The sequence below is a fragment of the Arthrobacter sp. CAN_A2 genome (genome assembly GCF_015752045.1).
Taxonomy (GTDB): Bacteria; Actinomycetota; Actinomycetes; order Actinomycetales; family Micrococcaceae; genus Arthrobacter_D.
This window is the reverse complement of record NZ_JADOUS010000005.1, coordinates 1-115,343: the sequence shown is the minus strand read 5'-3', so window position 1 is coordinate 115,343 and position 115,343 is coordinate 1. Positions and strand designations below refer to the sequence as shown.

General features: G+C 70.5%; 94 protein-coding genes, 1 tRNA gene, 1 other RNA gene and 2 riboswitches (1 of these 98 running past the window's edge). Of the genes, 45 read left to right on the top strand and 51 right to left on the bottom strand.

All coding sequences use genetic code 11. The features are described 5' to 3' along the window. The 4 genes in view from IWX63_RS07855 to IWX63_RS07840 are tightly spaced (each overlapping or abutting the next) and all read right to left on the bottom strand, a layout consistent with a single transcriptional unit that may run on beyond the window. A protein-coding gene (locus IWX63_RS07855; protein ID WP_199277798.1) for a substrate-binding domain-containing protein crosses the window boundary here: on the bottom strand, positions 1-630 show its 5' portion. It extends 609 nt beyond the left edge of the window; 630 of the gene's 1,239 nt are visible here — the first part of the coding sequence; its start codon is at positions 628-630; its stop codon lies off the left edge, out of view. Next, positions 630-1,724 carry an ABC transporter permease gene (locus IWX63_RS07850; RefSeq protein ID WP_199277604.1) on the bottom strand — a complete coding sequence of 365 codons (1,095 nt, stop codon included), beginning with the start codon at positions 1,722-1,724 and terminating at the stop codon, positions 630-632. Before IWX63_RS07850 ends, IWX63_RS07855 begins: the two co-directional genes overlap by 1 nt. Further along, on the bottom strand, positions 1,721-2,797 hold the full coding sequence (locus IWX63_RS07845; RefSeq protein WP_199277603.1) for an ABC transporter permease: 1,077 nt from the start codon (positions 2,795-2,797) through the stop codon (positions 1,721-1,723). The genes IWX63_RS07850 and IWX63_RS07845 overlap by 4 nt, the downstream gene beginning before the upstream one ends. Next, positions 2,794-4,311 (bottom strand): sugar ABC transporter ATP-binding protein, encoded by a 1,518-nt coding sequence (locus IWX63_RS07840; protein WP_199277602.1) that lies wholly within the window; start codon positions 4,309-4,311, stop codon positions 2,794-2,796. The genes IWX63_RS07845 and IWX63_RS07840 overlap by 4 nt, the downstream gene beginning before the upstream one ends. 121 nt (positions 4,312-4,432) lie before the next feature. Here IWX63_RS07840 and IWX63_RS07835 point away from each other — a divergent pair, with 121 nt between their 5' ends. The 3 genes from IWX63_RS07835 to IWX63_RS07825 all read left to right on the top strand — a co-directional run bounded on the left by IWX63_RS07835 (position 4,433) and on the right by IWX63_RS07825 (position 7,605). Next, positions 4,433-5,644, top strand: coding sequence for an ROK family transcriptional regulator (locus tag IWX63_RS07835; RefSeq protein ID WP_334685748.1), 1,212 nt, complete (start codon positions 4,433-4,435; stop codon positions 5,642-5,644). Positions 5,645-5,992: 348 nt separating this feature from the next. Beyond that, positions 5,993-6,565, top strand: a complete 573-nt coding sequence (gene pyrE, locus IWX63_RS07830) for an orotate phosphoribosyltransferase (RefSeq protein WP_199277601.1) — start codon at positions 5,993-5,995, stop codon at positions 6,563-6,565. Between the two features lie 38 nt (positions 6,566-6,603). Further along, complete coding sequence (locus IWX63_RS07825) at positions 6,604-7,605, top strand: thioesterase domain-containing protein (protein WP_199277600.1); 1,002 nt, start codon at positions 6,604-6,606, stop codon at positions 7,603-7,605. 6 nt (positions 7,606-7,611) lie between these two features. Here the strand turns inward: IWX63_RS07825 and IWX63_RS07820 are convergent, their stop codons facing one another. Beyond that, on the bottom strand, positions 7,612-8,391 hold the full coding sequence (locus IWX63_RS07820; RefSeq protein WP_199277599.1) for an HAD-IIA family hydrolase: 780 nt from the start codon (positions 8,389-8,391) through the stop codon (positions 7,612-7,614). A gap of 86 nt (positions 8,392-8,477) precedes the next feature. Here IWX63_RS07820 and IWX63_RS07815 point away from each other — a divergent pair, with 86 nt between their 5' ends. From IWX63_RS07815 to IWX63_RS07795, 5 genes are all read left to right on the top strand, one after another. Continuing rightward, on the top strand, positions 8,478-9,137 hold the full coding sequence (locus IWX63_RS07815) for a TrmH family RNA methyltransferase (protein ID WP_199277796.1): 660 nt from the start codon (positions 8,478-8,480) through the stop codon (positions 9,135-9,137). 93 nt (positions 9,138-9,230) lie between these two features. Further along, the gene (fbaA, locus tag IWX63_RS07810) at positions 9,231-10,250 is read left to right on the top strand and encodes a class II fructose-bisphosphate aldolase (protein ID WP_199277598.1); all 1,020 of its coding nucleotides are present in this window, start codon (positions 9,231-9,233) and stop codon (positions 10,248-10,250) included. A gap of 4 nt (positions 10,251-10,254) precedes the next feature. After that, a complete protein-coding gene (locus tag IWX63_RS07805; protein WP_199277597.1) occupies positions 10,255-10,674 on the top strand; it encodes a DUF3151 domain-containing protein in 420 nt (139 codons plus the stop codon). Between the two features lie 205 nt (positions 10,675-10,879). Next, positions 10,880-11,083, top strand: a complete 204-nt coding sequence (locus IWX63_RS07800; RefSeq protein WP_199277596.1) for a helix-turn-helix domain-containing protein — start codon at positions 10,880-10,882, stop codon at positions 11,081-11,083. Positions 11,084-11,344: 261 nt separating this feature from the next. Beyond that, entirely contained in the window at positions 11,345-12,058 is a 714-nt protein-coding gene (locus tag IWX63_RS07795; RefSeq protein WP_334685747.1) for an oxygenase MpaB family protein, read from the top strand. A gap of 128 nt (positions 12,059-12,186) precedes the next feature. Here IWX63_RS07795 and IWX63_RS07790 read toward each other — a convergent pair whose 3' ends face one another. After that, positions 12,187-12,789 (bottom strand): hypothetical protein, encoded by a 603-nt coding sequence (locus IWX63_RS07790; protein WP_199277594.1) that lies wholly within the window; start codon positions 12,787-12,789, stop codon positions 12,187-12,189. A 238-nt stretch (positions 12,790-13,027) separates the two neighbouring features. Here IWX63_RS07790 and IWX63_RS07785 point away from each other — a divergent pair, with 238 nt between their 5' ends. Further along, positions 13,028-14,314, top strand: a complete 1,287-nt coding sequence (locus tag IWX63_RS07785) for an adenylosuccinate synthase (protein WP_199277593.1) — start codon at positions 13,028-13,030, stop codon at positions 14,312-14,314. A gap of 77 nt (positions 14,315-14,391) precedes the next feature. On the opposite strand, the gene IWX63_RS07780 is transcribed toward IWX63_RS07785, so the two are convergent. Then, positions 14,392-15,180 (bottom strand): SurA N-terminal domain-containing protein, encoded by a 789-nt coding sequence (locus IWX63_RS07780; protein ID WP_199277592.1) that lies wholly within the window; start codon positions 15,178-15,180, stop codon positions 14,392-14,394. Positions 15,181-15,260: 80 nt separating this feature from the next. Then, positions 15,261-15,767, bottom strand: a complete 507-nt coding sequence (locus IWX63_RS07775) for a DUF427 domain-containing protein (RefSeq protein ID WP_199277591.1) — start codon at positions 15,765-15,767, stop codon at positions 15,261-15,263. Positions 15,768-15,847: 80 nt separating this feature from the next. Here IWX63_RS07775 and IWX63_RS07770 point away from each other — a divergent pair, with 80 nt between their 5' ends. From IWX63_RS07770 to IWX63_RS07760, 3 genes are all read left to right on the top strand, one after another. Further along, positions 15,848-16,654 (top strand): carbon-nitrogen hydrolase family protein, encoded by an 807-nt coding sequence (locus IWX63_RS07770; protein WP_199277590.1) that lies wholly within the window; start codon positions 15,848-15,850, stop codon positions 16,652-16,654. A gap of 329 nt (positions 16,655-16,983) precedes the next feature. After that, positions 16,984-17,538: an RNA polymerase sigma factor gene (locus IWX63_RS07765; protein WP_199277589.1), complete on the top strand. Its 555-nt coding sequence runs from the start codon at positions 16,984-16,986 to the stop codon at positions 17,536-17,538. Further along, complete coding sequence (locus IWX63_RS07760) at positions 17,535-19,097, top strand: hypothetical protein (RefSeq protein WP_199277588.1); 1,563 nt, start codon at positions 17,535-17,537, stop codon at positions 19,095-19,097. The genes IWX63_RS07765 and IWX63_RS07760 overlap by 4 nt, the downstream gene beginning before the upstream one ends. 65 nt (positions 19,098-19,162) lie before the next feature. On the opposite strand, the gene IWX63_RS07755 is transcribed toward IWX63_RS07760, so the two are convergent. Beyond that, positions 19,163-19,675 carry a CoA-binding protein gene (locus IWX63_RS07755; protein ID WP_199277587.1) on the bottom strand — a complete coding sequence of 171 codons (513 nt, stop codon included), beginning with the start codon at positions 19,673-19,675 and terminating at the stop codon, positions 19,163-19,165. Next, on the bottom strand, positions 19,672-21,051 hold the full coding sequence (locus IWX63_RS07750; protein WP_334685727.1) for an O-acetylhomoserine aminocarboxypropyltransferase/cysteine synthase family protein: 1,380 nt from the start codon (positions 21,049-21,051) through the stop codon (positions 19,672-19,674). The genes IWX63_RS07755 and IWX63_RS07750 overlap by 4 nt, the downstream gene beginning before the upstream one ends. A 91-nt stretch (positions 21,052-21,142) precedes the next feature. Then, positions 21,143-21,247: riboswitch (SAM riboswitch) on the bottom strand. A 134-nt stretch (positions 21,248-21,381) separates the two neighbouring features. Between IWX63_RS07750 and IWX63_RS07745 the strand changes: the two genes are divergently transcribed. Further along, positions 21,382-21,597 carry a hypothetical protein gene (locus IWX63_RS07745; protein ID WP_199277586.1) on the top strand — a complete coding sequence of 72 codons (216 nt, stop codon included), beginning with the start codon at positions 21,382-21,384 and terminating at the stop codon, positions 21,595-21,597. A 117-nt stretch (positions 21,598-21,714) separates the two neighbouring features. Beyond that, positions 21,715-21,898: riboswitch (cyclic di-AMP (ydaO/yuaA leader) on the top strand. A 3-nt stretch (positions 21,899-21,901) separates the two neighbouring features. Next, positions 21,902-22,837, top strand: coding sequence for a LysM peptidoglycan-binding domain-containing protein (locus IWX63_RS07740; RefSeq protein ID WP_199277585.1), 936 nt, complete (start codon positions 21,902-21,904; stop codon positions 22,835-22,837). An 89-nt stretch (positions 22,838-22,926) separates the two neighbouring features. Here the strand turns inward: IWX63_RS07740 and acs are convergent, their stop codons facing one another. The 4 genes from acs to IWX63_RS07720 all read right to left on the bottom strand — a co-directional run bounded on the left by acs (position 22,927) and on the right by IWX63_RS07720 (position 27,698). Beyond that, the gene (gene acs, locus IWX63_RS07735) at positions 22,927-24,876 is read right to left on the bottom strand and encodes an acetate--CoA ligase (protein WP_334685726.1); all 1,950 of its coding nucleotides are present in this window, start codon (positions 24,874-24,876) and stop codon (positions 22,927-22,929) included. A 20-nt stretch (positions 24,877-24,896) separates the two neighbouring features. Further along, positions 24,897-25,754, bottom strand: coding sequence for an ABC transporter permease (locus IWX63_RS07730; protein ID WP_199277583.1), 858 nt, complete (start codon positions 25,752-25,754; stop codon positions 24,897-24,899). Further along, positions 25,751-26,788, bottom strand: a complete 1,038-nt coding sequence (locus IWX63_RS07725) for an aliphatic sulfonate ABC transporter substrate-binding protein (RefSeq protein ID WP_199277582.1) — start codon at positions 26,786-26,788, stop codon at positions 25,751-25,753. The genes IWX63_RS07730 and IWX63_RS07725 overlap by 4 nt, the downstream gene beginning before the upstream one ends. A gap of 94 nt (positions 26,789-26,882) precedes the next feature. Next, positions 26,883-27,698, bottom strand: a complete 816-nt coding sequence (locus tag IWX63_RS07720) for an ABC transporter ATP-binding protein (RefSeq protein ID WP_199277581.1) — start codon at positions 27,696-27,698, stop codon at positions 26,883-26,885. Between the two features lie 256 nt (positions 27,699-27,954). On the opposite strand from IWX63_RS07720, the gene IWX63_RS07715 reads away from it, so the two are divergent. After that, positions 27,955-28,371 (top strand): CoA-binding protein, encoded by a 417-nt coding sequence (locus tag IWX63_RS07715; protein WP_199277580.1) that lies wholly within the window; start codon positions 27,955-27,957, stop codon positions 28,369-28,371. 3 nt (positions 28,372-28,374) lie between these two features. On the opposite strand, the gene IWX63_RS07710 is transcribed toward IWX63_RS07715, so the two are convergent. Continuing rightward, on the bottom strand, positions 28,375-29,217 hold the full coding sequence (locus IWX63_RS07710; protein WP_199277579.1) for a DUF1206 domain-containing protein: 843 nt from the start codon (positions 29,215-29,217) through the stop codon (positions 28,375-28,377). Positions 29,218-29,402: 185 nt separating this feature from the next. Between IWX63_RS07710 and IWX63_RS07705 the strand changes: the two genes are divergently transcribed. From IWX63_RS07705 to IWX63_RS16780, 3 genes are all read left to right on the top strand, one after another. Next, positions 29,403-29,966, top strand: a complete 564-nt coding sequence (locus IWX63_RS07705; protein ID WP_199277578.1) for a DUF1990 family protein — start codon at positions 29,403-29,405, stop codon at positions 29,964-29,966. 149 nt (positions 29,967-30,115) lie between these two features. Further along, positions 30,116-30,730 carry a hypothetical protein gene (locus IWX63_RS16785; protein WP_334685725.1) on the top strand — a complete coding sequence of 205 codons (615 nt, stop codon included), beginning with the start codon at positions 30,116-30,118 and terminating at the stop codon, positions 30,728-30,730. Between the two features lie 6 nt (positions 30,731-30,736). Beyond that, positions 30,737-31,519 carry an acetamidase/formamidase family protein gene (locus tag IWX63_RS16780; RefSeq protein WP_334685724.1) on the top strand — a complete coding sequence of 261 codons (783 nt, stop codon included), beginning with the start codon at positions 30,737-30,739 and terminating at the stop codon, positions 31,517-31,519. Between the two features lie 62 nt (positions 31,520-31,581). On the opposite strand, the gene purL is transcribed toward IWX63_RS16780, so the two are convergent. The 5 genes from purL to IWX63_RS07675 form a co-directional block, all read right to left on the bottom strand. Further along, a complete protein-coding gene (gene purL / locus IWX63_RS07695) occupies positions 31,582-33,882 on the bottom strand; it encodes a phosphoribosylformylglycinamidine synthase subunit PurL (protein ID WP_199277577.1) in 2,301 nt (766 codons plus the stop codon). Beyond that, the gene (purQ, locus tag IWX63_RS07690; protein ID WP_442859114.1) at positions 33,883-34,680 is read right to left on the bottom strand and encodes a phosphoribosylformylglycinamidine synthase subunit PurQ; all 798 of its coding nucleotides are present in this window, start codon (positions 34,678-34,680) and stop codon (positions 33,883-33,885) included. It abuts the gene before it with no gap. Next, entirely contained in the window at positions 34,677-34,937 is a 261-nt protein-coding gene (gene purS / locus IWX63_RS07685) for a phosphoribosylformylglycinamidine synthase subunit PurS (RefSeq protein WP_104122380.1), read from the bottom strand. Before purS ends, purQ begins: the two co-directional genes overlap by 4 nt. A gap of 172 nt (positions 34,938-35,109) precedes the next feature. Then, the gene (locus IWX63_RS07680; RefSeq protein WP_199277576.1) at positions 35,110-35,721 is read right to left on the bottom strand and encodes a serine protease inhibitor; all 612 of its coding nucleotides are present in this window, start codon (positions 35,719-35,721) and stop codon (positions 35,110-35,112) included. 84 nt (positions 35,722-35,805) lie between these two features. Further along, a complete protein-coding gene (locus tag IWX63_RS07675; RefSeq protein ID WP_199277575.1) occupies positions 35,806-36,690 on the bottom strand; it encodes a 3-methyladenine DNA glycosylase in 885 nt (294 codons plus the stop codon). 219 nt (positions 36,691-36,909) lie between these two features. Between IWX63_RS07675 and IWX63_RS07670 the strand changes: the two genes are divergently transcribed. Then, positions 36,910-40,089 (top strand): S8 family serine peptidase, encoded by a 3,180-nt coding sequence (locus tag IWX63_RS07670; RefSeq protein ID WP_442859113.1) that lies wholly within the window; start codon positions 36,910-36,912, stop codon positions 40,087-40,089. Positions 40,090-40,308: 219 nt separating this feature from the next. On the opposite strand, the gene IWX63_RS07665 is transcribed toward IWX63_RS07670, so the two are convergent. Then, complete coding sequence (locus IWX63_RS07665; RefSeq protein ID WP_199277574.1) at positions 40,309-41,598, bottom strand: aspartate kinase; 1,290 nt, start codon at positions 41,596-41,598, stop codon at positions 40,309-40,311. Positions 41,599-41,831: 233 nt separating this feature from the next. Between IWX63_RS07665 and IWX63_RS07660 the strand changes: the two genes are divergently transcribed. Both IWX63_RS07660 and IWX63_RS07655 read left to right on the top strand, forming a co-directional pair. Continuing rightward, on the top strand, positions 41,832-42,764 hold the full coding sequence (locus IWX63_RS07660) for an ABC transporter ATP-binding protein (RefSeq protein WP_199277573.1): 933 nt from the start codon (positions 41,832-41,834) through the stop codon (positions 42,762-42,764). Continuing rightward, positions 42,761-43,879, top strand: coding sequence for an ABC transporter permease (locus IWX63_RS07655; protein ID WP_199277572.1), 1,119 nt, complete (start codon positions 42,761-42,763; stop codon positions 43,877-43,879). The genes IWX63_RS07660 and IWX63_RS07655 overlap by 4 nt, the downstream gene beginning before the upstream one ends. A gap of 25 nt (positions 43,880-43,904) precedes the next feature. Here the strand turns inward: IWX63_RS07655 and recR are convergent, their stop codons facing one another. The 4 genes from recR to ffs all read right to left on the bottom strand — a co-directional run bounded on the left by recR (position 43,905) and on the right by ffs (position 49,823). Further along, positions 43,905-44,501 carry a recombination mediator RecR gene (gene recR, locus IWX63_RS07650; RefSeq protein WP_199277793.1) on the bottom strand — a complete coding sequence of 199 codons (597 nt, stop codon included), beginning with the start codon at positions 44,499-44,501 and terminating at the stop codon, positions 43,905-43,907. A gap of 193 nt (positions 44,502-44,694) precedes the next feature. Then, positions 44,695-48,747 (bottom strand): DNA polymerase III subunit gamma and tau, encoded by a 4,053-nt coding sequence (locus IWX63_RS16775; RefSeq protein WP_334685723.1) that lies wholly within the window; start codon positions 48,745-48,747, stop codon positions 44,695-44,697. Then, entirely contained in the window at positions 48,744-49,697 is a 954-nt protein-coding gene (gluQRS, locus tag IWX63_RS07640) for a tRNA glutamyl-Q(34) synthetase GluQRS (protein ID WP_199277571.1), read from the bottom strand. Before gluQRS ends, IWX63_RS16775 begins: the two co-directional genes overlap by 4 nt. Before the next feature lie 30 nt (positions 49,698-49,727). Next, positions 49,728-49,823, bottom strand: an RNA gene (ffs, locus tag IWX63_RS07635) — signal recognition particle sRNA small type. A gap of 125 nt (positions 49,824-49,948) precedes the next feature. On the opposite strand from ffs, the gene IWX63_RS07630 reads away from it, so the two are divergent. Further along, positions 49,949-50,033: transfer RNA gene (locus IWX63_RS07630), tRNA-Ser, on the top strand. Between the two features lie 50 nt (positions 50,034-50,083). Here IWX63_RS07630 and IWX63_RS07625 read toward each other — a convergent pair. Next, positions 50,084-51,163 carry an oxygenase MpaB family protein gene (locus IWX63_RS07625; protein WP_334685722.1) on the bottom strand — a complete coding sequence of 360 codons (1,080 nt, stop codon included), beginning with the start codon at positions 51,161-51,163 and terminating at the stop codon, positions 50,084-50,086. On the opposite strand from IWX63_RS07625, the gene IWX63_RS07620 reads away from it, so the two are divergent. Beyond that, entirely contained in the window at positions 51,162-51,665 is a 504-nt protein-coding gene (locus tag IWX63_RS07620) for a glutathione peroxidase (RefSeq protein ID WP_199277570.1), read from the top strand. The genes IWX63_RS07625 and IWX63_RS07620 overlap by 2 nt on opposite strands. Before the next feature lie 16 nt (positions 51,666-51,681). Here the strand turns inward: IWX63_RS07620 and IWX63_RS07615 are convergent, their stop codons facing one another. Next, positions 51,682-52,611, bottom strand: a complete 930-nt coding sequence (locus tag IWX63_RS07615; protein ID WP_334685721.1) for a hypothetical protein — start codon at positions 52,609-52,611, stop codon at positions 51,682-51,684. A 134-nt stretch (positions 52,612-52,745) separates the two neighbouring features. Here IWX63_RS07615 and IWX63_RS07610 point away from each other — a divergent pair, with 134 nt between their 5' ends. The 8 genes from IWX63_RS07610 (at position 52,746) to IWX63_RS07575 (ending at position 59,675) form a co-directional block, all read left to right on the top strand. Next, positions 52,746-53,750 (top strand): LacI family DNA-binding transcriptional regulator, encoded by a 1,005-nt coding sequence (locus IWX63_RS07610; protein WP_334685720.1) that lies wholly within the window; start codon positions 52,746-52,748, stop codon positions 53,748-53,750. Next, positions 53,747-55,276, top strand: a complete 1,530-nt coding sequence (locus IWX63_RS07605; protein ID WP_199277568.1) for a sugar ABC transporter ATP-binding protein — start codon at positions 53,747-53,749, stop codon at positions 55,274-55,276. Before IWX63_RS07610 ends, IWX63_RS07605 begins: the two co-directional genes overlap by 4 nt. Continuing rightward, positions 55,273-56,247 carry an ABC transporter permease gene (locus IWX63_RS07600; protein ID WP_199277567.1) on the top strand — a complete coding sequence of 325 codons (975 nt, stop codon included), beginning with the start codon at positions 55,273-55,275 and terminating at the stop codon, positions 56,245-56,247. Before IWX63_RS07605 ends, IWX63_RS07600 begins: the two co-directional genes overlap by 4 nt. 69 nt (positions 56,248-56,316) lie before the next feature. Further along, positions 56,317-57,258, top strand: a complete 942-nt coding sequence (locus tag IWX63_RS07595) for a substrate-binding domain-containing protein (protein WP_199277566.1) — start codon at positions 56,317-56,319, stop codon at positions 57,256-57,258. Further along, positions 57,255-58,202: a ribokinase gene (locus IWX63_RS07590; RefSeq protein WP_199277565.1), complete on the top strand. Its 948-nt coding sequence runs from the start codon at positions 57,255-57,257 to the stop codon at positions 58,200-58,202. The genes IWX63_RS07595 and IWX63_RS07590 overlap by 4 nt, the downstream gene beginning before the upstream one ends. After that, positions 58,199-58,582 (top strand): D-ribose pyranase, encoded by a 384-nt coding sequence (gene rbsD, locus IWX63_RS07585; protein WP_199277564.1) that lies wholly within the window; start codon positions 58,199-58,201, stop codon positions 58,580-58,582. Before IWX63_RS07590 ends, rbsD begins: the two co-directional genes overlap by 4 nt. Positions 58,583-58,702: 120 nt before the next feature. Continuing rightward, positions 58,703-59,002 carry a type II toxin-antitoxin system VapB family antitoxin gene (locus IWX63_RS07580; protein ID WP_199277563.1) on the top strand — a complete coding sequence of 100 codons (300 nt, stop codon included), beginning with the start codon at positions 58,703-58,705 and terminating at the stop codon, positions 59,000-59,002. Further along, positions 58,995-59,675, top strand: a complete 681-nt coding sequence (locus tag IWX63_RS07575; RefSeq protein WP_199277562.1) for a LytR C-terminal domain-containing protein — start codon at positions 58,995-58,997, stop codon at positions 59,673-59,675. The genes IWX63_RS07580 and IWX63_RS07575 overlap by 8 nt, the downstream gene beginning before the upstream one ends. A 65-nt stretch (positions 59,676-59,740) precedes the next feature. On the opposite strand, the gene aceB is transcribed toward IWX63_RS07575, so the two are convergent. Together aceB and aceA are read right to left on the bottom strand one after the other, a co-directional pair. Next, entirely contained in the window at positions 59,741-61,369 is a 1,629-nt protein-coding gene (aceB, locus tag IWX63_RS07570) for a malate synthase A (RefSeq protein WP_199277561.1), read from the bottom strand. A 107-nt stretch (positions 61,370-61,476) separates the two neighbouring features. After that, positions 61,477-62,814 (bottom strand): isocitrate lyase, encoded by a 1,338-nt coding sequence (gene aceA, locus IWX63_RS07565; RefSeq protein ID WP_199277560.1) that lies wholly within the window; start codon positions 62,812-62,814, stop codon positions 61,477-61,479. 124 nt (positions 62,815-62,938) lie between these two features. On the opposite strand from aceA, the gene IWX63_RS07560 reads away from it, so the two are divergent. Then, positions 62,939-64,423, top strand: a complete 1,485-nt coding sequence (locus IWX63_RS07560; protein ID WP_199277559.1) for a helix-turn-helix domain-containing protein — start codon at positions 62,939-62,941, stop codon at positions 64,421-64,423. A gap of 33 nt (positions 64,424-64,456) precedes the next feature. Here IWX63_RS07560 and IWX63_RS07555 read toward each other — a convergent pair whose 3' ends face one another. From IWX63_RS07555 to IWX63_RS07535, 5 genes are all read right to left on the bottom strand, one after another. Beyond that, positions 64,457-65,032 carry a DUF6328 family protein gene (locus tag IWX63_RS07555; protein ID WP_334685719.1) on the bottom strand — a complete coding sequence of 192 codons (576 nt, stop codon included), beginning with the start codon at positions 65,030-65,032 and terminating at the stop codon, positions 64,457-64,459. Between the two features lie 11 nt (positions 65,033-65,043). Beyond that, positions 65,044-65,871: a bifunctional hydroxymethylpyrimidine kinase/phosphomethylpyrimidine kinase gene (gene thiD / locus IWX63_RS07550; protein WP_199277558.1), complete on the bottom strand. Its 828-nt coding sequence runs from the start codon at positions 65,869-65,871 to the stop codon at positions 65,044-65,046. A 107-nt stretch (positions 65,872-65,978) separates the two neighbouring features. After that, positions 65,979-66,419: a hypothetical protein gene (locus IWX63_RS07545; RefSeq protein WP_199277557.1), complete on the bottom strand. Its 441-nt coding sequence runs from the start codon at positions 66,417-66,419 to the stop codon at positions 65,979-65,981. Continuing rightward, the gene (locus IWX63_RS07540; RefSeq protein ID WP_199277556.1) at positions 66,416-67,081 is read right to left on the bottom strand and encodes a TetR/AcrR family transcriptional regulator; all 666 of its coding nucleotides are present in this window, start codon (positions 67,079-67,081) and stop codon (positions 66,416-66,418) included. The genes IWX63_RS07545 and IWX63_RS07540 overlap by 4 nt, the downstream gene beginning before the upstream one ends. A gap of 173 nt (positions 67,082-67,254) precedes the next feature. Continuing rightward, positions 67,255-69,459 (bottom strand): L,D-transpeptidase family protein, encoded by a 2,205-nt coding sequence (locus tag IWX63_RS07535; protein WP_199277555.1) that lies wholly within the window; start codon positions 69,457-69,459, stop codon positions 67,255-67,257. Positions 69,460-69,558: 99 nt separating this feature from the next. Between IWX63_RS07535 and IWX63_RS07530 the strand changes: the two genes are divergently transcribed. After that, the gene (locus IWX63_RS07530; protein ID WP_199277554.1) at positions 69,559-70,089 is read left to right on the top strand and encodes a hypothetical protein; all 531 of its coding nucleotides are present in this window, start codon (positions 69,559-69,561) and stop codon (positions 70,087-70,089) included. A gap of 51 nt (positions 70,090-70,140) precedes the next feature. On the opposite strand, the gene tgt is transcribed toward IWX63_RS07530, so the two are convergent. The 3 genes from tgt to IWX63_RS07515 all read right to left on the bottom strand — a co-directional run bounded on the left by tgt (position 70,141) and on the right by IWX63_RS07515 (position 72,951). After that, complete coding sequence (gene tgt, locus IWX63_RS07525) at positions 70,141-71,397, bottom strand: tRNA guanosine(34) transglycosylase Tgt (protein WP_199277553.1); 1,257 nt, start codon at positions 71,395-71,397, stop codon at positions 70,141-70,143. Between the two features lie 36 nt (positions 71,398-71,433). Beyond that, complete coding sequence (locus IWX63_RS07520; RefSeq protein WP_334685718.1) at positions 71,434-72,291, bottom strand: DUF6707 family protein; 858 nt, start codon at positions 72,289-72,291, stop codon at positions 71,434-71,436. Between the two features lie 120 nt (positions 72,292-72,411). Next, positions 72,412-72,951, bottom strand: coding sequence for an NUDIX hydrolase family protein (locus tag IWX63_RS07515; protein WP_199277552.1), 540 nt, complete (start codon positions 72,949-72,951; stop codon positions 72,412-72,414). A gap of 240 nt (positions 72,952-73,191) precedes the next feature. Here IWX63_RS07515 and IWX63_RS07510 point away from each other — a divergent pair, with 240 nt between their 5' ends. Further along, positions 73,192-75,027 carry a GDSL-type esterase/lipase family protein gene (locus IWX63_RS07510; RefSeq protein ID WP_199277551.1) on the top strand — a complete coding sequence of 612 codons (1,836 nt, stop codon included), beginning with the start codon at positions 73,192-73,194 and terminating at the stop codon, positions 75,025-75,027. 46 nt (positions 75,028-75,073) lie between these two features. Here IWX63_RS07510 and IWX63_RS07505 read toward each other — a convergent pair whose 3' ends face one another. After that, positions 75,074-75,766, bottom strand: coding sequence for a VOC family protein (locus tag IWX63_RS07505; RefSeq protein ID WP_199277550.1), 693 nt, complete (start codon positions 75,764-75,766; stop codon positions 75,074-75,076). Between the two features lie 87 nt (positions 75,767-75,853). Here IWX63_RS07505 and IWX63_RS07500 point away from each other — a divergent pair, with 87 nt between their 5' ends. Beyond that, positions 75,854-76,456, top strand: a complete 603-nt coding sequence (locus tag IWX63_RS07500; protein WP_199277549.1) for a YdeI/OmpD-associated family protein — start codon at positions 75,854-75,856, stop codon at positions 76,454-76,456. A 7-nt stretch (positions 76,457-76,463) separates the two neighbouring features. Here IWX63_RS07500 and IWX63_RS07495 read toward each other — a convergent pair whose 3' ends face one another. Both IWX63_RS07495 and IWX63_RS07490 read right to left on the bottom strand, forming a co-directional pair. Further along, on the bottom strand, positions 76,464-77,696 hold the full coding sequence (locus tag IWX63_RS07495; RefSeq protein WP_199277548.1) for a saccharopine dehydrogenase family protein: 1,233 nt from the start codon (positions 77,694-77,696) through the stop codon (positions 76,464-76,466). A gap of 12 nt (positions 77,697-77,708) precedes the next feature. After that, positions 77,709-78,728, bottom strand: coding sequence for a glycoside hydrolase family 76 protein (locus IWX63_RS07490; RefSeq protein WP_199277547.1), 1,020 nt, complete (start codon positions 78,726-78,728; stop codon positions 77,709-77,711). 145 nt (positions 78,729-78,873) lie between these two features. Between IWX63_RS07490 and IWX63_RS07485 the strand changes: the two genes are divergently transcribed. From IWX63_RS07485 to IWX63_RS07460, 6 genes are all read left to right on the top strand, one after another. Further along, positions 78,874-79,659, top strand: a complete 786-nt coding sequence (locus IWX63_RS07485; RefSeq protein WP_199277546.1) for an SDR family NAD(P)-dependent oxidoreductase — start codon at positions 78,874-78,876, stop codon at positions 79,657-79,659. A gap of 42 nt (positions 79,660-79,701) precedes the next feature. Further along, positions 79,702-80,862 carry an acyl-CoA dehydrogenase family protein gene (locus IWX63_RS07480; RefSeq protein WP_199277545.1) on the top strand — a complete coding sequence of 387 codons (1,161 nt, stop codon included), beginning with the start codon at positions 79,702-79,704 and terminating at the stop codon, positions 80,860-80,862. Positions 80,863-80,924: 62 nt separating this feature from the next. Further along, complete coding sequence (locus IWX63_RS07475; protein ID WP_442859112.1) at positions 80,925-81,338, top strand: YidH family protein; 414 nt, start codon at positions 80,925-80,927, stop codon at positions 81,336-81,338. A gap of 2 nt (positions 81,339-81,340) precedes the next feature. Then, entirely contained in the window at positions 81,341-81,694 is a 354-nt protein-coding gene (locus tag IWX63_RS07470) for a DUF202 domain-containing protein (RefSeq protein WP_199277544.1), read from the top strand. A 250-nt stretch (positions 81,695-81,944) separates the two neighbouring features. Further along, on the top strand, positions 81,945-84,698 hold the full coding sequence (gene ppc / locus IWX63_RS07465) for a phosphoenolpyruvate carboxylase (RefSeq protein WP_442859115.1): 2,754 nt from the start codon (positions 81,945-81,947) through the stop codon (positions 84,696-84,698). A gap of 126 nt (positions 84,699-84,824) precedes the next feature. Next, on the top strand, positions 84,825-85,757 hold the full coding sequence (locus tag IWX63_RS07460; RefSeq protein ID WP_199277543.1) for an NADP-dependent oxidoreductase: 933 nt from the start codon (positions 84,825-84,827) through the stop codon (positions 85,755-85,757). A gap of 57 nt (positions 85,758-85,814) precedes the next feature. Here IWX63_RS07460 and IWX63_RS07455 read toward each other — a convergent pair whose 3' ends face one another. From IWX63_RS07455 to IWX63_RS07425, 7 genes are all read right to left on the bottom strand, one after another. Continuing rightward, the gene (locus tag IWX63_RS07455) at positions 85,815-87,116 is read right to left on the bottom strand and encodes a TspO/MBR family protein (protein WP_199277542.1); all 1,302 of its coding nucleotides are present in this window, start codon (positions 87,114-87,116) and stop codon (positions 85,815-85,817) included. Continuing rightward, positions 87,079-87,714, bottom strand: a complete 636-nt coding sequence (locus IWX63_RS07450; RefSeq protein WP_334685717.1) for a DedA family protein — start codon at positions 87,712-87,714, stop codon at positions 87,079-87,081. The genes IWX63_RS07455 and IWX63_RS07450 overlap by 38 nt, the downstream gene beginning before the upstream one ends. A gap of 107 nt (positions 87,715-87,821) precedes the next feature. Continuing rightward, a complete protein-coding gene (locus IWX63_RS07445; RefSeq protein WP_199277785.1) occupies positions 87,822-88,730 on the bottom strand; it encodes an RluA family pseudouridine synthase in 909 nt (302 codons plus the stop codon). A 39-nt stretch (positions 88,731-88,769) separates the two neighbouring features. After that, the gene (locus IWX63_RS07440; protein ID WP_199277541.1) at positions 88,770-89,588 is read right to left on the bottom strand and encodes an Fpg/Nei family DNA glycosylase; all 819 of its coding nucleotides are present in this window, start codon (positions 89,586-89,588) and stop codon (positions 88,770-88,772) included. Further along, complete coding sequence (locus tag IWX63_RS07435) at positions 89,581-94,584, bottom strand: Lhr family ATP-dependent helicase (RefSeq protein WP_199277540.1); 5,004 nt, start codon at positions 94,582-94,584, stop codon at positions 89,581-89,583. Before IWX63_RS07435 ends, IWX63_RS07440 begins: the two co-directional genes overlap by 8 nt. A gap of 59 nt (positions 94,585-94,643) precedes the next feature. After that, the gene (locus IWX63_RS07430; RefSeq protein ID WP_199277539.1) at positions 94,644-95,108 is read right to left on the bottom strand and encodes a DUF4232 domain-containing protein; all 465 of its coding nucleotides are present in this window, start codon (positions 95,106-95,108) and stop codon (positions 94,644-94,646) included. 375 nt (positions 95,109-95,483) lie between these two features. Beyond that, positions 95,484-95,939 carry a 23S rRNA (pseudouridine(1915)-N(3))-methyltransferase RlmH gene (locus IWX63_RS07425; RefSeq protein WP_199277538.1) on the bottom strand — a complete coding sequence of 152 codons (456 nt, stop codon included), beginning with the start codon at positions 95,937-95,939 and terminating at the stop codon, positions 95,484-95,486. Between the two features lie 97 nt (positions 95,940-96,036). On the opposite strand from IWX63_RS07425, the gene IWX63_RS07420 reads away from it, so the two are divergent. Next, complete coding sequence (locus tag IWX63_RS07420; protein WP_199277537.1) at positions 96,037-96,804, top strand: type 1 glutamine amidotransferase domain-containing protein; 768 nt, start codon at positions 96,037-96,039, stop codon at positions 96,802-96,804. Between the two features lie 51 nt (positions 96,805-96,855). Here IWX63_RS07420 and IWX63_RS07415 read toward each other — a convergent pair whose 3' ends face one another. The 4 genes from IWX63_RS07415 to IWX63_RS07400 form a co-directional block, all read right to left on the bottom strand. Then, entirely contained in the window at positions 96,856-98,850 is a 1,995-nt protein-coding gene (locus tag IWX63_RS07415; protein WP_199277536.1) for a serine/threonine-protein kinase, read from the bottom strand. A gap of 85 nt (positions 98,851-98,935) precedes the next feature. Beyond that, positions 98,936-103,231: an FtsK/SpoIIIE domain-containing protein gene (locus IWX63_RS07410; RefSeq protein WP_199277535.1), complete on the bottom strand. Its 4,296-nt coding sequence runs from the start codon at positions 103,229-103,231 to the stop codon at positions 98,936-98,938. A 58-nt stretch (positions 103,232-103,289) separates the two neighbouring features. Then, the gene (locus tag IWX63_RS07405) at positions 103,290-104,639 is read right to left on the bottom strand and encodes a hypothetical protein (RefSeq protein WP_199277534.1); all 1,350 of its coding nucleotides are present in this window, start codon (positions 104,637-104,639) and stop codon (positions 103,290-103,292) included. After that, complete coding sequence (locus tag IWX63_RS07400; RefSeq protein WP_334685715.1) at positions 104,636-107,692, bottom strand: hypothetical protein; 3,057 nt, start codon at positions 107,690-107,692, stop codon at positions 104,636-104,638. The genes IWX63_RS07405 and IWX63_RS07400 overlap by 4 nt, the downstream gene beginning before the upstream one ends. A 218-nt stretch (positions 107,693-107,910) precedes the next feature. Between IWX63_RS07400 and IWX63_RS07395 the strand changes: the two genes are divergently transcribed. The 3 genes from IWX63_RS07395 to IWX63_RS07385 all read left to right on the top strand — a co-directional run bounded on the left by IWX63_RS07395 (position 107,911) and on the right by IWX63_RS07385 (position 114,938). After that, entirely contained in the window at positions 107,911-108,192 is a 282-nt protein-coding gene (locus IWX63_RS07395; protein ID WP_199277533.1) for a pyrophosphorylase, read from the top strand. A 275-nt stretch (positions 108,193-108,467) separates the two neighbouring features. Continuing rightward, positions 108,468-114,125, top strand: a complete 5,658-nt coding sequence (locus tag IWX63_RS07390) for a DUF6531 domain-containing protein (protein ID WP_199277532.1) — start codon at positions 108,468-108,470, stop codon at positions 114,123-114,125. Between the two features lie 15 nt (positions 114,126-114,140). Next, on the top strand, positions 114,141-114,938 hold the full coding sequence (locus IWX63_RS07385) for a hypothetical protein (protein ID WP_199277531.1): 798 nt from the start codon (positions 114,141-114,143) through the stop codon (positions 114,936-114,938). Positions 114,939-115,343 lie beyond the last annotated feature (405 nt).

Genomic DNA, 115,343 nt, shown 5'->3' with positions numbered 1-115,343 from the left:
GCCGATGGGATGGATGAAGGTCACGGGGCAGTCGGTCTGGACGCCGCGGTCGAACACGATGACCGGTTTCCCGGTCTCGCACGCACGCTCGACGGCGGGTGTCATCGCCGCCGTCGAATTGGGCGAGATGATGAAGGCGTCGCAGTCGCCGTCGGAGATGAAGTAGTCGATGTCGGCGATCTGCGTGTTGTCGTCGTCCTGCGCGTCGCGCGTCTCCATCTCGGAGATGACCCCGGAGTCCTGCAGCACCTTGAGCTGCTGGTTCATGGTGATCCAGCCCGTCTGGCGCCACGGGTTCGAGATCGACGCGTTCGAGAAACAGGCCTTCCGGGGTCCTTCGGCGGCGAACGCCGAGGTGTCCGCCATTTCGCCGTCGATGTACTGCACGTACGGCTGCGCGGGATCGCCCTCGAAGGTGGCCGAGCGCTGTTCGTCCTGCGTGTCGTAGACGGCCTGGTCGAACCACTCCGTGCTGTCCTCGGTGGGCTGCTCGGCCGCTGCCGACTCGCCGGCCGCCGCGCCTTCGGAGGCCGGTGGGTTCTCGATGGATGAATCGGTGGTGCAGGCCGTCAGGGTGAGCAGCGTCGTCGCTGCGATCACCGTGACCTTGCCCAGGATGCTTCCACGCATCATGTTCCTCCCTCAGTGGTGCCCGGTGTGGGCTGTGGTGGTGCTATCGGACGGTGCAGGTCATGGGCTTGCGTACTGGAACCGCGCCGCTTGCGCTGCCAGGTCCGGGCGGCCGCGGCGACCGCGACGATGATGATCACGCCCTGCACGCTGTCCCGCCACGTGGACTGGACGCCGAGGAAGTTCAGGAGGGTGAAGAGCAGCTCGAGCGCGAAGGCCCCCGCGGCGGCCGACAGCACCCAGCCGCGGCCGCCTCCGAGGACCACCCCGCCCAGGACGACGGCGGTGATGGCGGTGAACTCGTAGCCCTGGCCCACGGAGGGGTGCACTCCCGCGTAGCCGACGAGGATCACACCGGCCACGGTGGCCGCGAGCGAGGACAGCATGAAGGCGCGGGTGCGGACCCACCAGACCGGTGCACCGGTCAGGGCGGCGGCCTGCGCGTTGTCGCCGACGGCGATCAGGGTGCGTCCGTAGGGCCGGCGCATGAGCCAGAAGGCGCCCGCCGCGATGATCACGAGGAGGAGGACGGGATAGGGGATCACCTCGAGGACGGGGACGTCCCGGATACCGCCGCGGCCGATCTGGCGGAAACTGTCGGCGGGGTTCCCCGTGGCGGCACCGCCGGTCCAGTACAGGACGAGGCCGAGCAGGGCGAGCATCATGCCGAGTGTCACGATGAAGCTCGGGACCTTCAGCAGGGTGGTCACGAGGCCGTTGACGAGTCCCACGCACGCGCCGAACACGATCATGAGGGCCAGGACCGGCACGGTGCGCGATTCGTCCTGGCCGACGAGGTTGCCGGCGATGATGACCTGCGCCGTGACGACCGACCCCATGGACAGGTCGAACTCGCCGGCCACGATGACGAAGTACTGGCCGATGGCGGCGATGGCGATGGGAGCCGTCCGTCCGATGAACCGGATCAGGGATCCCGGCTCGCCGAACGAGGGATTGGCTGCGAGGACGGCGATCAGCAGGACGGCGACGAGGACGAAGATCGCCCCGCTCGGCGAGCGGAGCGCGCGGAGCAGTCGTTCCCCCCGCGGGGACCGGTCCTGTTCGAGGACGGCGCGTCCGGTGGCCACGCTCATGCGGACACCCCGTTCCGCGCCCCGCGGCCCGCGCCGTCGGCCGGCCCGTCGTCGTCGTGCTGCGACGACGCGGCACCTGGGGGAGGACCCGCACTGTCCGGGACAGCTCCGCGCCCGAACCGGGCCTGGCGGTGCACGACGGTCCGCCGCGCATAGACGGCGACCGCCACCACGATCACGACGCCGCGGACGACGTCCTTGAGGAACGGGTTGACCTGCAGCACGCTCATGATGTTGTCCAGCATGGCGAAGATCAGGACGCCGCCGAGGGTCCCCACGAGGGACCCCTTGCCGCCGGCGAGGAGGGTGCCGCCGAGCACGACGGCGGCGATCGAGAGCAGGTCGTAGCCGCCCTGCGAGCCGATGGTCGGGCTGCCCACGCCGAGCCGGGCGGCCAGCAGCAGTCCCGCCAGGCCGGCCAGCATGGAGCAGATCACGTGGGCGGCGACGACCGGGGTCGCGGTCCTGATACCGGACATCCTCGCGACGGAGGCATCACCGCCCACGGCGTATATCGCGTGCCCGAGACGCGTGGTGTTCAGCATGAGCAGGACGACGGCGGCGCACGCGAGCATGATGAGGGTCGAGACCGGGACAGGGCCGATCCCCGTGGCGCCGACGAGGCGGAAGGCCAGCGGGGCCTGGCCGGAACTGCCCTGGTAGTTGGAGCCGAGGTAGCCGCTGATGATCAGGCCCATCCCGAGGGTGGCGATGAAACCGTGGACCTTCAGCCCGGCCACCACCGCACCGTTGGCAAGGCCGATGAGCCCGGACACGACCAGGGCGGCGAGCACCGCGGGGAGGATGTTGCCCGGCTGGTTCGCCATGATGCCGGCCCCGATCAGGCTCGAGAGGCTGATGACGTACGGCACGGAGAGGTCCAGGCTCCCGACGAGGATCACGAGGGTCTGCCCGATGGCGATGAAGCCGAGGATGCTGGTCCCCGTGAGGATGTCGGAGATGTTGCCGGGGCTGAAGAAGCTGCGGCCCGTCGAGCCCACGAGGATGGTGCCCGCGATGACCGTGAGCAGGGCCACGAGGTAGACGATGTGCGTCGAGGTCAGGCGGTTCACGAGGGGACCCCCCGGGCTCCTGTCGCCAACTGGAGGACCTGCTCCTCGGACGCGCCCGCCGGCACCTCTCCTGCGATGCGGCCGTCCCGCATGACGATCACCCGGTCCGACATGCCGAGTACCTCGGGCAGTTCACTCGAGACCATGAGGATGGCCTTGCCTTCCCGCGCCAGGCGGCGCATCAGGGTGTAGACGGCGACCTTCGCGCCGACGTCGATGCCGCGGGTCGGCTCGTCGAGCAGCACGACCTGCGGATCGATTGCGAGCCACTTGGCGAGGACGACCTTCTGCTGGTTCCCGCCCGAGAGGTACTGCACCTCCTGGTCGAGGTCCCGTGCGATCACCTCCAGGGACGAGAAGACGGCGGGCGCTCGGCGGCGGGCCGCGGCCGTGCGGCGCGGATGGACGGACCGCACGATGCTCAGTGCATTGTCGATGATCGACTGGTTCAGGCTGAGGCCCTCGGCCTTGCGGTCCTCGGTGATGAGGGCGACGCGGTGCCGGATGGCCTCCCGCGGGGAGGCCGGCCGGTGGTCGCGTCCCCCGAGTGTCACGGTGCCGCGGGTGAAGGGTGCTGCGCCGAAGACCGCGTGGACGAGCTCGGACCGGCCCGACCCCTGGAGCCCGGCGACCCCGACGATCTCGCCGGCCCGCAGCGTGATGTGGACGTGGTCGAGCTGGTCGTTGCCGGCGCCGTGGACCTCCAGCAGGAGTTCGCCCGCGGTGGTGCCCGGCAGGGGATCGGGGAAGAACGCGGAGATGGGCCTGCCGACCATGGCCCTGACGAGTGAGGCGTCATCCATGTCCGCGGCGGGCGACGACGTCACGACGCGCCCGTCCTTGAGCACGGTGATGGTGTCGCAGAGGTCGAAGACCTCCGTCAGACGGTGGGAGACGTAGAGGATCGCCGTACCCCGTTTCCGGAGCCGGTCGACGATCGCGTAGAGGAGCTCGACCTCGGGGCCGGCCAGCGCGGCCGTCGGTTCGTCCATGGAGATGATCCGGGCGTCGTAGCTGACGGCCTTGGCGATCTCGACGATCTGCTGCTGCGCCACCGAGAGCGAACTGATCACGTCGGTCGGCCGGATGCTGGTGATGCCGAGCTCCTCGAGCAGCGCCACGGTGTCCCTGGTCATGGCGCGTCGGTCCACGAGGAGCCCCTTCCTCGGCTCCCGCCCCAGGTAGATGTTCTGCGCCACGGTGCGCTCGGGCAGCAGGTTGAACTCCTGGAAGACGGTGGAGAGCCCCGCGCGTCGGGCCTGCAGCGGATGGGTGAAGCTGACGGGCTGTCCGTCGATCTCCACCATCCCGGCGTCGCGCACGTGCACGCCCGCGAGGAGTTTCATCAGGGTGGATTTGCCGGCCCCGTTCTCACCGACGAGTCCGTGGACCTCGCCGGGGAAGAGCGTCAGTGACGCGTCCTGCAGTACCGGCACTCCGAAGAAGCTCTTCGAGAGTCCGGTGACGTGCAGGATCGGAGCCGGTTCCCTGCTGCTGCTGACGTCGTCGTCCACGCGCCTACTGTGACATGGACCACCTACTTCTGTCGAGGAACACACAAAAGATGGTGTTGATGGCAGGCAAAGACGCTCGTGCTTTACTGGAAGTGTGTCCTTCCTGCAGCCGGCACCGGCACTGACGAGCCACGGCGCTCCGCGCCCGCGGACCCCTGTTCCGCAGCCGTCGGGCGCCAGCGAGATCTTCCAGGTCCTGCGCGACGGCCGGCCGCGGACGCGCGCCGAGCTCGCCCAGATCACCGGCCTCGCCCGCTCCACGGTCGCCGCCCGGGTGGACATCCTCATGGGCCTCGGCCTGGTGTCGCCCATCGGCGGTGCTGCCTCAACGGGGGGTCGGCCGCCGTCCCTGTTCGCGCTCAATCCGTCGGCGCGCGTGGTGATCGGCGCGGACCTCGGGGCCACCCACGCCGTCGTCATCCTGACGGACCTGGCCGGCGAGGAGCTCGCGCGGGAGCGGCAGGACATCAGCATCGCGGACGGGCCCGACGCCGTCCTCGGCTGGCTGGTCTCGGCCATCGGCAGGCTCCTGCGGTCGGCGGCCCGCGGCGCCCGGGACCTGGCGGCCATCGGCATCGGGCTGCCCGGCCCGGTGGAGCACGACACGGGGCGCCCGATCAATCCGCCGATCATGCCGGGCTGGGACAGGTTCGACGTCCCGGGGCTGGTCCAGGCGAGCTTCGACGTCCCCGTGCTCGTCGACAACGACGTCAACATCATGGCGCTGGGTGAACAGAGCAGCAACTGGCCTGACGTGGGCGACCTGATGTTCATCAAGGTGGCCACCGGTATCGGCGCCGGCATCATCTCGGGCGGCGTGCTGCAGCGCGGGGCGCAAGGCACGGCCGGCGATCTGGGGCACGTCCGCGTGGCAGCCGGGGGAGAGGCCCCGTGCCGCTGCGGGAACACCGGCTGCCTCGAGGCCGTGGCCAGCGGTCCGGCGCTCGCGGCTGCGCTCGGCGGACCGGCACGGCCGGGCCTCACCGGCAGCCAGGACGTGATCGACCTGGTGCGTTCCGGTGATGCCACAGCCCTCCAGGCCATCCGGCAGGCGGGCCGGGACATCGGTGACGTGGTGGCGATGTGCGTCAACCTCGTCAACCCCTCGGTCGTCGTGATCGGCGGCTCGCTCGCCCAGGCCGGCGAGCACCTGCTCGCCGGGATCAGGGAGGTCGTCTACACGCGGTCGCTGCCGCTGGCCACGGAGCACCTGCGGATCGTCCCGTCGGTGTCCGGGCAGAGCGCGGGTGTGGCGGGCGCGGCGGTCCTGGCGATCTCCCACGTCCTGTCCCCGGAGGCGATCGACGCCGCGAGTGCATCGGCGGGTGAGTGACCGGCATCGATCGTTCCTTCGTGGCGGGGGCTTAGCCGCGCCGAGGGGCGTATTGATCCGGGACACGCTGCCGGAAGTGGCCTGACGCGGCTGAATGACCCCACGACCTCCCGGCGGGAGACGCCCTGCCGGAGCAGCCGGCCTGTCCCGGCGATCAACCCCGTGCGATGCAGGGCGACGGAAGGCTGTGGCCTGTCGCGACACACCGGCTGAGGCAGCCCGACTCCTCTCGAAGACCCCGGAGGGGGATGCGGTCGGCCGCCGCAACGCCGCCGATCCGGGCCGATGACCCCGGCGTCGACCCGGACGTGACGCGTGAGGAGGGCCACCCCTCGATAGACTTGGCGTATGACCGCCGAGACCACGCCGACCGCCGACCGCTCCCGCCTCCTGGAGCTCATCAAGGAACTCGCCGTGGTCCACGAGCGCGTCACGCTCTCGAGCGGGGTCGAGGCCGACTACTACATCGACCTCCGCCGCATCACGCTCCACCACGAAGCGTCCGTGCTCGTGGGCCGCGTCATGCTGCAACTGCTCGACGACGCCGGGATCGCGTTCGAGGCGGCGGGCGGCCTGACGATGGGCGCCGATCCGGTGGGCACCGCCGTGATGCACGCCGCCGCCCGGGCAGACCGCCCGATCGACGCCTTCGTGGTCCGCAAGACCCAGAAGACCCACGGCATGGCCCGCCAGGTGGAGGGGCCGGACGTGTCCGGCCGCCCCGTCGTCGTGCTCGAGGACACCTCGACCACGGGCGGATCGGCCCTCACCGCCGTCGAGGGCGTCCGCCGCGCGGGCGGGGATGTGCGCGCCGTCGCCGTGATCGTGGACCGCGACACCGGGTCCAAGGAGCGCATCGAGTCCGAGGCGGGAGTGCCCTACCTCTTCGCCTTCGGCAAGGACGAGCTGGGCCTCGCCTGACCGGGACCCCCGCGCAGGAGCATGATCCGGAGATCCGCGTGCAGGACGACGACGGCAGGGCGCTCCGGCGGGCGCGTGACTTCAGCGAGTCCTCCCGCCGCTCCTTCCTGATCGGGTCCGCCGCAGCCGCCGTGGTGGCGGCCGACCTCGTCACCACGCGCGTCATCCAGTCCCAGCGGGACCAGACGCGCATCCTCCCGCTCGACGACGAGGAGGCCCGCGCGCGATTCCCCAACGACCGCTGGGTCCTCTTCCCCGGCTACAAGACGAGCTGGGAGGAGGGGCTCTGGATCCTCAACTCGCTGCGCCCGGCGCTGTCCAGGCGGGCGCAGATGGCGGTGATGGGCTACTCCAACCGCGGCCTGGACATCAACAACGTCGTGGCCACCATGAACCGCTACGTGGACAACTTCCGGCTCGAGAAGCTCTACTTCTACGGCCACAGCTTCGGCGGCATGGTGGCGGTGGAGGTCGCGGCGCGCCTGCGTGACCGCGGCATCCCCGTGGAGCTCGTCTTCCTCGACTCCTCGCCCTCCAGCCGCTTCGACGTCCGCGACCAGCGCATGTTCGACGGCGTGGTGATGCTCTACGAGGCGGGGGTGCGGGTGCCGATCAGCCTGCGCGGCACGTACGAGCTCGGTGAGCGGATCGTCCACAAGAACGAGCGCACCTGGAGCCAGATCGTGGACCAGACGCTCGAGCAGCTCTCCCCGCTCGCGCCGAGCAGCGAACTCATCCAGACCGAGTCCTCGTACATCTACCACTTCGACGTCTCGCGGTTCAGGCTCTCCCTCGGCGACACGACAGTGGTCTTCGCGGGCAACCCCCAGGACGGCGTCGTCGACTACGCGACGGCCCGGTCCGGCTGGGCGCGCTCGCTGCCGGACAATGTGGTCTCGGTGGACCTCCGGACGGACGGCGCCCTGCCCGCGCACGCCAGTCCGCAGTGGAACCCGGTGATCTACCAGCGTGTCGTCTCGGCCGTGCAACGCGAGTACCTGCCGGTGCCGCGGGGCGGCGGCCTGAAACGCTTTTTCTGAACCGGGCTAGACCTGGTCGATCAACTCCGCCACCGAGCCGCAGATCTGCGCCGGCCGGAAGGGGTAGGCGTTGATGTCCTCGGGCCGGGTGATGCCGCTGAGCACCAGGACCGTGTGCAGGCCCGCCTCCATGCCGGCGATGATGTCGGTGTCCATGCGGTCGCCGATCATCGCCGTGGTCTCGGAGTGGGCGTCGATCCGGTTCATCGCGGAGCGGAACATCATCGGGTTGGGCTTGCCCACGATGTACGGATCGCGGCTCGTCGCCGCCGTGATCATGGCCGCGATGGCGCCCGTCGCGGGCAGCGGGCCCTCCTTCGAGGGGCCGGTGACATCGGGGTTGGTGGCGATGAACCGCGCGCCGTCGAGGATGAGGCGGACGGCCTTGGTGATCGCCTCGAACGAGTAGGTGCGGGTCTCGCCGAGCACCACGTAGTCGGGATTCGTGTCGGTGAGGACGAAGCCGGCCTCGTGCAGCGCCGTCGTCAGTCCTGCCTCGCCGATCACATAGGCCCGCCCTCCCGGCAACTGGTCCTGCAGGAACTGGGCCGTGGCCAGCGCCGACGTCCACAGGTTCTCCTCCGGGATCTCGAGCCCGGAGGCCTTCAGACGCGCCGCCAGGTCGCGCGGCGTGTAGATCGAGTTGTTCGTCAGGACGAGGAAGCGCTTCGAGGTGGCCACCCACCGCTCGATCAGCTCGGCCGCGCCCGGGATGGCCTGGTTCTCGTGCACCAGGACGCCGTCCATGTCCGTGAGCCAGCACTCGATGTGTTCGTTCTCGCGCATGGGGCTTCCTTCCAGAGTGTGCGGGGAGCTGCCGCTGCCAGTCTCCCACCTTTGGTGCCGTCTACGCTTGAACGGTGAATGAACCCCTGCCGGAGACTCCCGACCGCATCGACGCCCCCGCGCACGAGACCCCCGGCCCGGCCGTCGGGGTAGGGCCCTGGGAGGGTGACCTGCCCGACGGCGAGCACTGGGACCATGACCTGCTCACCTCCGGTGACACCCGCAACGTCGTCGACGCGTACCGGTACTGGACGCACGAGGCCATCGTCGCGGACCTCGACGAGCGCCGGCACGACTTCCACGTGGCCATCGAGAACTGGCAGCACGACCTCAACATCGGCTCCGTGGTGCGGACGGCGAACGCCTTCCTCGCCCGGGAGGTCCACATCATCGGACGACGCCGGTGGAACCGGCGCGGCGCGATGGTCACCGACCGCTACCAGCACGTCCGCCACCACCCGACCGTCGCGGACTTCACCGCCTGGGCGGCGTCCGAGGGGCTGGCCGTGATCGGGATCGACAACTTCCCGGACTCCGTGCCCCTGGAGACCTATGACCTCCCGGAGCGCTGCGTGCTGGTGTTCGGGCAGGAGGGCCCGGGCCTCACCCCGGAGGTCCACGAGGCGGCCGAGGCGACCCTCTCGATCGCGCAGTTCGGATCCACGCGGTCCATCAACGCGTCCGCGGCCGCCGCGATCGCCATGCACGGCTGGGTGCGCCGGCACGTGTTCGGCCAGCCCGTCTGAGCCCGCCGTCATCCCTGCCGGCGCCCCCTGCGCCCGGCAGGTCCGCTCGCTAGGATGAAGCGAAGCACTCACCACCACGAAGGAGTCCTCAGCATGCCTATTGCAACCCCTGATGTTTACGCCGAGATGATCGACCGCGCGAAGGCGGGTGGCTTCGCGTTCCCGGCCGTGAACGTGACCTCCTCGCAAACCCTCAACGCAGCGATGCGCGGCTTCGCCGAGGCGGGCTCCGACGGCATCGTGCAGGTCTCCACGGGCGGCGCGGCGTACTGGTCCGGCGCGAGCGTCAAGGACATGGTCGCCGGCTCGCTCGGCTTCGCCGCCTTCGCCAAGGAGGTCGCGAAGAACTACGACGTCAACATCGCCCTCCACACCGACCACTGCCCGAAGGACAAGCTCGACGACTTCGTGCTGCCCCTGCTCGCCGCGTCCGAGGAGGCCGTGAAGAACGGCCGCGACCCCATCTTCAACTCGCACATGTGGGACGGCTCGGCCGAGACCCTCGAGGAGAACCTCCGGATCGCCCGCGAGATCCTGCCCCGCGCCGCGGCCGCGAAGATCATCCTCGAGGTCGAGATCGGCACCGTCGGCGGTGAGGAGGACGGCGTCGAGAACGCCATCAACGACAAGCTCTACACCACGGTCGAGGACGCCCTCTCGACCATCGACGCCCTCGGCGCCGGCGAGCACGGCCGCTACATCACCGCCCTGACCTTCGGGAACGTGCACGGCGTGTACAAGCCCGGCGGCGTGAAGCTGCGCCCGGAGATCCTCAAGGAGATCCAGGACAAGGTGGGCCAGAAGCTCGGCAAGGACAAGCCGTTCGACCTCGTCTTCCACGGCGGCTCCGGCTCCTCGGACCAGGAGATCGCGGACGCCGTCTCCTACGGCGTCATCAAGATGAACATCGACACGGACACCCAGTACGCGTTCACGCGTCCGGTCGCGGACCACATGCTCCGCAACTACGACGGCGTCCTCAAGGTCGACGGCGAGGTCGGCAACAAGAAGACCTACGACCCCCGCGTCTGGGGTGCAGCCGCCGAGGCGGGCCTCGCCGCGCGCGTCGTCGAAGCCGCAGCCGCCCTCGGCTCCGCCGGCAAGAAGCTCTAGCGCCATGTCGGACGAGTTCCGCAAGAACCTGCTGGGCCCCGAGCCCACCCTCCTGCCCGAGGAGACCGACGTCGTCGGGCGCCTCGCCGCGGGCGACGAGGCCGTCGACCTCGCCGCCATGCACCCGACGTCGTCGCTCGTGTGGGCCGTCCTCGCGGACGAGGCGTACGCCGAGGGCCGGACCATCGAGTCCTACGCCTACGCGCGCACCGGGTACCACCGCGGCCTCGACGCGCTGCGGCGCAGCGGCTGGCGCGGCGCCGGGCCCATCCCGTACTCGCACGAGCCGAACCGGGGCTTCCTCCGGGCCCTCTTCGCCCTGGGCCGGGCCGCCGCCTCCATCGGCGAGATCGAGGAGGCCGAGCGGATCGCGGCGTTCCTCAGGGAATCCGACCCCGAGGCGAGCGCGCAGCTCGCCGGCTGACCTACCCGGACGGGATGACAGGAGAGACGGGTTCCGCTGCGGCGAGCCCGTCTTTTCCGTCGTCCCGGGCCAGTATGCGGCGCCGCCCTACTCGGACGCGGGTAACCATAAACGAGTAGTGCTGGTTCTTGTGCCGCTGTTACCAACGCGGCCAATGTTAAAGACTCCACGCACGGTGGTGAGGCGGATGGGAGTAGTGGTGAGCATGGCTACGAATGTGAGTACCAGTGAGCTGTACACGGTGGCGGAGGTCGCCGCCATGATGAGGGTGTCGAAGATGACCGTCTACCGCCTGGTGCAGGCCGGGACGATCCACAGCATCAGGTTCGGACGCTCCTACCGGGTGCCGCAGAGCGCGGTGCGGCAGTACATCGATTCGACGAACTCCGGGTCCGACTACTCCATCTGATCCGCCCGGCGGCCGCGCCGGCCACGGCGGTGGTACGGTCCTCCGTGGAGGCCCTGCCCAGGGCGCCCGACCACCGACCGGGACTGTCCGCGTGGGTGGACGCCGACGGCGACAAGAGCTTCGAGGGCGCCGGATCCGACGGCGGCGCTCCGGGCGGACAGGACAGCATGAGCGGCCTGGCCCGGTTCTTCCCTCCCGCGCCCGCCCCCGGGGTCAACCGGGGACGCCGGTCTCTTCGGCCCGGGCTCGACGGCGTGGTGCATCGCGCGCGAGCGGCTGGTCATGGCGGGCGGGCCGGCGGCACTCCTGCTGCAGGTGGCGCACCCGCTGGTCGGCGAGGGCGTACGGGCCCACAGCGGCTTCGCCACCGATCCCCTGCAGCGACTGCGCGGAACCCTCGACGCCGTCCTCACGGTCACCGGGACGCTGGCCCATCCCGGCGGCCCGTCGACGCCCGCCGGGACCCCCTACAGCGCCACCGATCCCGGGCTCGCGCTCTGGGTGTTCGCGACGCTGGTGTGGACGGCGCTGCAGGTAACGGACCGTTTCCTGCGCCCGACGACGGCGGAGGAGCGCGACGCCTACTACCGGGACATGACCCGGCTGGCCCACCTCTTCGGCGTGACGGATGCCGTGCTGCCCGAGGACTACCGCGGCCTGGAACGCTACGTCGTCGAGCAACTCCGGGGAACGCTCGACGCCGGTCCCACCGCACGCCTGATCGCCCGGCAGATCCTCGCGCCGGAACCACCGATCATTCCGGTGCTGCTCCGGCCGCTGCCCTCCATCCTGGCGGCGGGCATCCTGCCGGCGCGCCTGCGGGAGGGCTACGGCCTTCCGTGGCGGCGTCGTGAGCGTCTGGTGTTCGCCGTCCTCCGGCGGGCCACCCGGCTCGTGGTGCCCCTGCTCCCCGGCAGCGTGCGCTACTGGCCGCACTACCGGGTGGCGCGGGACCGAATCCGCCCGGGCCGCTGAGCCGGTGTCCGCGACCCGGGTGCGTCGTCGTGCACGCGTCTCGCGGAAGCCGTCGCCGGACAGCGGCGTGGCGGGCCTCGACACGCGGTTCAGGGGTCCGGGACGCGTGCGCAACGGCACGAACCCCGTCACTCCCCGGGGCGGCGGATGGTCGTCGTCACCGTCACCAGCTGCGGGCGGGGCGGCGCCGAGCTGAAGCCGAACCGGACGGGCGGGCTCACCGGGGCCAGGGTGCCGAGGTCCGAACCGCGCCACGTCGCCGTCACGCCGTGGACGGCACGGGCCGACGTGACGCCGTAGTACTCGGTGCGGCCCTGCCCCGCGGAACCGGCCGTCGCCACGCCCTTCACCAGCAGCGAGGCCACGGGATTGATCAGGGCGAGCCACCGGGGATGCGTGGCGAGGCGACGCGGGACCAGGCCGAGGAGCCGCCCGAGCAGCGTGACGCCGCCGAGCCCGGCGAGGACCTGCAGGTCGCCGGCGTCGACGACGAGCCGGCCGCCCGCGAGGGCCGAGGTGATGGGGGTGAGCACCACGTCGTCGAACGTGTACGTGGCGCCGACGTAGTCCGCGATCTCCGCGGTGGGTGCGACCAGCGTCCGCCGCCCCTGCGCGTCCTCCATCATGACGTCGGTGAAGGAGCCGAAGGGCGAGGTGTCCCACCGGCCGATCACCAGGCGCGTACCCGAGGCGGTGCCGATGCCGGCGATGTGTCCTTCGAAGCGGTCCATGCCCCCATTGTGCCGCGGGCGTCCGGTTCGTCCCGCCTGCGACGGGAGGACCGGCCGCAACGGAACCGCAACCGTCACGGACGAAGCTTTTGCGGCGCTCCCCGGGCCCCTCGGCTAAACTCGGACGGTAAGAGCCCCAGTGGCCGCACCCTGCGTGCGACCGGTTGGGGCGTTCTGATGCACGGCGTACTTTCCGCGGTTGCGCGAAAGGGACCCGTACCGAATGGGGGAGGATCCCATGCCAGCAATCGTCATTGTCGGAGCCCAGTGGGGCGACGAGGGTAAGGGCAAGGCCACTGACCTGCTGGGCGGCCGGGTCGACTACGTCGTGAAGCCGAACGGCGGCAACAACGCCGGGCACACCGTGGTCGTCAACGGCGAGAAGTACGAGCTGAAGCTCCTCCCCGCCGGCATCCTCAGCCCCAACGCCGTGCCGATCATCGGCAACGGCTGCGTCATCAACCTCGAGGCGCTGTTCGAGGAGATCGACGGGCTCGAGGCCCGCGGCGCGGACACCTCGAAGCTGCGCGTCTCCGCCAACGCCCACCTCGTGGCCCCCTACCACCAGGTCCTCGACAAGGTCACCGAGCGCTTCCTCGGCAAGCGCGCGATCGGCACCACCGGCCGCGGCATCGGCCCGGCCTACATGGACAAGGTGGCCCGCCTCGGCATCCGCGTCCAGGACGTCTTCGACGAGTCGATCCTGCGCCAGAAGGTCGAGGGCTCCCTCCAGCAGAAGAACGAACTGCTGGTCAAGGTCTACAACCGCCGCGACGTCGAGGTCGAGGAGGTCGTCTCCTACTTCCTCTCCTTCGCCGAACGGCTGCGGCCCCTCGTCATCGACTCCACGTTCGTGCTCAACGAGGCACTCGACGCCGGCAAGGTGGTCCTCATGGAGGGCGGCCAGGCGACCTTCCTCGACGTCGACCACGGCACCTACCCGTTCGTGACGTCGTCGAACCCCACCGCCGGCGGTGCGTCCGTCGGCTCAGGCATCGGCCCCACGCGCATCTCGCGCTCGATCGGCATCATCAAGGCGTACACCACCCGCGTGGGCGCCGGTCCCTTCCCCACGGAGCTCTTCGACGAGATGGGCCTGTACCTCCAGAAGACCGGCGGCGAGTTCGGCGTCAACACCGGCCGCCCGCGCCGATGCGGCTGGTACGACGCCGTGCTGGCGCGCCACGCGTCGCGCGTCAACGGCTTCACGGACTACTTCGTGACGAAGCTCGACGTCCTCACGGGGATCGAGAGCATCCCGGTGTGCGTCGCCTACGACGTCGACGGCGTGCGGCACGACGAGATGCCCATGACACAGACCGAGTTCCACCACGCCAGGCCCATCTTCGAGTACTTCGACGGCTGGACCGAGGACATCACGGGTGCCCGGACCGTCGAGGACCTGCCCGACAACGCGCAGACCTACGTGCGGGCGCTCGAGAAGCTCTCGGGGACCCGGTTCTCGGCCATCGGCGTGGGCCCGGACCGCGACCAGACCATCGTGGTCAACGACCTGATCAACTAGCCGGCCCACCACGCGACAGCGGCCCCCTTCGTCCTGCGAAGGGGGCCGCTGTCGTCCGGGTCGGTGCCGGTCCGGGACTACAGGTTGACGGTGATGTCCGCGCCGTCGCGCAGCTGCGCGATCAGGGCCTGGGCCGCCTCGGACGTCTTGCCGCCCGTGAGCTGCTCCTCGATCTGGTCCCGCACCTCGTCGAGCGGAGGCAGCGGCGTCGCGGTGGCCCCGCTGGCCTCCTGCTGGGCCTTCGCGGCGTCGTAGGCCTCCTGGATCTCCTGATCACTCGGCGTCGTGTCGCCGGCCTCTTCCGCGAGCAGCGCATCGAGCTTCACCTGGTCGGCGAGCTGGGAGTCGAACTCGGCGTCGTCGAGCCCCTGCTCGGAGAAGGCGGCGCGCAGCTCCTCCTCGGAGCCCAGCTGGCTGGTCTCCAGCAGGTTCGCGATCGCCGCGGCCCGGGCCTCGGGCGTGGCCTCGATGCCGCGCTTGTCCGCCTCCTGGCGCAGCAGTTCGGTGCTCACGAGATTGTCCGCGACGGTGGTCTTCAGCAGGCCCTGGTCCACCTCCTGGCCGCCGGCCTGCGCCTGGGCGACCGCCTGCGGGAACTGGCCCTCGTACGCCGTGGTGAACTCGTCCCGCTTGATCTCGGTCCCGTTGACGACGGCGACGACGTCGGGCACGCCCTCGAGGTCCGGCTCGGGCTGGGCGGCGGCGTCTCCGGCGGCGGCGGACTCGTCCGCAGCGGGGGCCGTGCTCGACGCCGCCGCGCCCTCGGGTTCGTCGCCCGCGGCGCCGCACCCGCCGAGGACCGCGATGGAGCCGACGAACGCGGCGGCGAGGAGCCGCCGGCCCAGGATTGTTCCCTTGATGGTCATTCTGAGCCTGTCCTTGCGTTGCGTGCGATGGTCAGCCTGCGACTATAGCGGTGCCACCTGAACGTGCGCTGGACGAGCCGCTACCAGCCCCAGGTCCCCGCGCCGCCCTTGAACGGGCCGACGATCGCCGAGGTAATCCACCCGCCGTAGAAGTCGCCCTCCTGGGCCTGCACCCGCTCGCCGTCCACGGTGCACCCGTCCATCCGCGAGGGGTAGAGCGCTGCGCGGGTGGCCAGCTCCTCGTACCCCCGCACCGGGGCGGGGTACGTCCAGGCACCGCGCGGGCTGCGGGCGGCCCCGGCGACGACGTCGAAATAGCTCGCGGCACCCTTGAACTCGCAGTGCGTGGTGCCCTCGACCGGCACCAGGACCCCGGGCGCGAACTCGTCGATCGGGAGGTAGTAGACCGGCGGATGGCTCGTCTCGAGGACCCGGACGGCGTTGTCCGTGCTGATGATCAGCTGCCCGCCGAAGCGCACCTCGATCCTCGCCGTCATCCGCTCCACCCGCGGCGGCCTCGGGTAGTCCCAGACGGATTCCTGGCCGGGGCCGGGCTCCACGCGCTGTCTCTTCAACGGGTTCCTCATGGGATGAAGGCTACTCCGGCGTGCTGGACGGGAGTCTGTACGCTGGACGGAAGGTGTCATACACACGTGAGGGCGGGAACATGTTGGTCAGCGTTGGTCAGTTCAGGCCCGGTGGGGACGCCGCGGCGAATCTCGCCGTGATGCGGGACCTCGCGGCGGAGGCCGCCGCCGAGGGCTCGGAACTCATCGTCTTCCCCGAGGAGTCGATGTTCACGGTCGGCCGGGTCGAGGGCTCCCTCCAGCAGGCCGTGGAGGCCACCTGGACCTCCTTCGTCCAGCAGCTGTCCTTCATCGCGGCCGCGCACTCCATCGCCGTCGTCGCCGGGGGTTACGAACCCAGCGGCGAGGAGCGGCCGTTCAACACGCTCGTCCTCGTCGACGGGACCGGCCGGATCGTGGACACGTACCGGAAGCTGCACCTGTACGACGCCTTCAGCTACCAGGAGTCCACGCGCATCAAGCCCGGCGACGGCGGGGTCAAGGTGGCCCGGATCGGCGGTCTCGGGGTGGGGCTCATGACCTGCTACGACATCCGGTTCCCCGAGCAGGCCCGGGCGCTCGCCGACGCCGGGGCGGACCTCATCTGCGTGCCGGCTGCATGGTTCAAGGGCGAGCACAAGATCGAGCACTGGGAGACCCTGCTCAAGGCACGGGCCATCGAGAACACGGTGTGGGTCGCGGCGGCCGGGACCTCCAGCAGCCACACGATCGGCCACTCCGCCGTCATCGACCCCATGGGGGTCCCGCAGGCACACCTCGAGGATGAGGAGCGCGGCGTCGTCACCACCGAGGTGACCCGACGCCGGGTCGACGAGGTCCGCGAGTTCCTGCCCGTCCTGCGGAACAGGCGCTTCGCGCGGAACGAGACCATTGTCGACGCCCACTGACGCGGAGTCCTCCCGCCCGACGGCCTCCTCCTCCGCGGAGGGGCCGCGGCCCCCGGACCAGGGTTGTCGGGTTCGACGTGTTCAACAAGCGGCGCGCCTCGAACGCCCTGAAGTAGGGCCCTGGAAAGAAATCTGAGAAGAGACGGGACGGGCGTAACTTTTTCCGACCCCCGGTCGATTACCAGAGTGAAAGTGCCGCACCGAGGCTTATCCCCCAACGGGCCCCGGTGCGGCCTTTTTTGCACGTACACGCATGGCCCTCCGCCCTGGTCGGGAGGCGACGGTTACGATGGTGACGCCGTCCCGCTCGAACAAGGAACAGATGAAACGTGGTCCCGACGCTGCCTGATGATGCGCTGACCCGCGCGCAAGCAGGCGAACCGGCGGCCCTGTCCCTCATCTATCAGTCGCTGAGCCCCGCGGTCCTGGGCTATCTCGTGGGGCGCGGATCCGAGGACCCGGAAGCCCTCACCCAGGAAGTCTTCCTCGCGGTCTTCTCCAGACTGGGGTCGGTCACCGGAGGGCTGCCGGGGTTGCGCACGTTCGCCTTCTCCGTTGCCCATGCGCGCTACGTGGACGAGGTGCGGAAGAGGACGCGGACGCCCGTCCTGGTGGGCTACGAGATCGACGGCGATACCCGGACCACCGCATCCGCGGAGGCGGTGGCGCTCGGCAATCTCGACGCCGGAGGGGCCGGCGGGTTGCTCGAGCAGCTCAGCACCGAGCAGCGCGACGTCATCCTCCTGCGCATCGTGGCGGAGCTGCCGATCGACCAGGTCGCGGAGATCCTCGGGAGGTCCGCGGGATCGGTGAAGCAGCTGCAACGGCGGGGATTGCTCAAGCTGAAGGAACTCGTTCAACCCAATGAATCGGAAGCGCTATGACTGGACGTGAGACGCCGTCGCCGGACGCCGTGCTGCATCTCCTCGACGAGGCCGGCATCCCCCCGGACGCCGCCCTGGTGCGCGCCGTGGAAACCATCGGCAGCCTCAAGGCCGGCCCCGCACCCGAGCCGACCGCCGAGCTCGCCCAGCTGATGGCCGCCGGAGGCAAGACACCCGCGGGCCGCCGCAACAAGCGACGCATCACGTTCATCGGCGGAGCCCTGGCCGTGTCGATGGGCGTCGGCATGTCCGGCGTGGCAGCCGGCACCGCCTTCACCGACAGTCTCGGCGAGGCCGTCGAGTCGATCACACGCTTCAGTATCCGGGACAGCGCGGACCGGGCGCACCCCCTTCCCGGTGCACGGGCGGAGCGGGACGAGAGCGTCGTCGCCCCGTTCGTCGACGGCACGGCCCGCTCGCTCGAGGATGCTGTTCCGGCACCGACGGCTGAGGGGGACTCGGGCCCGGCAGCCCACGCCGGTCCGTCCAGTGCGGACACCGGGTCCGTGGCGCACGCCGCGCCGCGCGGACCCGTCGATGCCGCGCAGCTCGTCCCCGTGGACACCGCGCCGGCCGCTGCCGCGGGTGCGCGGGCTGTTGCTGGTCCACCCACGGCAGTCCCTCCTGCCCGTCAGGCACCGCCCGCGGCGTCTCTTCCTGCCGCTCGCCCTGCCGCCGTGCCGCCGGCGGTTTCACCCGTCGCCCCGGCCGGATCCTCGACGGCGCCCGGACAGGAGCGTCGCGCCACGCCGGCGTCGGGAGGCCCCGTGCGTGGTACCCCTGCGCCCGGAACCCCCGTGTCCGGAACCGCAGCACCGGGCAGCCCGGCTCCCGAGGGTCCGGTCTCCAGGAACGGTAAGGCGGGCGGCTCCCAGGTCTCCGGAGACGGTAAGGCGGGAGATCCGGCCGCAGGAAACGGGAACGGTAAGGCGGGCAGCTCGGCCGCAGGAAACGGGAACGGTAAGGCGGGCAGCTCGGCCGCAGGACACGGGAACGCTAAGGCGGGCAGCTCGGCCACAGGACACGGGAACGGTAAGGCGGGCGGCTCGGGTCCCAAGGTCCGGCAGATGAAGCAGGACCGGCAGCAGGCTGCGCCCGGTCCTGAGGCTGACCCACGGGGGAAGGGCGGCTCGTCCGCCGGCGCGCGGGCGACCCCCGCGCCGGAGGGCAGGGTGTGGCTGCTCGCGCAGGCGGACCGTCCTGAGCAGGTCCCGGCCACACCCGTCCACGAGGATCCGGACCAGCTTCTGCTCGGGGAACCCGGTGGAGGCGAGGCGACATCCGTGCCCGACCTGGCCCCCGCGTCCACGCCCGGACCCCCAGCGGAGCCCGTCGAGGAACGGCCGGCGTCCACGCCCGGTTCCGGGCAAACGGAAGAGGAGCAGTCGGCCTCCGGCGGGCCCGCTCCCGAGCAACCCGTCCCAGGGAAGCCGGCGCCTGCGTCCGCCGCGGTGCAGCCAGCGCCGGATGCGCCCGCTCAAGAGCGACCCGTCCCAGGGAAGCCGGCGCCTGCGTCCGCCTCGGAGCAGCCAGCGCCGGATGCGTCCGCTCCCGAGTAGCCAGTCGCGGACCAGCCAGTCGCTGACCAGCCCGCAGGGGTGAGCGCGGGAGGGTTCGATCTCCGCTAGGAGGTGATCTGCCGCTTGGAGGAGATCACACCGGTGTTGAAACCGGCGAGATTGAGCCCGCCGTGGAAGCGTGCGTGCTCGATCTTGATGCACCGGTCCATCACCACGTCCAGGCCCGCGGCTTCGGCCTCGCGCGCGACGTCCTCGTGCCACGATCCCAGCTGCAGCCAGAGCGTCTTCGCGCCGACGTCGAGCGTCTCCTGCAGCACCGAGGGCAGGTCGTCGTGCTTGCGGAACACGTCGACGACGTCGGGCACCTCGGGCAGGTCCTTCAGCGACGCGTAGGCCGGCTGGCCGAGGATCTCCTTCGCCACCGGGTTCACGAAGTACAGGCGGTAGGGGGAGGAGGACTGCAGGTAGGTCGCGACGAAGTAGGACGCCCGCGAGGGCTTGTCCGATGCGCCGACGATCGCGATCGACCGCGCGTTCCGCAGCAGGTTCAGCCGTTCAGGCGCCGTCGGCCCCTCCCAGGTCCGTTCGGGTGTCGCGTTGCCGGTGCTGCCGCTCATGCTCCCACTCCCACTGCCCGCGTTGCCGATGCATCGTCGTCGTCCACTCCGGCCGCTTCCTGCGGCAGGTCCTCGAATGCGGCATCGGAGGCGTTGGCCGCGATGTCCAGGGCCTGGTCCAGGTCCCAGAGGATGTCCTCGAGGTCCTCCAGGCCCACGGAGATACGGACGAGGTCCTCGGGCACGCCCGCCGCGACGAGCTGCTCGGCCGAGAGCTGCTGGTGCGTCGTCGAGCCCGGGTGGATCACGAGGGTGCGGGAGTCGCCCACGTTCGCGAGGTGCGAGGCGAGCTGCAGCGACTCGATGAACTTCTGGCCCGCCTTGCGGCCGCCCTTGATGCCGAAGCTGAACACGGAGCCGGGGCCCTGCGGCAGGTAGGTCTTCGCACGCTCATGGTGGGCGTGGGTGGGGAGCCCGGCGTAATTGACGTACTCCACCCGCGGGTCGGCCTGCAGCCATTCGGCGACGGCCTGGGCGTTCTCCAGGTGCTCGTCCAGCCGCTGCGCGAGGGTCTCCACCCCCTGCAGGAGCTGGAAGGCCGACATCGGCGAGAGTGAGGGCCCGATGTCGCGGAGCTGTTCGGTCCGCAGCTTCGTCAGGAATCCGTACTCCCCGAAGTTCGCCCACCACTGGATGTTGCCGTAGGAGGGCACGGCTTCGGTCATCATGGGGAACTTGCCGTTGCCCCAGTCGAAGCGGCCGCTCTCCACGATCACGCCGCCGAGCGTGGTGCCGTGCCCGCCGATGAATTTGGTGGCCGAGTGGATGACGATGTCCGCGCCGTGCTCGATGGGGCGCACCAGGTAGGGGGTGCTGAGCGTGGAGTCGACGATGAACGGGACGCCGGCGTCGTGGGCGACCTTCGCGAGGCCTGCCAGGTCGGCGATCTCGCCGGAGGGATTCGCGATCACCTCGGCGTAGACCGCCTTGGTGTTGTCCTGGATGGCGGCCGCGTAGTCCGAGGGGTCCGTCCCGGGGACGAAGGTGGTCTCGATGCCGAACCGGCGCAGCGTGACGTCGAGCTGTGTGACCGTGCCGCCGTACAGCTGGGAGGCGGCGACGATGTGGTCCCCGGCCTGGCAGAGCGCCGCGAAGGTGAGGAACTCCGCGCTCATGCCCGACGCCGTCGCCACCGCCCCGATCCCGCCCTCCAGGGAGGCGATGCGCTCCTCGAACGCGGCCACCGTCGGGTTGCCGATCCTCGAGTAGATGTTGCCGTACTTCTGCAGGGCGAAGAGGTTGGCGGCGTCATTGGTGTCCTTGAACACGAACGACGTCGTCTGGTAGATGGGGACGGCCCGGGCCCCGTGGGTGGCGTCGGGAGTGCCGCCGGCGTGGAGTGCGCGCGTGCGGAAACCGAAGGAACGATCTGCCATCAGACACCTGCCTTGCTGGATTCGGGTACTGCGACGGTGGATCGAGGGTCGGGCTGGGTGCCGGAGGCGGCTGGGGGGATGCTCATGATTTCCTCCATCGGTCTGGCGGTAGCACCCTCTTGTCGCCGCGGGAACGCGGAGGCCAGGGTTGCTGCGGCGTCAATGAGCCAGATCTCTCGGCCGCTCGGGATGGTCGGGTCGAGTCTGACACCGAGCCGCTGCAGAACCAAACCATGTGTCCCCGTGTGAGGTCGGCCTTGCGGACGGCGTCGCGCGCGGCGGCGCGGGCACCCGTGCGACGCCTAGGCTGGAGGGGTGGAGGACTGGAGAATGGCGAGCCGTGCACAGGAGCGAAGACTGTGGCAGACGCTCTGGTACGTCGGCGCCGTGCTGACGCTCGTCCTCGCGACCAGCATCATGGTCGCGGCGGGCGCCCCGGGAGCGGCGGTCACGGACTGGTTCTATGTCCAGCAGTCGGTGCTGCTCGCGCTCAGCGCAGTGGGGACGTTCCTCGCCGTCCGTCGCTGGCGGGCACTGCGGGGTTGAGGGGGCACCCTACCTCCCGTTATTCAAATGTGACAAACCGGCAGGGTGCTGGGTAGGGTCGGCACGTGCCTCCGCCACCGTGAGGCGCTCCTGGACGGATTGCCGAGCCCTGCCGCCGACCAAGACTCGCTCGAAACACGAAGGCAGGGACGGGGGAACCACAGTTTTTTTGGGATGCGCCGGGCCACCTGCCGGCCGTCCCTGGGGTTAAGTCGCATCGCATCACCTCTCGGTGATGCCCGACCGGGTGACTCCCATCCGAACCCGACAGCTCACCCCGCAGGCATGGGAGAGGTATAGAACCATGTCACGAAACATCACTTCAGCGCGCCACCGTGCCGACATCGACGGCAATCTCGCGCTGCAGGGCCTGTCCCGCGCCGCCAAGGCTCACGCCACCGCCGTCGGCCGCCCCGTCGCTATCGTCGCCGTCACCTCGGGCCTCGCGCTCGGTACCGTGGGTGCCGCCCACGCCGGTGAGTACACCGAGCAGGGCACGACGACGGCCCCCGCGGTCGTCGCAGCTCCCGCAGCACCGGCGGCACCCGCTGCCGTCGCAGCTCCTGCCGCAGGCGCCACCGCGACGACGCACACCGTCGTCGCAGGCGACACGCTGGGCGCCGTCTCGGCACGCTACGGCGCCGACCTGACCGCGGTCCTCACGGCCAACGGACTGTCCGTCGCATCGATCATCTTCCCGGGCGACACCATCACCATCCCGACGGGCGGCGCCGCTGTGGCCCCCGCCGTCACGGTGTCGGTGCCCGTGGCCGCACCCGCGGCCTTCGTGGCTCCTGCAGCTGCTCCCGCGGCGCCGGTCCAGCAGGCCGCGGTTGTCACCCCCGCTCCGGCCGTGTCCGCGGCTCCCGAGTCGGGCGTGTACCTGGCCTCCGCCGAGATCACCCCCGTCGTAGCCTCCAGCGGCGTCGCGGGCACCCTCCTGGCCTCCGCCCAGTCCCAGCTCGCCGCCGGTGCCATCCAGGACTGCACCATCCTGGTGGAGCAGGCACTGCGCTCCGCCGGAATCGCCGCCGGCGATCTCGGCCCCTCGCAGTTCTTCCAGTTCGGCCCCACCGTGGGAAGCCCCGCCCCGGGCGACCTCGTCATCACCGCCGGCCACGTCGCGATCTACGCCGGTGGCGGCCAGGTCATCAGCAGCGGCATGAACGGGGCGAACCTCACCATGCAGCACTCCCTCTCGGACCTCCCGGGAGCATCCTTCGTCCGGGTAGCAGGCTGACACCGGAACGAACCACACGCGGGAAGCGGCAGGTGCTTGGACGGGGCCCTGCCGCTTCCTTCTTTTAACTCCTCTTCCCCGGAGAAGCGTCAGCGACGGGATAGCACGTCCTGGATCCCGGGGATGCACCCCTCGTTCTGCAGGGACGTGGTGTCCCCGAGCGGCGAGCCCGCGTAGAGCTGTGTCAGCAGGCGGCGCATGATCTTGCCGGAGCGCGTCTTGGGCACATCGGGCACCACGACGACGGCGGACGGCCGCGCGATCGGCCCGATCGCGGCGGCGACGTGGGCGCGGAGCGTCGAGGTGACATCCGTGTCCGGATCCGTGCCCGCGGCCAGCACCACGAAGGCCGCGATGGCATGGCCGGTCAGGGGATCGGGCACGGGGCAGGCACCGGCCTCGGTGACGAGGGGGTGGGCCACGAGCGCCGATTCGATCTCGATCGTGGACAGGCGGTGGCCCGAGACGTTGATGACGTCGTCCACGCGGCCCAGGATCCAGGTGTCGCCGTCGTCGTCGTGCCGCGCGCCATCACCGGCCAGGAACCAGCCCTGCGCGGCGAACGCCCGCCAGTAGGAGTCGAGGTAGCGCTGCGGGTCGCCCCAGACGGTGCGTGCCATGGCCGGGCCGTGCCGGTCCAGGACGATCAGGCCCTGCACGCCCGGGGGGACGGGACGGCCCTCCTCGTCGACGATGCGCGTGCTGACGCCGGGCAGCGCGCGGGCGGCGCACCCCGGCTTGAAGTCGGCATCAGTGGGGCTGGGGGAGAGCACGGTGGCGCCGGTCTCGGACTGCCACCAGGTGTCGACGACGGGCACCTCGTCGCGGCCGAGGTTCCGGCGGAACCAGCGCCATGCCTCGGGGTTGATCGCCTCGCCGACCGTCCCGAGCACGCGGATGCTCGAGAGGTCGTAGGAGCCCGGGACGCCGTCCGGGAACCAGCCCATGAGGGAGCGGACCAGGGTCGGCGCCGTGTAGTAGCTCGTGACGCCGTAGCGTTCGATGACCTCGAGGTGGCGTGCCGCATGCGGCGTGTTCGGGGTGCCCTCGTAGAGCACCTGCGTGGCGCCGTTGGAGAGCGGCCCGTACAGCTCGTAGGTGTGTGCGGTCACCCAGGCGAGGTCGGCCGTGCACCAGTGGACGTCCTGGTCGCGCAGCGCCGGGTCGGGGCTGCTGAAGAGGTGCTCGAAGCTCCAGGACGCCTGCGTGAGGTACCCGCCCGAGGTGTGGACCAGTCCCTTGGGCTTCCCGGTGGTCCCCGACGTGTACATGATGAACAGCGGCGTCTCGGCGTCGAACGCCTCCGGCTCATGGCACGGTGACGCGGTGTCGACAACGTCGTGCCACCACACGTCACGGCCCTCGGTCCAGCCGATGTCCGACCCCGTGCGGCGCACCACGAGGACGTGCTCGATGTTGTTCGTCCCCGCCACCGCGGCGTCGGCGTTGTCCTTCACGGGCACGGCGGAGCCGCGCCGGAACTGGCCGTCGGTGGTGACCAGCAGCTTGGCGCCCGTGTCCTCGACGCGGAAGCGGAGCGCTTCCGCCGAGAAGCCGCCGAAGACCAGTGAGTGCACGGCGCCGATCCGTGCGCAGGCGAGCGTGATGACCACCGTCTCGACGAGGACCGGCAGGTAGACGACCACGCGGTCGCCCGTCCCGATGCCGAGCGCGAGCAGAGCGTTCGCGGCCCGCGACACCTCGTCCTGCAGATCCGTGTAGGTGACGGTGCGACGGTCCCCGGGTTCACCCTCGAAGTGGAGCGCCACGCGATCGCCGCGACCGGCCCGGACGTGCCGGTCCACGCAGTTCGCGGCGACGTTCAGGGTGCCCCCGGCGAACCACTCGATGGTGGGGACGCTGAGCGTCCCGTCCGCCTGCGGCGTCGCCCGCTCGAAGGTGTGCACGGTGTGCCAGGGTGTCGCCCACTCAAGCCGGGCGGCCTGCTCCGCCCAGAACGCGAGGCGCTCGGCCTCCTCCCGGGGCGCGGTCGTCCCGTCCGTCGTCGTGCCTGGATCTGTGTCTGTGTCTGCTCCCACCGTGTCTGCTCCCACCGTGCCTACGCCCACCGTCGCACCGCCCAGCGTTCGGCGATGCCGAGGAGTGCGTCCGTCGTCTTGCCGATCACGGCCAGCAGGATGATCGCGAGGATGATGCGGTCCACGCGGCCCGTCTGCTGGGAGTCCGTCAGCAGGAAGCCCAGCCCCATCGACGAGGCGATGAGTTCGGCGGCCACGAGGAACAGCCAGGACTGCGCGAGGGCCAGGCGGAGGCCCGAGAACAGGGCGGGCACGACGGCGGGCAGCTGCACCGTGGTCAGCAGGCGGATGCCGTTGAGCCCGAAGGCGCGGGCGGCCTCGACCAGGTTGCGGTCCACGTGCCGCAGGCCGAGGTAGAGCGTGGTGAAGACGGGGAAGAAGGCGCCGATGCTGATCAGGGTGACCTTCGAGTCCTCGTTGATGCCGATCCACAGGACCAGCAGCGGGACCCAGGCCAGCGAGGGCACGGCACGCAGCGCGCCCACGGTCGGGGTCAGCAGGACGTCCGCGATGCGGGACAGGCCCAGCAGGGCACCGGCGAGCACGCCGAGCAGGGAACCGATGACGAAGCCGAGGACCACCCGCTGGGTGGAGATCAGGATGTGCGTGGCGAGCTGTCCGCGTTCGATCAGGTCGACGGCGGCCGCGAGGACTGACGCCGGGGAGGGGAGCTGCGACGCGCGGAAGAAGCCGGACGCCGTGCTGAGGTGCCAGGCGAGCAGGATCAGGGCGGGGACGATGAGCCCGAGCAGGATGGCGCCGGTGCGCCGGACCGCCCTGCCGCGCCCCGCGTCGTTCTGCGTCCCGGGACCGGTCACCGACGCGCCGATCGCCTTCAGGCCCTGCGCGCTCACCGGCGTCGCGTGGTCGGCGCTCATGAATCGGAGCCGATGGACGCCGGATCGGCGTTCTCGACGAGCGAGGCGTCGAACAGGGAGTCCAGGGCTTCGTCGATCTGCTCCTGGGTCTGCACGTCGCCGGTCTCGACGAACACGGGGCCGATCTTCTCGAGGACGCTGCGCTGGGCGTCGCCCGGGGCGGGATCGACGTCGAGGTTCGTGCGGTCGATGATGACCGACTCGGCGACCGTCGGGTCGATCGCCGCGACCTCCGCGAGGATGGCGGCGGTCTCCTCGGGATTCTCCTTCGCCCATTCCCGGGCCTTCTCGTAGGCGTCCACGACGGTCTGGGCGACGTCCGGCTTCTCCGCGAGGAAGTCCTCCGTGGCGTTGAGGAAGCCGTAGGAGTTGAAGTCGATGTCCCGGAAGAAGAGCTGCGCGCCGTCCTGCTCGGCGGCGGCCATGATCGGGTCGAGGCCGGACCAGGCGTCGACGGCGCCGCTGGCCAGTGCCGCACGGCCGTCGGCGTGCTGCAGGTTCTCGATGGTGACCTCGGACTGGTCCACGCCCGCGGCCTCGAGCGCCTGCAGGAGGAAGAAGTACGGGTCGGTCCCTCGGGTAGCCGCGACGGACTTGCCGCGCAAGTCCTCGACGCTCGTGATGCCCGAGTCGGGCAGGGTCACGAGGGCTGCCCACTCGGGCTGGGAGTAGATGTCGATCGCCTTGATCGGGGAGCCGTTGGAGCGGGCGAGCAGCGCGGCCGACCCGGCGGTGGACCCGACGTCGATCGCCCCGGCGCGCAGGGCCTCGTTGGCCTTGTTCGATCCGGCGGACTGCACCCAGTTGACGGTGATGTCCTGGTCGGCCAGTTCGTCCTCGAGCCAGCCCTGCTCCTTGATGATGAGGCTCAGCGGGTTGTAGGTGGCGAAGTCGATGTTGAGCGCGCCGCCCTGCGTCCCGCCGCCGTCGGCGGCCTGCGTGTCGGAGGCGTTCTCGCCTGCGAGGCACCCGCTGAGGCTGAGGGAGAGGGCGGTGGCGAGGGCGAGGGTCGGCAGGAGGGCGCGGCGGTTCATGGTGGTCCTTTGGTGGAGGGTGCGGGAGAAGAGGCAGGGCGGCAGCGCGGTACGACGACGCTGCGGGAGGGGTGGGGCGGTGGGCCTGGTGGGCCTAGTGGCCGGTGACGCCGAGCATCGACAGCAGCGTGCTGCGGAGGGCGCCGAGGTCCGCCGAATTGCGGTCGCGCGGGCGGTCGCCGGGGACGGTGACGAGTTCGGCGACGGTGGAACCCTCGGGCCCGTCACCCTCCGCGCGGCCGAGCACGAGGATGCGGTCGGCGAGCTGAAGAGCCTCGTCGACGTCGTGCGTGACCAGCAGCACCGTGGTGGGCTGCGCGCGGTGGATGTCCAGGAGCAGGTCCTGCATCCTGATGCGGGTGAGCGCGTCGAGTGCGCCGAACGGTTCGTCGAGGAGCAGGACACCGGGGTTGCGGGCCAGCGCACGTGCGAGCGAGGTCCGTTGGGCCATGCCGCCCGACACCTCGCGGGGACGGTGCTTCGCGAAGGTGTCGAGCCCCACGAGCTTCAGCAGTTCGAGGACTTTCGCCTTGCCGGCGCTGGCGCCGGAGGACTTCGGGAGTCCGATCGCCACATTGGCCTGCAGGGTGTGCCACGGCAGCAGCCGGGGTTCCTGGAAGGCGACGGCGCAGCGTTCGTCGATGCCCCTCACGGGGGTGCCGTCGATCAGGACCTGGCCGCTGTCGGGGATGTCGAGTCCGGCGGCGGCGCGCAGGAGGGTCGACTTGCCGCAGCCGCTCGTGCCGAGGATGGCGAGGATCTCGCCGGGTTCCACGTCCACGGTGACGTCCCGCAGGACGGTGCGGCGGTTCGCGGGCGGGCCGAAGCTGCGCCCGAGCCCGGCGAAGCGGACGCCGAGGGCCTGTTTGTGGTGGGAGTGGGTGCTGCCGGGTGCCAGAAGTGCGGTCATGGTGTCTCCATCGGTCCTGGCGGTAGCACCCTACGGACCGAGCCTTGGCCACCATGTGCGGTGGTTCCCTTGGCTCGGGCCTCGATATCGTCCGGCATCAGGGGGATGCGGACGACCAGGGTTGCTGCGGCTTCACTGATCCAGGTCTCTCAGCCGCTCGGGATGGTCACTCCTATGAAACGCCCGGCGTCCCGCGGGAGCAAAATGGGGCGTGTAACAAACGCTGTAACAATGGCAGGAAACACCGGGAGGCGTCGTGGCACACCAGAACGATCCGCAGGTCATCAGGAGGCTCCTCACCGGGCACGGCCGGTGGGCGGTGGTGGGCCTGTCGAACAATCCGCGCCGTGCCGCCGTCGGGGTGTCGCGGTTCCTCCAGGACGGCCTCGGGATGGAGATCATCCCCGTGAGCCTGAAGGGCGACGACGTCCACGGCCAGAAGGGGTACACCCGGCTGGCGGACATCCCGGGCCCGATCGACGTCGTCGACTGTTTCGTGAACTCGTCCCGCGTGGGCGCCGTCGTGGACCAGGCGATCGCGGTGGGCGCGAAGGCGGTGTGGCTGCAGCTCGGCGTGATCGACGAGGACGCCGCCCGCCGTGCCGCGGAGGCGGGGCTCGACGTCGTCATGGACACGTGTCCTGCGATGGAGGCGCCGGCGCTCGGTCTCTGACGCCTACATGCGCTGGTATTTCGACCGGACCACCATGAAGGCGCCGTACGCCACGAGGCCCACGGCCAGGGCGCCGAGGAGCCAGACGCCGAAGGGCTGGTCGCGCAGGGACTTCAGGGCGCCGTCGAGCCCCGTGGACTGCTCGGGGTTGTTCGTGACCGTGGCGACGATGACGAGGACGCCCAGGACCCCGAGGGCGAAGCCCTTGGCGATGTACCCCACCACGCCGAGGACGACGACCGCGGTGCCGGCCTGTCCGGAGGGGAGGCCCTGGAGATTCTCGAGGAAATGCCGGGTGGCCCCGCTGTAGATGAAGTATCCACCGACCACGAGGATGCCGATGCCGACGGCGAGGAGGAGCGCGGCTCCGGCCGGGTTGGACATGAGGGAGGCGCTCAGCGAGCTCGCACTGCTGCTGCTGTCGCTCGATCCGCCGAGCGCGTACCGCCCGAAGGTCGCGCCGATCGCGGCGTACACCACGGCTTGCCCACCGCTCTTGGCCTGCACCTTGAGCTTGTCCTTGCCCTGGCGTCCCTTAGCGCCGAAGAACACCTCGCTGAACTGGAACAGGGCGAGCGCGATGCATCCGACGAAGCAGAACCACAGGAGTGCCGTGCCGCCGGGGCTGCCGGCCAGCTGCCCGATCGCCCCGCTCTGGTCCGCTTCACCGGAGCCGCCGCGCGCCAGGCCGAGGGCGATGAAGCCGATCAGGATGTGCAGGATCCCGGCGGCCACATAGCCGGCCCTGGCCGCGACCTCGAAGCTTTTCGAATTGGCGGCGTCCTCCGCGGCGTCCGACGCCTTCCCTGCCGCATCCCTGCCCGACTTGCCCGTCCCTCGTGCCATGGTGCTCCCGCCTCTCCTGCCGATCGGCGGGGCGGACGTCGTAGGCGCGTCCGGGCCGGTCTGGACCTCCATCCTGCCACTGCTCGTCGATCTGCGCCCGCCGGTCCGTTGCCGGTCCACTAGGTTGGGACCGGACCCGTTCGGCAGGGAGTCCCGGCACTGAGGCATCGAGGGAAGAGGCATGCATGGAACAGTTCACGTACGAGGAACGCGGCGCGACGGACAGGCCCTTCCCCGAGTCCCTCGAGGGCGGCTGGCCCGGCGGCTACACCGTGATGGTGGAATCCCACGAGATCGCGACCGAGGATCCTTCGGCCGCCTTCATCGCCCTCACGGAGGGCATCCTGGCCTGGGAGCTGCACCGCGGGGCCGGGCTCACCATGGAGTCCGACGCCGTGCGGGCCGCGCCCGGCGTCCGCGTCGTCTCCGGGTTCGGGATCGGCCCTGCACGGATCAAGGCTCCGTGCAGGGTCATCTGGTCGCGGACGCCGCAGCTCGACGGCGCCGGCAGGGCGGTCCCGGGCCAGCGCGGCGGATTCGGCTACGGCACGCTGCCCGGCCACCCGGTGCGGGGCGAGGAGGGGTTCTACGCCGAACTGACGGCAGACAACCGGCTGCTGTTCATCTGCTCCGCCTACAGCGTGCCGGCGAGCCTCCTGTTCCGGCTCATGGCACCGGTGACCCGGCTGACCCAGCGGTACGTCCTGGCGCGGTACGTGAAGGCCGCGCGGGCGCTCGCGGGTTCCTAGCCTTCCCGCCGGTTCGCACCGGCGCCGGTCCCCCCGGCGTCGGTCCCCCGCCCCCGCCGCAGCGGACTTCCTGCCGTCTCGGATCTGAAACGGGCCCGTAACGCCCCGGCGCTAGCTTGAGAAGCTCCACGACCCGGAGAGGAGCCAGCATGGCTGACGTAGTGGGGCAGGAAGCTGCCGAGGTGCTGACGGACGGATTGGGCAGACGGAAGTTCATGGGGCCGGTCGCCGCCCTCGGCGCGCTTTCCGCCGCCTCGGTCGCGGGTGCGCCGCCCGCGATCGCGACCGGGCCCGGAGCCGGGCGTGTGCCGGCTGGACCGGGCAGGGCCCCCGGCGCGCCGGGTAACGGGTCCGCGGGGAAGGGTCCCGTCGACATCCTGCAGCCGGGACGCGGCAGGATCCGCGGCGATCATTACCTCTCCTCCACACCCGACGAGGTGCTCTGGGGCTACGTGCCCACCGTGGACGCGGCACCCGTCATGACGATCCGGTCCGGCCGGACGGTCACCATCGACACCCTCTCGCACGAGGGCATCCTCGAGGACCAGGGCCGCGACCCGCTGGAGTACTTCGGCGCGCTGGGCGTCGGTCGGTCGTCGGTCCTCGAGGACGCCGTCGACATCGCCGCCGGCTACCGTCGGACGGAACGGCGCTTCGACGTCGACGGCCCGCACATCGTCACCGGTCCGATCGCCGTCGAGGGCGCCGAACCCGGCGACGTGCTGAAGATCGAGACCCTCGAGGCGGTCCCCCGGGTCCCCTAGGGAGTGGTGTCCAGCCGGCACGGGAAGGGCGGCCTCGCGGTGCAGCCCGGACCCACGCCCCCGGCGGGCATCACCCTCGAGGAGGTCATGCCGCCGGTAGCCACGGACAACCGGGCATCGGGCATCCCCTCGGACTATGGCAACGTGTCCGTGTTCACGCGAATCGAGAAGGGCAAGGGCGTGATGACCAGCGGTGACATGACCGTCCGGTTCCCGCTGCGGCCCTTCATGGGGATGATGGGCGTCGCCTTCGCGGACGCCGACGGCCTCACGGCACCCGAGGCGAACTCCGTCCCGCCGACGCTCGGCGGAGGCAACATCGACATCCGCCATCTCGGCGCGGGGTCCACCTTCTACCTGCCGGTGAAGGCTCCGGGCGCGCTCTTCTACGTCGGGGATCCGCACATGGGCATGGGCGACGGCGAGGTGGCCCTCACCGCGATGGAGGGCTCGCTGCGGGGGACCTTCCGGCTGACGGTGTGCAAGCCCGGCTCGGGCGATGCTCCCTCGGTCGCGTACTCCTACCCCTTCGGTGAGACGAAGGACGCATGGATCCCCATCGGCCTGTCCGATCCGGACGGACTTGCCGGTGGTGGCGTCTCGGGCGACCTGAACGTCGCCATGCGCCGCGCCATCATCAACGCCCTGGACTTCCTGCAGCAGGACCGCGGTATGGACCGCGCGGTGGCCTACGCGTACCTCTCGGCGGCGGCGGACTTCGCGGTGTCGCAGGTCGTGGACCGGACGGTCGGGGTGCACGGACTGATCTCGAAGGCGCACTTCGGCTAGGCGGGGAGCACTACCGGCGTCGCGCCCCGTCGGCCGCGACGCCGGTTTCCGCCGGCACGCGCTCAGCCGAAGTGCTTCGGCAGCGTCCCCTCGTGGGCCTCGCGCAGCCGGTCCAGCGGCAGGGTGAAGTATCCCTGCACGTCGAGGGCCTGGTTCTCCGTGTCCACCACGCCGATCCGGAGGGTCGGGAAGTTTCGTGCCGTGCACATGTCGTTGAAGCGGACCTCCTCCGAGCGGGGGACGACGGCGACGGCGCGGGCCTGGCTCTCGCTGAACAGTGCGGTGAACGCGTCGATGCCGTCACGTTCGCACAGCTCGTCGAGCCCGATCCGCGCACCCACGCCGAAGCGCAGCGCCATCTCGCTCAGGACGGCCGCGAGGCCACCCTCGGAGAGGTCGTGCGCGCCGTCGATCATGCCGTCCCGCGAGCAGTTGACGAGGATCGCCGCGAGCGTCTTCTCGGCCGCGAGGTCCAGCGCGGGCGGCTGCCCGCCGAGGTGTCCGCGCAGGTTGGCCCACTCGGAGCCGTCCAGCTCGTCCGCCGTCGTGCCCAGCAGGTAGATGGCCTGTCCGTCCTCACGCCAGCCCGACGGCGTGCGCCGGGCCACGTCGTCGAACACGCCGAGCACGCCGACCACGGGGGTGGGGTGGATGGCGACGCCGCCGGTCTGGTTGTACAGCGAGACGTTGCCGCCGGTCACGGGAACGCCGAGCTCCTGGCAGGCGTCGGCGAGGCCGCGGACGGTCTCGGCGAACTGCCACATGACCTCGGGGTCCTCGGGGGAGCCGAAGTTCAGGCAGTCGGTGACGGCGAGCGGCTCGGCGCCCGACGTCGCCACGTTCCGGTACGCCTCGGCGAGCGCCAGGCGCGCCCCCTCGTAGGGGTTCAGGAAGGAGTAGCGGCCGTTCGCATCGGTCGAGATGGCGACCCCGAGGCCGGTCTCCTCGTCGACCCGGACCACGCCGGCGTCGTCGGGCATGGCGAGGGCGGTGTTGCCCTGGACGTACCGGTCGAACTGGTCGGTGACCCAGTTCTTCGCGCACATGTTGGGGGATGCCATGAGTTCCAGGACGGCCTCGCGCAGGTCGGCGGGACGCTCGGCGGCAGCGGAGGCGGCGAAGGCATCCGCCTGGACGCCGTCGAGCCACTCGGGCCGGTGGTAGGGGCGCTCATAGACGGGGCCCTCGTGCGCGACGGTCCGCGGGTCGACGTCGACGATCTTCTCGCCGTCCCATTCGATGATGAGCCGGCCGGTGTCGGTGACCTCGCCCAGCCACGAGAATTCCACGGCCCACTTGTCCATGATCGCCTCGAACGCCTCCACGTTCTCGGGCGTCACGACCGCCATCATGCGTTCCTGCGACTCCGACATCAGGATCTCGCCCGGCGTGAGCGACGGGTCGCGGAGCAGCACGTTGGTGAGCTCCACGTGCATGCCGCCGTCGCCGTTGGAGGCGAGCTCCGACGTCGCGCAGGAGATGCCCGCCGCGCCGAGGTCCTGGATGCCCTCGACCACGGAGGCCTTGAACAGCTCGAGGCAGCACTCGATGAGGACCTTCTCCGCGAACGGGTCGCCCACCTGGACGGCGGGGCGCTTGGACGGCTTCGAGGAGTCGAAGGATTCGGAGGCCAGCACGGAGGCACCGCCGATGCCGTCGCCGCCCGTGCGGGCACCGAAGAGGACCACCCTGTTGCCGGCGCCGGAGGCATTGGCGAGGCGGATGTCCTCGTGCCGCAGCACGCCGACCGCGAGGGCGTTGACCAGCGGGTTGCCCTGGTAGACGGCGTCGAAGACGACCTCGCCGCCGATGTTCGGCAGCCCGAGGGAGTTCCCGTAGCCGCCGATGCCCGCGACGATCCCGTGCACGAGGCGCGCGGTGTCGGGGTGGTCGATCGCGCCGAAGCGCAGCGGATCCATGACGGCGACCGGGCGGGCGCCCATGGAGATGATGTCGCGGACGATCCCGCCCACACCCGTGGCCGCGCCCTGGTAGGGCTCCACGAAGGACGGGTGGTTGTGGCTCTCCACCTTGAAGGTCACGGCCCAGCCGTCGCCGATGTCGACGACGCCGGCGTTCTCGCCGATCCCCACGAGGAGGTGTTCCTTCATGGCGTCGGTGACCTTCTCGCCGAACTGGCGCAGGTGCACCTTGGAGGACTTGTAGGAGCAGTGCTCGCTCCACATCACCGAGTACATGGCGAGTTCGGCGCCGGTGGGCCTGCGCCCGAGGATCTCCTCGACACGCCGGTACTCGTTCTCCTTGAGCCCGAGCTCCGCCCAGGGGAGCGCCTGGCCGGGGGTGGCCTCCGCGTTCGCGACGGTGTCGATGTTGAACGCCCGGGACGTTGTTCCTGCAGTCACTTAGCCCACCAGTTTCTTGAGTACCGAGGTGAAGATGCCGAGCCCGTCGGTGCCACCGCGGACCTCGACGGCGCCGCGCGCCGAGGAGTCCGGGCCGAACCCGGCCTCGACCGCGTGCTCGGGATGCGGCATGAGTCCGACGACGTTGCCCGCGATGTTCGAGATGCCGGCGATGTCGCGGCGTGAGCCGTTGGGATTGCCGCCGACGTAGCGGAAGACCACGCGGCCCTCTCCCTCGAGTTCGTCGAGGGTCCGGTTGTCGGCGACGAACTGTCCGTCCTGGTTCTTGAGCGGGATGACGATCTCCTCGCCGTCCGCGTAGTCCGAGGTCCAGAAGGTGTCGGCGTTCTCGACGCGCAGGCGCTGGTCGCGGCAGATGAAGTGCAGGTGGTTGTTCTTGATCATGGAGCCGGGCAGCAGGTGCGCCTCCGTGAGGACCTGGAACCCGTTGCAGATACCGAGGACCGGGAGGGCGTCCGCCCCGCCCGAGGCGGCCGCCGTGATCTGCTCCATGAGCGGTGCGAAGCGGGAGATGGCGCCGGCGCGGAGGTAGTCGCCGTAGGAGAAGCCGCCGGGGATGATGACGGCGTCGACGCCCTGCAGGTCGTGGTCACCGTGCCACAGCTGGGTGGCGCTGCCGCCGGCGAGGCGGACGGCGCGGACGGCGTCGCGGTCGTCGAGCGAGCCGGGGAACGTGACGACGCCGACCCTCACGCCGTCGAGCGCGCGGTCACCGCTGGCGGCTGCGGCGGGCCGGGTGCCGCCGATGAGCGGGGTCTCGAGGTTGGAGGCGGTCACTGGCCGTCCTCCTCGATGACCTCCACGCGCGTGACGTCCTCGATGACCGGGTTGGACAGCAGCGTGGTCGCGGCGTGGCGGGCCTGCTCGAGGATCTCCTCCGTGACGTCACCGTCCACGGTCAGTTCGAAACGCTTGCCCTGGCGGACCCCGGCGAAACCGGTGAGGCCGATCCGGGGGAGCGCTCCGGCGATCGCCTTACCCTGCGGGTCGAGGATCTCGGGCTTGGGCATGACGTCGACAACGATCCGGGGCATCCGGCAACTCCTGTGCGTGAGCGGCAAGTGCTGGGGGTTCCAGCATTAAATGCAGTAGCCCGGAAGTGCCGTCTCACGCCGCATCTGGGTTGATACCGGCGCTCCGCGAGCTTGCGGTCCAAGTCTAGCGGGGATTCCCCGCAGGCCCGTGCGGCGGGATCGGCACGCCCGCCTACTGCGCGCCGGGCGCCCCCAGCAGGTCCTTCACGCTGTTCCAGCGTGAGATCTGGCAGCCGTCCGTCAGCGCGAAGGACGCGAGGACGGACGTGCCGTCGAGCTCGCCGGTGATGCTCGCGGTCTGCGGGCCGCCGGACTGCTGGGTGCAGACCACGTCCTTGTTCGGGCGAGCCGTGAAGAAGGCGGTGCCGATCCGCGTGAGGGTCGCGCATGCGGCGTCGGCGTCCGGAAGCGTGGTGGCAGGGCCGGGCGTACCGTCGACGCATTCGAGGACGTACTGCACGGGGTCCGAGGCGTCGTCCTGCCGGATCGAGATGGTCAGCATGGCGTTCGTCGAGGCCGACGGACCGGAGGGCGCGGAGGTGGCCGGGGGCGTCGATGCCGCCGGCGGAGCGGAGGTCGCCGGGCCGGGCGCCGGGCTGGGCGCCGCGCTGTCGTCCGGCGCGGGGGTGGAGGACTGCACGGCGGTCTCCTGTTCATCGGGTTCGGCTGGCGGGCCCTGGGTGCAGGCGGAGAGGGCGAGGGAGAGCGCTACGAGGGGAAGCAGGACGCGCCGGGCGGCCCGGAATTCACGGCCGGCGGCCCGTCTCGGATCGGTGCTGGTCATAGCGTCCCCTTCGGCTGGCTCCCCAGCGTAACGGCTGGCGGTAGGACAACGAAGGACGACGGCGGAGTGTCCCGTCCGGCGCGCCTAGGGGGTGTCCGGTGCGGCGTCGAGAAGCCCGAGGAGCCGCGTCCGGAGCGCTTGGGACTCCTCGGCGAAGCCGCGTTGCAGCCGGACGTACTCCGCCTTGCCCTCGGCCGTCTCGATCGCGATGGGCGTGTAGCCCCAGTCCGCGAGGTCGTACGGCGAGGCCCGCATGTCCATCGTCCGGATGCGCCAGGACAGCTCGAAGCAATCCATGACGATCTCGCTCGGCAGCAGCGGGGAGAGCTTGTATGCCCACTTGTACAGGTCCATGTTGGCGTGGAGGCAGCCCGGCTGCTCGAGGTCCCGCTGTGTCTCCCGCGTGGGCGTGTGCTCGTTGAGGGGCACCGCCTCAGGGGCGTAGAAGCGGAAGGCGTCGAAGTGCGTGCACCGGATCCGCGCGGAGTCGACGACGTCGTCGGTGCCGTCCGCGCCGAGGCGCAGCTGCAGGTATTCGTGGCGCACGCCGTTGACGGCGGACCGGTAGGCCATCGCCCACTCGTGGAGTCCGAAGCAGCCGAACTGCGCAGGCCGGGCCGCGGTGCGGGCGAGGATCACCCGGGCGAAGTCGACGGCGTCCCGCCTCTCGATCGCGAAGCGCTGCGCGTCCACCCGCACCCCGCCGTCCGCGGCGATGTAGTGCTTCCAGTCGACCCGATCGGACGCGGCCGCTCCGGTCAGCACCACACCGGCTCCGGGGTGCCAGCGCATGAGCCGGCCCGGCTTCTGGTTGTAGTAGGTGAAGAGGAAGTCCTCCACCGGGTGCCTGACACCGTGCGATCGCCGCTCCAGGTAGGGCTCCGCGAAGCGGGCCACCCGGTCCCGGTGCCGGCGTTCGCGGTCCTGCCACTCCACCTGGGGGAGGCGGATCAGGAGGCCGGCACGCATTGTTCCATTATCACCCCTTCGGCTCCTCGTAAATATCCTGTGAAAATTCTGGGAAACACGGCCGAATGTCCCTGTTCAGGGTGTGTTGCCTCGGGTAAGTTTGTGCTCGCTGTGGCGTCTGTGAGCGTTATCACAGGGGTGGGGTCCCATACGGGAGACCACGGCATCGGGGGAACGGCTCAGGCCGGCCCGCACTTTCACGAGAGGCACTACCTTCCTATGACACAACGGAGAAAAGCCGGGCAGGGGCGCACCAGCATGCGCGCCGCCGCGGCAATCGTTCTGGGTCTGCCGCTACTGGTCTCATCCACGGCTGTGGCGCCGGCTGCCTTCGCAGCGCCGGCCCCGGCGATTTCGGTGACGCCGCAGAAGGCGCCCGCCAAGAACCTCGACCCGGCGCAGTACCCGGCCGGCAAGTACATCGTCGTACTCGCCGACAAGCCGGTCGCCACCTACACGGGCGGAGTGCAGGGCCTCGCCCCGACGAAGCCCCAGCCGGGCAGCAAGCTCGACGCCCGGGCGACGAACGTCCAGCAGTACTCGAAGTTCCTCGAGACCAAGCAGCAGGAGGTCGCTGCCGCGAAGAATGTCGAGATCGACCGCACCTTCACCGCGGCGATCAACGGCTTCGCCGCGGATCTCAGCGCCGACCAGGCCATCGAGCTCGCCAAGAGCGACAACGTCCTCATGGTGGCTCCGGATGTGGAGAACGCCCCGGACTACTCCACCATCGATTTCCTCGGCCTGAACGGCAACAAGGGAGCCTGGAAGACCCAGTTCGGCGGCGAGAAGAACGCGGGCAAGGGAACCGTCGTCGGCGTCATCGACACCGGATACGCCCCCGACAACCCCTTCTTCGCGGGTAAGCCCGTGAAGGCGCTCCCCGGCAACTCCAAGCCCAAGGTGGGCGAGCCCTACCTCAACGCCGCGGGCGAGATCGCCATGCTGAAGGCCGACGGCAGCACGTTCATCGGTGACTGCGAGGTCGGCCAGGGCTTCGACGGCAGCCTCTGCAACTCGAAGGTCGTCTCCGCGCAGTACTTCGCCGACGCCTTCATCGCCAGCGTGCCCGCCGCGAACCGCGCGCCGGAGGAAGTCCTCTCCCCGGTCGACATCGACAACCACGGCACGCACACCGCGAGCACCGCCGCCGGCAACGCCGGGGTCACCCAGACCGTCGACGGGCGCAACTTCGGGGTCTCCTCCGGCGTCGCCCCCGAGGCGAAGATCTCGGTCTACAAGACCTGCTGGGAGGACACGGACCCCAACACGGGCGGCTGCTACTCCTCCGCCTCGGTCGATGCCATCAACCAGGCCATCCTCGACGGCGTGGATGTGCTGAACTACTCGATCTCGGGAAGCACGACGACGACGACGGACCCCGTGTCCCTCGCCTTCCTCTCGGCCACCTCCGCGGGCATCTTCGTCGCCGCCTCGGCCGGCAACTCCGGTCCCACGGCCAGCACCGTGAACCACGGCGCCCCGTGGATGACCACGGTCGCCGCGAGCACCTTCAACTACGAGCTGCAGGGCACCGCCGAGTTCTCGGACGGCACCAAGTACCGCGGCGCGTCCATCATGCGCACCGGCGTCCCCGCCAGCCCGGTCGTCCTCGCGGCGAACGTGGCGGCTGCAGGCGCGGCGAGCCCGAACCTGTGCGGTCCCAACACCCTGGACCCCGCGAAGGTCGCCGGCAAGATCGTGGTCTGTGACCGCGGCGTCGTCGACCGGACCGCCAAGAGCGCCGAGGTGCTCCGCACCGGTGGCGTGGGCATGATCCTCGTCAACCTCGTCGATTCCTCGACGGACACCGACCAGCACGTGGTGCCGACGGTGCACGTCAACGCCCCCGAGGCCCTCGAGCTCAAGGCGAAGGTCGCGGCGAACCCCGCGATCACCGTCGCCCTGCAGCCCACGGACACCACGGGCAAGCCCCTGCCGCCCGCACCGCAGGTCGCAGGATTCTCCTCGCGCGGCCCGCTGCTGGCCACCGATTCCGACCTGCTGAAGCCGGATATCACGGCTCCCGGCGTGGCCGTCCTCGCGGGCGTCTCCACGGTCGGCTCCAAGGGCGCCCAGTTCGGGTTCCTCTCCGGAACGTCCATGGCCTCGCCCCACGTCGCGGGCTTCGCCGCGCTGGTGCTCGGCAAGAACCCTGCTTGGTCCCCGGCCACCGTGAAGTCGGCGATGATGACCACCGCCTACCCGCTGAAGACCGCCACCGGCGGCGTCGAGACCGACGTCCTCGCGGTCGGTGCCGGCCACATCAACCCGGCGACCGTCCTCAGCCCCGGCCTGGTCTACGACCAGACGGTGGAGGACTACCTCAGCTTCATCGAGGGCACCGGCGTCGAGCTCGGCATGGACGGCATCAAGCCCGTCGCCGCCAAGGACACCAACGTGCCCTCGTTCGCCCTCGGCAACCTGACCGGACGCATCGAGGTCACCCGCACGGTCACCGCCGTCACCCCCGGCCTGTACCGTGCGACCGCGAACGTCCCCGGAGTGAAGGTCACCGTCACGCCGGAGATCCTGAACTTCAGCGCACCCGGCGAGAAGCGCACCTTCAAGGTCTCCTTCGAGAACCAGAGCGCGCCGTTCGGCAAGTTCGCGGCCGGGTCCCTGACCTGGTCCGGCCAGGGCAAGAAGGTCACCTCCCCGGTGGCCGTCCGCCCGCAGGCCGTGAACGCCCCCGCCGAGGCGGCCTTCACCTCCGCCGGCCCTGACGGAAGCGGCACGTTCAACGTCACCTCGGGCACCAACGCCCCGATCAAGATGACGCTCCAGGGCCTCGCCAAGGCGGACTCGACGGCGATCAACCTGGTGCCCGGTGGCCTGGCCAACGCGAACAACGCCTCGAACGCCGTCAAGGACGTCACCGTCCCTGCGGGCGCCCCGATCGCGAAGTTCTCCGTCCTCTCCGGTGACCCGACCGCCGACTTCGACATGTTCCTCATCACGCCGGCCGGCACCGTCACCCAGGTGGCGACGGCGGACGCCAGCGAGACGATCACGCTCGAGAAGCCGGCGCCCGGCACCTACCGGATCATCGCCAACCTGTACGCCAGCACCGACAACCGGCCGACGGCCGGCACCATCGACGCGGCGGTGCTCAGCGGCACGGAGAAGAACGCGACGCTGACACCGAACCCGCTCGTCCTCGCGAACGGTGCCACCGGCGCCGTGAAGCTCACATGGACCGGCCTCGCTGCCGGCTCCTACGTGGGCCGGGTGAGCTACGAGGGGTCCTCGGCCGTGACGTACGTGACGGTCGTCGTCGACGGCACGGGCACGGCCACGGTCCAGCCCCCCGCCGCCACCGAGCTGTCCTCCGTGGACCCGGCGGACAAGCTCCTGACCGGCCCGAGGGAATCCATCACCCCCACCGGGAACAAGTAACACCTGCTGGATGACACGAAGAAGGCCGGCGGATCACTGATCCGCCGGCCTTCTCCGTGCTCCGGATACCCGGGTGCCCCGTGTCAGGGCGCTGCCGGCGATGCTTCGTGCCCACTGTCCGGTGTCGAACAGTGGGCATGGTCGAACACTCCCGCCCAACGGAACCGGATAGTGGGCTCGACGGCGACGGCGACGGCGACGGCGACGGCGACGGCGTGGCTAGCGGCCCGTCCCCGCGTACACCGTCGCGGTGGCCTCGCCGTCGAGCTCGAATGCGGCGTGCACGGCGCGCACCGCGGTGTCGAGCAGTTCGGCGCCGGTGACGACGGAGATGCGGATCTCCGACGTCGAGATCATGTCGATGTTCACGCCGGCGTCGGACAGGGCGCGGAAGAAGCGGTAGGAGACGCCGGGGTTGGACCGCATCCCGGCGCCGATCAGCGAGAGCTTGCCGATCTTCTCGTTGTAGTCGACCGACTCGAAACCGACGCGCTCCTGCGCGGCATCGAGCGCCGCGAGCGCCTCGGCGCCGTCGACGATCGGCAGCGTGAAGGAGATGTCCGTCCGGCCCGATCCGTGCGTCGAGACGTTCTGCACGATCATGTCGATGTTCGTGTTGGCGCCGGCGACGATCCCGAAGATCTCGGCCGCCTTGCCCGGGATGTCGGGCACGCCGACGACCGTGACCTTCGCTTCGGAGCGGTCGTGCGCGACGCCGGAGATGATGGGCTGTTCCAAGGGTTCTCCCTCTTGAATCTTGATCTGGTCATCGGGGCTGGGCAGCACCCAGGTGCCCTCGTTGTGGCTGAAGGAGGAGCGCACGTGCAGGGGGACACCGAAGCGGCGCGCGTACTCGACGCAGCGCAGGTGCAGGATCTTCGCTCCTGACGCCGCCATCTCGAGCATCTCCTCGCTGGAGATCGTGTCGATCTTCTGCGCCGACGGGACCACCCGGGGGTCTGCGGTGTAGACGCCGTCCACGTCGGTGTAGATCTCGCAGACGTCCGCGTCCAGCGCGGCGGCGAGGGCCACGGCGGTGGTGTCCGATCCACCGCGGCCGAGGGTCGTGATGTCGTTGCTGTCGCGGCTCATGCCCTGGAAGCCGGCCACGATCGCGACGTCGCCCTTCTCGATGGCCGTCCTGATGCGGTGCGGGGAGACGTCGATGATCCGGGCCTTGCCGTGGATGGCGTCCGTGATCATGCCGGCCTGGCTGCCGGTGAAGGACTGCGCGGACGCGCCGATGGCATGGATCGCCATCGCCAGCAGGGCCATGGAGATGCGCTCGCCCGCGCTGAGGAGCATGTCCATCTCGCGGGCGTCCGACGACGTCGGGCTCACCTGCGCGGCGAGATCCAGCAGCTCGTCTGTGCTGTCACCCATCGCGGAGACGACGACGACCACCTGATGGCCCGCGGACTGGGTGTCGACGACCCGGCGTGCGACGCGCTTGATTCCTTCGGCGTCGGCCACCGACGAACCGCCGAATTTCTGGACTATGAGGCTCATGCACTCGCTCACTGAAGAAGGACGACGGCGGCGCCAGCCGGCCGTGCTTGCTGTGACGGGCGGCAGCATCGGCGCCTGAAGGCGCTGGGGGACCGTGATCCTGCGCCCGTGCCAGTGTAGCGGCGGGGGAATCGTCCACTCAAAGTAGGGGTCGGAATAAGAACCGGCGACGACCCGACGATTGCCGTTCCGGCTTCCCGTCCAAATGCTCCTCCGTCGCCTAGCCTCAGAGCATGACCAACGAATTTGGGGGAATCGTTGTCGAGGGGGTCGCGCGGAGCTTCGGCTCGGTGCAGGCAGTCCGCGATATCGATTTCGAGGCTCCGCCCGGTGAAGTGACCGCTCTGATCGGTCCGAACGGCTCCGGCAAGACGACCCTGCTGCTGATGATGGCGAGCCTGCTGGCTCCCGATCTCGGCACCATCCGCGTGGCGGGCTTCGACCCCGTCGCGCAGCCCACGGAGGTGCGGAGCAGGGTGGGCTGGATGCCGGACACCCTGGGCGTGTGGGAATCGCTGACCGCCCTCGAGGTGCTGACCACGCTCGGCGCGCTCTACGGGATGAGCTCCACGGACCGGACCCGGCGGGCCGACGAATTGCTGGCGGCTGTGAAGCTCACCGACTTCGGCCACCAGCCCGCCCGGGTGCTCTCCCGCGGGCAGCAGCAGCGGCTCAGCCTCGCGCGCGCCCTGATCCACGACCCCCAGGTCCTGCTCCTGGACGAACCGGCGTCGGGCCTCGACCCCGGCTCGCGGGTGGACCTGAGATCGCTGCTGCGCACCCTCGCCGCCGAGGGCAAGACCGTCGTGGTCTCGAGCCACGTCCTGTCGGAGCTGGACGAGATCGCCGACCGCGCCGTCTTCGTCAACCGGGGACAGTCGGTGAAGAGCCAGACACTGGACGAGGCCGGCGGCCAGATCCGCCGCTACTACATCCAGGCCGCGCCGATGGCCGCCCTCGCCGCGGCCCTGCAGAGCCACGGCGTGCGCTTCGAGGCGCGCCGCGACTCGCGGCGCGAGGAGTTCCTCGTCCAGCTCGGCAGCACCGCGGAGGCCTCCTGGCTGCTGCGCACCCTGGTGATGGCCGACGTCGTCGTCACCGCATTCGCACCCGCGGGCGGTGCGCTCGAAGAGACCTACATGAGCCTCGATACGGACAGACGATGAGTACAGCGACCGAACCCTCGACCCCGAGGTTGCCGTTCCGGACCGCGGTCGGCACCGTGTTCACCCTCGAGATGAAGCAACGCCTCCGGGGCCGGGGCTGGTACTGGATGCTCGGCACCTGGTTCGTGGTGATCGGCTTCATCTTCGTCCTCGGCCTCGGCGTGCTCGGAACCACCGACAACGAGGGCGGGATCCTCTTCGACCTGATCGTCGGCTTCGTCCTCTTCTTCGGGCTCCTCGTCTCGCCCGGGCTCTCGGCGAACGCCGTCAACGGCGACCGCGCGGGCGGGACCCTCGCGATCCTCCAGGTCACCCTGCTGACGCCGGGGCAGCTGCTCGCGGGGAAGTGGCTCGCCTCGTGGGCAGGGTCCCTCGCGTTCCTCGTCCTCAGCAGCCCCTTCATCCTCTGGGCGCTGGCCCTCGGCGGCGTCAACGGCCAGGAGGCGGTGGTCTCGCTCCTGATGCTGGCGGTGGAACTCGGTGTGGTCTGCGCGATCGGCGTGGGCGTCTCGGCGCTCGCCAACCGGCCGCTCTTCTCAATCGTCAGCACCTACATGCTGGTGGCACTGCTGGCCATCGGGACGCTGATCGTCTTCGGGTTGAGCACGCTGCTGGTGATGGAGGAACGGACGGTCACGTCGTCCTACTACAACTATCCGGAGGCGGGCCTCGACAGCATGGGCGCTCCCCAGCCGGGCGCCGAGATGGAATGCGTGACGCAGACCTACCGGTCTGAGGTGCCCAACACGCAGTACATCACCTGGATCCTGGCCGCGAATCCGTTCGTGGTGGTGGCCGACGCCGTGCCCTACAGTGTCGAGGACCTGCCGGAGCCGGGGGCATCGAGCCGCTACGGTCCTGGTGGCGGACCCTACTACACGCCCGGCGTCATGGAGACGATCAGTCAGGGGGTGCGCACGGCGCAGGCCGGACCCGACACCGACCAGACCTGCGAGGAGGCGGCCCAGGCGCTCCGCCCGCTCCCGCAGGAGACGCCGATCTGGCCGTTGGGGCTGGGGATCCAGCTGGTCCTGGCGGCCGCGCTGCTGCTGGCCGCCCGCCGGAAGCTCACGATGCCGGCCAGGCGCCTCGCGCGGGGGACACGCATCGCCTAGCTGGTCCCTCGGTGGGGCGCTCGCGTCAGGACATGACGCGGCGGCCCTCGAAGGCCCGGCCGAGGGTCACCTCGTCCGCGTACTCGAGATCGCCGCCGACCGGGAGGCCGGATGCCAGGCGTGTCACAGGGATGCCGATGGTCTTGAGCATGCGCACCAGGTAGGTCGCCGTCGCTTCCCCCTCCAGATTCGGATCGGTGGCGATGATGATCTCCTGGATCTGCGAATCCGACAGTCGGGCGAGCAGTTCACGGATGCGGAGCTGGTCCGGGCCTACGCCCGCGATGGGATTGATGGCGCCCCCGAGCACGTGGTACCTGCCGCGGAAGGAGCGGGTGCGTTCGACGGCGATCACGTCCTTCGACTCCTCGACGACACAGATCATGGACGCGTCCCGACGCGGGTCGCGGCAGATGGCGCACTGGTCCTGCTCCGCGACATTGCCGCAGACGCTGCAGAATTTCACGCGCTCCTTGACCGTGGTGATCGCGGTGACCAGGCGCTGCATGTCCTCGCCGTCCGCTTCCAGGATGTGGAACGCGAGGCGCTGGGCCGACTTCGGGCCGACCCCGGGCAGGCGTCCGAGCTCGTCGATAAGCTCCTGCACTGCGCCTTCGTACACGGTGTGTCCTCTTCTGCCTGTGGTGGTGGTGCCGGTGTTCCGGTGCCGGATGTGGTCCGCACCCTCCCGCTGCGTCAGCAGGAAGAAGCGCACCCTCCATTGTCCGCCCTGCCGCGATAGCGGAGCGCCCGTGGGGCGGCGGCGGCGTTACGCCCTGAGCGTGGGTCGGGGCGGTCCCGATTCCGGGCCCGGCCTATTGGCCGTCGACGCCGCGTTCCTCGATGAGGCGCCCGTTGAGGATGCGCTCGATCGCCGTCCGTCCCACGAGTCCCGATTCCTCGATGGTCTCGTCATCCGCGCTGGGCTCGTCCTCCACGAAGCGGAGATCGACAGTGCCCCGTACCGCTGCTGCCTCCTCGGCCCGCTTCCGTTCGGCTTCGTCGAGCAGTTTCTGATAGCGGCTGACCGGCTTCTGGCGGACGCTGTCTGCGGTCGCCGGTCCGTCCGATCCGGCTCCATCGCCGGGTGCCGCACCAGGGGAGGGTGCCGTCGAGCCGGGGACGGACGGCGGTGCGGGCGACGTCGTCGGGGCGACGGCGGACGCGGAGCCGGGTGCCGCGAATCGGGGTATGACCGGCTTCCTGGGCTGGACGGGCTGGGCGGGCGCTGTCGGGTTCCCGGGCTCGACGGGCGCCGGCCCGGCTTCGGTGTTCCCGGCGTCTTCCATGCCGGGGGTCAGGGGTGTCGCTCGGTCGGCGCCGGGTGGTGTGGCCGTGCCGGGGGGGCTCCAGACGACGGATCGCGAGGCGGTGGGTGGGGCCGGGCTCGCGGCCGCTCCCGCAGGCGTGGCCCGCGGGCCGGGCCCGGATGGGCTCGTGGTCGTCGGGGCGCGTCCGGTGCGTCGTGGGTCCGGGCCTCGGCGGCTCGTCGTGGCGGGTGCCGGCGCCGCGGGCGGCTGGGCTCCTCCGGCTCCGCGTGCTCCTGCGGCACGGCGTTCGTAGGGATCCTCCGGAACGGCGCCCCAGCCCGGACCGGGATCGAACGCTTCCTCGGGAGGTTCCACGAGGGCCCAGGAGTCGTCCGACATGGAGGGGTCCCAGGCACTGACGGTCTCCGCAGACGCAGACGCAGACGCAGAGCGCTCGACCGGGCGGGTTCCACGGTTGACGCCTTCGTCCAGCGCTGGGTCCTTCGCGCGGTCCGCGGTGGGCACGCCGTCGGCGGCCCGGCGCATTGCGGGTGCGGCAGAAGGAGTCGCTGTGTCGGGACGGCCGGCATCCGTAGCCGGTGCCGGGCGGGTGTCGGATGACTGCGGGGTCGGCTGTCTTGGAGGCGTGGAGTCCTGTCCCGGGCGGACCGCACCCTCGGCGTCAGAAGTCGATCCAGCAGTGGTGACGCGGTCCGGCGTGGGTGGGTCGTCCGTGACCGGCTGGGGTGTGGGTGCAGCTTCCGATCCCGGGGTGGTAGTGCCGTCCGGCGTGGGGGCGTCCCCTGAAACCGCCGGAGGTGTGGGTGCAGCGTCCGGGACCGCCTGAGGTTCGGGTGCGGCAGTCGGGCTCGCCTGGCCGGAAGTGCCAGCAGGCGGCGTCGGGCCGGTGGCGGAAGCGATCGGCGCCGGACCGGATACGGGATCGCCGGCGCCCGGCGTCACCGGGGCGCCTGCCACCTCCGCGTCAGGGGAGTCGGCCCGATCGTCGGTGCGAGTGGATGGACCGGCCGCATTGCCGGGGGACGGCGCGGGCGCGGTGGACTCTGAGGTCCCGGGCCCGGTGCCACGAGGCGCAGGGCCGGTGGGTGCCGCCGGCGAGGACGCACCGGTCGTCCCGGTGTCACGCGGGCCAGGGCCGGTGGGCGAGGACGGGGCTCCCGGTTCCGCGCTGCGGCGTGACTCTGCCTCCGCAGGAGGTCGTGCGTCGTCCTGGGACACAGCCGGATCGGTATCACGCCCTGACACCGAGGAGGCAGGGCCCGGGCTGTTACCCGGGCCCGCCGTGCTGGCCGGTACTTTTGGGCCCGACTCACCCGACCCGCCGGCGTCGTGGACCGCCTCGATGGAGCAGGTGAGGCCGAGGACCTTGTGGATCGCCTGCTTCAGGTTGTCCATGTGGGGCCCGCGCTGGAACCCGATGGCATTGCCCTGATTGACGAACGCCAGGACCAGCTGGTTGCCCTCGAACGATCGCGGCTTGGCCGAGACGTTCACGATGAGCCAGGTGGCGCGTTTGATGTGCGCGACCTCGTCCATGATCTCGGGCCAGGCGCGCCGGATCATCTCGACATTTCCGCCGGACGCGGCGGACGGTCCCTGCTGGCCTGGTTCGGGCCGTCGTGATTCCTGCTGCGGCTGTGCCGAGCCGCCCGGGGCTGCGGCCGGCTGCTGCGGGGACGAGCGTTGGCCTCCGGCCGCTCCGGGCTGGTCGGGCTGCGGGCCGGAACCGGGGGCCTGATGCTGGCCGGGCTGCGCGCCGGAACCCGCGCCTGGCCGCTCATCGCGGTCGGCACGGGGCTGCTGGCCGGACGCGCTGCCGGGCTGCTGGGGCTGCTGACCCGGGTCGCCCGCACGCGGCGAATCACCATCGACGGAGGAGGCCGGCTTCGTGGGTTCCGCGCCGGCCGTATCGGCCGGTCCGTCCGGCTCGCTCTCGTCGGCGGTCGGGTGTTCCTCGCGGTCTTCCCCGCTCGCGGTGAGACCCGGCGTCGGGGCGTTCGGGGGAGGGGGCGCCGCAGCGGTGTCCGCTCCGCCTGGAGTGCCTGTCCCGCCCGCGGTGCCGGGGGTACCCGACGTGCCCGGTGCGCCTGCCGCAGTAGGCGCCGCCGTCGTCGCCTCGGATTGCGGATGGGCGAATGCGGAGTCGGTGGAGACACCCCAGTTGCCGCCCCAGTCGGGCGACGAACCCGCCACGGGCGTCCCGGCCTGCTGCTGGTCACGGACGGCAGGTGACTGCTGGCCCGTGGCGGCTGCGGGCACCGCCGGACCGGCCGGATCGGCGACCGGAAGCGACCATCGGGCGGCAGCCTCCTCCGCGGTCCGGGGGACGCCGTCGAGCCGAGGACGTGCCGGGGCCTTCGGAGGCTCGGCCGCAGCGACCGGGCCGGGCGCAGCAGCGGGTTCACTGCCGCCGTCGGTGTCCGGAGTCCCGGCGGCATACTCGAGGCGACGCTCGATGCGGTCGACCCGGGCGAGCGTGCCGCGCTCCGAGGCATCCGCAGCCGGAAGCAGGAGGCGCGCGCACAGCAGTTCGAGGTGCAACCGTGGCGACGTGGCGCCGGTCATCTCGTTCAGCGCCGCATTGGTGACGTCGGCGGCGCGGGACAGCTCGCCGGCGCCGAGCTGGTTCGCCTGCGTGCGCATGCGGTTCAGCTGGTCGTCGGGCACGCCGCGAAGAATGGACGCGGCGCCCTCGGGGACCGCGTTGATGACGATCAGGTCCCGGAACCGCTCCAGCAGGTCCTCCACGAAACGCCGCGGATCGTGCCCGGTCTGGATCACGCGGTCCACGGCGTTGAACACCGTCGCCGCGTCGCCGGCCGCCACCGAGTCGACGACGTCGTCGAGCAGGGTCGCGTGCGTGTAGCCGAGGAGCGAGACGGCGAGCTCGTAGTCGAGTCCGGTCTCGCCTGCCCCGGCCATGAGCTGGTCGAGCACGGAGAGGGAGTCCCGGACGGACCCGCCGCCGGCGCGGACCACGAGCGAGAGTACTCCCGGCGCCACCGGCACGTTCTCCTGGCGGCACAGCAGCTCGAGGTAGGCCATGAGGGGCTCGGGCGGGACGAGCCGGAAGGGGTAGTGGTGCGTCCGCGACCGGATGGTGCCGATCACCTTGTCCGGCTCGGTGGTCGCGAAGATGAACAGGATGTGCTCCGGCGGCTCCTCCACGATCTTCAGCAGTGCGTTGAAGCCCGCCGACGTGACCATGTGGGCCTCGTCGATGATGAAGATCTTGAACCGGTCGCGGACGGGGGCGAAGGTGGCGCGCTCGCGGAGGTCGCGGGCGTCGTCCACGCCACCGTGGCTCGCGGCGTCGATCTCGATGACGTCGAGGCTGCCGGAGCCGTTGCGTGCGAGTTCGACGCAGCTGTCGCAGACACCGCACGGCGTGGACGTGGGCCCCTGCGCGCAGTTGAGGCAGCGGGCGAGGATCCGCGCCGAGGTGGTCTTCCCGCAGCCGCGGGGACCGGAGAACAGGTAGGCGTGGTTGATGCGGTCCTTGTCGATGGCCGCCATCAGGGGTTCGGTGACATGCTCCTGGCCGATGACGTCCGCGAAGGATTCGGGACGGTAGCGGCGGTAGAGGGCTGTACTCACGGATGAACCTTATCGGTTGGTGCTGACGGTTTGCATGCCGGTCCGGCGGCGGTGGGGAACAGGACGGCGGGGTCGACCACCCACGGGTGACGAGGCAGTCGCCCCGGATCGAACACCGCCAGGGCCGCGTCGAGGCTCCGGCCGGGAAGACCGAGCGAGGCCAGGACGACGTCCAGGACGGCGCCGGCGGTCCAGCCCAGCCCGGCGAGGTCCTCCAGTGTCACAGCGCCGTCCCGCTTTGCCAAGCGTCGGCCGTCGGCCGTCACCGCCAGGGGCACGTGCGCGTAGGTGGGCACCGGGAGGTCGAGCAGGGAGGCCAGATAGGCCTGCCGCGGGGCCGAGTCGAGGAGGTCCTCGCCCCGCACCACCTGGTCGATGCCCTGGGCGGCGTCGTCGACGACGACGGCGAGGTTGTAGGCGATCACGCCGTCGTTCCTCCGCAGGACGAAGTCGTCCACCGGAGCCGTGACGTGCCCGGCCAGCAGGTCCTCGACGGTCCAGCTGTCGACGGCGGAGCGCAGCCGCAGCGCCGGGCGGCGCTCGAGCCGCCGTCGGGCCCGCTCGTCCTCACCGAGGCCCCGGCAGGTGCCGGGGTAGAAGCCGGGCCGCCCGTGCGGGGCGCTCGCCGCTTCCGCGACGTCGCGCCGCGTGCAGAAGCACTCGTAGGCGAGGTCCTGTGCAACGAGCTGCTCCAGCGCCGCGGCGTACCGGGTGATGTGCCCGCTCTGGCGAAGGACCGGCTCGTCGGAGAGGAGACCCAGCGCCGCCAGTTCGGCGAGCTGCTCCGCCTCGGCGCCGGCGCGGACGCGGTCCAGGTCCTCCACCCTGATCAGGAACCGGCGTCCGGTGGAGCGGGCGAAGAGCCACGCGAGGACGGCCGTGCGGAGGTTGCCGACGTGCAGTCGGCCGGAAGGGCTGGGGGCGAAGCGGCCGGCGCCCGTGTCTGCCACCGTGGAACCTCCCGCTGCCCGCGTTCTTAATGTGAAGACCCCCCATGCACCTGCCAGAGCCCGCTTACCCTTGCTACCTTCCGGTCCTGGGGGAGTTCACAGGATGACACCACATGAGGGGCCGGGAAATAGTCTACACAGTGGATCGCGTGGGGTTCGAATCCGCGGAACAGGGCGGGAGGAGCCCCGCGAGATCCCGGCGATTCGGCGTGAGCCGGTTGTATGGGTATTCTGGTATCTGCTCCAAATAAGGAGGATTCGCCTAGCGGCCTATGGCGCACGCCTGGAACGCGTGTTGGGTTCACGCCCTCGGGGGTTCAAATCCCCCATCCTCCGCTTCACGGCTCGATCAGCAGGACCCCGGCTCCGGCCGGGGTCCTGCTGCGTTAAGCCGTCGACGGGTCCGCGGCGCCGGTCACGCGGCGGATACGGGTCTTCGCGGCGGTCTCCGCGGGACCCTCGGGCCCCAGCCCGAGACGGATCATCCCGAGGACCAGCCGCACCGCCGTCCGGATCGGCAGCGGAACCGGTCCGAGGGACGGCACCTCCAGGCCCAGCATCTCGCGGTGGCGCGGCTCGAGCGTGGCCACAGCCCCGGCGAACAGGACCTGGTACCCGAGGCGCTGGGACCGGGGCAGGGGCGGACGGCGGATGTAGGCCAGCGCCTCCTGCACCTGCTCGCTGTTCCGGAGCTCGCCGTCGAACGCGGCGAGCTGAGCGCGGAGCTCGCCGGCGGACCGCGGCGGGTCCTCGAGGCCCATCAGTTCCCCGGCCTGCGCCCATTCCGCCACGTACTGGTCCACGCCGCCCGGGATGGGGCCGCCGTACGCGGAGTGCGCGGCGACGAAGGCATCGGTGAACGCGAGGTGCACCCACCGGATCAGGTCCGGGTCCGCGGCGGAATAGGGCCGGTCGGCGCCCCGACTGTCGGTGTACGTCCCCTTGACCCGGGTGTGGAGGCGCTGGACGAACGCGGACCCCTCCTGGGCTGCGACCTTCGAGCCGTACGTCACGGTGAAGATCCAGCGGATGGTGTTGGCAAGGCGGCCGAGCGGCTCCTCCCGGAAGCTCGAGTGGGCGTGCACACCGGCCATCGCGCCCGGGTGCAGCGTCTGCAGGAGGAGCGCCCGGATGCCCGCGACGGTCGGCGTCATGGAGCTGTGCACCGTCCATACGGCCGAGTCCACGGGGAAGTACCCCACGTCGTCGCCCTTCTCGAACTCGAACTGCCACTGCGGGATGGTCGGATCACCGTCCGTGAAGGTTGTTCGGAGCTGCGTCTTCCACGTGCCGATGATGCCCATCCGGTGACCTGTCCTGTCGGTGTCCTGCGCGCGGCCTGCGGGCCGCCGTTCCTTCCAACGTACCCCCGGGCGGATTTGCTCCTGATCCGTCCGGGGGATGAGCCATCCGCGGCGTGCGACGATACGAAGAACGAGCACCACCGACCACCAGGGAGCAACCATGTCCTCGTCCGGCCTGTACGGGATCGACCTCACCATGAACGACGGCAGCGCGAAGTCCTTCGGGGATTTCCGCGGCCACCCCGTCCTGGTGGTCAACGTCGCGTCGAAGTGCGGCTTCACCCCGCAGTACGCGGGCCTCGAGGCGCTGTACGGCCGGTATGCCGCGGACGGCCTCGTGGTGCTCGGCATGCCGTGCAACCAGTTCATGGGGCAGGAACCCGGGAACGACGGCGACATCGCCGAGTTCTGCTCGACGACGTTCGGCGTCACCTTCCCGCTCCTCGCCAAGGGCGACGTCCGCGGCAAGGACCAGCACCCGCTCTACGGGCAGCTGACGAAGTTCAAGAACGGGCTCCTGCCCGGGCTCGTGAAGTGGAACTTCGAGAAGTTCCTGGTCGGCCGCGACGGCGAGGTCGTCGCGCGGTTCGCCCCGACGGTCGAGCCCGATGCGCCCGAAGTGATCGCCGCGATCGAGGACGCCCTGGCGCGAACCGCCGCCTGACCCAGGTTCCCCGGGGTCAGGCGACCTGGCCCAGGGAGGCCACGCAGCGTGCGAGGAAGGCGGCGCCCGCCTCCTCGTGGATGAGCGACCCTTCCGTCAGGACCTCGTAGGGCTTCGCGGGCACGCCGTCGGCCGGCCGCACGTCCACGTGGGCGAGGTCGTATCCCTGCTCGTGCAGGTAGTCGGCCATGGCGTAGTCGGTGCGTGAATCGCCCACCGTCCGCCATGTGCGGGGGATGTCCATGAGCGGCGCCACCAGGGTGAGGGCGCGCTCGGCGCCGAGGTCCTTGCCCATCCGGACGGATTCGATGTCGGTCGAGATGATGGTCGGGTCCACCCGGTAGTCGATGCTGCCGTTGCTGTCCGGTTCTTCACGCTCCAGCCGGCGGGCCCCCATGTCGTGGCTGTGCATGATGTCGAGCACGTCGCTGTCGAAGGAGCGCTGGCCCTCGAGGTAGTCGGCGTTCGCCGCGTCGAGGACCTGCTCCACCGACACCATGGCGAGCTTCGTCTCGTCGAAGAACATGAGGTGGGAGTATTTCTCCTCCACGAGGTCCCGCACGTCGTCGGCGAAGCTGGAGGGCAGCGCGAGCCCGCGGTCGAGGAAGACCTCCCCGGCGCCGTCGGCCGTGAACGAGAACCAGGTGGCGCCCTTCTCGCAGACGGCGTGGAAGGTCACACCGGCGGGCAGGCCCGCGGCGAGCATCGGCTCCATCACCTGCTCACGGATGAACGCGTCCGAGCGGCCCGTGTTGAACACCACGGGCCAGCCCGCCGCAGCGAGCGTGAGCAGGTCCGCGATGATCCCGGCGGGGACCGTCCGCGTGACGGGGCTGGCCACCGGGCCGTCGACGTCGAGCAGGAGTCCCTGGGCGGGCTGTCCCCGGCCCGGGGAGGGCAGGGCGGGGGCGGCGGGCAGCAGATCGAGGGGGGCGTCCGTAGGCATGGCTCCATTATGTTCCCGGACGGCCCGCACTCCCCGGATGCGACCGGTTGACCGGACGGGTGATCTCCGCCATACTTCTGGAATCGATTCCATGGAATCGATTCCACAAAGACGTAGGGAGCAGCGTGCGGTCAGTGACGATCAAGGACGTCGCCATGAAGGCAGGGGTGTCCACCGCGACGGCATCCCGCGTCCTCTCCGGTCACCCGAGCACCTCGCCCGCCGCGCGCACCGCCGTCGAACAGGCCGTTGCGGAGTTGGGCTTCCGCCCCAACGCGCAGGCGCGGTCGCTCCGCAAGACCACCACCCAGACCATCGGGCTGCTCCTGCCCGATATCCGGAACCCCTTCTTCGCGGACCTCGCCCATGCCGTCGAGCAGCGGGCCCGGGATTTCGGCTACCTCACGCTGTTCGGGAATGCCAACGAGAGCATGGAACAGCAGGAGCGCTACTTCGACGTCATGCTGTCGCAGCGCGTCGACGGCCTGATCGCCGCGCCGCAGGGGGACCGGGCAGGCCTCGCGGGCCTCCTCGGGAGCGGGCTGCCCACGGTCTTCGTGGACCGCGTCATCGAGGGCGCGGGTGTGCCGAGCATCAGCCCGGACAACCGCACCGGTATCCGTGAGGCGGTCGCCCACCTGACCGGCCTCGGCCACCGCCGCATCGGGTACATCGCGGGTCCCCAGTCCACCTCGACCGGGCGGGAACGCCTGCAGGCGTACCAGGAGGCCATTGCCGGGTCTCCCGCCGACGCCGCCCCGGAGCTCGTCTACATCGGTGACTTCCAGGCAGCCAGCGGCGCGGCGGGCGCGCATGCCCTCCTCGATCTTCCCGATGCGCCGACCGCCCTCCTTGCCGCCGACAGCCTGATGTCCATCGGTGCGATCGGTGTCTGCAACGCGCGCGGGATCTCCATCGGCTCCGACGTCGCCTTCGTGGGCTACGACGACATCGAGGCCTTCACCCTCCTGAATCCGGCACTGACCGTGATCGCGCACGACGTCGACGCGATGGGGCGCGGTGCCGTGGAGATGCTCGTCGACGTCATCGCCGGGGCGTCGGCGCAGTCGCGGGTCCTGCCCAGCAGGCTGATCATCCGCGGCTCCACCCCCGAACTCCTGGAAGGAGCCAGCGCATGAGCCTGCCCATCCTCTCGCTCGAGGGCGTGACCAAGTCCTTCGGCCCGGTCACCGTGATCGACGGCGTGTCCGTGGACGTGTATCCCGGGAAGGTCCAGGTCCTCCTGGGTGAGAACGGCGCAGGCAAGTCGACGCTCATCAAGATGATGGCCGGCGTCTACCAGCCGGACGGCGGCCGCATCCTCGTCGACGGCAAGGAGGTCGTCCTGCCGGACACGAAGGCCTCCGAGGCCCTGGGCATCGCGACCATCCATCAGGAACTCAATCTCGTGGGGTCCATGAGCATCGCCGAGAACATCTCCCTGGGCCGGATGCCCGGGCGTTTCGGCTTCGTCGACCGTCGGAGGATGAAGGAGGATGCCCGCGCCGCGCTCGCCCTGATCGGCCTCGATCTGGACGTCGACCAGCACGTGGGGACGCTGGGCATCGCCCGCCAACAGCTCGTGGAGATCGCGAAGGCGCTCAGCCTGGATGCCCGGATGCTGATCCTCGACGAGCCCACGGCCGCCCTCACCAAGCGTGAGATCGCTGCGCTCTTCGGGGTCGTGGAGGACCTCCGGGCCCGCGGCGTCGGCATGGTCTTCATCTCCCACCACCTCGACGAGATCGCCGCGATCGGCGATTCCGTCTCCGTCCTGAGGGATGGCAGGTTCATCGCCGAGGTCCCTGCGACCACTGACGAGGACGAACTCGTCCGGCTCATGGTGGGCCGGGACATCGCCCAGCAGTTCCCGCGACGCCGTGACTACGCGGGCGAGCCGGAGACGCTGCTGTCCGTCAGGAACCTCTCCACCAAGGGCATGGTCAACGATGTCTCCTTCGACGTCCACGCCGGCGAGGTCGTCGCCCTCGCCGGGCTCGTGGGGGCAGGCCGCACGGAGGTGGTGCGCGCCGTCGCCGGCGTCGACCCGTATCTCGGCGGCTCCGTCTCGGTCCGCGGCAAGGAACTGCCCCGGCTCGACGTCGGTGCGGCCATCCGGGCCGGCGTGGGCCACGTCCCCGAGGACCGCAAGGTGCAGGGGCTCGTCCTCGGCGCCAGCGTCAACGACAACATCGGCTACGCGACGCTCGCCTCGACCTCGAAGGCCGGTGTCGTGGACTTCGCGGGCCAGCGCTCGCGCGCCCAGGGCGTCGCCGACACGCTTCGTATCCGGATGCGCGACCTCGACCAGCGGGTGGGATCCCTGTCCGGCGGCAATCAGCAGAAGGCGGTCTTCGCGCGGTGGATCCTCGCGGAGTCCTCGGTGCTGCTGCTGGACGAACCGACACGCGGCGTCGACGTCGGCGCGAAGGTCGAGATCTACGAACTCATCAACGCCATCACCGCGGCCGGAGGCGCCGTCGTGATGGTGTCGAGCGAACTCCCCGAAGTACTCGGGATGGCCGATCGCATCCTCGTGATGAGCGGCGGCCACATCTCCGGCGAACTCGACGCCACCACCGCAACCCAGGACGCCGTCATGTCCCTCGCCGTCCGCGACGTGCAGAGGGACCGCGAGGACCAGCAGATGAAGGACGAGGCATGAACACCGTAGCTGTACGCAAGCCCGCCACCGGCGGCACGAGAATCACGACGTTCCTCGCGGACAACGGGGCGCTGGTAGGGCTCTTCGTCCTCGGGCTCGCGCTCTTCATCGCCACACCGGACTTCCTCACGGGACCCAACCTGCTGAACATCGGCATCCAGGCCTCGGTCATCGCCGTCCTCGCCTTCGGCCTGACCTTCGTGATCGTTGCAGGCGGGATCGATCTCTCCGTCGGTTCGGTCGCCGCCCTCAGTGCCATGGGCTCCGCCTACATGTTCAGTACGGCAGACCTCCCCGGGTGGCTCGCGTTGATCGGTGGACTCCTGTTCGGGACCCTCGCGGGTGCCGTCAGCGGTTTCGCGGTCGCCTTCGGACGGCTGCCGTCCTTCATCGCCACCCTCGCGATGCTGAGTGTCGCCCGCGGCCTCACCCTGGTGCTCTCGGACGGCAGGCCCATCGCCACGGCGCCCGCCGTGTCCTTCCTCGGCGGCAACATCGGTCCCCTGCCCATGCCGATCGTCGTCCTGGTCATCGCAGGTGCGGTCGCCGCACTGATCCTCAACTACACCGTCATGGGCCGCTACATGTACGCGGTGGGCGGCAACACCGAAGCGGCACGTCTGTCGGGCATCCCCGTGCGGCGAGTCCTCGTGACGGTGTTCGCGCTGTCGGGCCTCTTCGCGGCACTCGCAGGGTTGCTGCTCTCCGGTCGGCTCGACTCCGCCCAGCCGCAGGCCGCCGCCGGCTACGAACTGGACGCCATCGCCGCCGTCGTCATCGGTGGTGCCTCCCTGGCCGGTGGCGTGGGACGGATCAGCGGTACGCTCATCGGCGCCCTCGTCCTCGTGGTGATCCGCAACGGCCTGAACCTGCTCAACGTGTCCTCCTTCTGGCAGCAGGTGGTGATCGGCGTGGTGATCGCGCTCGCCGTCGGGATCGACTCCCTGCGCCGGAAGTCCGGCAGCCACTAGGCCACCCGACCCATCCATCCCTCACTCCTCCGACCCGATCCACATCCACCCGAAAAGAAGGAATCAACGATGAAGTTCTCCTCAACGACCCGCGCCGCGGCCGTCACCATGTCCCTCGCGCTGCTGCTCGGCACCACCGCCTGCAACCGCGGCGGCGAAGCGGCCGCCGAGTCGCAGAGCGTCACACTCGCCGTGTCCACCCTCAACAACCCCTTCTTCGTGGAACTGCGCGACGGCGCCCAGGAAGCGGCGGACGCCGCCGGCGTCGAGCTCGAAGTCGTCGACGCACAGAATGATTCCGCGACGCAGACCAACCAGCTCGCGACGGCAGCCACCAGCGGCACCGACGGCGTGATCATCAACCCCGTGGATTCGGATGCGGCAGCTGCCTCGGTGGCTCCGCTGGTCTCGGCCGGGACTCCGATCGTCGCCGTCGATCGTGCAGTCAACGGAGCCGAGGTCCAGTCCCTCGTCTCGAGCGACAACGTGGCCGGAGGCAAGCAGGCCGCCGACGAGCTCGCCGCGGCCATGGGTGGCAAGGGCTCCGTGATCGTGCTGCAGGGCGTCGCCGGGACCTCGGCCAGCCGGGATCGTGGAGCGGGCTTCGCCGAGGGCATGAAGGCGTACCCGGACATCGAGATCGTGGCCCAGCAGACGGCGAATTTCGACCGCGCCGAGGCCCTGAACGTCGCAACGAACCTGCTGCAGGCCAATCCGGGCGTGACCGGCGTCTTCGCCGAGAACGACGAGATGGCCCTCGGCGCCATTCAGGCCCTCGGCGCGAAGGCGGGCGCTGATGTGTTGGTCGTCGGGTTCGACGGCACGGCCGACGGCCTGGCAGCCATCGAGGCGGGCACCCTGACGGCGACCATCGCCCAGCAGCCGGCAGAGCTCGGCAAGCGTTCGGTCGAGGTGCTCGTCCAGCTGCTCGACGACGCCACGGTCGAGGAAGCCATCCCGGTCCCGGTGACCACGGTCAACACCGAGAACGTCGCGGACTTCGCGGGATGATCCCTGTGTCGCCGGGCGTCGTCGTCGTCGGGTCCATCAACGCGGATCTCGTGGTCACCCTCGAGCGGCACCCGCAACCGGGCGAGACCGTGCTGGGCCGATCGATGACGGTGCTGCCCGGCGGCAAGGGCGCCAACCAGGCTGTCGCCGCAGCGCGGCTCGGGGCGTCCGTGGCGATGATCGGAGCCGTGGGGAGCGATGCGTACGCGGTCACCGCCCTCTCGGCGCTCACGGACGCCGGGGTGGACCTCCGCGCTGTCGAGCGGACCGACGGCGGCACGGGGGTCGCGGTGGTCCAGGTGTCCGAGGACGGCGAGAACAGCATCGTGGTGCTGCCTGGGGCGAACGCTTCGATGACGTCGGACCTCGTCGCGCCCTGGACCGACACCATCGCCGGCGCCGCGGTGGTCGTGGTGCAGGGCGAGCTTCCCGCCGCCGCCACCCAGGCCGCGGTCCTCGCGGCATCAGGTCGCGTGATCATCAACCTCGCTCCGGTCATCGCCATCGATCGTCAGGTCCTGCTGCGCGCAGACCCGCTGGTCGTCAACGAGCACGAGGGTGCCCTCGTCCTCGCGCAGCTCGGCAAGCCCGGACCCAGGGGGCACAGTGCCGTCGTCGATGCACTCCTGGCCTGCGGCTTCGCGTCCGTGGTGATGACCCTCGGCGGCGCCGGCGCCCTCGTCTCCGACGGCGGCGCCGTCCTCGCCGTGCCCGCGCCGCGCGTCGCAGCGGTGGACACGACCGGAGCCGGCGACGCCTTCGTCGGAGCGCTCGCCGCCCGGCTCCACGCCGGGGACCCGCTCCCCGAGGCCGTCCGGTTCGCCGTCCGGGTGGGCTCCTATGCCGTCCAGTACCCCGGTGCGCAGCCTTCCTACCCGGCGGTCGGGGACGTGCTCCCTGCGCTGCCCGTCGGTCGGGACGACCAGCAGGAGACGAGTCCATGAAGAAGTCAGGAATCATCAACGCCCCGCTCAGCGGAGCGCTGGCCACCCTCGGCCATGGACACCTCGTCGTGATCGCCGACTGCGGCCTCCCTGTCCCCGCTTCGGCGACCGTCGTGGACCTGTCCCTCGTGCGGGGGGTCCCCTCGTTCAGGGAGGTCCTGGACGCGGTGCTGGACGAGATCGTCGTCGAAGGTGCCCTGTGCGCCCTGGAGGCCGAGGGGACCGACGTCGAGCAATGGCTCGAGGACCGGGGCCTGGCGCCCCGTCGCATCAGGCACGACGACCTGAAGGGTCTCCTGCCCACGGCACGGCTCATCATCCGGACCGGAGAGGCGACACCGTACGCCAACGTGATCCTGCAGTGCGGCGTCGATTTCTGACGTCCCCGTGGGTGGTCCCGCGCCGTCGGAGGGCCCCGCGGCGTAACCATTGGGCCACGAGATGATCGCCTCCCGAAGACCCGCGTTCCATTGGCCGAAGCAATTACCTACCCTAGAGAGGTGATCTTCAAAGCAGTGAGTGACGGCCGGCCGTACCCCGACCACGGATGCGTGACCCCCAGGGACTGGGCGGAGGTGCCTCCCCGGCAGGTGCGGCTCGATGAACTCGTGACCACCAAGACCACGCTCGACCTCGGGGCGCTGCTCGCCGAGGATTCGACGTTCTTCGGCGACCTCTTCCCCCACGTGGTGCAGTGGAACGAGACGATGTACCTCGAGGACGGCCTGCACCGCGCCGTCCGGACGGCGCTTCACCAGCGGACCATCCTGCACGCGAGAGTCCTCGTGCTCGATGAGTGAGCAGGGCTCGCCGCGGCACCAGCGGGCGCAGGCCAAACGCGACCCGACCGAGTGGCACGGTCAGCGGATCGTCACCGAGACGGATCTCGGCGCCGTGTTCACGGAGGACGACGCCGACCGTCGCCACCGGATGTCGATGCGCAGGATCCGCCACGGTGTGGTCCTCGTGCTCCTCGTCGGGCTCGTGGCCGCAGCCGTGTACGTCGCCATCGGCATCGCACGCGGTGACATCAGCACCGGGGTGCCCGAGGCGGTTCCCGAACCGACGTCGACGTGCCCTGCCGGTCCGTTCGACTACCAGGACCCGAGCGCCATCACCGTCAACGTCTACAACAGCACCAGCATCGACGGGCTTGCCGGCATCGCCGCCGGGCAGCTCCGCGGCCGGGCCTTCGCGGTGCGCGAGATCGGCAACAGGCCCGTCGGCCCGACCGGCATGACGGCGATCATCGTCTCGGGCGAGGACGGACGCGCCAACGCCTTCACGCTGCAGCGCACCATCCCCGACTCGATCTACGTGGCGGACGAACGCGAGGACCGGACGGTCGACGTCATCCTCGGTTCCGCCTACGCGGGCGTCATCCCGCCCGAGCGGGTCGACGTCACCCCCGCCGGGCTGGCCTGCGCCCCGGAGGAAGGCCCGACGGCCACGCCCGCTCCCACGGCCCCGTAGGTCCGTCCACGGAGGGAGGGACGACGCCATCGGGCGCCGTCCCTCCCTTTCTCCCTGCACCAGGATCACGCCAGAGCGAGGACCCTCTCGTCCCGCAGGTACTTCGAGTACGCGGTGACGGTCAGGAAGGCCGGGAACTGCGAGCCGAGGGCCACCTCCTCGAAGACCTCACGGGCCTCGTCGAAACGGTCGCCGTCGAACCGCGCCAGGGCCGCGAACTCCTCGTCGAGCAGATCCGTCACCCGCTCCCGGGTGATCACCTCGCCGTCGTCCGTGAGCGCGCTCGTGTGGATCCACTGCCAGATCTGCGAGCGCGAGATCTCGGCCGTCGCGGCGTCCTCCATCAGGTTGTTGATCGCGGCGGCGCCGTTGCCCCGCAGCCAGGACTCGATGTACCGCACCCCGACCTCGAGGTTCTCGCGGACACCCCGCTCCGTGATGGCGCCCGGTGTCGCGGCGATGTCCAGCAGGGCGGCGTCGTCGGGACGGACGTCGTCGCGCAGGCGGTGGAGCTGGTTCGGCCGATCGCCGAGGTCCGCGTCGAAGACCTCCATGGCCACGGGCACGAGGTCCGGGTGGGCCACCCACGACCCGTCGAAGCCGTCGTTGGCCTCGCGGGTCTTGTCCGCCCGCACCTTCTCCAGGGCGAGGGCGTTGGCCTGCTCGTCGCGCCGGTTCGGGATGAACGCGGCCATGCCGCCGATCGCATGGGCGCCGCGACGGTGGCAGGCGCGGACGAGCTGCTCGGTGTAGGCGCGCATGAACGGTGCCGTCATGGTGACGGCGTTGCGGTCCGGCAGCACGAAGCGCGGGCCACGGGTGCGGAAGTTCTTGATGACGGAGAAGATGTAGTCCCACCGGCCGGCGTTCAGTCCCGCCGCGTGGTCCCGCAGTTCATACAGGATCTCCTCCATCTCGAACGCCGCCGTGATGGTCTCGATCAGCACGGTGGCGCGGATGGTGCCCTGCGGGATGCCGAGCAGGTGCTGTGCCTGGACGAAGATGTCATTCCACAGCCGCGCCTCGAGGTGGTTCTCGATCTTCGGGAGGTAGAAGTAGGGGCCGCGTCCCTGTGTGATCAGCGTGCGGGCGTTGTGGAAGAAGTAGAGGGCGAAGTCGAACAGCCCGCCCGCGACGGCCACGTCCTGGATGAGGACGTGCTTCTCGGGCAGGTGCCAGCCCCGGGGCCGGACGACGACCGTGGGCAGCGTGTCCGCCGGGCCGTCCACCCGGTACTCCCTGCCCTCGGGCGAGGTGAACCCGATCCGTCCTGCGAGGGCGTCCCGGAGGTTCAGCTGGCCGTTGATCACGTTGGACCACGACGGCGTCGAGGAGTCCTCCATGTCGGCGAGCCAGACCTTCGCGCCGGAGTTGAGGGCGTTGATGGTCATCTTGCGGTCCACGGGGCCGGTGATCTCCACGCGGCGGTCCTCGAGTCCCGGCGCCGTCGGGGCCACCCGCCAGGACGCGTCCTCGCGGATGTGCCGGGTCTCGGGCAGGAAGTGCGGGTCGGCGCCGGCCGCGACGGCCTTGCGCTGGCGGCACCGGTGGTCGAGGAGTTCCTCGCGGCGCTTGTGGGTCGCCCGGTGCAGTGCCTTGACGAAGTCGAGTGCCTCGCGGGTCAGGATCTCGCCCTGACGCTGGACGGGCGGCGCGGTGAGGGTGATGCCGTTCAGGGTGTAGGGGTCGTTCATGGTGTGCTCCTGGGGAGTTCGGTGCCGATGCGGGGTGCGCCGAGAGGACAGAGAAGACGGCCCGGACGGGTGTCGTGGTCTTTTCTGCCCTCTCGGCGGGGAGGGGATCAGTGGAACTGCTGCGTCTCCGTGGACCCGGCGAGGGCGAGCGTGCTGCCGCCGGGGTTGAGGGCGGTGGCCACCTGGTCGAAGTAGCCGGTGCCGACCTCGCGCTGGTGCCGGGTGGCGGTGTAGCCGCGGGACTCGGCGGCGAACTCGCGCTCCTGGAGGTCCACGTACGCGGTCATGCCGTTGCGTGCGTAGCCGTGGGCGAGGTCGAACATCGAGTAGTTGAGGGCGTGGAAGCCGGCCAGGGTGATGAATTGGAACGTGAACCCCATGGCGCCGAGCTCGCGCTGGAACGTGGCGATCGTGGCGTCGTCGAGGTGCTTGCGCCAGTTGAACGAGGGCGAGCAGTTGTAGGCGAGCATCTGGTCCGGGAACTCCGCCTTGATCCCCTCGGCGAACCGCCGCGCCAGGTCGAGGTCCGGGGTGCCGGTCTCCATCCAGAGCAGGTCCGCGTACGGAGCGTAGGCCCTGCCGCGGGCGATGCACGCCTCGAGGCCGTTGCGTACGTGGTAGAAACCCTCGGGGGTGCGCTCGCCGGTGACGAACGGCTGGTCCCGCTCGTCCACGTCGGAGGTGATGAGCGTGGCGGCCTCGGCGTCGGTCCGGGCGACGATGACCGACGGCGTCCCCGCGACGTCGGCCGCGAGCCGCGCCGCGTTCAGGGTGCGCACGTGCTGCTGGGTGGGGATCAGGACCTTGCCGCCGAGGTGCCCGCACTTCTTCTCCGATGCGAGCTGGTCCTCCCAGTGGATGCCGGCGGCCCCGGCCTGGATCATCGACTTCATGAGCTCGTAGGCGTTGAGCGGGCCGCCGAAGCCGGCCTCGGCGTCGGCCACGATCGGCACGAGCCAGTCCTCGACGGTCGAGGTGCCTTCGGCCCATTCGATCTGGTCGGCGCGGAGCAGTGCGTTGTTGATACGCCGCACGACGGTGGGCACGGAGTTCGCCGGGTACAGCGACTGGTCGGGATAGGTGTGCCCGGAGTTGTTGGCGTCCGCGGCCACCTGCCAGCCGGAGAGGTAGATGGCGCGCAGCCCGGCCTTGACCTGCTGCACGGCCTGGTTGCCGGTGAGGGCGCCGAGGGCGTTGGTGTACCCGCCGGTGCCGGCCTCGGCGGTGAGCTGGCGCCACAGCTTCTCGGCGCCGCGCCGCGCGAGCGTGTGTTCCTCCTGGACGCTGCCGCGGAGGCGGACGACGTCGGCCGACGAGTAGTCGCGCCGCACGCCTTCCCAGCGCGGATCGGCCGACCAGTCGAGGTCCAGTGCGCGGGCGGCGTCCGCTGCCGCGCCCTGCAGGCCGGCGGAGGTGGGATTCGAGGGTGCGGATTCCTGCGTCATTGCTGTCTCCTTGGTCGGTGGCCGGCTGCCCCGGCGGGTGTGGAACCAACAATTCGCCACTTCTGCCGACGTTCCTACCCTCCGACCCTGGCAAGAAACGCACTTCTTCGCTTATCGTCAAGAAATGACGACTCCCGCCTGGGCACAGCCCACCTCTGCCACCCCGCCGAGCGTCGAGGGCGAGGCCCCGGACCTCATCAGCCTGGGGCGGCGCGTGCGGCACCTCCGCAAGGCCAAGGGCCTCACCCTTGATGACCTGGGCGCCGCCGTCGGCACCGTCGCCTCGCAGCTGTCCCTCGTCGAGAACGGCAAGCGGGAGCCCAAGCTCGGCATGCTCCAGCGCCTCGCGGTGGCACTCGGGGTGACGATCGACGAACTGCTCGGCGCGGAGCCGCCGTCGCGCCGGGCCGCCCTGGAGATCGCGCTGGAGCGCGCGCAGCGAGGCCCCCTCTACGAGTCGCTGGGGCTGCCGAAGGTCCGTATCTCGTCGAGGCTGCCGCTGGAGGTGCTGGAGTCGCTCGTGGGCCTGCAGGGCGAGCTCGAGCGGCGGTTGAACGAGCAGGTGGCCACGCCGGAGGAGGCGCGGCGGGCCAACGCCGAACTGCGCGCCGTGATGCGGGAGCGGAACAACTACTTCCAGGAGATCGAGGTCCAGGCGCAGACCGTGCTCGACGCCGTCGGCTACGGTGCGGGCCCCGTGTCCCAGCACCTGATCGCGGACATCGCCGCACACCTCGGCTTCTCCCTGCACCACGTGGGCGACCTCCCGCACTCCACCCGGTCCGTCACGGACCTCAAGAACCGCCGCATCTACCTCACGCAGTCGCAGCGGACCGATCACGACCCCCGCTCGGTGCTGCTGCAGGCGCTCGGGCACTACGTCCTGGAGCACAGGACACCCGAGAACTACGGCGAGTTCCTGCGCCAGCGGGTCGCCACCAACTATTTCGCGGCGGCGCTCCTGCTGCCCGAGCGGCCCACCGTCGAGTTCCTGAAGCGGGCGAAGGCGGCGAAGGAGATCTCCGTGGAGGACATCCGCGACAACTTCGCGGTGTCCTACGAGACGGCCGCGCACCGGTTCACGAACCTCGCCACCGAGCACCTCGACATCCCCACCCACTTCCAGAAGACGCACAAGAGCGGCATCATCTACAAGGCCTACGAGAACGACGGCGTGACCTTCCCGCAGGACCACACGGGCGCCATCGAGGGCCAGCCCTCCTGCCGCCGCTGGACCTCGCGCGCGGTGTTCGACGTCCAGGACAAGTTCCGCGCCTACAACCAGTACACGGACACCCCGAGCGGCACCTACTGGTGCACGGCGCGGACCGAGCGCGCCGCCAGCGGGGAGTTCTCGCTCAGCATCGGGGTGCCCTACTCGCACGTGAAATGGTTCCGCGGGCGGGACACGGACATCCGCGAGAAGTCCTTCTGCCCCGACGAGTCATGCTGCCGCCAGCCACCGGCGGATCTCGCACGGGAATGGGCCGGCCATGCCTGGCCGAGCGCGCGCGCCCACTCGCACCTGCTCGCGGCGATGCCGCCGGGGGCGTTCCCGGGTGTGGACGAGACCGAGGTGTACGCGTTCCTCGCCACGCACTCGGGCTGACGCAGTCCCTGCACCGGTGCACCCGGCTGCGGGTCAGGGGCGCCCTCCGAGCGCACGACGGCGGAGGGCCAGGGGGTAGGCGGCCCAGAGGACCGCCTCCACGACCAGGAGCGCTGCCGCCACGACGAGGCTGGCGGTCCGGTCCAGCACGAGGTCGAAGACCAGCCAGAGGGTCCCCGCGAGCACGAGCCCCACGAGCGCCGTGGCGAGGGGGATGATCGCCGCGGTGTGCCCGACGAGCGTCGCCTTCACATGGAGGCCGAACAGGGCCCGGTGCAGGTTGACCGTCGACAGCAACAGGGCCTGGATCAGGACGGACAAGCACAGCAGGCACAGGTAGACGGTCACCTGGACGTCGTCGAGCTCTTCGAAGCGGCGCTGGAAGGGCAGGATCAGCAGGAATCCGGCCAGGATCTGGATACCGGCCTGCATGACGCGCAGCTCCTGCAGCATGTCCTGCCAGTTGCGGTCGAGGCGCTGGTTCCCGGTCTCGCCGTGCCTGTCGTCGCGTGACGGGGGCCCTGCGTCGGGACCGGGCCCGCGGTCGGCGTCGTCCCGAGCCGGGGTGTCCCCTGCTCCGGTGCCCTCCTGCCCCGCCGCGGCGTCCATCGTGTGCCGGGCTACCGGATGGACCCCGCGCCGCCCTGCCAGACGGCGTCGAACGGGGCGTTGGAGCTGACGCGGTTGCGGATGCCCTCGGTCACGAAGGCCTTGGCGGTGCGGGCGGCGTCCAGCGGGGTCGAACCCTTCGCGAGTTCTGCGGCGATCGCCGCTGCGAGCGTGCAGCCGGCGCCGCTGACGGCGACCTCGCCCACCTTCGGGGAGGACAGGACCTCGAGCGTCTCGCCGTCGAAGTAGACGTCGACGGCGTCGGGGCCTTCGATGCGCACCCCGCCCTTGGCGAGGACCACGGCCCCGCTCCGGTGGTGGATGATGCGGGCAGCTTCCTCGAGGTCCTCGAGGGACTCGATGGTGATGCCGGAGAGGGACTCCGCCTCGAAGTGGTTGGGGGTGACGAAGGTGGCCAGCGGCAGGATGTTCGCCTTCAGGGCTTCATCGGTGTCGAGGGCGGCGCCGGGCTCCTGCCCCTTGCAGATCAGCACCGGATCCAGGACCACGTTGTCCCACTCCTGGCTCTTCAGGGCGGTGGCCACGGTGTCGATGGTCGCGGGAGTGCCGAGCATGCCCAGCTTGACGGTGCGGAGGGGGTAGCAGGACTGGATCGCCTCGAGCTGGTCGGCGATCACCTGCTGGTCCACCGGTACGAAGCGGTGCTGCCACTGGTTCTTCGGGTCGAAGGAGACGATGCAGGTCAGCGCGACGATGCCGTAGACGTCGAGTTCCTGGAACGTCTTGAGATCGGCCTGGGCTCCGGCGCCGCCCGTCGCCTCGGACCCGGCGATGGTGAGGGTGAGGGCGGGGGCTGCGGAGGTCTGGGTGTCGGACATCTCCCTAGTCTGCCCGACTCCGCTCCGCGGCGGCCACCCGATCCGGGACGGGATGGGATCACGGGCCCCGGTCGTCCGAATCTCCGTCCCGGGTGTTGTGGCAGGGCTCATTGCACGCGGACCAGCTTCCAGACGCTGGCGCGGGCGATGGCGCCGGCGCCTCCGATGATCAGGGCGATGGGGAGGCTCTCGAGGAACACCCGGGAGGGTGACAGCAGGGCGATCACGATGAAGGAGGCCAGGGTGAAGGCGGCGAAGAAGACGCCGACGTGCACCCACTGGTTCGCCACGGGGCGCAGCAGGAGCCCGAGCACGATGCCGAGGGGCAGGCCGGTGAGCACGCCGACGCCGATGCCGTACCAGAGCGCCAGGAGGAAGACGCCCGGGGCGCCCGGCCCCCAGGAGACGGCGAACGCCAGGGCGAGGGTCGCGAGCCCCACGAGGAACCCCACGGCGACGGCGCCGACCCCGAACGTCACCCGGCGGCGGGGGTCCAGTGTGTGGCGCCCGGCGTCGTCGTCGGCCGTCACGGGCGGTTCCTTCGTCATTGTCGGGTCCCCCGGATGAGTTGCACGATGTCCTCGACGATCTTCCGCACCACGGGAAGCCGGGAGAGGATCACGAGCTTCGAGAGGAGCGGCGCGGCCTGATCGATGAGCCGCCGCGTGCGGACCTGGTCGGGGGAGGAGTCGTAGACCCAGAAGAGGGTGATGCCCATGGAGGCGTACCAGAGGAGTTCGGGGAGGTCGTCGCGGATGGCCAGGGGCGGCTGCGGCCTGGACATCGCCACGGCCTGCCGGAACAGCGAGATGGCGCGGGCCCTGGCCACAGCGGACTCGCTGCCGAACGGGCTCGTGGTCGCGGACGGCTTGATGGCGATGCTGATGAAGTTGGAGCCGAAGTCGTGGTATGGCCCCATCACGCCGATCCCCGTGTTCAGGACGATCCGCAGGAGCTCGCCGAGATTCTGGCCCTCGCGCAGGCGGGGGAGTGCGAGGGAGCGGTGCTCCTCCTGGAGGCTGCGGTACAGCTCGTGGACGAGGTCGTCCTTCGAGGCGAAGTAGTAGTAGGCACTTCCCGTGGAGACATCGGCGGCCGCCGCGATGGCCCGCATGGTCGTCTTCTCGTAGCCGGTCTCGCGGAACAGCCGGAGCGCGGTGGAGACCAGCAACTCCCGGGTTGCTTCGCTCTTGGCCGTCGGCGAGGGCATGGGCCTCCTTTTCGAACGTGTTCAATTCGGAGTGTAGCCCAGAATTGAACACGTTCGAACAGGGATGGTGCGGGCAGGTATCGCGGGGTTCCTGGGTAGGCCTGACGGCTGGTGGGACGCGAGGACCCCCGGCGGTCTCCCGTCGGGGGTCCTCTTGGCGCGGTGCGGGGCTGCTACCGGAACAGGTCCGATGCGACGCCCATGATGATGCGGTCCCCGGGAGTCGATTTCCTCAGGTAGTCCTCGACGGCCCAGTCGTCGAGCGCGATGCACCCGGCGGTCGGAACCTTGTTCTCGTGCAGGAAGATGGCGAAGCCCGCGTCCTGCACGATGGGCGAATCCGGCGGCCGGTTGTAGTTGATCACGGCACCCTGCCGGTAGTCGTGGGTGCCTCGTGTCGCGAAGTACCACATGTCCTCGTCATACCCCACCCAGGTGGAGGACTCGAAGTACTTGTTGTAGGTGGACGTGTTCGGATTGCCGCCCCAGCGTGAACGGGGGTTGAGCGTGCGGTAGGGCAGTGCGGTGCCGGGGTTGCCCAGGCCGAAGGCCTCGGTCACGGAGTAGGACCCGGTGGGGGAGTAGTTGAAGCGGGTCGGCCCGGAGGGCACTCCCGGCCTCTTGAAGCCGCTGGCTCCTACCCTGGCATCCGTCTTCCAGTCGGTGACGTACGTCCCCGCCACCTTCTGGCAGTACACGGCGCTGGCGTTACTCTGGCCGTACGCGCCGGCGATGGTGAGGAGGACCCTCTTCGCCCCGCCCGTCGGGTACTTGGAGCGGCCGTCGTTCAGGGTGGAGCATTCGGTGTGCCGGTGGTCCCGGCTGCTGGAACCATTCCAGGAGATGAAGCCGCCCTGGAAGGGTTGGACGCATTCGCCGCCCTCGCAGCGTTCGGGCGTCTGGGGGTAGCCCAGGTAGCTGAGGTGCCGGCCCAACGACTCGTACCTGGTCTTCATCCCGCCGCGGACGGGCTGGGACCCGGTCGCGGGTGACCAGAGGATCACGCCACCCAGGAACCGCTGGTAGCAGCCACCGTTCCGTTGGCCGCAGACTTCGGCCTCCAGCGGGTAACCCAGGTAGCCGTTGTTGGCGCCCAGGTTCCTGTAGCGCGCACCGATGTCACCGTTCGTCGAGTGTCCGCCCGTCGCCGGGGACCAGTAGGTCGAGCCGCCCTGGTACTTCTGGACACACCCGCCGTCGGGCTGCCCGCACACCTCGTTCTCGAGGGGATAGCCGAGTACACCGTTCTGGGCGCCGCGGGCCGCCCAGGCGGCGAGCATCCCGCCGCGGCTGATGTGGGCGCCTGTGGCCGGTGACCAGGAGATCACCCCGCGCTGGTAGGTCTGCTTACAGCCGGCCGACCGCAGCCCGCAGGTCTCCCTGGACGTCGGATAACCGAGCCAGCCGTTCTCCGCCCCGGTCCCCGAGTAGGCGCCACCGATGGCTCCGGGGGTCCACACACCGTAGGCGCCGGACGATGCGGACCACAGGATCCGGAGGCCGCCGAAGTCCTGGACGCATCCCCTGTCACGCTTGCCGCACACCTCGGCCGAGGACGGGTGACCGGCAGCAGCGTAGCCGCCGTACAGGGTGTACAGGGCGCCGCCGATGGCGCCGCGGGTCCATACCTGCTGGTGCCCGGCCTTCGTGCTCCAGGTGAGGTCTGTCCCGTTGGAGAACCGCTGGGAGCAGCCACCCGTGGTGCACTGTTCGTCGGTGGTCGGGTAGCCGACAGCGCCCAGGCCTCCGATGGCTGCCCATCGGGGGCCGGTGTTGCCGGAGGTGAACAGTCCTGCGTGCGCTCCGGTGGAGGGGGTGTAGTGGATCTCCCCGCCGACGAACGTCTCCACACAGTGCCCTGCCGCATCGCAGGATTCATTGGAGGTCGGTTCGCCCAGTGCGCCTGTGGCGCCGCCGAGCTCCCGCCATTTCGCGGCGATGCCGCCGATGGGGGTGAAGGGGCCCGCTGCGGCAGCACCGGCCTCGGGGTCTCGTGCTTCCGCCGGGGCGGTCGGCTCCTGGGTCCCAGGCTCTGCGGGTTCCTGATCCGAGGGTTCGGCCGGGTCCGGGACCGCAGGAACCTCCGACGCTGGAAGCTCCGGCGGAACCGATGCGGAGGTCGATGGCTCCGGACCCGCTTCCGGGCTCTCCGGCGCGGGGGTCCTCAGCACTGCTGCTGGGGGCGTCGTGCCGGGATCGGCCGTGGCCGGAGCCGCGGGAAGGGTTGCAGGAGGGGTCGCGGGAGGAGTCTGCTCCGCGACCGTCGGCGAGGGCACCGGCGCCGCGACGGCGCCCGGAGCGAGTCCGGAAAGAAGGAGTGCGGCCAGCGAGACCACAGCGAGCGCGCGCGCCGGAAGGGACGTGGATGAATGGTTCACCGGGAGACAACCGCCTGACAGGTAGAGGATGCTGGGGCCCCGTCGGCGAAGGCATCAGCGCGGACTTCAGCCGTGCCGCCGGCTGGGACTGTTTGTTCGATGCTCGCGCGACCGGCCACGCTGCTGGTGCTGCCGACGGCGACGACGACGGAGAAGGTCACTGCCGTGTCGGTGGTGTTCGTCAGCGTCCCGGAGAAGGACCAGATGCCCGCTGCGTCCGCCGTGCACACGACATCGCTCAGGGCCTCATTGGCGATGGCGGTCGGATTCGCGGGCACGGACTCCGTGCTGGTTTCCAGGGTCGCCTCGACGCTCGGTCCCGGATCGGGCGCCACCGTTGCCGGCAGATCCGCCCCCGTCGCTGCGGCCCCGGCCGTCGTCGGTGCGACCGGCGATCCGGGCGCCGTCGTCGATGGTGGGGCCGACGGTGCTGATGCCGGGGCGTCGGGGACGTCGGCAGGTGGCGACGTGCAGCCGGAAAGGGCGATGGAGCCCACGGCCGCGCATAAGAAAAGCGGCCTGAGACTCCGCATTGTTCCCCCGTTATCTGCGGTGAACTTCCCGTTCAAGAACCAGGGGCTTCTGACCGGGAAGATTGTACAGTCGGAGATTATCAGCGATCTTCCGTGATCCGGTCCGACATTCGACAAGAATTCCACAGCGTCTTGTGAGGAACAGGGTTTATCGGTAGTACGAACCCAGCACGTCGGCTTTCAGTTCGGGGAACGTCCCGTCGTCGATGGCCGCACGGGCGTCGTCGACCATGCGGATGACGAATCTTTCATTGTGGATCGAGATGAGGGTCGCGGACACCATTTCCTTCGCCTTGAACAGGTGATGGATATAGGCACGCGAATAGTTCCCGCAGGTGTAGCAGTCACACCCGTCGACGAGGGGCCCGAAGTCCCTCTTGAACCGGGCGTTGGAGAGATTCCAGCGGCCGTGGGGCGTATAGAACGCGGAATTGCGGGCCACCCGCGTGGGGGAGACGCAGTCGAAGGTGTCGGCACCGTTCTCGATTGCGGTGAACAGGTCATCCGGCTCCGAGATGCCGAGAAGGTGCCGGGGCTTGTCCTCCGGCAGTTCGTCGCTGCACCACCCGAGAATCGTCCCGAGATTCTCCTTCTCCAGCGCGCCGCCGATACCGAACCCGTCGAAGTCCATGGCACCGAGATCCGCGGACGCCTTCCGCCGGAGGTCCTCGTACTGTGCACCCTGGATGACGCCGAACAGGGCCTGGTAGGGGCGGTGGCTGCGCTCGCCGGTGAGCCGCTGGTGTTCAGCGATGCAGCGCAGGGCCCACAACCGGGTCCTTTCGAGGGATTCCTCCTGGTAGCCGCGGGAGTTCATGAGCGTGGTCAGCTCGTCGAAGGCGAACATGACGTCCGCGCCGAGCTGGTGCTGCACCTGCATCGAGATCTCGGGAGTGAAACGGTGGCGGTCCCCGTTCAGGTGGCTCTTGAACCAGACGCCGTCGTCGTCGATGTGCGCGAGGCGTTCCTTGCCCACGGCGATGCGGTCGTCCGCACCCGCCGTGTCGGCGTCCACGGGGACGTCCATGGAGATGACCTTCTTGAAGCCCGATCCGAGGCTCATCACCTGGAAGCCGCCGGAGTCCGTGAAGGTGGGGCCCTGCCAGTTCATGAACGCGCCGAGCCCGCCGGCCTCGTCGAGGATGTCCGCGCCCGGCTGCAGGTACAGGTGGTAGGCGTTGGCGAGCAGTGCCTGGGCGCCGACCTCGGACATCGCCCCGGGCAGGACGGCCTTCACGGTCGCCTTGGTGCCCACGGGGATGAAGGCGGGTGTGCGGATCTCGCCGTGCGGGGTGGTGATCGTCCCGGTTCGTCCGTGCCGCCGCCCGCCGGCTCCCGGCGTCGTGTCCTCGAGGCGGTGGTTGACGGAGAAGGCGAACGAGGACTGCTGGGACTGTGGGTGCACCACCCTATTTTGCCAGTCCGTGGAGGGCCGGCGGACCTACTGGTCCGAGGCGAGCTGCGCGTTGAGCGAGCCGACGGCGGCGAGCTCCGCGGCGATGCGCCGCTCCAGTACGTCCCGGCTCAGTGTCTCGGAGCCGCCATGGGCCCGGAGGTACAGCAGGACGCCGATACGGAGCACCCGCCAGTCGCGTTCGACGTCGATCCGCCCCGCCGTGGAGGCACGGAGGATCTCGGGGTCGTAGACATTGGGTTCGTTGAGCTGCCGCTGACGGTACATGGCGCTGGTCTTGGCGCGGAGCGGGTCCGTCTCGGCGTCGTCCGCGACGCGGATCGCGGCCGAGTACCGGAGGGAGCGCTCGTCGTCGTGCCGGGTCAGGTAGGCGGCGATCGCGAGGCCGCCCTCGATCCATTTCCAGCGGCCGAAGTTCCCGTCGAACGGCAGTTCCGCCAGGAGGTCGGCGATGCCCAGGGCCGCCGCGGTGTCGCCCTCGTCGACGAACAGGGCGAGCGCGAGCTGGTGCAGGTCCTGGAGGTTGCTGCCTGACTTGAGGTTGATGCCGCGGGCCAATCGGCCGGCGAGGTCCTGGATGCCCGCGCTGTCCGGGTGCGCCTGCGCCACCTGCGCGACGAGCGCCTCCGGGGATCCGTGGTCGGCGGCGACGGCGGAGACCCCGATCTCGGCGTCGGCGGGCTCCACGTAGACCATCGATCCGGTGGCGATCGTGATGCGGCGATCTCCCTCGACGGTCGCCACCATGAGCGCCGGTACCCCGAAGTCGTCGTTCTCGACCGCGACCGACACGACCTCGGCCGCCTCGTCGCGGTCGGGGAGAGCCAGCACGTCACCGGCCGCCAGCATCTCCGCCGGGACCGCGCGCAGCCCTGTCCTGTCCACCCTGTTCACCATCATGTGCGTCGTGCCAGCCTCTGTTTGTAGCCCCCTGGATGTCCATCGTCGCCCCGGCGCGCCCCTCTCACGATACGGGTACCGCGGGGTCCGGCAGGTGCCGTCGGGTCAGCGTCCCCAGCCGGCGTGGGCCAGTGCCTGGCGCAGGAGGTCCGCGCGTCCGCCCGAGAACTCGGCCTGGATCGATGGGCTCAACGCCTCGGACGGTGTCAGCCAGGACAGCTCCAGCGCGTCCTGGCGTGGGTTGCACTCGCCCGTGACGGGGATCAGGTAGGCGAGGGCGACGGCGTGCTGGCGGTCGTCGGTCAGCCCCGTCTCCGAGGGGGAGGGGAAGTACTCGGCGATCGTGAAGGGGACGGGCGACGGCGGCAGCTGGGGCAGGGCCAGCGGCCCCAGGTCCTTCTCGAGGTGTCGCAGCAGCGCGGCCCGGATGGTCTCCCGGTACATGACGCGGCCGGAGACGAAGGTGCGTACCATCTCGCCCTGCTCGCTGGCCTGCAGCAGCAGCCCTACCTCGTTCACGTATCCGAGGGTGTCGCACCGCACCGGGATCGCCTCCACGTACACCATCGGCAGGCGGCGGCGGGCCTCGTAGAGGTCATCTTCGGAGAGCCAACCCGGATTGGGGTCAGGGGTACGAACGTTCATACCCCAGTTCTATCGCAGTGGCCGCGCTCGGGGCAGGCGGCGCGCGGTTCTTCGGCCCGTGGCTGAATCCGCGGTGACGTGCGGGTCCTGTCGCAGGATCTGCTCCCCGACGGGTGATCACAGGAGTGCGATGCACCCGTATAGTCACCGGACCCGGGATGAAACACCCGGGCGAGGCGATCGTTTCTTTTTCATACATTAGGGTGTCGATAATGCTTTCGTGAATAATGGGGTTCTTTGATGTTCAAGACGAAACGGCTCGGTGCCGTCGCTATGACGACCTTCGTTCTCTGCTCGGGAGTCGGAGCTCTCGCGCCTCCGGCGCAGGCGGTCTCCCCGGTCGTCGCACCCATGGTCGTGGTTGCGGGCTATACCGTCGACGGCCTGACCTACCTCAAGTGGAACGCCGACCGCGCCGTGCTCGGCAACCCCCTCGGTTACAAGAGCTGTGACGGGATCAGTTGCTCCCAGCGCTTCCAGAAGGGGTACGTCATCTGGACCCAGAGGACCGGCGCGCAGATAGTGCTCGACGACGCCATCGGCGCGCGGTACGCGGCGAGCGGGTGGACCAGGGGCTTCCTGGGCTTCCCCACGGGCGACGCCGGCGGGCTCTCCGTCCGTGGCGGGAGACTCCAGCACTTCCAGAACGGGTTCATCTACTGGTCGCCTGCCACCGGGGCCCAGACCGTCTTCGGCGGCATCAAGGGCTACTACGCCGCGAACCAGTACGAGCGCGGCTTCCTGGGCTATCCCACGTCCGGGGAGGTCGCCGTCCCGAACGGTGTCCGGCAGGACTTCGAGGGCGGAAAGGTGTTCTGGTCCAAGGGCCGGATCACCACCACCACCAACGGGAGCATCCAGACCTATTACGAGCAGAGAGGCGGCGCGCTCTCCTTCCTAGGCCTGCCGACCGGCAACAAGACCGCCTGGAACGGCGGGTACTACCAGAGCTTCGAGAACGGGTACGTGACCTGGCTGCCTGCGACCGGGGTCCAGGTCGTCTTCGGCGGCATCAAGGGCTTCTACGCCGCCAACGGGTACGAGCGCGGTTTCCTGGGCTATCCCACGTCCGGGGAGGTCGCCGTCCCGAACGGTGTCCGGCAGGACTTCCAGGGCGGGAAGGTCTTCTGGTCCCGCGGCCAGGTCTTCGCCACCACCAACGGGAGCATCCAGACCTATTACGAGCAGAAGGGCGGTGCCCAGTCCGCCCTCGGCCTGCCGACCGGCACCAAGACCGCCTGGCAGGGTGGGTACTATCAACGCTTCCAGGGGGGGATGATCGCGTGGGGTCCGGCCACCGGCGCCAGGAGCATCGACACCGGGCACTTCACCACGCTGGAGAGCAATTTCGCGAGGTACGGTTGGCCGACGACTGACACCTGGAAGGACGGGGCAGGTACCCACACCCGGTTCCAGAAAGGCATCATCACGACGAACGCGCCGCCGGTCGGCCCACCGGCCGCACCCCCGGTGACCCCGCCGTCCTCCGCCTACCCCTTCACCTCGGTCACGGCCACCGCGACGTCCGTGGTGCTTTACGGTGACTCGCAGCTCGACGGTGACTCCTGGAGCGAGCAGGGTGCCCGCGCCATGGGCTTCACTGATCAGGCCTCACACCTCGCCTTCGGGGGCATGGGCTACTCGACCGCCAGCGTCGTGGCCGGCGGAACGGGCTGGACCGCGGTCCAGAACGGCTTGATGCCGTTCCCGGGTGGCACTCCGGGCGTGGTGCTGGTCACCCTGGGTGGTAACGACGCGACGTCGGGGAAGTCGGACGCACAGGTCATCGCCGACAGCACGGCCCTGTGGGCCAAGCTGAAGCTGATGTACCCGAACAGCAGGATCGTCATCAACGGGGTCATGTCCCGCAGCGATGATTCGCACGTCCAGCGCCGCCACATCGACGAGGTGCTGGCGGCGAACGCCGCGCAGCAGGGCGTCACCTTCATCTCCGTCGCAGGCCTCGCCAGTGCAGCCAACGCCGAGTACCTGGACGGTGTCCACCTGTCGCAGAACGGTCACAATGCGGTCGCCACGTTGTACACCGCGAAGCTCGCGGCCGCCCTGGGGCGGTAGCAGGCGCGCGGTTCCTCTCCCGGTGGCCGACCCCGCCGGTGCGGGGTCAGTGCACCTGCCGCTCGTCGACCCGCACCGTGGTGCCCCAGGGGGCACGTACCTGCAGCGACCGTCCGCCCGCCTCCTCGACGACGACGGGCCCGAAGCCACCCGCGGTGAGGCCAGCCAGGAGCTCCGGCACACCGCCGTCGTACTCGAAGGCCAGGTCGACGGCGGTGCGCGGTCCGGTGCTCGCGGCGACGAGGCCACCGTTCTTCGCCCGGAAGTCGTGCCGCGTGCCGGCGTCGGAGCTGACCCTTGGCTTCGCCCCGATGTCCTCGAGGACCGTCACGGCGGGCCCGACGTCGGGCGTGGACCAGACGGCGAGGACGGACAGCGGCGACGACGGCGCCCGCGTCTCGCGAGGACCGGCGCCGGCCGGGAAGGACATCCCATCCGGTCCGGTGACGCGTGCGGTGAGGTCGCGGCCCTCCCCGGTGAGGACGACGGCGGTCCCGGCCTCCGCCGTCCGGCGCGCGAATTCCCGCACCTCGCCGACCTCGAACCCGAGGGCCACGGTGCCGTCCGCCGGGCTGCCGGGGACGCAGCGGTGCAGGGCGACGCGCCCGCTTCCGGCGTCGAAGACCGCGAAGGAACCGTTCGGTGCAGGTTCCAGCGCGGGGCTGAGCCCGAGCGCGCGGAGGAAACCGGCGGCAGCGGTGGGATCGGGTGTGTGGACGAGCGGTCTGACGCGGAGCATCAGGCCTCCTTCAGGTAGTGGTCGGGGCCTGCCCAGCATGCCAGCAACCCCATTCCGGAATGGCACGGGGCGCCCTAGGGTGGTCGCATGAAGCCCGAACTCGCCGAACTGCTCCTGCCCGACGTCGCCGCATGGCGAGCGTGGCTGGAGGAGAACCACGCCTCCTCGCCCGGCGTCTGGCTGATCGAGCACAAGAAGGGCGGGACGACGACGCAGCTCACCTACGCGCAGGCCCTCGACGAGGCCCTCTGCTTCGGCTGGATCGACGGCCAGTCGAAATCCCGGGACGAGCACAGCTATTTCCAGCGCTTCACGCCGCGCGGCCCGCGGAGCATCTGGTCCGTCCGCAACCAGGGCCACATCGAGCGGCTCCGCGCCGAGGGGCGTATGCGGGAAGCCGGCGAGCGGGCGGTGGCGGCAGCGCAGGCCGACGGCCGGTGGGAGCGGGCGTATTCTGGTCCGGCGAACGCCAAGACCCCGCCCGAACTCCTGGCTGCGATCGAGGCCGACGACGCCGCGCTCGCCACCTACCGCACCCTGTCCTCGCAGAACCGCTACGCCATGGTCTTCCGGCTGTCCCAGCTGAAGACCGAGGCCGCGAAGGAGCGCAACATCACGAAGTTCGTCGCCATGCTGGCGCGAGGGGAGACGCTCTATCCCCAGGGGAAGGGGTCGACGACGAGCGACTAGCCCGAGGTCAGGACAGCCTCGTCACCTCGTAGGTGTGCCCGGCCGTACGGAGCCGCTGCACGAGCACATCGCCGAGCGCTGTGGCAGGCGTCAGTGATCCGCTCAGGGGCGGTAGCCGGTCACCGTCCACTGCCAGGGCCAGTGCCGCCTCGCCGGCCATGACGGCGGTGGCGGCGTAGCCAGGGTCGCCGGGGCCGGCCGCGGTCGCCCGGTACCGTTGACCGCCCTCGGTGTGGGCGGTCACCTGCGAGCGGAACCAGCCCTTGCGCTGCGTGTCGATACTGGGGCCCGTCCCCGGAGCCGGCAGCACGCGGTCGAGCAGGCGTCGGGTCGCCGGGAACGCCATCGCGCGGGCGAACGCGCCAAGTCCGAGCGCCGTCGCCCCGGCCATGACCGCGCCCGCCGGTCCCCGGGCGACCCCCATCACCTCGCCGTACTGCAGGGAGCGGCCGTAGGCCCAGCCCTGCAGCGCGTTGCTGCGGCGCACGATCCGGGTGTTGGCCGCCGCCATGACGAAGGGCGCGGTCCACAGGCCGTCGCCGGACCGGCTCACCGGACCGGCGTCCGCCGGCTGCGGTGTCGCCGGCTCCTGCTCGCGGTCCGGGCTGAGGGCGTAGGGGTCGGCGACGAGGGACCGCAGCGCGGCACTCGACCGCATCCCGTCGAGCTGCACGCGCATCGAGTCGAGCGTGCCTCCGCTGATGCCGCCCTTCGCCGTCGCGACGAGCTGGACCTCGGTCAGTGCACCGGCGCCGTCGGCCTCTGCGGCCCGATGGAGGAGCAGGACCGCCAGATCGGACGGCACGGAGTCGTAGCCGCACGAGTGCACGATCCGGGCGCCGCTCGTCCGGGCCAGGGCGTCGCTGCGGTCGATCGCCTCGCGGACGAAGGAGACCTCACCCGTCAGGTCGCCGTAGTGGGTGCCCGCCCGCGCGCAGGCCTCGACGACGGGCAGCCCGTACGTCGCGTACGGGCCCACGGTGGTGAAGAGCACCCGGGTGCCCTCGGCCAGGGCGGCGATCGAGCCGGCGTCCGCCGAGTCCGCCTCGATGAGGGGCCAGTCCCGGGCGGCGGCCGGCAACCGCGACCGGACCGCCTCGAGCCTGGCCGTCGACCGGCCCGCGAGCCCGATCCGCAGGCCGGCCGGGGCGTGCGTGGCGAGATAGGCGGCGATCAGTTCGCCGACGAAGCCGGTCGCTCCGTAGAGGACGAGGTCATGGTCGCGGGGTGAGGTCTCCATGGAAGCAGTGTGTCACCGGGGCGACGGGCCTGCCCGGCACCCTGCCGCGTGAGCGGCCTCCAGGATCATCCAGGCCTGGAGCTGGGACGACAGGCTGACCGGCCCGTCCTGCCGCGGCGGGAAGACGAGCATTCCTGAACCGTCCGCGCGGCGGCCGGACCAGACGTGATCCGCCGTCGCGCCGAGCACTGCCCGGACCTCGGTGGCTGCGGATGCTCCGATCTCCGCCGCGGCAGCCTGCGCGAGGTAGCGCGCGAGGATCCCGGTGAACAGGCCGGCGTCGCCGGTGGACGCCAGGGGCAGCACGCCGTCGTCGTCGGCGACCTCACGGGCCACCGACACGGCGAGCTCGGCCGCGTGCCGCAGATCGGCCGGCCCGCCGACGGCGACCAGTGCTCCGAGGACCGTGCCCTGGTTGTACGTGTGCAGCGACCGTTCCACCCGGCCGTCGGCCTTGACGCCGTCCAGGTAGAGGCCGCTCCCGGCGTCGAAGAGGCGCTCCCGGAGCCAGTCGAGGAGCTCCTGTGCCCGCCCGGTCTCGCCGGCCCGCGCGAAGAAGAGCGCGGCGGGGGCCGTGCTCGGGGTGTTCTTGTAGTCCCGCGTGGTGTTCCAGTAGACGCCGCCGCCGAGGTCCGGGGTGTGCGCCGACCGGAGCGCGTCACCGAGCACCCGCACGCGGCGCCGCGGACTCCGCCGCCCGTCCAGCGCGTCGAGGCGCTGCAGGGCGAGCGCGAGCCACGCCATGTCGTCGTAATAGGCGTTGCGCCACCGGCCACCGTTCCTCAGCCAGATGCCGCGGGCGAGCTTCCGGGCCTCGGGCAGCGCACCCGTCCCGGCGTCTCGCCGGTGCTCGTCCAGCAGGCAGTCCAGGTAGTGCGCCTGCCACCAGTAGTGCCAGTGGCTCCGGGGGCTGGTCGGCGCCGGGAACGCGACGGCTGCGAGGCGCGTCCCGGGCAGCCGCAGGCTCCGCCGGGAGAACAGATGGCGGACGCTGCGGGCCGCCGCGGCGGCGGCGTCGTCGGGAATGGGCATGTGACCACCCTAGTCACGCCGGTGCATCACGGGATTGGGCAGGATGCGCAGCGGATCGTCCGCAGGGTGCGCAGTGGGCCCCGTCACAGTACGCTGGGCGCGTGGATGGACCAACGGCGGTCCTCCGGAGGCGGAAGGACCAGGCATGGACATCAGGGGAGCAGTGGCCCTCGTCACCGGAGGCGCCTCCGGGCTCGGGCTGGCCACGGCCCGCCGGCTGTTCGACGACGGCGCGGCGGTGGTCCTCGTCGACCTCCCGCAGTCCGCCGGCGCAGAGGTCGCCGCGGAACTGGACCCGCGCGGCGAGCGGGTCCGTTTCGTCGCCGCCGACGTCGCCGATCCCGCCCAGGTGCAGGCCGCGGTCGACGCCGCCGCCGGGCTCGGCCCGCTGCGGATCGTGGTCAACTGCGCCGGGATCGCCACCCCGGGCAAGGTCCTCGGACGCGACGGCGTCCTGCCGCTGGAGCAGTTCGCGCGCGTCATCGGCGTCAACCTCGTCGGCACCTTCAACGTCATCCGGCTCGCCGCCGAAGCCATGGCCGCCACGCCCACCGTGACGGGTCTGGGCGGCTCGGACGAGCGTGGCGTCATCATCAACACCGCGTCCGTCGCGGCGTTCGACGGGCAGATCGGGCAGCCCGCCTACGCAGCGTCCAAGGGCGGCGTCGCGGCCATGACGCTGCCCATCGCGCGCGAACTCGCGCGGTCCCTCATCCGCGTGGTCACGATCGCCCCCGGCATCTTCGAGACGCCCATGATGGCCGGGTTGCCGCAGGAGGCCCAGGACTCCCTGGGGGCCCAGGTCCCGCACCCCTCCCGCCTCGGCAAACCCGTCGAGTACGCGGCGCTCGCCGCGCACATCGTGGCGAACCAGATGCTCAACGGCGAGACGATCCGCCTCGACGGCGCCATCCGCATGGCGCCGAGATAGCGCCGCTCCCGGTCTCAGCCCGATTGAAAGGACGGCTCGACGATGAGCCAGCTACCCACCGCCGATTTCCTCGGCTTCGAATCCCTCCTCCCTGCCCGCGAGCGTGCGAAGCTGCAGGACGTCCGGGACTTCCTGGACAAGGAGGTCTCGCCGCGCGCCGTCGAATGGTGGAACAGGGCCGAGTTCCCCCATGAGATCCTGCCGAAGCTGGCGGGCCTGAAGCTCAGCACGCCCGTGCAGCAGGGCTACAGCAACCTGTTCAGCGGCCTGGTGATCGCGGAGATGACCCGCGCGGACACCTCGATCGCCACGTTCTTCATGGTCCACCACGACCTCTTCGTCGAGGCCCTGCACACCTTCGGCAGCGCGGAGCAGAAGGCACGGCTCCTGCAGGACGCCATGGACCTGACGATCACGGGGGCGTTCGCGCTCACCGAACCGCTGCACGGGTCCGACGTCGCCGGCGGCATGGCGACCACGGCCACGCGCGACGGCGACACCTGGGTGATCAACGGCGCCAAGCGGTGGATCGGCAACGGGACGTTCTGCGACTACATGCTCCTCTGGGCCCGGGACACGGAAACGGGGGGAGTGCGCGGCTTCATCCTCGACGCCACCCTGCCCGGGGTGACGCGCACCGTCATCGCGAACAAGACCGCGCTCCGGACGGTCCAGAACGCGGACATCACCCTGACGGACGTGCGCGTCGACGAGGCCGACCGCTTCGCCGGCATCGAGTCCTTCGACGACACCCGGCAGCTCCTGCTCGGCTCCCGGATCCTCGTCGGCTGGCAGGCCGTCGGCCAGCAGCTGGCCGCGTTCGACGTCGCCCGCCAGTACGCCGTCGAGCGTCACCAGTTCGGCCGGCCGATCGCGGGGTTCCAGCTCGTCCAGGACCAGCTCGTCACGATGATGGGCAACACGACGGCGAGCCTCGGCGTGATGGCCCGCATCGCCCAACTGCAGGAGCAGGGCGCGTCCGACATGCCGCAGGCCGCCTTCGCCAAGGCCTTCACCACGGCCCGGATGCGCGAGACGGTGGCGCTCGGGCGGGGCATCCTCGGCGGGAACGGGATCGTCACGGACTTCTCCATGGCGAAGATCTTCGCCGACGCCGAAGCCGTCTACACCTACGAGGGGTCCTACGAGATCAACACCCTGATCGTGGGCCGGGCGCTGACGGGCATCTCGGCCTTCGCCTGACCCCGCACCGGGTACGCGGGGGCGTCGGCGCGCAAGCCGGTCGGCGGACCTACCATTGGCGCGTGACCTCTTCCAGCGACGACCAGCCCGGCATCGCCGCCGTCCCACCCGGGCGGAGCTCCCGCTCCGCGCGGATCCTCGGCGGCGGGACCGAGCCGGACCCCCGATTCACCCTCGCCAATGAGCGGACGTTCCTCGCGTGGATCCGGACGGCGCTCGCGCTCCTCGCCGGAGGCGTCGCCGTCGAGGCCTTCACCACGGACACGTTCGCGAGCCCGGTCCGGACCGGGCTCGCCGTCGTGCTCCTGCTCCTCGCGATGGTCCTGGCCGTCGCGGCCGGGCTCCGCTGGCTCGCCGTCGAACGCGCCATGCGCCGGCAGGCGCCGCTTCCCCTCTCGATCCTCGTGCCCGTCCTGGCCGGTGGGGGCGCGCTCGTCGCGGCAGCGTTCCTCGTCGTCGTGCTGGGGAACGCCTGACCGTGCACGCCCGGCGGGATGAACCGGCCTCGAGGCCGCACGCTGATCCGGGGCTGCAGCCCGAGCGGACCGCCCTGGCGTGGAACCGCACCATGCTCGCGCTGGTCGTCGCGGGCCTCCTCCTGCTCCGCTGGGTGCCCCGCCACGGCGGGTTCCCCCTCGGGCTGACCCTGCTGACCGCCGCGACGGCCCTGGCCATCACCGTGGGCCAGGCCCGCCGCTACCGGCGCAGCGCCCGCGGGATCCGGGACGGGCGGGTCGAGGCCGACGTCGTCGGCGTCGTGGGGACCACGGTTGCCGTGGCGCTCCTCGGCGCGCTGGCCCTGGTCGTCGTCGTCGCCCTGCCCCTGCGCTGACCGCGCCGGACGGGAACCCGCAGGGCAGGACCGCTTCACATGACGGACACGGTGGGGCCCGCACCACAGCGCCGGGTAAAATCCGACCATCATCCGTCGTATCCAGTGCCGCATACGCCCGTTCTCCGTGACCTGAAAGCAGGCCGTTGTGACAGTGCCCCCCGAAGTGACCGCCCCGCCCGTCGGCGACCGGCTCGGCGACGCGACAGGCGATGCGGCAGGAGACGTCAGCGCCGACCTCCGTGCCGACGTGCGGCGTGTCAGTACGCTGCTGGGCGAATCGCTGGTCCGGCAGCACGGGCAGGAGCTGCTGGATCTCGTGGAGCGCGTGCGCCTGCTCACGAAGCAGTCCAAGGAATCGGGCAGTGTCAGCGACGCCGGGGAACGCGCGGAACTGGCCGGTCGCGTCCGCGAACTGCTCGCGGCCCTGCCCATCGACCAGGCGACGGACCTGGTGCGGGCCTTCGCGGCCTACTTCCACCTGGCCAATGCCGCCGAGCAGGTCCACCGCGTGCGCGGTCTGCGCGCGCGGCCCGAGGAGGACGGCTGGCTGGCGCAGACCGTCTCCCGCATCGCCTCCGACGCCGGTCCCGCGGCGCTCGCCGACGTCGTCGCGTCCCTCGACGTGCGCCCCGTCTTCACGGCGCACCCCACCGAGGCGTCGCGGCGGTCGGTCCTGGACAAGCTCCGCCGCCTCTCGGACATCCTCGCCGAGGCCACGCCGGAGGGCTCCCAGCGGCGGCGACGCCAGGACCGGCGGCTCGCCGAGGTCATCGACCTGATCTGGCAGACGGACGAACTGCGGCAGGTACGGCCCACGCCGATCGACGAGGCCCGGAACGCCATCTACTACCTCGGCGACATCCTCACCACTTCGATGCCCGAACTGCTCGAGGATCTCTCCGACCTCCTGGCCGAGCACGGCGTGGCGCTGCCCGCCGAAGGAGCCCCGGTCCGGTTCGGCTCGTGGATCGGCGGCGACCGCGACGGCAACCCGAACGTCACCGCGGCCGTGACCCGCGAGATCCTGCAGATCCAGAACCAGCAGGCCGTCCGCATCGCGATCCACTTCATCGACCGGCTCATCTCGTCGCTCTCGTCCTCGACGGCGATCGTCGCGGCGTCCGAGGAGCTGACGGCATCCATCCGGGGCGACCTCGCGAACCTCCCGCGCCTGGACAAGCGGATCCTCGAGCTCAACGCCCAGGAGCCCTACCGCCTCAAGCTGACCTGCGTGAAGGCCAAGCTGCTCAACACCGCGGCGCGGGTGCAGAACCACACCGCACACGAGCCCGGCCGGGACTACAACGCCACGGCGCAGGTGCTGGCCGATCTCGAGCTGGTCGGGGACTCCCTCCGGCAGCACGCGGCGGGCCTCGCCGCGGACGGCGCCCTCGCCACCGCGTCGCGCGTCATCTCGTCCTTCGGGCTGCACCTCGCGACCCTCGACGTCCGCGAGCACGCGGACATGCACCACGACGTGATCGCCCAGCTGACCGACCGCCTGGGCGAACTCGAGGTCCCCTACCTCGAGCTGGCCCGCGCCGACCGCCTCCGGACGCTGTCGGACGAACTGGCCTCCCGGCGTCCGCTGGCGACGGCGAATCCTCCCCTGGACGACGGCGCGCGCCGCACCTTCGACGTCTTCCGGGAGATCGCGTCCGCCCTGGAGACCTACGGGCCTGACGTCGTCGAGACCTACATCGTCTCGATGACGCGCGGGGCGGACGACGTGCTCGCGCCGGTGGTGCTCGCCCGCGAGGCCGGGCTGGTCGACGTCGTCGGGAACGGGTCCGGGGGCGCGGACTCCGGCGCGTTCGCGAAGATCGGCTTCGCGCCGCTCCTCGAGACGGTCGACGAACTGAGGGTCTCCGCACGGATCGTGGACACCCTCCTGTCCGATCCCACCTACCGGGAGGTGGTCCGCCTGCGCGGTGACGTGCAGGAGGTGATGCTCGGCTACTCGGACTCCAACAAGGAATCGGGCGTGCTCACGAGCCTCTGGGAGATCCACAAGACGCAGCGGCTCCTGCGCGACGTCGCCGCGAAGCACGGGGTGCGGCTCCGCCTGTTCCACGGCCGCGGCGGATCCGTGGGCCGGGGCGGCGGCCCGACGTACGACGCCATCATCGCGCAGCCCAACGGCGTTCTCGAGGGCGAGATCAAGTTCACCGAGCAGGGCGAGGTGATCAGCGACAAGTACTCGCTGCCCGCCCTCGCCCGGGAGAACCTCGAGCTGTCCCTGGCCGCGGTCATGCAGGGTTCCGCGCTGCACCGCACCCCCCGATCGTCCGACGACGAGCGGGACCGCTGGGCGGAGGTCATGGAGACGGTGTCCGACGCCGCGTTCGCCCGCTACCGATCGCTGATCGACCACGAGGACCTGCCGGCGTATTTCCTCGCCTCCACGCCGGTGGAGCAGCTCGGCTCGCTCAACATCGGCTCGCGGCCCGCCAAGCGGCCGGACTCCGGCAGCGGCCTCGGCGGCCTGCGAGCCATCCCGTGGGTCTTCGGCTGGACCCAGTCCCGGCAGATCGTCCCCGGCTGGTTCGGCGTCGGTTCCGGGCTGCGTGCTGCGCGGGAGGCAGGCCATGAGGGGATGCTCGCGGAGATGCTGGAGCGCTGGCACTTCTTCCGCACGGTCGTCTCGAACGTGGAGATGACCCTCGCGAAGACGGACCTCGAGATCGCCGCGCACTACGTCGAGGCCCTCGTGCCGGGCGACCTGCAGCACCTCTTCGGCGTCATCCGGGAGGAGTACGAGCTCACGCTCGCCGAGATCAGGCTGCTGACCGGCGAACACGAACTGCTCGACAACCAGCCGGTCCTGAAGCGGTCCCTCGCGGTGCGTGACCAGTACCTCGACCCGATCTCCTACCTCCAGGTGGAACTGCTGCGCCGGGTGCGGTCCGAGGCGGACGGCGGGCAGCCCGACGGGCAGCTCCAGCGTGCGATGTTGATCACCATCAACGGGGTCGCCGCCGGGATGCGCAACACGGGCTGAGCCCGGCGCCCCGCCACGGCCCCGTCGCCCGGAATACGGCCGGCGACGGGTCGGTTGCGCCTCACGAAGCCGCAAGGCATCCGGCCCGCCGTGAACCGGTGGGCCGGTCTACGAGGAGGAGACCCCATGAAGGCAGTGTTCTACGAGCAGTACGGCGACCCCGACGTCCTCCAGTACGGTGAGCAGCCGGACCCCAAGGTGGGCCCGGACGCGGTACTCGTCGACGTGCGGGCGTCCTCGGTCAACCCGGTGGACTGGAAGATCACCGCAGGCTACCTCGACGGTGCGCTGCCGGCGTACTTCCCGGTGATCCCGGGGTGGGACGTGGCCGGCGTCGTCGTCCAGCCCGGGCCGTCGGTGACGGAGTTCCAGGCCGGCGACGAGGTCATCGGCTACGTGCGCGCGGACACCGTGGGCTTCGGGACCTTCGCGGAGCAGGTGGCAGCTCCCGTCCGGACGCTCGCCCGGAAGCCGCGCAACGTGTCCTGGGCGGAGGCGGCCACCATGCCGCTGGCCGGACTCACGGCGTACCAGTCGCTCCGGGCCGTCGGTGTGTCCGACGGCGAGACCGTCCTCGTGCACAACGGTGCGGGCGGCGTGGGCACGTACGCGATCCAGATCGCGAAGGCGTGGGGCGCCCGGGTGCTGGCCACGGCGTCCGAGAAGAACCACGACTTCCTGCGCTCACTCGGCGCCGAGCCGCTCACCTATGGCGAGGGACTCGGGGAGCGCATCGCCGAGGCGGCGCCGGAGGGGCTCGACGCCGTCGTCGACTACGTGGGCGGGGACGACTGGGTGGCCTCGCTGGCGTTCCTGAAGGACGCGACGAGGGTCGCCTCGGTGACGGACGCCGAGGTGAAGGACAAGGGCGGTCGGTACATCTTCGTGCGGCCGAACCCGGAGGACCTGCTCGCGCTCACCGAGCTCGTCGAAGCGGGGAGCGTCAAGCCCGTGCTCGCCGAGACCTTCCCGCTGGAGCGCGCGGCCGATGCGTTCCGCAGCAGCATCGACGGCCACGTGCGCGGCAAGATCGCCGTCACCGTGGGCGACCAGGGCTGAGGCCGGGGCCGCTTCGGGGCACGGCGCGGCGTCCTGCCTGCGCCGTGCCCTGAGCTCTCAGTGCCGCGAGTCCTCGTAGTCGCCGCCCCCCAGGTGGACGGGCTCGCGCCGTGCGTCCTGCTGCGCCCGGAGCCAGTGCCGGTATTCGTGGTCCACGCGGTGGCGGCGGGAACCGGCGGTGATGAGCAGCAGGAAGATCGCGAGGACGGCGAAGAACGCCAGGTTCATCGCGAAGGGCTCACCCAGGATCCGTTCGACGGCGATCCACAGCAACCCCCACGAGGTCGCCGCGGCCACGGCGAGGCGTCCGCGGTCGGTCGAGCAGATGACGGCGGCCGTCACGAGGACGGCGCTGATCCCGAGGATGGACCAGACGACGCCGGACCACCCGAAGAGGTCCGCTCCTGCAGCCGTGAGGAACGCGGCCCAGTTGGCGGCCGCCGCCAGCAGCACCCAGCCCAGGTAGAGGCCGATCGGGGTATCCACGAGCGACCCCTCCATCCGCGTCTCGTTGGGGTGGTCGTTCATGGTCCGGACGGCGGACAGGAGCGCGAAGAAGAGCAGCATGATCACGACGAGGCTCAGCGTCAGGCGGCCGGCCTGTGCGGTCAGGATCCATGCGAGGTTGAGGATCATGGAGGCCGCCACGGTCCAGCCGAGGGTCCGCTGGCGGTCGGTCCTCCGCTGCGACGGCAGCCACTGGAACACCGTGTAGGCCATCAGGCCCAGGTAGATCACGCTCCAGATGGAGAAGGCAGTCGACGACGGCGCCAGCAGCGTCGCGTCCGGGGCGAACAGGCCGCCCGCGGCGTCGCGGATCGATGGGCCGCCGAAGGCCCCCACCCCTGCGGCCGAGCCGAGGATGCAGGCGATGGCGCACACCGTCACGACCACCTGCCGGACGATGTCCGGATCCCAGGAGGAGACGTGGCGGACCGTCGCGCTGCTGCCCCGGTTGATGGCCTTGCCGGTCACGCCTACCGCTGTCCTCGCCCGGAGGGCAGCGACCCGGAGCCGCTCCGCTGCATCCGGGCCTCCCCGCTGCCCGCTGCCCTTGGCGTGCGAGGTCTCCCTGCTGTCCTTGCCGTGTGGGGCCTCCCCCCTGCCCGCAGCTCCGGTGGGCGCACCCGGAACGCGGGTGTCGCCGTGGTCGGTGCCTGCCGCTGTCGTTGCAGCGGCGGACCGATCGGCTGCGTCGTGGTCGGTGGCCGCGGCAGCACGTGGCTGCGCGGCCTTGAGGCGTTCGAGGACACTGGCCGTGTCAGCGGGGTGTGCCGCCGTGGGAGCTTCCTGCGCGACGGTCGGGGGCCTGACCGGCCTTTCAGGGAGCTTCGGACCCGGGTTCTTCGGGGTGCTCATGCGCGTTCTTAGCCTTCCGGTGTTTCTTCAGGGCGAGGATTGCCGCCGTGATGGCTCCCACAAGCGTACCGATCACCATTCCGAGTAGGGCGCCCACCCAGGCGGGCAGCCCTGTCGAGGCGCCCGCCACGAAGCCGAGCCCGAGCAGCCAGGCCGTCCACAGTGCGCCCCCGGTGGCCGCCGCGAGCATGAAGGGGCGCAGGGGCAGCTCGGCGATGCCCGCCGCGGCAACGCTCGCGGTGCGTCCGCCGGGCAGGAAGCGGACGGCGACGACGGCGGCGTAGGTGGGCGACGAGCCCGCCTTCGCGATGGCCTCACGCAGCCCCCGATGGACCCGGCGCCCCCAGCGGAAACGGTCGAGGATATGCGTGAGCCGGCGCCGGAACAGGAGGAACAGGGCCACATCCCCGATCCAGCTGCCGGCCCACGCGACGAGGCCCGCGACGGGCAGCAGGAGCATGCCGTCGGCGGCCATCGTGCCGGCACCGATCACGAGCAGTTCCGAGGGCACCACGGGGAGCACCACATCGGCGACGACGACGGCGAACATGACGAGGAGGTAGAGCGGGTCGGGGATGTCCGTGCCGGGCAGGTCCACCCAGCAAATGTACCGTCCGGACCCGGGTCACCGCCGGGGTCCGGGGAACAAACCGGACCGGACCATGGGAGGAGGCCAGGGCGGAGCCCGGACGGATCAGGGCAGGGTCAGGCGAACTCGGCCAGGGTGAGGCCGGACTCGAAGCTCCGCGCCGTGCCGTCCACGGGGTCCGTGAACGCGATGCTGTGCGCGAGGAGCTGCAGCGGCCTCGTGTAGTCGTCCGGCGCCTGCGGGTGCAGCACCGGGTAGAACGGGTCGTTGACGATGCCGAGGCCGAGGGACGCCATGTGCAGCCGGAGCTGGTGGGTCTTCCCGGTGTGCGGCTGCAGCCGGTACAGCCCGCGATCGGCGCGCTGATCCAGCAGGCTCACCGTGGTGTGGGTGTTCACCGGTCCCTCGACCTCCTGGGCCAGCAGGTAGGTCCGGGACTTCACGATCCTGCTGCGCACGTCCTGCGGCTCCTCGTCGAGCCGCAGCTCCGGCCGGATGGGCGCCACGGCACGGTACTCCTTGCTGATGCGCCTGTTCTCGAAGAGCAACTGGTAGGCGCCGCGGGTATCCGGATCGACGGAGAACATGAGGATGCCGGCCGTCATGCGGTCCAGGCGGTGCATGGGGATGAGGTCCGGGATGCCGAGCTCCACGCGCAACCGGACGAGGGCGGACTCCGCCACATACATGCCGCCCGGCGTGGTGGGGAGGAAATGGGGCTTGTCGACGACGAGCAGGTGGTCGTCCTGGTGCAGGATGGAGAGCTCGACGGGCAACCGCTCCTCGACCGGCAGCTCGCGGTAGTACCAGACGAACGTGTGCTCACCGAGCGGGGTGGACCGCGTCAGGATCTCACCGCCCAGCGCGACGACCTCCCCGCGGTCGAAGCGCTCGCCGATGCCCTCGGGATCCACGTGGTCGAACCGGTCGAGGATGTAGTCGAGGGCGGTCTCCCAAGGGCCCTCCTCGGGCAGGCGGAGCCGTGTCGCGTTGACGCCGTTGCGCACGGGCAGGGGTGATTTCATCGCCATCAGCGCATCACCCGTCGGATTCCGTCCACCTCGTCAGGGTAGTGCCGCCCCGGCCGGGGCTTCCAATCGCGGCTGGCAGTGCGGGCAGTAGTAGAGCTCCCGCAGCTCGGTCTCCCTGTCCCCGAGCTGTTCGAGCGCAACGGGGGTGCCGCAGCGCAGGCACCCCCGCCGGGACCGCCCGTACACCCAGAGGGTGTTGCCGCGGAGCTGTCCCGTCGTCGCCCGGGTGCTGCGCTCCTTGTTCGCCTCGAGGAGTTTCTTCGACAGTTCGACCATGCGCGGCAGGTTCGGGACCTCTCCCACCGGGGTGAGCGGGTGGACGCCGGCGAGGAAGCACAGCTCGCACCGGTAGACGTTGCCGATGCCCGCGAGGTTCCGCTGGTCGAGCAGGGCGAGTCCGATGGGCCGCTCCGGCTGCTCCCTCAGGCGTCGCAGCGCCTCGTCCGCATCCCAGTCGGGGCCGAGCAGATCGGGCCCCAGGTACCCGACGGCGTCGTCCTCCTCGGCGCGGGTGATCACCCGCAGGAATCCGAGTTCGAAGCCGACGACGACGGCATCCGCGGTCTCCAGGATGCAGCGCGCCTTGAACGCCGGCCTCCGCCACTTCTCACCCCGCGCGTAGACGTGCCAGAGGCCCTCCATCTTGAGGTGCGAGTGGATGTCCCAGCCGTCGTCGCCCCCGCCCCTGATGAGTAGGTGCTTCCCGCGGGATACAGCCTCCTGCACGGTGTCACCCGTGAAGTCCACGGTGGCGAAGCGGGGCACGCGGATATCGCAGCGCGTCAGCGTCTTCCCGGCGAGCGCGCGGTGCAGCTCGCGCGCAGCGCGCCATACGGTGTCGCCCTCAGGCACGGATCCGCAGCCCCCTCGGTGTCGTGTAGAAGCCGGCGTCGGCAAGGGCGCGGCCGATATCCGTGTCCACGATCTCGCCTCCGTTGACCTTCTCGAGGGCCATCTTGTCCGCGGCCCCCCGGCGGATGATCGTGACCAGGGCCAGCGCTGCCGCCCGGAGGACGTCGACGTCCTCGGTGAACGCCAGCAGGGTCTTGCCGCCGCGCTCCACGTACAGCGCGAGCGCCCCGTCCACGAGCACCACGAGCGCACCGGCCTTCCGCCCGGCGCGGTGTCCGCCCTCGGCCTGCGGCCAGCTGAGCGCCGCGCCGTAGGGGTTGGCTGGATCCGTGGCTGCGAGGGCGACCGCCTTCAGGGGAGGGGCCTCCCCGCCGAGCACGTCCTGCGCGGTGGGCAGCTGGTTGTCGGCGCTGAAGGAGCGCAGGCGGTCCACCGTGGCGGGGACGGCGAACTGCGCGGCGCCGAGGTGCTCGATGAAGTAGCCGCGCCTGCACCGGCCCATCTCCTCGAGCCGCGCCAGCACCTTGTACATGAGGCCGAACCCGCCCGGGATGCCCTCGTTGCCCACGGCCCCGCGGGTGACGACGCCATAGCGGTCGAGCAGCAACTCGGCCTGGGCGTGTGCGTGCAGGGTCGTCTCCGCCTCGACGGCGGGCAGCATGTTCCAGCGGCCGGCCGCCAGGGGAGGGGTGGCCCGCTGGTAGCCACCCGTCGCGGCGTCGTCCCCCGCCACGCTCAGGCGCATGGAGGCCCCGGTGAGTGACTTGCCGGGGGCGCGGCCCAGCCGCCCGGCGCGCGAGGTCCGCGCACGGGCCGGGACCGGCCGCTGCTTGTGGGCCGTCTTGCCGTTCGCGAGGAGGGCGCGCACCGGGGAGAAGGTGTCGTTGCTGATCCGGCCGGCCCACACCAGGTCCCACAGCGCGGTGACGACGGCGGTGTCCGACGTCGCCTCCTGCACGTCGAGCTGGTTGGTGAGCTGTCGCAGGAAGTACCCGCCGCCGCCGGCGAGCAGGTCGAGCAGCCCGGTGTGGAGGGCCGTCGGCTCGAAGGTGGGATCGGGGTGGAGCGTCAGGGGCGCGTTCTCGGCCAGGTGCAGGGCGATCCAGCCGTCGTTGCCGGCGAGTGACCCGGCACCGGACCAGAGCACCTCGCCGGTCGCCGTCAGCTCGTCGAGCATGGCGGGCATGTAGTTGGCCACGCGCTGGGCGAGGATCAGCGGCTCCCACGCCGAGGCCGGGATGGGGACGCCGGAGAGCTGGTCGATGACAGTGACCACGCCGTCGAGGCCGCGCAGGCCGGAGCCGATGTGCTGCCAGGCGGGCAGGAACCGCCCGTAGGCGGCGGGGTCCACCGGCTCCACCTCCTGGCGGAGGGCGGCCAGCGACCGACGGCGGAGACGCCGGAGGACCTCGACGTCGCACCACTCGCTGGCGGCAGGGGCGTGCACGGTGATGGTGCCGGGCTCGGCACCGGATGCCGCCGAGATGTCGAGCACGGGGACCGATTCGGAGGGGCGGAACTCGCCCTCGACCACACGGCCGGCGCCGGCGAGGCGCTGCAGCGACCCGGCGACGACGGCGACGCCGAGCCCTAGCCGGGACGCTGCCTCGGCGGCCGTGAAGGGACCGTGCGTGCGCGCATAGCGCCCCACCAGGTCCCCGAGCGGATCGGCGACGGGCTCGATGAAGGCCAGGGGGATACCCATGGGCAGGGGGACCCCGAGGGCGTCCCGCAGGCGGGCGGCGTCCTCGACGGCCGAGATGCGTTCGACGCCGCCGATGTTGATGGTCAGGGCGCGGTTGGCCTTCACGAGGGCCGCCACGTATCCGCGCACCACCTCGGGTGAGGCCCTCGCATGATCCGGGACGGCCGGTGCGTTCCCGGCGAGCAGCTCCTCGTCCGAGGGATCCTGGGCCGCGTCGTCGCCCGGCGTGTCGTCGACAGCCCGGAGGCTCGCGTCGACCGAGGCTGCGGACTGCGGGGCGGCGACGGCAGCAGCGACGGCAGCGACCGGGGCGTCGGCGGGTGCCGCGAGGCGCTCGGCGATCTCCTCGACGGTGAGCGGTCCGAGCAGGCGCAGCAGGTCGGCGACGCCCTCGAGCCCGCGCGCCAGGCGGTCCGACTTGAGGCGCTGCAGCTCGAGTTCCGTGTCCGCGATGACGCGGGCGTCGAGCAGTTCCCGCAGCTCGGCCCGGCCGAGCAGTTCGTTGAGGAGGGTGGGATCGAGCGAGAGCGCGGCGGCCCGGCGCTCGGCCAGCGGGGAGTCGCCCTCGTACAGGAAGGACGCCACGTAGCCGAACAGCATGGAGCGTGCGAACGGTGAGGGCTGCTGCGTGGTGACCTCGACGATCCGCAGTTCCCGGCGTTCGAGCGAGGCCGCGAGATCCTTCAGGGCGGGGAGGTCGTAGACGTCCTGCAGGACCTCGCGCACGGTCTCGAGGACGATCGGGAACGTCGGGTACTTCTTGGCGACGTCGAGCAGTTGTGCCGACCGCTGCCGCTGCTGCCACAGGGGGGTGCGCTTGCTCGGGTTCTGGCGTGGCAGCAGCAGGGCGCGGGCCGCGCATTCCCGGAAGCGGGAGGCGAAGAGCGCGGACCCGCCCACCTCGGCCGTCACGATGCCGTCGAGTTCCTCGGCGTCGAACAGGAACAGGTCGGCGCCGGGTGGCTCGTCGTCCATGAGCGGGACGCGCAGCACGATGCCGTCGTCGGAGGCCATCGCCGAGCCGTCCATGCCGTAGCGCTGCTCGAGCCGGGCTCCCACGGCGAGCGCCCACGGTGCGTGCACGGGCATGCCGAAGGGGCTGTGCAGGACCACGCGCCAGTCGCCGAGCTCGTCATGGAACCGTTCGACGACGAGTGTCCTGTCGTTCGGTACCACCTCGGTGGCTTCGCGCTGTTCGTTGAGGTAGGTGATGAGGTTCCCCGACGCCCAGGTGTCGAGCCCGATCCGCTCGCACCGCTCCTGCGCCTTCTCGGGCGTGGTTCCTGACATCTCGCGCCGGAAGGCGCCCAGGGCCCGGCCCAGTTCGACGGGCCGGCCGAGGGAGTCGCCCTTCCAGAACGGGAGCTTGCCGGGCTGGCCGAAGGCGGGGGAGACCAGCACGCGGTCGTGCGTGATCTCCTCGATGCGCCAGCTGGTGGCGCCGAGGGCGAAGACGTCACCCACGCGTGATTCGTAGACCATCTCCTCGTCGAGCTCGCCCACGCGGCGGCCCCCGGCACGTGGCCCTTCGCCCTCGGAGCCGACGAGGAACACGCCGAAGAGCCCGCGGTCGGGGATGGTGCCGCCCGAGGTGACGGCCAGCCGCTGCGCTCCGGGCCGCCCGGTGATGGTGCCCTCCACGCGGTCCCAGATGATGCGCGGGCGCAGTTCGGCGAACTCGTCGGACGGGTAGCGTCCGGCGAGCAGGTCGAGGGTCGCGTCGAAGGCCGAGCGGGGCAGGGTGGCGAACGGCGCGGAGGTCCTGACGACGTCGAACCACTCCTCGACGTCGATGGTGCCCAGCGCCGCGGCTGCCACCGTCTGCTGGGCGAGGATGTCCAGCGGGTTGGTGGGGATGTAGAGGGGTTCGATCTGCCCGGCGAGCATGCGCTCCACCGTGACCGTGGTGTTGACGAGGTCCCCGCGGTGCTTGGGGAAGAGCACGCCCTGCGATATCTCGCCCACCTGGTGGCCGGCACGTCCCACACGCTGCAGGCCGCTCGCCACGGAGTGCGGCGACTCGACCTGCACCACGAGGTCCACGGCGCCCATGTCGATGCCGAGCTCCAGTGAACTGGTGGCGACGACGCAGCGCAGGCGCCCCGACTTGAGGTCGTCCTCGATCAGGGCGCGCTGGTCCTTGGACACGGATCCGTGGTGGGCGCGGGCGAGAAGCGCCTCCGCGCCGGTGGTCTGCCCCGCCTGGGCCATCATCTGCGCCGGCGTCGCGGTGGTATGGGCGAACGAGGGGGCCGGTGCGGGTTCGACGGCGGACGGGTCGCCGCCCGCAGCCCAGACGGCGTCGCGCTCGCGGCGCTCCGCGTGGATCTCGTTGAGCCGCGCGGTCAGGCGCTCGGCGAGCCGGCGCGAATTGGCGAACACGATCGTGGACCGGTTCTGCTGGATCAGGTCGACGATCTTCTCCTCGACGTGCGGCCAGATGCTCGCCTGCGGTACGGCGTCGCCGTTGTCGTCGGTGTTCGCCGCCGCCCCGCCGAGCTCCGTCATGTCCTCCACCGGGACGGTGACGGTCAGGTCCCACCGTTTCTTCGACGGCGGGGCGACGATCTCCACGGGAGCGTTGCCGGAGAGGAAGCGAGCCACCGTCTCCTTCGGCTCCACCGTGGCGGAGAGCCCGATACGCTGCACGGGCTTGTCGAGCAGGGCATCGAGGCGCGCCAGCGACACCGCGAGGTGTGCCCCGCGCTTGGTGCCGGCGACGGCGTGGACCTCGTCGATGATCACGGTGTCCACCTCCATGAGCGTCTCGCGCGCCTTGGAGGTCAGCATGAGGAACAGGGACTCGGGCGTGGTGATGAGGATGTCCGGTGGCCGCGTCAGCATGGCGCGGCGTTCGGCCTGCGGGGTGTCGCCCGATCGGACACCGACCGTGATGCTGGGCGCGGGGAGGCCGAGGCGCTTCGCGGTCTGCGTGATGCCGATCAGCGGCGCCCGCAGGTTCCGTTCGACGTCGACGCCGAGCGCCTTCAGCGGTGAGATGTAGAGGACACGCGTGGTGCGCTTCGGTTTCGCCGGAGCCTTCCGGCCCTTCACGGGGACCGGTGCATCGGGTTCGACATCGCCGCTGCCCTCGCCCGACGCGATCAGCCGGTCCAGAGCCCAGAGGAACGCGGCGAGGGTCTTGCCCGAGCCGGTCGGTGCGACGACGAGCGCGTTCGAGCCTGCGGAGATGGCCGACCAGGCACCCTCCTGGGCCGGAGTGGGCTCGGAGAAGGCACCCGCGAACCATTCATGGGTTGCGGGGGTGAATCTCGTCAGGACCGGCGTCACTCGTTCATCATGCCCCAGCCCACCGACACTCGGCTCGGACGATGACGGGCCGGGAACGACTAGGAAGCGGGCTGCAGGGGGCTTACCGTCATCAGCACGATCGACGCGGCGGAACAGGCCGGGAGCGCCTGGGGCAGGATGAGCGAATCGGTTGCGCCGGGCGGGTAGACGCGGAGGCCGGCCGCGGGCGTGAGCCCGCAGTCGTCGCCGTAGTTCTGGGCGTTGGCCTGCCGCAGGGTGGCGGTGACGGAGGCGCCCGGGGCGAGGAGGACGGGCGCGGAGGCTGCGCCGTCGCGGTCCGCCGGGGCGCCGATCTGGTTGCCGGAGCCGTCCACGGAGGACACACCGGGGTATCCCGCGACCGTGCACCCCTGATCCGATGCGTTGGTGAGCACCAGCGTGCGGTACACGCTCCCGGCGGCACCGCCGCCCAGCTGGTCCTGGACGGAGCCCGTCAGCTGGGCGGCGGTGCAGATGCCACCCGCGGCAGGCGTGGATGCTGCCGGCGCTGCCGGCGGCGTCACGCTGGGCTGTGGGCTCGTCGGGCTCGCAGGGCTCGTCGCAGGAGCCGCCGACGGCGACGCGGTGGCCGCAGCCGAAGGCGCCGCTGTCGTGGCTGAAGGTGTCGATTCAGCAGATGATGATGCGGTTGGCGATTCGGTTCGTGATCCGGATGCCGTCGGTGTTCCGGTCGCGGTCTCGGAGGTCGAGGCCGCCGGTTCCCCGGTTCCCGGGTCCGACGCCGCGCAGCCGCTCACGGCGACGAGTGCTCCAGCGGCCGCAATGGCCGCGATCCAACGCTTGCTCCCCAGCAGTGTAGTCATGGGCTCACCCTACGTCCGCCGCCCTCGACGCCACAGATGTGCGCCACGCCGTGCCGAGATCGTTACCTCGGCCGGTTATTCGTGGTGGTACGAGCGCCCGCCCGCGATCTCCTGCGCCCGGTACACCTGCTCGGCGAGGATGAGGCGCACGAGCTGGTGCGGGAAGACCAGGGGCGAGAGCGCCCATACGAAATCGGCCCGCTGGTGCACCTGCTGGTCGACGCCGTACGCGCCGCCGATGATCACCGTGACGTTGCGCGAGGCCTCCAGCGGCCTCAGCAGGGTCCGCGAGAGGGCCGGCGAGTCGATGGCCTTGCCGCGTTCGTCGAGGAGGATCACGTAGTCGGTCCCGAGCCTGGCGAGGAGCCGCTCCGATTCCTCCTTGCGCGCAGGATCGTGCTCCCTCGCGGAGTGGGCGATGAGCTGCCAGGAGAGGTCGAAGGGTTTCTTCAGCCGTCTGGCGTACCGCTCGATGCCCTCGGACACCCAGCTCTCATGCTTGCGGCCCACGGCCAGCACCCGGATTGCCATCCCTTCAGACTATCGCCCGGATGATGCGGGCGTGCCGAGGGAACGGGTTCGGCCATCTGCACCCCGTAGGGTGGAAAGCAGACGAAAGGAGCACCACATGAAGAAAATTCTCATGGTTCTGACCAGCGTTTCCGAGATCGGCGACACGGGGGAGAAGACCGGGTACAACGTGGCCGAGGCCGCGCATCCCTGGAAGGTCTTCAAGGATTCCGGACACTTCGTCGACTTCGCGTCCATCAAGGGTGGCCAGCCCCCGCGCGACGAGGTCGACACGAAGGACCCCATCCAGGTCGCCTTCACCGAGGACGAGACCACGCGGGCCGGTCTCTTCAACACGGCCCGCGTCGACGTCGTCGACCCCGACCAGTACGACGCCGTCTACCTCGTGGGCGGCCACGGCACCATGTGGGACTTCCCGGACAGCGAAGGCCTGCAGAAACTCGTTGCCAGCGTCTACAACGCCGGCGGCCTGGTGGGTGCGGTCTGCCACGGACCGGCCGGCCTGCTCGGTGTGGAACTGGAGAACGGACTCCGCCTCGTCGAGGGCCGGAGGGTGGCTGCCTTCACGAACGAGGAGGAGGTCGCCGCGGGCAAGGACAAGGTCATCCCGTTCTTCCTGGCGGACCGGCTCGAGGAACAGGGCGCCACCCACGTCTCCGCCGATGTGTTCGAGGAGAAGGTCGTGGTCGACGAGCGGCTGGTGACCGGCCAGAACCCGGCGTCGGCCGCCGGTGTTGCCAAGGAGATGGAGAAGCTCTTCGCTGAGGTCATCCACCAGGAGAAGGCCGAGGAGCAGCACGAGACCGAGGCCCTGCGCGCCGAGAAGGATGCGATCAAGGCCGCTGCGGTGGAGGACGAGGGCTGACGCCCATACCTCCATCCGGATGAGGGGAGCAGGGCAGCACCCCGGCTCCCCTCATCCTGCCGAGTCCTCCCTGGACGTGATGTCGAAGGTCGGGGACTGCAGTTCGGTGAAGTTCCCCACGCTGGCGCGCACCGTACATTCGGGCGTGATCTGCAGGGCGGTGACGGTGAGCCCGGAACTGTCGACGGCGAGCGCCCCGCCGCAGCCGTCGGAGAACCGCATGCCCTGCTCGCCGCCGGTCACGGCGGTGAGCATCTGCGACGGTTTGCCCGCCGCCGGACTGACGTAGAGCGGGTTCAGTTCGTCGGGGCCGCCGGCCCACACGGGGATGAGGGTGATCTTCAGGGGGCTCGGAGTCACGACGCGCGCCGGAGTGCGTACCTCCACGCCCGTCAGCCGCTGGACCGGGTAGGCGGTCCCCGTGACGGTCGGGTCCTGCGTCGCGGCCGACGTCGCGTCGGATCCGCCGCGCAGCCACGCGTCGAGCGCCTGCTGGTCGGCGGGCTGCGCCGAGACCGAGGCGGTCACCTGCGCGGACCCTCCCGCCGGGACCTGCAGGTCCGACAGCGTCCAGCCGCACTCGACGTCGAGCCCGGTGACGGACGCCTGGTTGCGGCGCACCGGGGCACCCTCCCAGACGACCGCAGGGCACGCCTCCCCGTCGCCCATCCCGGGGATCACCTCGAGGAACTCTCCCGACAAGGGCGCCTTCTGGGCTGCGTAGGTGAGCGTCAGACGGACCCGGCCGGAGGAGGGCTCGTAGGAGGCCCCCCGGGAGATGGTCAGGCCGGTGGGCAGGGCGGTGTCCTGTGCCTGGGCGGACAGCGGCTCGCCGGCGCCGGCGGACGCCGTCTGCCGTTCCGCAGGGCTGAGGACGACGAACCCGACGACCATCGCCACGAGGAGGAGCGCCGCGCTTCCCGCGAGGAGAAGGGCCTTGCGGGTGCGCCAGAACGGCGGGTCGTCCGCGTCGGCTACCGCGTCCGTGGGCTCGGGCCGGGCCATGGGCCGCACCTCGCGGCGCGGCATCGGACGGGCGATGGTCGCACTGCCCGCCTCGCCTAGCTGCGGGACCTCCGCGTCGCCGTCCACCGGCGGGGCGGACGCCAGGGCCGCGAGGTCCGCATCCGTGAAGGCGCCCCGGACCACCGTGGCGGGGCGTTCGACGTCGTCGAAGTCCGCGGGGGCCTGCCCGCGCGCGAGGGGCGTGCTGGCAGCGAGGCGGGTCGCCAGGCGCCGGAGCGTCGCTGCTGCCTCAGGGGCCGTGGGGCGGGCCGCGGGGTCCTTGGACAGCAGCCCGGCCAGGACGTCCCAGAGCGTGTCGTCCACCGGGATCCTCGGCGGCCGTGAGGAGACGTGGCGGTACGCGACGCTGAAATCCGTCCCCGGGCCGGAGAAGGGTGTACGCCCGGCCAGGAGTTCGTAGAGCAGGACGCCCGTCGAGTACACGTCACCCGGAGGGCCGGAGCGGCCCTGGCTGATGAGTTCGGGCGGCATGTACTGCGGGGTGCCGATGAGGCCGGTCGTCTGGCGGATCCTCTCGCCCACCACGTCCGAGATGCCGAAGTCGGAGACCCGTACGTCGCCCGGGGTCCACTCGGTCCAGGGCCGGGCGAGCAGCACGTTGTCCGGCTTGATGTCGCGATGTGTCACGCCGCGCGAGTGCGCGAACGCCAGGGCGTCGAGCACCTCGGCGGTCACCCCGAGTGCGTCCGCCGGCCGCAGCGGCCCGGTCTCCCGCACCACGTCGCGCAGCGAGCCGCCCGCGACGTAGTCCATGACGATGGCCAGCCGCGCGCCCTCCACCACCATGTCCCGCACCGTGACGATGGAGGAGTCCTGCAGCCCGAGCAGTACGGACCGCTCGCGGACGAACCGCTCCACGAGCGACGGGTCGTCGGCGTGCTCTGGGCGCAGGACCTTCGCGGCGAGGACCCGGCCGTCGGCCGCGGTGACGGTCCACACCTCGCCGACGGCGCCGGACCCCACCTGTTCGCCGAAGCGGTAGGAGGCTCCCAGCGCCTGGCCCGTCTGTGCGAGTTGCATACCTTACTCTCCAACTCTCTTCAACGCCGTCGGTCTGATCTGCCCTGGACACCCGCGTCGGGGCCCCTGTCATCGTAGGTGCCGGTCAGCCTCCGGGGCTGATCGACTGGACGAGTGCCACCTGCCCGCCGACGCCGAGGTATCCGCGGCCGGCGGTCATGGCCACCGGCGCCCTCCGGGGGAGTGCCGCGCCCAGCAGTTCGCCGTCGTAGTCCACGTCCGGTTGCAGCAGCACGCCCAGGCGGGACTTGCGGACCGTCTTGGTCCAGTGGCCGTACAGCCCGCGGAGGTCCGCGGCCCGTCCGGCGGCGATGACGCACAGCCCCGACTGTCCGGAGGCGACGGTGCCGGCAATGGACTGATCGGGGTCGTCGAAGCGCTCGGCGTCGTCGATGAGGAGGAACACCGGGCCACGCTCGAGCCGCAGGGAGGCCAGCAGCGCCGGCACCTCGTCCGCGCCGACGGCCGACCGGTCGAGAGCGGTGGACGCCAGGGGTGAACGGCGGTCGCAGATGCCCCAGACCTGGGCCGCCCCCCGGGGCGTGGGCGCTCCCCGCAGGGCTGCGGCCAGGGCCACGAGGAGCGTCGACTTCCCGGACCGTGCGGGCCCGGCGATGAGCGCATGCTCACCCTCGTAGACCTCCAGGAACGCCGGGGCGAGGTCCGCCTCCTGCAGCCCGATCGGGATGCGCCACGGCTCGTCCTCCAGCCGCGGTTCCACTCCCAGCTCCTGCAGGGTGACGTCCGCGGGCAGGCGCCTGATCGCGCGGGCCTTCGCTGGGGTATGGGCCCGGCTCTGCCGGAGCCGGTCCACTGCCGCCGCGACGCCGATGCCGGGCGTCGCCACGTGCATCTGGAGTGAGGTGCGGGGATCCACGCAGCGTCCCGGAAGTGCGGCGGGGATCTGCTTGCCCCGTACTCCGAGAGAGGAGTAGTCGTAGGTGTCCGCCAGCCGGAACAGCCACCTCTGCAGCGTCACCTCGTTCATGGCCGAGGGCACCGCCTTGGCGCGTGTGGTGGAGACCGCGAACGAGAGCCCGAGCGCCGGGCCGTCGGCGTACGCACGGTACAGCAGGTCCAGCAGCTGCTGCCCCTCGTAGTCCTGCAGCTCGTCCCGCAGCGACGCCAGGCCGTCAAGCAGCACCACCGTGCGGCGGTGCGTGCCCGGCTCCGCGCGGCGCCGCTCCAGCTCGGCGTGCAGGTGCCGCAGGAAGCGGGCCTGCTGCTCCTTGGCGCCGGCACCGGACCCCACGTAGGCCACGGTGTGCGGCAGGGCCTCGAGAGCCTCGAGCGCCCGAGATCCCAGGTCGAGGACCATCAGGTCCAGGTCGGCCGGATCGGTGTCCCGGGCGAGGGACAGCGCGATGGACGCCAGCGCGGTGCTCGTACCGGAACCGGCCACGCCCATCAGCATCAGGTTCCCCGTGGACAGGTCCCAGCCTGCCGCGGACTGGCGCTGCAGCTCCGGCTCGTCCATGAGGGTCACCAGCACGGAGGAGCCCCGGAGGCCGCCCACCCTCGGCAGGTGGAGGGGATCCGGTTCGGCAGCGCCGTCGTCCCCCTCGGCAGAGAACCCGTCCAGTTCCACGCGCTCGCCCAGGGCCTCCGGCCAGACCTGCCGCGGCGGCGCGTAGCCGGCGTCCGCGTTGGCGCCGACGACGGCATCGATGAGGAGGTCCAGGTCGTTCTCGTCCGACGTCGCGGGTGCCGACGGCGCCGCCGGGGCCACCGGGACGCCGAACCGGCCCACCTCGCGTACGTCCATCGCCGCGCCCCCGCCCACCTGCGCGCGTCCCGTCACGAGGGCGGTCTGCACGGGGGTGATGTCGTCCTGGCCCAGTTTCACGAAGGCACGGCCCATCTGGGCCCGGCCGATCGCCGAGGCCGCGGGAACGCCGATGACGTTGCTGGAGTCCTCGCGGCTCTGGACCCGCAGCGCCACCCGGAGGTTCGTGTTCGCGAGGATGTCCTCGCTGACCACCCCGGCGGGGCGTTGGGTGGCCAGGATCATGTGCACGCCCAGCGTCCGGCCCACGGCGCCCACGCTGACGAGCGCCTTGAGCACGTCGGGGAAGTCCTTCGCCAGCATGGCGAACTCGTCGATCACCAGGAGCAGCCTGGGCATGGGTTCCGCCGGATTCGTGGCGAGGTAGGCGTTCAGGTTGTCGATGCCCTCACCGGCCTCCGCGAAGACCCGTTGGCGGCGCTCCATCTCCGCCTCCAGGGCCTGGAGGGCCCGGTCGGCCAGTTGCTCGTCCAGGTTGGAGATCGTGCCGATGGTGTGCGGGAGGCGTTCGCACGCCTTGAAGGCGGCCCCGCCCTTGAAGTCGACGAGGATGAAGTTCAGGCGGGTCGGATCGTTGCGTGCCGCGAGGCCGGCCACGAGCGAGCGCAGGAACTCGGACTTGCCGGAGCCGGTGGTACCGCCCACCAGTCCGTGCGGACCGTCCTTGACGAGATCCAGCGTCAGGGTCCCGGTCTCATCCGTGCCGATCGGTGTGGATACCCCGGTGGAGGTGTCCCACATGCGGCGGATGGTGGCCGGGTCGGGGCGCTCATAGCCCAGGAGCCTGGGCAGCCGCACGAGGGCGGGCAGCGAGGCCCCGGGCACGCTGAGCTCCGGGTCGTCGAAGCGGGCCAGCCGCATGGCGCAGCGCAGGGCCTCCTCCTCGTCGAGGCCGGCGAGGATGACGTCGTCCACGCGGGTCAGGTCCTCCGGCTGCTCCACGGTGGCCGCCGCGTCCACTCCCACCCTGATGATGGTGGTGCAGGCCGCCGGCAGTTGCTCCTCGGAGGTCGCGATGACGATGCCCGCCACCCGGTGCGTGCGCTGGTGCGCCATGAGGGAGGCCCCGGGCACGGAGCGACCCATGCCGAGCAGTGCGCGTGCCGGGGCGTCCCGGCCCTCGGTGAGGACCTCGGAGTCCAGGACCACCAGCAGGGCCGGCGTGGGCAATTCCGTGACCGTGTCCTTGAGCGAACGCAGCATGGCGAGGCTCGTCTCGCGGTGCGCGGACATCCACCGCTGGCCGGTGCTGCTCCCGGCCTGGCGTGTGTGCGGGAGCCAGGATGCCCACTCCCATTCGTCGGCGCGCCCGGCGTCGCAGAAGACGCCGACGGTCAGGTCCGCCGGGCCCACGTGCACCGCGGCCTGGGCGAGGAGGGACCGGGCGAGCGCCAGGGTCCCCTCCCGCGGTCCCACCATGCCCACTACGCCTGCGTCGGTCAGGTCCACCAGCACGGGCGCGGCCCGCAGGCGCGCGGCCGAAAGGGAGTCCTTGACCTTCTCGTCCAGCCGCGGGCCGGTGGCACGCTCCACCGGGGGTTTCCACGGCACGTCGCCGGTGCCGGCATGCAGGGCGAGGAAATCGTCCGCGTCGGCGCGGCGCTGCCACAGGGAGGTGGCGGGGAGGGCCGCACGCCGCACCACCGTCGCGGGGTCGGGGATCAGCCGATGGCGCAGGGCGGTCTCGGTCTCGGCCGCCGTACGGATGTGCTGCTCGAACTCCTCGACCGCACCGGCGAAACGGGCGTCCTCCTCCTTGATGCCGCGGGCATGCCGGCGTTTCTGCTCGAACCACATCCCCACGGCCATCACCGGACTGAGCATGGCGAACATCGCGAAGCGGAGGTCCCTCAGGATCATCACCATGGCCACGGCCATCAGGAGGGGGGCGAGCACGCTGATGTAGCTGAACTTGCTGGCCGGTGGGACGTCCTTGGGGCTCGGAGGGACCAGCGCATCCCCCGCCGGGGCCTTCCCGGGGCGGGGTGGCCGGTTGAAGGGCGCGGTCGCCGCCGGTGTCAGATTGTGGAGGCTGCCGGGCGCGGGGGCCTGGGTCTCGTCGAGGGTTCGACGCAGCAGGAGCACCGTCCCGCCCGCCGTGATCGTGGCGATCTCACCGACCAGGACGCCTTCCTCCCGGACCGTCTCCCCGTCCACGAGGGTGCCGTTCGTCGACCCGCTGTCCAGCACCCGGACGCCGTCGTCCTCCCGGCGCAGGCGGCAGTGCTCCCAGGACGCGCTCTCGGCCGGCAGGGTGAGGTCGGCGTGCGGCGACCGGCCGATGAGCATCTCGCGCTCCTGCGGGACGTCGACCACCAGGCCGGCGTGCTGGCCGCCGGCGAGTGTCACACTCCAGCCGTGAACACGCACGGGGAGCTGCCATGGCGCCCGGGCGATGCGACTGCCCTCCAGGAGGACGAGCTCCGAGGCGGGGGTGGAGCCGCGGACCTCGGTCTCGTCCACGAACACGGCCTCATCGGGCGCGAGACGGGGACCGCCGGCGGTCTCCACCAGGTCTGCCAGCGTGGTGGACGGAGCGGAGTGCGCCACCTCGCACTCGAAGCGACGCTCGTCCAGATCGATCAGCACACGCACAGGGGCGTTCCTTCTGTCAGTGGGGGCCATCCGCGGAGGGCTGGCCGGGGTAGGTCGGTCAGGGGCTTGTCGGCGTGGGCGTTGGCGCCGGCACCCAGACGAGCCGCGGAGCGTCCTCGTCCGCCGGGCGCAGGCCGAGGTCCTGGGGGGACGCATAGACCGGCGTGGCCTTGGCGGTGAGTGCCTCGGGCCGCGAGAAATCAAGCGGCGGCCCAGCCAGGCCCTCGCCCGGGCCGAGGGAGATGGTGCGCAGTGCCTCGCCGACCTCCGACGGGTCGCCGCTGCCGGCGAGGGCGGAAGCCCGCACCAGGGCGACGACGGCGTCGTGGCTGGCCGGGTCCGCGGCCCAGGCGTCGACGGAGAACGGTGCGTCGCCGGTCAGGTTCTTGACCTCCGTGTCACCCGACGCCAGGCGCACGGCGGACAGGAAGGCGGACATCCCGCGTCCCTGGGCGTCCTGCTGCAGGGCGGCGCTGTCGCCTCCGGACGGTGCGATGCCGACAAGCTGCCCCGAGGCGGTTCCGTCGAGTTCGGAGAGCGCGGAGGCGAAAGCCGGGGCGGTCGCTCCGTCCGGGAGGACCAGGGGTACGGAGACGTCGCGGGACTGGAGTGCCTGGACCAGACGGGCCAGCCGCTGCGGGGTGGCGGCCGATACGATCACGGCGTCCGCGCGACCGGCGCCCTCTAGGGGCCCGCTGACCATAGGGGCGTCCGGTGCGCGCTGCTGGTCACCGGTGAGGATGGCGGCCTCCTGGGCGAGGCCTGTCACGTCGTCGAAATCCGCGAGGTCGAGGGTCTGTGCGATCGGCACCGAGGTGGGGGCCGGGCCGCCGTCGTTGACGAGCAGCACGCCGGCCTTCCCGTTCACCGCGGTCCGGAGGGCCACGTCGACGGAGGTGGCGGACGGCATCGTGGTCCAGAGGGACGCCGAGGGTTCCGCGGGCTGTGCGTACGGCAGGATCGCCGGGAGGCCGAGCTCCCCGGCCGTTCGGGCCGCGGCTTCGGCCTGGGGTCCCGAGCTCGCCACGACGACGCCGGACACGCCCTGTTCGGCGAGGGCCAGGACCGCGGCGCGTGCTCCGTCCTTCGTGCCGCGGTCGTTCTGGGTGAGGAGGGCTACGGCGGCGCCGCCCTGAGCGAACCGTTGGGCAGCGACGACTGCGCCCTGAGCGGCCTGGTTGTACTCGGAGCCGGGCTCGCCGGACTGGCCGAACGTCAGGACGACGCCGATCGAGAGGTCCTGGGGCAGGCCTTCGGCGTCCAGCGCGACGGGAACCGTGGCGGCCACCGGATCGGGCCGGATGGCTTCCGCCGGGCGGTTCAGCATCACGGCCAGGGCGATGAGCGCCACGACGACGACGGCGGCCCCGGCGACGAGCAGCGTCATGAGTCTGGTGCGCGAGCTCATGTGCCGGCAACGATCGTCAGGGTGTACAGGGTCTGGGAGGTTGCGCCCTCCGGCACCTCGAGGTGGAACGGCGGCAGTTCGTCGACGGCGGCAAGTGAGGCCTTGAACTGCGCCTGGCGCAGCAGCAGCCCGGCTACGTCGCGGGAACGGATGTTGCTGTATCCCTCCGCATTCTGGGAGGCGAGAGCCAGCTGGAAGTCGGCCGTGTCGGCTTTGGCCGCGCTCGTGGCCATGGAGCCGAGCAGACCGGAACCGTTGACCGTGCGGTCGCCGAGGTCGAGCATCACGTCGTTGAGGCTCGAGGACAGCAGGGCCCTGGCGCCTTCGACATCGCGGGTCGAGCCCGAGGTGCTGGAGGCGATGTTCGCGAGTGAGGACTGCGTGCTCCTGTCCAGGCTCGCGGCCAGGGTGTCGCCCCGCTGGTCCAGTTCGTCCCGCTGCTTGTCCACTGTCCCTCCGACGTCGGCCACCACCTCGTCCGAGGTCGCCTTCAGGCCGGAGATGGAGCGGTCGAACGCCGTGATCACGGACGCGGAGCCCGCGTCACCGATCTCGGCGACCTCGCGCACCTGGTCGTCCACGGTCTTGTAGATCTCGGTGGCGGTCTCGGCCGAGACGTCGCGCAGGGACTCCTTGATCTTGACCCCGAGCTCGTCCTGCTGCGTCTGCAGCTTCGTGAGCGTCGTCCCTACGAGATCGGAGGACCCGACCGCTTCACCGAGCAAGACCTTCAGGGCGTCGAGTTCGTCCTTCGTGCTGGTGACGTCTGCGGTGGCGGCGATGTCGAGCGCCGTGACGGCGTCGTCGACCGCGTCCAGCGTGGCATCCGTGTCGTCGATCGTGATGTCCAGGGCGTCGAACGACTGGGCGATCTCCTCGTCGGGGTCCGTGGTGTCGACGGCGTCGAGGACAGAATCCCAGGCGGTCTCCTGCCCGCGGAGCCGGACGTCCAGCGGATCCTCGAAGTCGCGCAGCGGGATCAGGTCCAGCACAGGCAGCACGCGTACCGGCGACTGGACGTGCATGACCCGGTCCATCGTGGCGCCCGCTACGGGGTCGTCCGTTGACGGCTCGTCCGTCGCGGATCCGGTGGGCGTCGGCAATGCCGGCGTGGGCTCGTCCGTCGCGGATTCGCTGGGCTCGGGCTCGGGGTCGGTGGGCGTCGGCTCAGGATCGGTCGGCGTCGGCGTCGGCGTCGGCTCGGGTTCGGTCGGCTCGCACTGCGTGGACGTCAGGTAGGAGCGCAGCTGGTTCGCGTCGTCGTCGGAAAGCCGACCCTTGCGCGGGGAGTCGCCGTCGGCCAGGTCGCACAATTCATCAGCGAGCTCCTGGTTCTGCTGCAGCATCGAGCCGTCCCCTCCCGAGCCGTCGACCAGCTCGCTCCTCGCAGCCGTCGCGGTCTCACCGATGGCGATCAGCCTCTGCCGTAGCCCGTCGATGCTGTCGCGGGCCTCCCCGGAGGCAGCGCGGGTCGCGGTGACGGAGTCGCGGGCGTCCTCGATCGCGTCCTTCACCTCTGCGAGGGCCGTCGTGTAGTCGTCGGCGGCCGCGGCGCTCTCGAGCAGCGCATCGAGATCGATGCTCACCTGCTTCAGCGCGGCGGCGGAGGTTGCCTGGTCCGTGATCGCGTTCTCGATCATCTGCGGTTGCAGGTCCTCGACGAGGGCGTCGCCCTTCGCCACCAGGCCCAGCAGTGCGACGGTGACGGTCACGGCAGAGCCGCGGAGGGCGCAGGTCACGGAGCCCTGCTTGGCGCACTCCTCCGGCGTCGGGTTCTCGGGGCCCACGGTGGTCCTGAGGGACTCCGCCACGATGTCCCGGCAGCCCGCACTGACCTTCGCATAGGCATCGAGCTGCGCCGCCATGACCAGGATGCTGGAGTACACGGTGGCCGTCTGCCCGGGTTTCGGAACCTCGGCGGTACAGCCGTCTCCGTTGATCGGGACCGTCGTGGGCGCGGCCGAGGTGTCGCCCAGCATCGCGTCCACCGCGGACACGGTCTGCTGCAGCTGGGACAGGGTGGTGGACTGCGTCGAGCTCGTCGCGGATTCCAGATCCGTGCCGAGGACCTGCAGCTGCTCCTTCAGGTCCTGCATGGTCCGGGCCAGGGCCTGGGAGTTGTCGCGCAGTTCACCGGCTGTCTCGACACCCAGGGTCTCGGAGGTCGTCTCAAGGTTCTGCCGGACGTCGGTGATGGTGGCTCCTGCCTTGGTCAGCACGATGTTGACGTCGGAGACCAGGGAGATGGTGCGCCGCTGCAGGTCGAGTTCCGAACCGGTGCCCGACGAGAAGGCACCGGAGATCACGCCGTCCGCGCTCAGATCGGTGTTGAGGCCGGGTTGCACCGCAAGATCGAAGGCCGGGACCTGGAAGTCCTCGACGTCGGCCACGAGGCGCAGCGTGGTGCTCGCTCCGGAGCGGGGAGGAGCCAGGACCGTGGCCCACTGCACCACGGTGGCGCCGTCCTCGGTGCTGCTCAGGACGCCGTTGGTGCCGGTCGCGCCGTCCGCGGAGCCCGGGGTGACGTCATCGGCCCGTACGCCGTCGAGCTTCGTCGATGCGGCGATTGTCAGTGGGGCGCCCACGAGGGCGGTGTCGGAGCGGGTCTGGCCCGCGGCGTCGTACTCGATGGTCTTTGGCCTGACGGTGAGGTTCTCGAGGGTCAGGTCGATCTCGATCGGTCCCGTGTGGCCCTGCAGTTCGGTGAGGTCGGCACCGGACTTCCCCCCGGCGCGGTATTGCAGGCTCACCCGCACCGGCAGGTCGCCGACCGTGTCGGCGGTGCTGTAGTCCGTGTTCTCCGCGGAGGATTCACCGGTCGCGGTCACCGAGATGGTGGTTCCTTCGATCGTCTCGATGCCGGCAGCGGGGGAGAGGCCCACGCGGACGTGCTGCAGGAGTTTGACGGGGTCGGACACCGGCTCCGGCTCGGGAGTGGGCGTGCACGACGTCGTCGCGATCAGCCCCGCAGCGACGATGAAGGCGCCCAGCCCTCGCACCGGCGCGATGCGGCGTCTCAGGTGGTGCCGGTGCGTGCGAGACCGTGTGGCCATGATCGTCCCCAATTCCGTTCGGTGCCTCGAGCATCATACGCACGGGCGAACATATTCACTGTCCGTTGTTCTTATCGGACGGTTTTGTCGCGGTGTGAGGTGGGGGCGGTGGTGATGGTGGCTTTTATGGGGTGCTATTGGTAGCGTCACGTGCGTCCGCTCGCCGGCAGTTGTTGTACCGGCATTGAAGCGGTTGTCTCTTGGGGAGGATATTTTCTATGTCGCGTGTGTTGTCTACCGAGCAAGCGAAGGCTGCAATCGGTCAGGTGCAGTCGATCATCAATGGTGGTTTCACGGATCAGATCTCGGCGCTGGATTCGCAGGGCAAGATCCTGTCCGATCCGAACATCTGGGACGGGCCGTTGGCCCAGCAGTTCCGTGGTTCGACGTGGCCGGAGACGAAGGCCGCGCTGGATAAGGCCAGGGAGGAACTGGAGCAGCTGCGGACGCAGCTGCAGAAGATCTCCCAGGACATCTTCTCCGCCGGCGGCGGAGCCTGAGTACGTATTCGCTGCCATGAGGTCCGGGTGACCGCACCCCTCGTGTGAGGGGTGCGGTCACCCGGCCGTCACGCAATGGTGGTTTCCCGGCCTTGGGTTCTCCCGGACCGGGTTTTTTGGGTTTTTCGGGTTTTTTGCCGGGTCCGGAGTTTTCTCGGCGCCGGCCCTGTTTCTTGAAGGTCTCTTTTCCTCGTGCTCTTCCCATGCGGGTGTCTGCCTGTGTGGTCGATGGTTTTTCCTTGCTGTTGTTCTTGTTCCTGGGGGGGGCGTTGGTTGTGACCGAATTCGTCGAGATGCCGTTGTTGCCGGAGTCTGATGCGTCCAATGGCGGGCGGTTCAGTTACGTGGTGGCCGGGTCGGTGCAGCGGACGTTCGAGTCGGCGGCGACGCGGATCGAGAACCAGTCCGGCACGCGGGCTTCGTACGTCTCCGCGGCCAGGGAGGATTTCGAGGGACGTTTCTCGGACGTCTTCCAGGCCAATGCAACCACTGCGGCCACTGACGCGGCTGCGGTGGCGTCTGCCCTGCGGACGGTCGCGGGGTACGTGGGCAAGATGATCGATGCCGGCCATGAGGAGGATGCCCGGAGACGGGCGAACAACGAGTGGGTGCGCGAGCACAACGATCGGAACGTCGGCGACAGGATCGTGGACTTCTTCGCAGGGGAGGAGGAGCGGCCGAACGCGGATCCGGGGAAAGCCCCCTCGTTCGAGTCGGCGACGGCGTCCACGGGCTCCCGGGAGACGCCGGGGCCCGGGGGCGGGTACGGGGGCGGGACGTCCTCGGCGCGGCCGGAGAACCTGCGGACCTTCGCCGCCGATTATCGAGGCCTGGACGAGGGCCTGTCTGCGGCTCCAGGCACCCTGGCGGGGCAGCTGTCCTCCTTCGCCTCCAGCTGCTCGTGGGGATCCATCGAGGCCTCGGGAGTGATCAGCGCGTACCGGGAGTACCTGCGGGCCAACGAGAACGATGCGGTGTGGGCGGGCACCATCGCTGACGCGTTTGCGGCCGCCGGTGGCGAGGGGACTGTTTCGACCGTCTCGGACGCGGCGTTGAACGAGGCGCTGGCGGCTGCCGGCGTGAGTGCGTCCCGATCGGCGCTGGCCATCGACCCGCCGACCGCGTACGGGGCGGCGCCGACCACCGGGTACGCGAATGATCCGGTGAACACCGCGACCGGCAACTTCATCGAACCGGAGACCGATCTGGGGTTCTTGGGTCTGGCCTCGAACCTGGTGCTCTCACGCATGTACAACTCGCTGGCCTCGGGTCTGGACAGCCCGGGCCTATTCGGCCCGGGGTGGGCCTCCATCCTCGACCAGCACCTGAGCGTTACGGACGAGGGCGCCCGCTGGGTGCTCGCCGACGGGCGGGCAATGGACTTCCCCCGCGCCGGGGACGCCTGGGGCCGGGCCGTGGGCGAGAACTACTGGCTTGCCCGGGAGCCCGCGACCGCCGCCGACCTGGCCGAACTGGATTCGCTGCCCGAGGGCGCGGTCGAGCTCCTGGTCGTCCGGGACAATCAGGGTGCCTGGTGGGCCTTCAGCCCGGCCGGCGTGTGGGTGGGTACCGGGTCCGGTCACGGCCGCACCGTCTCCGTGACCCGGGAGGCGCCGGTCGACGGCGCGACCGGACTCGTCACGCGCCTGTCGCATGGGCGGGGGCGTTTCCTGGACATCGAGTACGCGGGCGGGCGTGCCGCCGTCGTGCGATCGTCGGACGGGCGCAGGGTGGAGTACGGGTACGACGACGCCGGCCGCCTGGTCGGTGTGACCACCGAGACCGGGACCCGCACCTACAGGTGGAACGAGGCCGGTCTGATCGATGCGGTGGTGTCCGTCGCGGGGGTCCTGGAGGCGGAGAACACCTACGACGAGCACGGCCGGGTCGTCCTGCAGCTCACCCAGCACGGGCGCCGGATCCGATTCGCGTACCTGCCGGGCCGGGTCACCGCCGTGTCCGATGAGGACGGCACCCGCTCCAACTCCTGGGTCGCCGACGGCAAGGGCCGCCTTGTCGGAGTGCTGGACTCCCACGACCGGCGGCAATCCATGGCCTACGACGCCCACGGGAACCTCGTCGCGTTGACCGAGCGCGACGGCTCCGTCACGGTCCACGGCTACGATGCCCGCGGCCGCAGGACCCGCACCGTGACGCCCGAAGGTGCGGACCTGACCTACGGGTGGGACGAGCACGACCGCCTGAGCACCCTGGTCACCGCGACCGGGTCCATGGTCACGTATGACTACGCTGACGACTTCACCCGGGATCCGTGCGTGGTGCACGACCCGTTGGGTGGCCGGACCGTGCTGGACTGGCAGGACGGGCTCCTGGTGCGGGTGACGGACCCGGTAGGGGTGAGCATCGGGTTCGAGTACGACGAGCACGGGGACCTCATCGGCACCCGCAACGCCGTCGGCGATGTCGCCCGGATCGTCCGTGACCAGGCGGGCCGTCCGGTGACGGCGATCAGCCCGTCCGGGGCACAGGCCCGGTTCGTGTACGACGGTGCGGGTCTGCTGGTCCGCCGGGAGGACCCCGACGGGGCGGTGTGGGCGTTCGAGCACGACGACGCCGGCCGGGTGACGGCGTCGATCGCCCCCGACGGGGGACGGACGAGTCTGGACTATGCGCCCAATGGCGAGATGGTCCGCACGACCGACCCCCTCGGGCGGACCATCGAGCGGGTGGTCGACGAGCTCGGGAACGTCACCGGGGCGGTCCTGCCCGATGGCGCCCGCTGGGGGTTCTCGCATGACACCCTGTCCCGGCTGGTCGGGATCACGGATCCGGCCGGGCACGACTGGGTGCGCGAGTACGACAGGGTCGGGGCCCTGACGGCCGTCGTCGACCCGACCGGGGTGCGCACCGACACCACCACGGACCGGAAGGCGGGGACGGCGACGATCACGGACGCGTTCGCGTCGGCGACCTACACGTTCGATGAGTACGGGCGCCCCACGAAAGTCCAGGGCGTGGACGGGTCCGCGGAGCTGGTCACCTATGACGCGGCGGGGAATCCGGTGGAACTCCTCGACGGGGAGGGCGGGCTGACAATCCTGGGCCGGGACGTGGCGGGGAAGATCACCTCGATCACCTCTCCTACCGGAGCAATCACCCGGTACGAGTACGACGGGTGCGGGCGTCCCTGGAAGACCACCGACCCGACCGGCGCTGTCACGGAACTCGGCTACGACGCCGATCAGCGCACCACGTCCAGGACCCTGCCGACGGGCGAGGTCGAAACCTTCACCTACGACGCGTGCGGGCGGCTCGTCTCCCGCCGTGCCCCGGGCCAGGGGGTGTCCCGGTACGGGTACGACGCGTGCGGGCGGCTGACCTACTCCCAGGACACCTGGTACGGGACCCGCCGCTTCACCTACAACGCGGCCTGGGAACTCGTCTCGACCATCAACGGGGTCGGCGGAAAGACCCGGTTCGACTACGACACCCGGGGACGCCTGGTCCGGGTCACCGACCCGCTGGGCGGGGTCACGACCCGCACCTACACGGCCTCCGACCAGGTCGATTCCGTCACGGACCCGCTCGGTCGGGTCACGACCGCGACCTATGACCCGGCCGGAAGGCAACTGTCCCAGACCGACCCGGACGGGCACACCACTTCCTGGACGTACGACGCCGCCGGCCAGGAAGCCTTCACCAGCGTCGACGGACGGCTCCTCGCCGCGATCCACCGCGACCCCATGAACCGAAGGGTGGTCATCACCGACCACACCGGGAACGCCGGCGCCGGGGCCGGCGGTGACGGGCTGGTCGTGGAGCACGAACTCGCCTTCAACCGGCGCGGCCAACTCACCTCCCGCACCCGCGGCGACCAGGGCTTGTCCTGGGTGTACGACGCCGACGGGAACCGGACCGCCTTCACCGATACCCAGGGCACGACCACCACCTACACCCGCGACAGTGCCGGACGCCTCACTACCGTCACCAACCCGCTGCTCGGGGACGCGGTGTTCACCCACGACGCGTCCGGGCGCCTCACCGAGGTCACCGCCGGGCACCTCGCCCAGACCTGGGTCTACCGGGGCGGCGACCTCGCCGAACACAGCCGTACCGACAACTCGGCCAATGCCGGTGGGACGGATGTGACGCTGATCGGCAGGGACGACGACGGCCGCATCACGGCCCTGACCCGCGCCGGGGCGGTCACCCGGTACGGGTACGACGGAGCCGGGCAGCTGATCGCCGCCACCACTACCGTCACCACTGCGGTCGGTCGCTCGGACGCTCCGGCAGCAATGTCGGAGTGGGAGTGCGACGCCGGTGGTCGCCTGGTCCGCGAGGCCACTCCGGCGGGGTCGCGGGTGTTCGAGTACGACGCCGCGGGACAGCTCGTCGCCGTGACGGGTCCGGATGGTGCCCGGGTGGAGTTCGTCCACGACGGCTTGGGCCGTCGCACCCGGCTCATCAATGTGGACGGCTCTTGGACCGAATACGCGTGGGGTCCTACCGGCTATCTGGCGGGCATGTGTGAGCGGACCCCCGACGGGGAGGTCGCGTCCCGGCACGAACTGTGGGTCGATGCCCTGGGCGAACTCGCCGGCGTCGACGGCGTCCAGCTGTGGTGGGACACGGCGAACCTCATCCCCACCCTCGCCGGGACCACGGGCATCGCACGTGGTGGTGGTGGGCAGGTGCTGTCCCTGCCCGGTGGTGTGACAGGGATCGGAGCTGCGTGGGCCGCGTCGGGGTGGCGGGCCGCCCGCCCCACCGACGAGGCCGACCCGTGGGCCGTCATCGGCGCCCCCGCGATCCCCGACCCCGCACCCGGCGGAATGGCAGGTGGGATGGCCGGAGCTGGTGCCGGGCCGGTTGGTGGACTCCCGGCGGGTGTCGGCCTGACCGGTCACGGCGGGGTGGATATCGCGGGTCTGGAGTGGCTCGGCGCACGCGCCTACGACCCAAGGGCGAGGGGTTTCCTCTCCACGGACCCGCTGGCCCCCGTCCTGGGCGCGGGGTGGGACGGCAACCCCTACGCCTACGCGGGCAACAACCCGCTCAACACCACCGACCCCACCGGCCTGCGGCCCCTCACCGACAAAGAGCTCACGGCCTACGACGGCAGTGCTGGCGGAGCCGTCGCCGCGGTCGGGAAGTGGGCGGACGAGAACGCGTATCTCGTCGGCGGCTTCGCCTTCGTGGCTGGCGCAGCATTGATGTTCGTCCCGGGCGGGCAGATCGCAGGTATGGGATTGATGAGTTTCGGCGCCGACGTCGTCATCCAGAAGGCCACCACCGGCGACGTCAACTGGGCGCAGTCCGCCGCGATGGGGGCTGTCGGGCTGCTCGGAGGCGGGGCGCTGACTGCCGGGCGGGCCGCCGCTGCTACGGCGTCATCGGCTTCGAGGCTCGGCAGCTACGTCGCCGTGAATGCGGGTGTCAATGGGGCAGCTGGCGCTGTTGGTGGCGCTGCGACTCATCTGATCAAGAACGGGGGCAGAGTCGACAACTGGCGGTCCTTTGCTGGATCCGTAGCTGGCGGTACTTTGAGCGGCGCTGTGGGCGGGCTGGCGGGACCTGCTGGTGGGACATTGGCCCGTGCAGGCGGTCATGGCGCATATAATCTCACTGCCGCAGGCGCCAGGCCTACACTTCAGGCTGCGGCAGCAACCACTGCGCTTGGAAGTGGTGGTGCGATCGCGGGTACCGTGACCGACAAGTTCATCTCCGGGGAAGCAGTCACATGGGCCGACGTAGGGTGGTCGGGGGTTACCGGCGGTGTTCTCACCTACCTACCTGGCGGACCCAGCTCATCCAGTACACTCCAGCAAGCGGCACGAACGAACGTCAGTACGTTGTCGGGGCTTGCGAGCGGCGGCCCGAACTCGATGGCGTTGGTACGTTCCTCGCTCTATGGAACGACGACGGGGTCAGGACTGGATGTTGCCAAGTTTTTCGTTGCTGGAAACTGAGACGCGGAGAAATTGATGGACAACCGTAAATCTGCTCGACTGCGTGGTTCAGGCGAGTCCCGTGAATTCTGGCTCCGCCTGCTGATTCCCGCGATCCTCCTGGTCCTGCTGGTGTTTCTGCTGGTCGGCTATGTGCCGCGCGAGGCGCTTAGGCCGGCGATCGTAGTAGTGGGAGCGGGGCTACTGATCAGTGGCGCTGTAGGCGTTCGTACGGGCATCCGCGGGCCGGCATGGCTCATCTACGGTGTAATTCTTGCTGAGTTGGCTCTGTTGCTCCTGGCGCCTGCCCCCTGGCGGGGGTTTGCCCTCCTGTCCGTTCCGGTGTCCGCCATCGGATACGTCATCGGGAAGGAACTCGCCTTCCTCGGATACAACCGTCGTCATCAGGCTTCACCGTCCACCTGGGTTGTGACCGGAGAGGCGATCGACAGCGTCGCGGACGCCAAGCAACGGGCGTTCTCGCAACTAGGACGCTGGGAGAGTCTGAAGGATGGCCGGTTCGTCGTAGTTCTCGGTCACCGTCGCTTCGAGGCCTGGGGTGATGCAGCGGAAGGATTCGTTGTCCACATCGGTTCGGACGGTCGAGACCCTGAGACATTGTCAGTACTCACTCGTGTTCCGCACCAGAACGATGAAGTATCGATCGCCTTGGACACGCATGGTCTGACGGGCTGGGTGCCCCAGGGAGTGAAGGTTCCCGCCGGAGTGGCGGAGCAGGCCCTGGACGGGTTCTTCGAAACCCAAGGGCCCAAGGACCTCGCCGGCTGGGCTTGGGAACGCGGGGCTCAAGCCCAGGAACTCCGCTTCACGTAGACGAGGGCCCGCACACGCCGGCATCGATTGCTTTGCCGTCCGCGCTGGTAGTGCTCCCGATGCCTGGAATCGGGAGACAGTGGTCTCCGACGTCGCGTGGCGGACGAATGGCGGCGTCATGAGAATCTACGCGACCAGCACATTGTCATTTTGTCCGGGCTTCGCAGCGGCGTGAACGGAAGGGCGCTAATACGCTCAGGAGACGTAGGTGCTCTGGTCGGGGGCGGATTCGATCTCGCAAAATTCGGAATTACAGGTGATTGAGAAAATGAAAGATCCACAGGGTTCCACAACGTTTGTCCAGCTTATGGGCTCTTCACGGTTGGTGGGGAAGCGGTCTCGTGTCGTAGATAGCAAGAAGCTCGTGGCCCTGCTGAGATGAGTGTGTCTAAGCATTCATCTTGA

Bases quoted from the DNA above. Each gene is read 5' to 3' on its own strand.
- IWX63_RS07675 (WP_199277575.1), bottom strand. From the start codon at position 36,690: ATGCGTGCCGGCCTCCTGATCCGCCTCCCCCAGGTGGAGTGGCAGGAC.
- rbsD (WP_199277564.1), top strand. From the start codon at position 58,199: ATGAAGAAGTCAGGAATCATCAACGCCCCGCTCAGCGGAGCGCTGGCC.
- IWX63_RS07545 (WP_199277557.1), bottom strand. From the start codon at position 66,419: ATGACGAAGGAACCGCCCGTGACGGCCGACGACGACGCCGGGCGCCAC.
- IWX63_RS07400 (WP_334685715.1), bottom strand. From the start codon at position 107,692: ATGGCCACACGGTCTCGCACGCACCGGCACCACCTGAGACGCCGCATC.
- IWX63_RS07405 (WP_199277534.1), bottom strand. From the start codon at position 104,639: ATGAGCTCGCGCACCAGACTCATGACGCTGCTCGTCGCCGGGGCCGCC.
- fbaA (WP_199277598.1), top strand. From the start codon at position 9,231: ATGCCTATTGCAACCCCTGATGTTTACGCCGAGATGATCGACCGCGCG.
- IWX63_RS07385 (WP_199277531.1), top strand. From the start codon at position 114,141: ATGGACAACCGTAAATCTGCTCGACTGCGTGGTTCAGGCGAGTCCCGT.
- IWX63_RS07540 (WP_199277556.1), bottom strand. From the start codon at position 67,081: ATGCCCTCGCCGACGGCCAAGAGCGAAGCAACCCGGGAGTTGCTGGTC.
- IWX63_RS16785 (WP_334685725.1), top strand. From the start codon at position 30,116: ATGGCTGACGTAGTGGGGCAGGAAGCTGCCGAGGTGCTGACGGACGGA.
- pyrE (WP_199277601.1), top strand. From the start codon at position 5,993: ATGACCGCCGAGACCACGCCGACCGCCGACCGCTCCCGCCTCCTGGAG.
- IWX63_RS07460 (WP_199277543.1), top strand. From the start codon at position 84,825: ATGAAGGCAGTGTTCTACGAGCAGTACGGCGACCCCGACGTCCTCCAG.
- aceB (WP_199277561.1), bottom strand. From the start codon at position 61,369: ATGAACGACCCCTACACCCTGAACGGCATCACCCTCACCGCGCCGCCC.
- IWX63_RS07760 (WP_199277588.1), top strand. From the start codon at position 17,535: ATGACTGGACGTGAGACGCCGTCGCCGGACGCCGTGCTGCATCTCCTC.
- IWX63_RS07805 (WP_199277597.1), top strand. From the start codon at position 10,255: ATGTCGGACGAGTTCCGCAAGAACCTGCTGGGCCCCGAGCCCACCCTC.
- IWX63_RS07820 (WP_199277599.1), bottom strand. From the start codon at position 8,391: ATGCGCGAGAACGAACACATCGAGTGCTGGCTCACGGACATGGACGGC.
- IWX63_RS07775 (WP_199277591.1), bottom strand. From the start codon at position 15,767: ATGAGGAACCCGTTGAAGAGACAGCGCGTGGAGCCCGGCCCCGGCCAG.
- IWX63_RS07625 (WP_334685722.1), bottom strand. From the start codon at position 51,163: ATGGTTGCTCCCTGGTGGTCGGTGGTGCTCGTTCTTCGTATCGTCGCA.
- IWX63_RS07785 (WP_199277593.1), top strand. From the start codon at position 13,028: ATGCCAGCAATCGTCATTGTCGGAGCCCAGTGGGGCGACGAGGGTAAG.
- IWX63_RS07755 (WP_199277587.1), bottom strand. From the start codon at position 19,675: ATGAGCGGCAGCACCGGCAACGCGACACCCGAACGGACCTGGGAGGGG.
- IWX63_RS07750 (WP_334685727.1), bottom strand. From the start codon at position 21,051: ATGGCAGATCGTTCCTTCGGTTTCCGCACGCGCGCACTCCACGCCGGC.
- IWX63_RS07600 (WP_199277567.1), top strand. From the start codon at position 55,273: ATGAACACCGTAGCTGTACGCAAGCCCGCCACCGGCGGCACGAGAATC.
- IWX63_RS07500 (WP_199277549.1), top strand. From the start codon at position 75,854: ATGAAGCCCGAACTCGCCGAACTGCTCCTGCCCGACGTCGCCGCATGG.
- IWX63_RS07800 (WP_199277596.1), top strand. From the start codon at position 10,880: ATGGCTACGAATGTGAGTACCAGTGAGCTGTACACGGTGGCGGAGGTC.
- IWX63_RS07425 (WP_199277538.1), bottom strand. From the start codon at position 95,939: ATGGCAATCCGGGTGCTGGCCGTGGGCCGCAAGCATGAGAGCTGGGTG.
- IWX63_RS07575 (WP_199277562.1), top strand. From the start codon at position 58,995: ATGAGTGAGCAGGGCTCGCCGCGGCACCAGCGGGCGCAGGCCAAACGC.
- IWX63_RS07605 (WP_199277568.1), top strand. From the start codon at position 53,747: ATGAGCCTGCCCATCCTCTCGCTCGAGGGCGTGACCAAGTCCTTCGGC.
- IWX63_RS07710 (WP_199277579.1), bottom strand. From the start codon at position 29,217: ATGGCACGAGGGACGGGCAAGTCGGGCAGGGATGCGGCAGGGAAGGCG.
- IWX63_RS07660 (WP_199277573.1), top strand. From the start codon at position 41,832: ATGACCAACGAATTTGGGGGAATCGTTGTCGAGGGGGTCGCGCGGAGC.
- IWX63_RS07770 (WP_199277590.1), top strand. From the start codon at position 15,848: ATGTTGGTCAGCGTTGGTCAGTTCAGGCCCGGTGGGGACGCCGCGGCG.
- IWX63_RS07620 (WP_199277570.1), top strand. From the start codon at position 51,162: ATGTCCTCGTCCGGCCTGTACGGGATCGACCTCACCATGAACGACGGC.
- IWX63_RS07745 (WP_199277586.1), top strand. From the start codon at position 21,382: ATGGCGAGCCGTGCACAGGAGCGAAGACTGTGGCAGACGCTCTGGTAC.
- IWX63_RS07415 (WP_199277536.1), bottom strand. From the start codon at position 98,850: ATGCAACTCGCACAGACGGGCCAGGCGCTGGGAGCCTCCTACCGCTTC.
- IWX63_RS07445 (WP_199277785.1), bottom strand. From the start codon at position 88,730: ATGAAATCACCCCTGCCCGTGCGCAACGGCGTCAACGCGACACGGCTC.
- IWX63_RS07615 (WP_334685721.1), bottom strand. From the start codon at position 52,611: ATGCCTACGGACGCCCCCCTCGATCTGCTGCCCGCCGCCCCCGCCCTG.
- IWX63_RS07705 (WP_199277578.1), top strand. From the start codon at position 29,403: ATGGAACAGTTCACGTACGAGGAACGCGGCGCGACGGACAGGCCCTTC.
- IWX63_RS07455 (WP_199277542.1), bottom strand. From the start codon at position 87,116: ATGAGCACCCCGAAGAACCCGGGTCCGAAGCTCCCTGAAAGGCCGGTC.
- IWX63_RS07655 (WP_199277572.1), top strand. From the start codon at position 42,761: ATGAGTACAGCGACCGAACCCTCGACCCCGAGGTTGCCGTTCCGGACC.
- IWX63_RS07560 (WP_199277559.1), top strand. From the start codon at position 62,939: ATGACGACTCCCGCCTGGGCACAGCCCACCTCTGCCACCCCGCCGAGC.
- IWX63_RS07510 (WP_199277551.1), top strand. From the start codon at position 73,192: ATGTTCAAGACGAAACGGCTCGGTGCCGTCGCTATGACGACCTTCGTT.
- IWX63_RS07740 (WP_199277585.1), top strand. From the start codon at position 21,902: ATGTCACGAAACATCACTTCAGCGCGCCACCGTGCCGACATCGACGGC.
- aceA (WP_199277560.1), bottom strand. From the start codon at position 62,814: ATGACGCAGGAATCCGCACCCTCGAATCCCACCTCCGCCGGCCTGCAG.
- IWX63_RS07555 (WP_334685719.1), bottom strand. From the start codon at position 65,032: ATGGACGCCGCGGCGGGGCAGGAGGGCACCGGAGCAGGGGACACCCCG.
- IWX63_RS07530 (WP_199277554.1), top strand. From the start codon at position 69,559: ATGCTCGCGCGACCGGCCACGCTGCTGGTGCTGCCGACGGCGACGACG.
- IWX63_RS07790 (WP_199277594.1), bottom strand. From the start codon at position 12,789: ATGGACCGCTTCGAAGGACACATCGCCGGCATCGGCACCGCCTCGGGT.
- IWX63_RS07515 (WP_199277552.1), bottom strand. From the start codon at position 72,951: ATGAACGTTCGTACCCCTGACCCCAATCCGGGTTGGCTCTCCGAAGAT.
- IWX63_RS07725 (WP_199277582.1), bottom strand. From the start codon at position 26,788: ATGAACCGCCGCGCCCTCCTGCCGACCCTCGCCCTCGCCACCGCCCTC.
- IWX63_RS07595 (WP_199277566.1), top strand. From the start codon at position 56,317: ATGAAGTTCTCCTCAACGACCCGCGCCGCGGCCGTCACCATGTCCCTC.
- IWX63_RS07665 (WP_199277574.1), bottom strand. From the start codon at position 41,598: ATGAGCCTCATAGTCCAGAAATTCGGCGGTTCGTCGGTGGCCGACGCC.
- IWX63_RS07420 (WP_199277537.1), top strand. From the start codon at position 96,037: ATGAAGAAAATTCTCATGGTTCTGACCAGCGTTTCCGAGATCGGCGAC.
- IWX63_RS07505 (WP_199277550.1), bottom strand. From the start codon at position 75,766: ATGCTCCGCGTCAGACCGCTCGTCCACACACCCGATCCCACCGCTGCC.
- IWX63_RS07480 (WP_199277545.1), top strand. From the start codon at position 79,702: ATGAGCCAGCTACCCACCGCCGATTTCCTCGGCTTCGAATCCCTCCTC.
- IWX63_RS07680 (WP_199277576.1), bottom strand. From the start codon at position 35,721: ATGACCAGCACCGATCCGAGACGGGCCGCCGGCCGTGAATTCCGGGCC.
- IWX63_RS07590 (WP_199277565.1), top strand. From the start codon at position 57,255: ATGATCCCTGTGTCGCCGGGCGTCGTCGTCGTCGGGTCCATCAACGCG.
- IWX63_RS07395 (WP_199277533.1), top strand. From the start codon at position 107,911: ATGTCGCGTGTGTTGTCTACCGAGCAAGCGAAGGCTGCAATCGGTCAG.
- thiD (WP_199277558.1), bottom strand. From the start codon at position 65,871: ATGTCCGACACCCAGACCTCCGCAGCCCCCGCCCTCACCCTCACCATC.
- IWX63_RS07720 (WP_199277581.1), bottom strand. From the start codon at position 27,698: ATGACCGCACTTCTGGCACCCGGCAGCACCCACTCCCACCACAAACAG.
- IWX63_RS07730 (WP_199277583.1), bottom strand. From the start codon at position 25,754: ATGAGCGCCGACCACGCGACGCCGGTGAGCGCGCAGGGCCTGAAGGCG.
- IWX63_RS07485 (WP_199277546.1), top strand. From the start codon at position 78,874: ATGGACATCAGGGGAGCAGTGGCCCTCGTCACCGGAGGCGCCTCCGGG.
- IWX63_RS07490 (WP_199277547.1), bottom strand. From the start codon at position 78,728: ATGCCCATTCCCGACGACGCCGCCGCCGCGGCGGCCCGCAGCGTCCGC.
- IWX63_RS07670 (WP_442859113.1), top strand. From the start codon at position 36,910: ATGACACAACGGAGAAAAGCCGGGCAGGGGCGCACCAGCATGCGCGCC.
- IWX63_RS07850 (WP_199277604.1), bottom strand. From the start codon at position 1,724: ATGAGCGTGGCCACCGGACGCGCCGTCCTCGAACAGGACCGGTCCCCG.
- IWX63_RS07495 (WP_199277548.1), bottom strand. From the start codon at position 77,696: ATGGAGACCTCACCCCGCGACCATGACCTCGTCCTCTACGGAGCGACC.
- purS (WP_104122380.1), bottom strand. From the start codon at position 34,937: ATGCCCCGGATCGTTGTCGACGTCATGCCCAAGCCCGAGATCCTCGAC.
- IWX63_RS07780 (WP_199277592.1), bottom strand. From the start codon at position 15,180: ATGACCATCAAGGGAACAATCCTGGGCCGGCGGCTCCTCGCCGCCGCG.